This is a genomic window from Streptomyces sp. HNM0574 (assembly GCF_012726235.1).
In the GTDB taxonomy this organism is placed as follows: Bacteria; Actinomycetota; Actinomycetes; order Streptomycetales; family Streptomycetaceae; genus Streptomyces.
Genome location: NZ_JAASAH010000005.1, coordinates 113,254 through 224,569 on the forward strand (window position 1 = coordinate 113,254; position 111,316 = coordinate 224,569).

Here is a 111,316-nt window from a genome sequence, read left to right on the forward strand (position 1 = left end):
CCGGAACAGACGCTGCGCCGGATCGAGGCCGTGCTCGGCTGCCGCGACATGCTCGACCGGAACGTCGCCCCGCTGCTCGCCGTCGAATCCATGGCCATGGCCCTCCGCGCGGGCTGAGCCGTACGCGGTACGCGGCCCGAACGGCGGCCCCGCGCGCCCCAGTTGAGCCGTCCCGCCGCCCGGGGCGCCCGCTCACTCGTACGGGCGCGGGTGGAGGGGCGCGGGCGCGCCGCCGCCGGATACGCTCCCCTGGACACCGCAATCCGCGGCAGGCCGCGACGAGCACATGTGCGCCGGGGGAAGGCCGGTCGGGGGAGGCGCGCGGCGGCGGATTGCGCACGACCGCCGAAGGACCACCCAGGCTGACCGCCAAGGGATCGAGGTACATGTCGATGCAGACCAGGCGCCTGTTCCGGACGTCCTCCGCTGTGCTCGCAGCCGCCGCGCTGCTGCTCTCGGGGTGCTCGTCGGACAGTTCGGGGGAGCCGGACGGTGACGAGGCGTCGGCCCGCGCCGCGCACGAGAACGCGATCGGGAACCCCGACGCCAAGCCGTTGAAGCCGCTGCCCACCGCCGTTCCCAAGGAACTGAAGCGGTACTACGAACAGAAGCTGTCCTGGCGGGACTGCGGAGCCGAGGGCTTCCAGTGCGCCACCCTGAGGGCCCCGCTGGACTACGACGACCCCGACCCGGACGAGGACCTCAAGCTCGCCGTGGCCCGCAAGAAGGCCGCCGGCGGCGGCAAGCGGATCGGCTCGCTCATGATCAACCCGGGCGGCCCCGGCGGCTCCGCCATCGAGTACGTGCAGCAGGCCGCCGGCATCGGCTACCCGGCCGAGGTGCGCGGCCGCTACGACATCGTCGGCATGGACCCGCGCGGCGTCGCCCGCAGCGAGCCCGTGAAGTGCCTCAGCGACAAGCAGATGGACGCGTACACGCAGACCGACCAGACGCCCGACACCGCGAAGGAGCAGGACGCGCTCGTCGCCGCGTACAAGAAGTTCGCCGACAGCTGCGAGCGGCGGACGGGCGACCGGCTCGGCCACGTCTCCACCGTCGAGACCGCGCGCGACATGGACATCCTGCGCGGCGTCCTCGGCGACGAGAAGCTGCACTACGTCGGCGCCTCCTACGGCACCTACCTCGGCGCCACCTACGCGGGCCTCTACCCGCAGCGCGCCGGCCGCCTCGTCCTGGACGGCGCGATGGACCCGTCGCTGTCGATGGAGCAGGTCAACCGGCAGCAGACGGGCGGCTTCGAGACCGCGTTCAAGGCGTTCGCCGAGGACTGCGTCGAGCGCTCGGTGTGCCCGCTCGGCAAGAAGAGCGTCGCCGACGCGACGAAGCGGATGAATGCCTTCTTCGAGAAGGTCGACGCCAAGCCCGTGGCCACGGGCGAGGACCGCGAGCTCACCGAGTCCCTCGCCACCACCGGCGTGATCCGCGCCATGTACGACGAGGCGTCCTGGCCGCGGCTGCGCGACGCGATCGGCGCGGCCCAGAAGGGCGACGGCATGGAGCTGCTCACCCTCGCCGACGAGTACTACGAGCGCGACCCCGACGGCGCCTACGGCAACATCATGTTCGCCAACCCCGCCGTCAACTGCCTCGACTCCCCGCCCGCCTTCCGGAAGCCGGAGGACGTCGAGAAGGCCGTCCCGTCCTTCGAGAAGGCCTCGCCGGTCTTCGGCCGCGGCTTCGCCTGGGCGGCCCTGAACTGCGGTTACTGGCCGGAGAAGCCCACGGGCGAACCGCACCGCATCGCCGCCGAGGGCGCCGACCCGATCCTCGTCGTCGGCACCACCCGTGACCCGGCCACCCCCTACGCCTGGGCCGAGGGCCTCGCGGGCCAGCTCTCCTCCGCCCGCCTCCTCACCTACGACGGCGACGGCCACACCGCCTACCTCCGCGGCGGCGGCTGCGTCGACAACACCGTCAACGAGTACCTCCTGGAGGGCAAGGCCCCCAAGGACGGCAAGAAGTGCACCTAGCCCCGCCGGCCCCCGCGGAGCCCCCGCCCCCACCGGAACCCGGTGCGGAGCACCCCGGGAACCTGTGTAAACTTGTCGTCGCTGCGGTCGCCAGTCCGACCACACGCAGCATGCCGCCTTAGCTCAGTTGGCCAGAGCGACGCACTCGTAATGCGTAGGTCGGGGGTTCGACTCCCCCAGGCGGCTCGGTTGAAGCCCAGGTCAGTTAGCTGCTGACCTGGGCTTTTTCTCTTGCGCGGACCTTGCGGGGCCGGAACTCGATGATCTTCGCACCCTCGTGTGTGGCCGTCGTGCTCGACGGCCGACTCTTCGGTGTCCGCGACGAGCTTGTCAGTGGCCGACTTGGCGATCTGGTCGAGGGCGGCCTGCTCCTTCTCTGTCGGCTTGGGCCGACGGGCGGTGCTGCGCGGAACCATGGCCGCGGTTGCCTCGGCGGCTACCTTCGGCTGACCGACTGATACGTGTCTCGCGTGATCCGCGTATCGCTGTGTCCGAGGGGCTTCTGTTCAGGTGTCCAGGCCATGACGGGCGAGGGCTTTCTCTCCCGTGCGCAGCCACTCCTCGACGAGGTGCGGTTCCCACACCAACGCCTTTGGCCGCTTGGTGGGGGACAGTTCGACGTACTTGGGCTCGTGAGCGGCCAACGGCGGCCGGCCCGATCGGTGAACCCGGAGCGCGGTGACCACCTGCACAGGCTCAGCCGCGAGACGGTCGACCGACTGCGCGTTCGGGGTGATCTCGTCGACGAGTCGCTGCTCGCGATCCGGCAGCGCGCCGAGCTCGACGGCGACGGCACGGTGGCCGCGGTTGTACGCCTCGTGGCCACATCGAAAACCTCCAACTCGACGGCGCGGCCGAGCTCGTTGACAACACGCTGCGACGCACGCCGAAGCGGCTGAATCTTGGCGAGCCTGCGCTGCCCCCGCCCTGGGTCTCGTGGTCGGCCGCGAGCTGCCGCGCCACGATGCCGAGCAGGCGTTCCTCGGCGTCCGCGTACAAGTCCCGCACGCTGGCCGACAGATCCTCGACAAGCTCGGGGGAGGCAGACATGGCACCCCCGGCAAGTTGTGAACTACATCATGGTTGCCCGTGTGGCGTACCGGCGAGACCGCAGCTGCAACTCCCTGAGCTGCTGCGTTGTGTGACGTGGTGTCGCAACATTAGACAGTTCACACGAGCCATTTGACTCTTAAGACTCTACAGGTCTATTATTGAAGGTAATTCGAGTGTGCCTAATGTGGCAAACTCCTTGCATGTCATCACTGCTTCCGGCGGCGCCGATCGGCGCCGCCGTGACCCTCGTGTTCTTCGCTGCTCTGTTCGGAGCTGGCCGCCCATGGACTGTGGAACTGCGGCTGAACCTCCCGGCCACCCGATGCACCGCCGCCCTGATCGCGGCCGGCGCCGTGGCGCTGATCGCTCACGACGGCCTGCAAGGGCCGACCGAGGTACGCACGGTGGCCTGGCTGGCGGCCATCGCCATGTGCTGCGAGGCTGCGGTCAAGATCGCCCAAACCCGTGCCCAAGGTGGCGGGATGTCATGACGAACGCCACGGGCCGCGGCTGCCCCCGGGGGCTAGCCGTAGCCCACGTCGGCGGCTCCCCGCTGGGCCGAGACGGCTGTAGCGGATCGGCGGGTACTCCGGTGTCGAAGTCCTCGCGGATGCGGCGGACTTCGGCCTGTACCTGGTCGTCGTCCCGGTCGGGGCGCAGGATGCGCACGCGGGTGTCGATGCTCGCGGCCTCGTCCTGCGTGAGCAGGCTCAGGGTTTGCGCGGCGGGCTGCGGGTACTCGCTGACGGAGTCGCCGAACTCGACGGTCGGCCGCTCCCCGATGGTTGTGCGGGAGAAGCCGAGCGCGCGGCCGAGTCGCGGCATGACGTGCAGCATGTCGGCGACTGACGGCGCCCAGTACCGTGCCTTCACGTCCCGCGTGATCATCGACCGTTGCTCGCCGTCACGGTCGGCGCGTCACCAAGCCCGAAGGTCTGCGCGGAGTACCCGGCGGACTGTGTCGACTGCCGCACGATCACCTCGGCGCTGCTGCTGTGCTCCTGCACGCGGATGCCGCACTGCGCCAACGTGATACCGCTGTTGGCCGCCTCGGTGGGCGGGATGCTGAGCCGCCGCGACATGCTGCTGACGTGTAACGCGCGGGAGGGCCGGGACATGTGACGGACCCGGCGGATTCCTGGTTCGTCGAGTACTCGCCGCCGAGGACGGCGAGCGCGGTGCTCGTGTGCCTGCCGCACGCGGGCTCGGGCGCCAACCAGTTTCCGGCCCTGGCAGCAGTTGCTGGGCCCGGACGTGGCCGTGCTCGCCGTCCAGCTGCCCGGCCGCGAGAACCGCTGGCGGCGGGAGCCCGCCACCCGCGTCGCCGAGGTCATCGAGCCGCTGGCCCCCGCGCTGTCGGCCCGGCTGACCCTCCCGTACCTGCGAGCCCGGCCCACGGGCTCGGCACCGGCCACGGCCGGTGGCCGGAACGCCTCGTCGCTTCCGTCTGCCGAAAGCCCCACCGGCAGGGAGGGGAGGGCGAGTTGGCGCAGCTGGACGACGCGGCACTCGTCGGCCGGCTGGTCGAGTACGGCGTGGTGTCCGACTTCGTCCGGCGGGGCGAGTGGCTCGTGCGGAGGGTGGCCCGGCCGATGCGCGGCGACATCGCCCTGTGCGTCGGCTGCCGTCCCGGCCGCCTGCGTTCCGCTGCCCTGCCCCGGGGATGCCTGGAGCGGGCAGGGTGATGCCGGGGTGGCGGGCGCTCATATCCGGGAGTGGGGCGGCTGCTCGACGGTGCCCGCCATCTGTGCGACCTGGCCCATCCGGCGGCGGTCGCCGCCGTACTGCGCCGCCCCGGCGCAATGCCCACCGGGTCACGGGTGTGTCCCAGCGGGGGTCGGTGCGTGGCGCCGCGTGGGGCGGTGGGTGGAACCGTGGTCCCGGCCCGGGAACGTGGGGTCGGGGCGGTCCGGGGGTGTGGCTGTGGAGTTCTTCGTGTGTAACAGGCATGTATGAGGGGGGAGTTGAGCGGAACGTTCCACCGGGCGGTCCGGGTCTTGGTGATCAGTAATCCAGACGGACCGAATGCGAAGGACCAAGTGATGCGCGTTCAGAAGATCACCCTTGCCGCCGTGGCTCTCGCCGCCGGGCTCTCCCTCACCGCCTGCCAGGGCAACGAGGACACCTCAGCGGCGGGGGCGAGCGACTCGGCCGCGCCCTCGGAGTCCTCCTCCGGCTCCGGCGGCTCGGGCGAGGGTTCGACCGGTGGTGGCGGCGGTGCCGAGGAGGGCGGCACGTCCGGCGGGGGCGAGGCGGCCGACCCGGCGGCCGGTGAGGGCAGCGGCAACGGGCAGATCAACACCGGCGACTGCAAGACGGAGAACCTCGACATCCGCGCCTCGCACGGCATGGGCGAGGGCGACGTCCTGGTCAGCCTCAAGAACACCGGCGACGCCTGCTCGCTCCAGGGCTTCCCCGGCGTGGTGCTGAAGGCCGACGGGGGCAAGGGCGGCATCAACGCGGAGCGCAGCGACCTCGACGCCCCGTCCGTGGTCGTCAAGTCCGGCGAGGAGACCCGCTTCACGCTGCACACCCCGCGCAACGACACCGGCGGCTCGGGCCTGGACATCACGAGAATGCTCGTCACCCCGCCGAACGAGACCGCCTCCAAGACCGTCCCGGTCTCGATCAACCTGCCCGTCTCGGACAAGCCCGTCGGCGGCGTCACGGTCGACCCGGTCGGTACCGGGAAGCAGTAGTCCCCAAGTCCCGGCGAATTGCACTTCCGGGGCCAGGGGTTGGACTTGCCCCGGCCTGCCGGGTGTGGGTGGTTGACCGGGGAGGGGCGCGGGCCGAAGGTGACGGGGACTGTCCGCTGTCGTGTCCCCGTGGCGCCGGCCCGGTTCCGTGGGCGGCCTCCGCCACGGCCCGTCCCGCCCCGGGAGGCCGCGTGTCCGCTCTCGCCAGAAGCTGTGCGGTGCTTGCCGCACTCGCCCTTGCCGCCGCCGTCGTACCGCCCGCCGGCGCCTCGCCCGGCGCGGACCCCTCGCCCGCGCGGGCCGGTTCGGGCGAACTGCCCGTCGTCTCGCCGACCCCGCGGGCCATGGAGCGGGTCGGTCCTGACGTACGGCTCGGCGACGGCGTCGAGCTCGTCGTCGGTGAGGGGACGGACCCGGCGGCGCGGAAGCTGCTGACCGAGGTGCTGCGTGGGCACGGGGTGCGGCAGCCGGACGTCCGGGAGCGGGCGTCCGGTGCGGCGGACGTGACGGTGCTGCTCGGCGAGGCCACCCGCGCGGACATCGCGCGGGCCCTGGACGGGACCAGGGTCCCGGACCACGCCGAGGCGTACGGGCTGCGCGTCACCGCCGGGCGCGCGGCGTCCGGGGGCACGGTGGCGCTGGGCGGGAAGGACGCGGCCGGGCAGTACTACGCGGTGCAGACCTTCCGGCAGCTGCTCTCGGGCGGCACGAACACCGGGGCGGAGAAGGGGAGTTCGGCCCGGATCGCCGGGGTGTCCGTCAGCGACCGTCCCGCCATGCCGCTGCGCGGCACCATCGAGGGCTTCTACGGGCCGCAGTGGTCGCCGGAGGAACGCCTGGACCACATGGACTTCCTCGGCGACACCAAGTCCAACACCTATGTGTACGCGCCCAAGGACGACCCGTACCACCGCGAGAAGTGGCGCGAGCCCTACCCGGACGAGCAGCTGGCCGAGCTGGGGAAGCTCGTCGAGCGGGCGCGGGAGCGGCACGTCCGCTTCACCTTCGCCGTCTCGCCCGGCAACTCGATCTGCTACTCCGACCCGGCGGACGTCGCGGCGCTCCGGGCCAAGCTCCAAGCGCTGTACGACCTGGGCGTGCGCTCCTTCTCCGTCCCGCTCGACGACATCAGCTACACGAAGTGGAACTGCCCGGGCGACGAGAAGGAGTTCGGCGCCCCCGGCCGCGCCCCCGCCGCGCGGGCCCAACTGGGCCTGCTGAACGCCGTGCAGCGGGACTTCGTCGCCACGCACGAGGGCGTCGAGCCGCTCCAGACGGTGCCCACCGAGTACGGGGACCTGGAGGAGACGGCGTACAAGAAGACCCTGCGCGAGGGGCTGGACCGGGACGTCGAGGTGATGTGGACGGGCACCGCCGTCGTCCCGCCGCGGATCACCGCGGAGGAGGCGGCTCGGGCCTCGGAGCTCTTCGGCCGCAAGGTCTTCGTCTGGGACAACTACCCCGTCAACGACTTCGCGCGGACCAAGGGCCGGCTGCTCCTCGCCCCGTACGACAAGCGTGACCCGGGCCTGTCCGAGCACGTCACCGGGCTGGTCTCCAACCCGATGAGCCAGGCGGGCGCGAGCAAGGCGGCCGTGTTCACCATGGCCGACTTCGCCTGGAACGACCGCGGTTACGACCGCCGCCGCTCCGGCGAACAGGCGGCCCGCTACCTCGCCGGCGGCGACCCGCGCACCACCCGCGCGCTGCTCACCTTCGTCGACCTGAACCACCTGGCACCCACCTTCGGCGAGACGCCGTGGCAGCCGCAGTCCCCCGTGCTGGGCAGTCGGCTCGACGCCTTCCAGGACCGGTACGGAAGCGATCCGGAGGGCGCCGTACGGGAGTTGAGGCCCGTGGCGGACGGGATCGCGGAGGCTCCCGGAATCCTGCGCGAGGGCGTGTCCGACCGCTGGTTCCTCGCCGACGCGGCCAAGTGGCTGGACGCGACCGAGCTGTGGGGCGCGGCGCTGCGGCACGGGCTGCGGGCGCTGACCGCCGTCCAGGACGGTGACGCGTCGCGTGCGGAGCGGGAGCGGGCGGCGATGGACGAGGCGGTGTCGGCGGCGTCGGCGATCACCGTCGATCCGGAGGAGAACAGTCAGGTCGGGCCGGTGAAGCTGGGTGATCCGTTCCTGTCGCGGTTCGTGGACCGGGTGCGGTCGGAGCAGGGCGGGTAGGGCTTCTCGGGCCCGCCCCGCCGTCGTGGCCCGGGTCTTGCGCAGTTCCCCGCGCCCCTTGTCGCGGGCTCGCCCCGCTTGGGAGAACTGCGCCGTAGGCGTAGGGCTGGCAAGCGCAGCGCCCCGGCCCCGGCGCGGGGTGCTCCATGCCGTCGCCGGGCCACCCCGCCGACGTTCGCGCAGTTCCCCGCGCCCCCAAGAGGGCGCAGTTCCCCGCGCCCCCTTACCGGGGCTTGAGCTCCAGTGGGACCGCGAGGCGGTTGAGGGTGTTGATCAGGGCCGCCTGGGCGACGAGGTGGCCCCGTTCCGCCTCGTCGGGGAACTGGGCGCAGACCTGCTGCCAGGTCTCCTCGGACACGCGCACCCCGCGCGTGACCGCCTCGGTGTAGGCGAGCGCCGCCCGCTCCCGCGGCGCGAACAGCTCGGACTCCTCCCACACCGGCAGCTGGTCCAGCCGCTCCTGCCGCTCACCGAGCCGCCGCGCCTCGCGGGTGTGCAGGTCCACGCAGAAGACGCAGCCGTTCAGCTGCGAGGCCCGGATCTTGACCAGCTCGCGGACCGCCGCCGCCAGCGGCCCGGTGTCCACGGCCCCCTGGGCCTGCAGGATCGCCTTGTACGGTTCCGGCGCCGCGCTGTCCATCGCCAGACGTGCCATCGGTAACTCCTCGGTTCGTTCCGTCGTCACCAGGGAGACGGACCGGCCCGCGCGGATGTGACACGCACCCGCGTCACACCGGCAGGCGCCGCAGTTCGACGGTGTTGTCGACGCGGGTGCCCGGGGTGCCGTCCGGACGCTGCTGGACGCGCTCGTGCTCCTCGCTGAGCAGCACCTCCCACTCGCCCTCGGGCAGCCGCAGGTCGGCGACGACCTCGTCCGGGGTGGGGAAGCGGGTCGCTGCTTTTCCCTCGTGGGCGGCATGGCTGTGCTCCCAGGAGGGGAAGCCCGCGTGGCCCTCGATCAGCAGGACGCCGCCGGGCGCGACCGCGGCCGCCGCCCGGCGCAGGATCGCCTCGCGGGGCGTCCCGGCCTGCGAGTAGAGGAACTGCGCGGAGACCAGGTCCCAGCTGCCCTCGGGGAAGCCGGCGCCGAGGTCGTGCCGCTGCCAGTCGACGCGTCCGGCCACTCCGGCCGCCGCCGCGTGCTCGGCGGCGCGGCCGAGGGCGACGGCGGAGACGTCGACGGCCGTCACCGTCCAGCCCTCCCGGGCCAGCCAGATGGCGTCGGCGCCCTCGCCGCAGCCCAGGTCGAGCGCCCGTCCCGGGGCCAGCTTCGCGGCCTCGCGGACCAGGACGGTGTTCGCCTCGCCGCTCCACACCTGGCCGCGCTCGCCGTACCGCGCGTCCCAGAACTCCTGGTCGGTGACGGTCTCCGCGGTTTCCTCGCTCATCGGATCTCCCTGTCGGGCCGGGGCTGCTGAGGTCTCCGATGCTCCCGCTGCCGCGAACCCTTGACAAAGATTCTTGCCGGGGCGGCAAATGGAGGGCATGGCCGACGACGAACTCCTGGACGTCCTGACCGCCGTGGGCCCGCGCCTGCGGGCCCTCCGAGAGCGGCGGAGCGTCACGCTCGCTCAGCTCAGCGAGCGCACCGGCATCTCGCTGAGCACCCTCTCGCGGCTCGAATCGGGCGGCCGCAAGCCCACTCTGGAGCTGCTGCTGCCGCTGGCGAAGGCGTACGGGGTGCAGCTGGACGAGCTCGTCGGCGCGCCCGCGACCGGCGACCCCCGCGTCCACCCGCGGCCCTTCACCCGGCACGGCTCCACGTTCATCCCGCTGACCAGGGACTTCGGCGGGCTCTCCGCGTACAAGCAGATCATGCCCGCGCCGCAGGAGGGCACCGTTCCCGAGGAGCTGCCGCGGCCCGAGCAGCGGACGCACGAGGGCTACGAGTGGCTGTACGTGCTGTCGGGGCGGCTGCGGCTGGCGCTGGGCGAGCACGACCTGGTGCTGACGGCGGGGGAGGCGGCCGAGTTCGACACCCGTACCCCGCACGGCTTCGGGAACGCGGGCACCCAACCCGTGGAGTTCCTCAGCCTGTTCGGGCCGCAGGGCGAGCGCGTCCACGTCCGCGCCCGCCCCAAGTCCGGCTGAGCGCCCGCGCGTTCAGCGCAGGTCGTGCCGGCGGGCCGTGGCGCGTTCGACCGCCGTGCGGGGCAGCAGGCGACGCAGGGCGAAGGAGACGGGCGCGTTGCTGCCCACCGCGTACAGCGGGCGCGGCCGCCGGGCCGCGACCGCCCGGACGACGGTGTCCGCGACCCGCGAGGCGGGCACGCCGCCCCGCTCGTTCCGGTCCAGCGCCCGGATCATCGTCCGGTACTCGGCGGCGAACGGGGAGCCGTCCGCGAGGTAGTGCGTACGGCGCTCCCCGATGCCGGTGCTGACGGCGCCCGGCTCGACGGTGGTGATGCCCACCCCGTACCCGGCCTCCTCGCGGCGGGCCGCGCTCGCGAAGCCCTTGAGCGCGGCCTTCGAGGCGACGTAGGAGGAGCGGTAGGCGAGCGGGAAGCTGGCCAGCATCGAGCCGACCATCACCACCCGCCCGTACCCGCGCCCGCGCATCCCGGGCAGCAGGAGCTGGGTGAGCCGGACCGCGCCGAAGACGTTGACCTGGAAGAGGCGTTCGACCGCCGGCATCGGCAGCTCCTCCAGCGGTCCGCTCTGGCTCTCGCCCGCGTTGTTGACGAGCACGTCCACCGCCCCGGCGGCGCTGGCGCACTCGGTGAGCGAACCGGCGTCGGCGAGGTCCAGCGGCAGGTAGTGGACGCCGGGCACGGGCGTCTCGATCCGCTCGGGGGCGCGGCTCGTCCCGTACACCGACCAGCCCTCGCCGACGAGGCGTTCGGCGACGGCGGCGCCGATGCCGGAGGAGGCGCCGGTGACGAGGGCCGTCCCGCGCTTCCCGGCGCTCACGCGAGGCTCCGGGCGAGGGCGCGGCCCGCCGCGCGGCCGGAGAAGACGCAGCCGCCGAGGAAGGTGCCCTCCAGCGCGTTGTAGCCGTGCACGCCGCCTCCGCCGAAGCCGGCCACCTCGCCCGCCGCGTACAGCCCGTCGAAGGGTTCGCCGTCGGGCCGGACGACCTGCGAGTCCAGCGTCGTCTCCAGGCCGCCGAGGGTCTTGCGGGTGAGCAGGTGCAGCCGGACCGCGATCAGCGGCCCGTGCGCCGGGTCGAGGAAGCGGTGCGGGCGGACGACGCGGGTGTACTTGTCCGAGCGGTACGCGCGCGCGTTGAGCACCGACATCTGCTGGAGGTCCTTGGAGTACGGGTTGGCCGCCTCCCGGTCGTGCGCGTGCACCTCGCGGGCGACGCGGTCGTACGCGAGGCGGGGCCCGCCCTCGGGCACCAGCGCGTTCATGCCCTCGACCAGCTGCTCCAGGGTCGGCCGGACGACGAAGTCCTCGCCGTGGTCGAGGAACGCCTGCACCGGTCCGGGGGCGCCCTTCTTCACGCGGGACAGCGCGAGCTTCAGGTCCTTGCCGGTGATGTCCGGGTTCTGCTCGGAGCCGGAGAGCGCGAACTCCTTCTCCACGATCGACCGGGTGAGCACGAACCAGGTGTGCTCGTGCCCCGTGCCGACGATGTGCCGCAGCGTGCCGAGGGTGTCGTGCCCGGGGAACAGCGGCGCGGGGAGCCGGTTGCCCGTCGCGTCCAGCCACAGCGAGGAGGGGCCGGGGATGATCCGGATGCCGTGCCCCGGCCAGACCGGGTCCCAGTTCCGCACGCCCTCGGTGTAGTGCCACATCCGGTCCCGGTTGACGACGGAGGCGCCCGCGCGCTCGCTCACCCCCAGCATCCGCCCGTCCACGTACGCCGGGACGCCGGTGACCATCGAGGCGGGCGGCGGGCCGAGCCGCTTCGCCGGCCAGTTCTCGCGCACCAGGCCGTGGTTGCCGCCGATGCCGCCCGAGGTGACGAGCACGGCCTGCCCGCGCAGCTCGAAGTCGCCCTGGACCTCCCGGTTCGAGGCGACCCCGCGCGCCTCGCGGGAGGGCGCGAGGCGGCTGCCGCGCACACCGACCGCCGCGCCGTTCTCGACGATCAGCTCGTCCACCCGGTGCCGGTACGCGAACCGGACGAGCCCGCGCCCGGCCGCCGCCAGCACCGGTTCGCGGAAGATCCGCACCACCTCGGGGCCGGTGCCCCAGGTGAGGTGGAAGCGGGGGACGGAGTTGCCGTGCCCGGTGGCCGTGCCGGCGCCGCGCTCGGCCCAGCCGACGGTCGGGGTCAGCCGCAGGCCCAGCTCGTGCAGGTACCCGCGCTTCTCCCCGGCGGCGAACTGCACGTACGCCTCGGCCCACTTGCGCGGCCAGTGGTCCTCGCGCTCGCGGTCGAACCCGGCGGAGGACATCCAGTCCTCCAGCGCGAGCTCGTAGGAGTCCTTCACGCCCATGCGGCGCTGCTCCGGGCTGTCCACGAGGAACAGGCCGCCGAGGGACCAGTGGGCCTGCCCGCCCAGGTTGGCCTCGTTCTCCTGGTCCACGACCAGGACGCGGCGCCCGGCGCGGGTCAGTTCGTACGTCGCGACGAGCCCGGCGAGCCCGGCTCCCACGACGATGACATCGGCGTCCTCACTCACTGCGGCTCCTTGGCTGGGGCTTCGGGCTCGGGGGCTGGGCTTCCGGGCGGCGTCAGTCCGGCGCCGGGAGGTCCGGGTCCGGGACGCTGTAGCTGTACAGGACGGTGCGGAAGAGTTCCTCGCGGCGGCGCCGTACGGCCGCGTCTTCGGGTTCGAGCAGGACCTGCACGGTGGTGCCGTCGTGCACGGCGACCAGCGCGTGCCCGAGCGCGGCCTCGTCGGGGACGCGGCGTCCGGCGCGGGCGAGCGCGGCCACGACGTGGGGCACGAGCGCGTCCAGGACGGCGTGTTCGCGGGCCGCCGTCACGCGGCGGAGCGCGGGGTTGCGCAGGGCGTGCGCGGTGAACTCGGCGGTGACGCGGTACCAGGCGTCGTCGACGGGGACGGCCGCGAGCGCGGAGCGGAGCGCCTCCTCGGGGGTGGCGGCCGCCGTCTCCTCGGCGAGGGTGCGGCGCAGGTCCTCCCGCATCGCGGTGGAGCGCTGCTCCCACATGGCGAGGAACAGCTCGTCCAGGGAGGAGAAGTTGGAGTAGAAGGCGCCGCGCGTGTAGCCCGCGCGCTCGCAGACCCGCTCGACGGTGGAGCGACCGAAGCCCTCCTCGGCGAAGGTCTCCAGTGCGGCGTCCAGCAGCCGCTGCCGGGTCAGCGCCCGCCGCGCGGACACCCGCCGGGGCACCGGTTCCGCACCCATGTGCCCTCACCCCTCTCGATACAGGAACGTATCCAGTGCACGGGTGTATCGACAAGGGGTCGTACGCGCGCCAACACCTGGCGCGCGTACGGCAGTTCGGTAGGCTCCGGCTGCCCGCTTCACGGAATCCTCTGTCCGTGCAGTGGAATGACGAAGCGTCAGATGGGCCGGAAGTGATCTGTGGTGCGCATGTGGCGGCGCGCTATAACGCCGGGATGACTCAACCGAAGGCTCATTCGAAGCCCCCGTCCCCGTCCCCGTCCAAGTCCCTGCCCAAGCCGAACAGACGCAGCGTGCTCGCCGGACTCGGCGCCGCCTCGCTCGGCGTCGCCACCCCGGCCGCAGCCCGGCCCGCCACCCCGTCAGGGCCGTCCCGCCCGGACGGCGCACGCGACACCCTGCTCCGGGGCGCCGACCTGGTGCTCACCATGGACCCCGCGCTCGGCGAGGGGCCGCTCGGCTCGGTGCGCGAGGCCGACGTCCTGCTGCGCGACGGCGAGATCTCCGCCGTCGGCACGGGGCTCACCGCACCGCGCGGCGCCCGGGTCGTCGACGTCACCGGACAGCTGGTGCTGCCCGGATTCGTCGACCTGCACAACCACTTCTGGCAGTCGAGCATCCGCGGCGGCTGCGCCGACGAGGACGTGGTCGGCTGGCTCGCGGGCTGCAACCGGCCCACCCTCCCCAAGATCACCGCCGAGGACATGTACCACTTCGTGCGGATCTCGGCGCTCGACGCCCTCCAGGCCGGCGTCACCACCGTCGTCGACTGGGTGCACGCCATCCCCTTCGACACCAGCGAGCGCTACGTCCGCGCACTGGACGACAGCGGCCTCCGCTTCGTCTACGCCATGAAGCAGGAGGAGAAGGACGCCGATCTGATCCCCCGGGTGCGCAAGGAACTCCTCGACCCGCTCCCGCTGGCCTCGGCCCAGGTCGCCGCGCACGCGGGCACCGACCTGGCCGGCGAACTGCGCACCCTCCAGGGCGTCGCCGACGACCTCGGGCTGATGCTCAACCCGCACGTGCTGGAACACCGCACCGACCGCGGGAGCGAGCCGATCCGCGCCCTGCGCGAGGCCGGCTCCCTCGGCCCCCGGCTGCTGATGAACCACGCGATCCACCTGAACGACCGCGAACTGGCCGAGATCGCCGAGCACGACGTCCGCGTCGCGCACTGCCCGCTGAGCAACATGCGGCTCGCGTCCGGCGTCATGCGCCTGCCGGAGATGCGCCGCCTCGGTGTCAAGGCGGGTCTCGGCCACGACGGCGGGACCAACGACACCTCCGACATGTTCGCCGTCATGAAGGCGGCCGTCGGCCTCCAGCGGGCCGTCCACCAGGACGCGAAGATCTACCCCGGCATCGAACAGGTGCTGCGGATGGCGACCTTGGGCGGCGCCGAGTGCATCGGCATGGCGGACCGCGTCGGCTCCCTCACCCCCGGCAAGCGCGCCGACGTCCTGGTGATCGACCCCGCCACGCTCAACTTCGCGCCCCGCAACGACTGGACGGGCCAGCTGGTGCTCAACGGCCAGCCGGGGAACGTCCGTCACGTCTTCGTCGACGGCCGCCCGCGCAAGGCCGGCGGCGAACTGCTCGACGTCGACACCGAGGAGGTCGTGCGCCGGGCCGAGGCCGCCGCCCGCCGCCTGCACGCGGCCTGACCGAGCCGCCCCCGCACGCGGCCCGCGCACGTCCCGCCAGGACGCCCGCAGGACCGCGTCCCACCCGGTACGTGCCTCCGTCCAGGCGCGTACCCGCGGCCCGCCGCAACCGGGCCGCTCACAGGTCCAGTTCGAGCCGCGTGCCCTCCGGAGCACGGGAGACGCAGACGCGCATCCGCCCGTCGGCCCGCTCCGCCTCGCCGGCCCGGCTCTCCCGGTGCTCGACCTCGCCGGAGCACACCCGCACCGTGCACACCCCGCAGAAGCCCTGGCGGCACGAGTACGCCGTGGCCGGATCGCGGCGCAGCAGCACGTCCAGCGCCGACTCGTCCGCACCGACCGGCAGCACCTCGCCGCTCCGCCGCAGCTCCAGCTCGAACGGCCGCCCGCCTTGGACCGGGGCCGCCGCGAACCGCTCGAAGTGCAGCGCCGTCGCGGCCGATGCGCCGAAGGCGGCCGTCACGGACGCCAGCATCGGCTCGGGCCCGCAGCAGTAGACGGCCGTCCCCTCGGAGACGCCGGCCAGCAGCCGCGCGCCGTCGGGCACCCCGTACTCGTCGTCCGGGCGGATCTCCACCCGGCCGCTGCCCGCGTCGAGCTTCTCCAGCTCGGCGGCGAAGGGCATGGTCGCGCGGCTGCGCCCGGTGTGCACCAGCCGCCAGTCCAGCCCCAGCCGCGCCGCGGCCCGGGCCATCGGCAGCAGCGGCGTGATGCCGATGCCGCCCGCGAGGAGCAGGACGGAGCGGTCCTCGGCGAAGGGGAAGGCGTTGCGCGGCCCGCGCACCGTGACCTTCGCACCGGCCGTCAGCCGCTCGTGCACCTCGACGGAGCCCCCGCCGCCGCCCTCGATCCGGCGTACCGCGATCCGGTACGCGTACCGGTCCTCGGGGCGGCCGCACAGCGAGTACTGCCGCTTCCGCCCGGAGGGCAGCGTGAGGTCCAGGTGCGCTCCGGGGCCCCAGGGCGGCAGCGGGGCGCCGTCGGCGGAGACCAGCCGCAGCGAGAGGACGTCCTCGGCGGTGAACTCGCGGTCGGCGACGACGAGTTCGCGCGGGCCGCCGGTCTCCCGCTGCCCGCGCCGGCCGTACCGGTCCCCGCGGTTGGCGACCGGGATGTACAGGCCGACGACCGCGTCCAGGAACCGCATGAACCGGTCGCTGCGCCCCCGCCCGTACAGGTCGGGCGGCGGCGTGGTCTGCACCGGCCCCAGCGGCGCGGGCACGGCCGGGGGCGGACCGTCGTGGGGGAGGGGAGAGCTGCTCATCGGGCTCCTCGTCGGCCTGTGCTGCGGGCGTCGTCCGGGCGGGTGCGGTCAGTGGGCGGCGACGAGGGCGGCCGGTGAGGAGCCGAGGTAGGCGACGGCCTGCCGCGTCGAGCCCTCCTGCGAGGGGTGGTACGCGGGCTTGAGGTACCGCGAACCGGAGTGCAGGAAGTTCCCGAGGCGCGGCAGCAGCCCGCGCCCGGCGGCCTGCGCGTAGCCGCGCCAGGTGGGCCGGGCCGCCGCGACGAGCTGCGGATCGGCCGTCATCAGGAAGCGGACGCCCCGGATCCAGAGGTGCACCAGGACGGGACCGCCGATGGCCATGGTGCGCACCCGGCGCAGATAGCCCGGGTCGAGGTGCTGGAGCAGGTCGAAGGCGACGCTGCGGTGCTCGACCTCCTCCGCGCCGTGCCAGCGCAGCAGGTCGAGCATGGTCGGATCGGCCCCGGCGCGGTCCAGCCCCTCGGCGTTGAGCACCCAGTCGCCGAGGAAGGCGGTGAAGTGCTCGATGGCCGCGATGATCGCCACCCGCTCGATCAGGTCCTCGCGCTGCCGCGTCCCGGTGCGCCCGGGGCGGGGGCCGAGGACGCGGTGGAAGAGGAACTCGACCTGCCGCACGTACGGCGCCGGGTCGAGCCCGTGCGCCTCCATGTGGTCCAGCACGCCCTGGTGCGCCTCGGCGTGGATCGCCTCCTGGCCGGTGAACCCGAGGACGCGCTCGCGCAGTTCCTCGTCGGTGATCAGCGGCAGCACCTCCTGGAACGTCCGGACGAACCACCGCTCGCCCTCCGGCAGCAGCAGGTGCAGCACGTTGATCACGTGCGTGGCCATCGGCTCGTCCGGTATCCAGTGCATCGGCAGCCGGGCCCAGTCGAACCGCACGTCCCGCGGCTGCAGGACCAGGTCGTCGCGCTCTTCCGTGCTGCTCATGGCGGTGCTCCTCCGGCACGAAGCGAGGGCCCGGCGGGCGCCGGGGCAGCGGCGGGTCCGAGGGCGCGGAGCGCCGTTACCGCTGGTTACCCAACAGTAAGAGTTGTTGACACGCTGTCAATACGCTGCGCACGCCGGATCTCGACGGCTCGTGACGCGTGTGCCCCCGACGCCTCGGTGCGCGGCCGTCGCGGTGCGGGCGCCGGGCCGGAGACGCGGGGAGAGTGCCCCGGCGTTGGTAGCGTGTCCTACTCCGCCGCCGCCGCACTTTTCGCGTGCCTTGATGAGGAGCCTGCCCCGTGAACCTCGCGCTGGGACCCAGCTGGCTGGACCCGGAGTTTCTGATCCAGACCTTCGGGCCGATCGGAATCCTGGCGATCGTCTTCGCCGAATCCGGGCTCCTGATCGGATTCTTCCTGCCCGGTGACTCGCTGCTGTTCACGACCGGCCTGCTGGTGGCCACCGACCAGTACCTGCACCTGCCGCTGTGGCTGATGTGCACCCTGATCGTCATCGCCGCCGTGCTCGGCGACCAGGTCGGCTACCTCTTCGGACGGAAGGTCGGCCCCGCGCTCTTCAAGCGGCCCGACTCGCGGCTGTTCAAGCAGGAGAACGTCGAGAAGGCGCACGAGTTCTTCGAGAAGCACGGCCCCAAGTCCCTGGTCCTGGCCCGCTTCGTGCCCGTCGTCCGCACCTTCACGCCGATCATCGCGGGCGTCAGCGGCATGCGGTACCGCTCCTTCGTCATCTTCAACATCATCGGCGGCGTGCTCTGGGGCGCGGGCGTGACGCTGCTCGGCGCCGGGCTCGGGCAGATCGACTTCGTGCGCGAGAACATCGAGGCGATCCTCGTCGGGATCGTGCTGCTGTCCGTGGTGCCGATCGTGATCGAGTTCCTGCGGGCGCGGCGCAAGGGGGCCTCCGAGGCGGCGTCCGTCGCGGCGCCGGAGCCCGCCGCGTACGGTGCCGAGCCGGCGGACAGCACGCAGCCGCTGCCGGTCGCGCCGCCGATGCCCCCGGCCTCCGGCGGGCCCGGGCACCCCGGCCCCGGGCCGATGCCGCCGGCCAACCCGCCGCGCGGCCGCTCGGGCCGCGGGCGCCACGCCCGGCCCTGACGCGGTGCGCCCCGTCAGGGGCGCGGGGAACTGCGCTTGCCACGGCGTACGGGGCGGGCCGGTGACGGCGGTTGAGCACCCCGCGCCGGGGCGGGCCCGCGATAAGGGGCGCGGGGAACTGCGCGAACGGCCACGGCGGCGGGGTGGCCCGGTGACGGCATGGAGCACCCCGCGCCGTGGTGGGCGCGCTGCGCTTGCCAGCCCTGCGCCTCTGGCGCAGACCTCCCAAGCGGGGTGAGCCCGCGATCAGGGGCGCGGGGAACTGCGCGCAAAGCCCCGACGCCCCCGCACCCGGCGACGCACCGACCGGGGCAGCCCCGCATCCCGCGAAGCCAAGCGCACCCCGCGAAGGGCTCAGCGTGGGCTCTCCGCCAGTTCCGGTTCCGGTGCGGCCTGTTCGGACGCCCCCTTGCCGCCGGGCAGGACCCGGGCGAGCCAGGCGGACTGGCCCGCGATGAGGGGCGCGATGACGGCCAGGATCAGCACGTACCCGGCGATGAACGGCGAGAGCCGGTCGTCGAGTCCGGCGGCCGCCGCCATCGTGGCGAGGATGAGCGCGAACTCGCCCCGCGCCAGCAGCGTCGTCGAGATGTTCGCCGTCGGCTGCGCGCCGAAGCCGTAGATCTTCGCGGCCGCGAGACCGGCGAGGACGTTCATGACGACGGTGACCAGGACGGCGACGAGGACGGGCCAGAAGACCATCGGCAGGTCGCCCGGGTCGATGGAGAGCCCGAAGCCGAAGAAGAAGATCGCGGCGAAGGCGTCCCGCAGCGGGTGCACCAGCTCCCTGATCCGCTCGCCGGAGGCGGTGTTGCCGAGCATCAGGCCGACCATGAAGGCACCGATCGCGTCCGCGACGCCGAACTCCTCGGCGATGCCCGCGACCAGTACGGCGGCCCCGAGGAACGAGATGACCAGCAGCTCGTTGTCCTTCGTCGCGAAGGCTTTGCCGATGATCCGGGTGCCGTAGCGCGCGGCGATGGCCAGCGCCAGCAGGAAGGCGAACGCCTTGCCGATCTGCCCGGCGGCCGCGGCCAGGTCGTCCGCGCCGGAGAGGACCGGCTGGAGGGCCGCGAGGTAGAGCGCGAGGAAGATGTCCTCGACGACGATGATGCCCAGGATGGGCTTCGTCTCCGGGTTGCCGAGACGCCCGAGGTCGACGAGGACCTTGGTGACGATCGCCGAGGACGAGATGCCCAGTACGCCCGCGAGGACGAGGGCCTCCGAGGTGCCCCAGCCGAGCGCGAAGCCGAAGACGAGACCGGCGCCCACGTTCAGCGCGAGGTACGCGCCGCCCGCGAGGGCCATCTTTTTGCCCCCGGTCTTCAGGTCGTCCATGTGGAATTCGAGGCCGAGATAGAACAGCAGCAGGACGAGCCCGAGCGCGGAGAGCATCTCCAGCTCGTGCGGGTCCTTGAGCAGGACGAACCCGGGGGTGTTCGGCCCCAGGAGTATCCCGGCGAGGATGAACAGCGGAATCGTCGGCAGGCCGATGCGGCCGCCGAGGCGGGCGAGGACCGCGGCGGCGACGAACGCACCGCCCATGGCTATCAGCGTCTCTGCGTGACCCATCGTCGTCACACCCCGCCGTTGCTGTGGCGGAGCGTCGGGGCGGTCAGGGACCGGTACGGGCCGGGTCTGGCGGGCGTCGACAAGCGGATGGCTCCTCCTGGGCGTCCGGACGGCTCGTTCAAGGGCGCGTCAAGGAAACGTCAATACTTAGCTTAACAAACGACCTCCGGCGGCCCGCTGCGAGGTGCCCTGTTGTCCGTTGTTGCCCTGATATGCACCCGTGGTGCGTGCGTCCGAGGTCGTCGGCAATCCCAAGAAAGGGTAATGGAGGCGTTAAGGCCCCCGTCAAGAACACCGTTAAGTGAGCATGTGAAGCGCATACGGAAAGGCCCCGCCCGGTCCGCCCGGGCGGGGCCTCCTCGTCCTTCCGTTCCGGTCAACTGCCCTCTGTGGACGGGCCGTTGGGCGTCACCGCCGTCGTCCGGCGAGGCGGCGGAGCCAGGGCCAGGCCAGGAGCAGGGCGATCACCGTGTAGACCGTGACCGCGAAGGGGGTGTTGACCAGGCCCGTCACGCTCCCGTCGCTGATCTGGAGCGCGCGGCGCAGCTGCTGCTCGGCCGAGGGGCCGAGGATCACGCCGATGACGGCGGGCAGCACCGGCAGGCCGAAGCGCCGCATCATCAGCCCGATGAGGCCGATGGCGAGCAGCACCAGCAGATCCGTCGCCTCACCGCCCACCGCGTACGCGCCGACCGCGGCGAAGAACAGGATGCCCGCGTACAGGTACGGGCGCGGGATGCGCAGCAGCTTCGCCCAGACCGGGGCCAGCGGCAGGTTCAGCACCAGCAGCAGCACCATGCCGACGAACAGCGAGGCGATCAGGCCCCACACCAGTTCCGGTTCGCGTTCGAAGAGCAGCGGTCCCGGCTGGATGCCGTACTGCTGGAACGCGGCGAGCATCACCGCGGCCACGGCCGTCGTGGGCAGCCCGAGCGTCAGCATCGACACCAGGGTTCCGGCCGCCGAGGCCGAGGCCGCCGACTCCGGGCCCGCGACGCCCTCGATGGCGCCCTTGCCGAACTGCTTCCGGTTCTTCGACAGCCGCTTCTCGGTCACGTACGAGAGGAACGTCGGGATCTCCGCGCCGCCCGCCGGGATCGCGCCGAACGGGAAGCCGATCAGCGGGCCGCGCAGCCACGGCTTCCAGGTGCGCCGCAGATCGTCCCTGCCCAGCCAGGGCTGCCCGACGGGAATGACCTCGTCCGCGTTCCGGTTCAGGTGCGCCGCGACCCACAGCGCCTCGCCGATCGCGAACAGTCCGACGGCGACGATGACGACGTCGATGCCGTCCGAGAGCTGGAGGCTGCCGAAGGTCAGCCGCTGCTGGCCGGTCATCTGGTCGAGCCCGACGAGCCCGAGCGTCAGGCCGATGAGCAGCGAGGCGAAGCCGCGTACCCGGGAGGAACCGAGCACGGAGGTGACGGCGATGAACGCGAGCACCATGATCGCGAAGTAGTCGGGCGCACCGATGTCGACGGCGAGCGAGGCGACCGTCGGGGCCAGCGCGACCAGCAGCAGCGTGCCGATCATGCCGCCCGCGAAGTGCCCGATCGCGGCGGCCGCGAGGGCCTGCGAGCCGCGTCCGGCGCGGGCCATCGGGTTGCCCTCGATGGCGGCGATCACGGCCGCGCTCTCGCCCGGGGTGTTGAGCAGGATCGAGGTGGTCGAGCCGCCGAACATGCCGCCGTAGTAGATCCCGGCGAACATGATGAACGCGCCGGTCGGGTCCAGCCCGTAGGTCACCGGGAGCAGCAGCGCGACGGCCATCGCCGGGCCGATGCCGGGCAGTACGCCGATGGCGGTGCCCAGCAGCACGCCGACGGCGGCCCACAGCAGGTTGAGCGGCGTCAGCGCGGTGCCGAAGCCGTCGAGGAGCGAGGCGAGGGACTCCACGCTCAGATCACCCCCATCAGCGGGCCGCCGGGCAGCGGGACGCCCAGCAGCGTGTTGAACGTCCCGTACGTCACGAGCGAGAGCGCGGCGGCGATCAGCGGGTCGCGGCCGAGGTTGCGGCTGCCGAGCGCGTACGCCGAGCCCCAGAAGAGCAGGGCGCCGGAGAGCGGGAAGCCGAGCGGTTCGATCAGTGCGGCGAAGGCGAGGAAGATCCCCGCGAGCAGCGCCACGGTCCGCCAGTCCGCCGGCGCCGCGGTTCCGCTTCCGTCCTCGTCCGGGGTTCCGCCTGAGTCCTCGGCCGCCGCCCGGCCGCCGCGCACGCCCTCCCGTCGCCCGGCCACCGGCGCTTCGCGCAGCACCTCCACCGCCAGCACCACGGCCACCACCAGCAGCGCGCAGCCGACGACGAGGGGCACGGTGCGCGGGCCGACGGGGCCGCGCTGGCCCGAGAGGACGTCCATGGTGAGCGCGTCCGTGAGGACGAGCACGCCGACCGTCAACAGCAGGGCGCAGACGCCGAGTTCGGACTTCCCCCGGAACCGCTCGCGCGGCGGTCCCGCGTCCCCGGCGCCGCCGTTCGCTCCGCTTCCGCGCGCGCTCACTGGCCCAGCTCCTTCAGTACGGTCTCGACGCGCCGGTCCTGCTCGGTCAGGAAGCGGCCGTAGGCGTCGCCGGGCAGATAGGCGTCGTCCCAGCCGTTCCGCTTCAGCGACTTCCGCCATTCCGGGGAGGCGCGCAGCTCGTCCACGAAGCGGAGCAGCTTGGCGCGTTCGTTCTCGGCGAGGCCGGGTGGCGCGAGCAGCCCGCGCCAGTTGGTGAACACCACGTCGACGCCCGCCTCCTGGAGGGTCGGCGCGTCGAACCCGTCGATCCGCTCGCGCCCCGTGACGGCCAGCAGGCGCAGTTCGCCGGACTCGATCTGGTCGCGGTACTCGCTGATCCCGGAGACGCCGAAGGCCAGCTTGCCGCCGAGCACGGAGGCGAGCAGCTCGCCCCCGCCGTCGAACGGCACGTAGTTGACGCGCTTCGGTGTGAGCCCCGCCTTGTCGGCCATCTGCATGGTCGCGAGGTGGTCCGGGCCGCCGGGCGAGGAGCCGCCGCCGACGGCCAGCGAGCGGGGCTTCTTCCGCCAGTCGGCCAGGAGTTGGCCGATCGTCCGGTACTTCGAGTCCTTGGCGACGACGACGATGTTCGGCTCCTCCACGAGCCGGGCCAGCGGCGTGGTGTCGGCGAGCGTCGAGGGGGAGTGGTTGGTGTGCACGGCGCCGACCACGCCCAGGCCCATCGACATGGCCAGCTTGCCGTTGCCGCGGTCGTTCACCAGCCGGGTCAGGCCGACGGTGCCGCCGGCGCCGGGGAGGTTGAACACCTCGATGTTGTGGTTCAGCCCGGCGTCCTCGGCGTCCTTCGCCGCGGTGCGCGCGGTGATGTCGTACCCGCCGCCCGGGGTGTTGGGGACCATGAACTGGAGCCCGGGGATGTTCGTGCCGGTTTCCGCGCCGCTGCCCGTGGTGATCAGCGGGGGGCCGATCAGCAGGAGCAGCGCGGCGCCGAGCGGGGAGAGGAACGCGCGCAGGCGCACCGTGACACCGCCTTTCTCCGTGGCCCGGCGCGCGGAACCGTCCGGATCTCGCCCGGAACCGGCCGGATCCCGCCGGGGGTTGTGGGATGCGCCACATGCTGCACACCGGGACCGGCGCTGTCGCCCCCTCGGGCACGAAGAAACTTAAGAACCTTGTGGTCCTTGTGTTCACGGGAGGCATCCCGCGCCCCCCGGACACAGCACGGCGCCCCGCCACGGATGTCCGTGACGGGGCGCCGGGTGCGCTTGCGCCGGGTCAGTCCTGGTCGGACTCGGACTTCGGCTTCACCAGTACCTCGTCGATGATCTCGGCCTCCTCCTCGGCGAGCGCGCGCGCCTCGGGGTCGGTGTCCGCCGCCTCGTCGGGGACGGGGCCGATCTGGATCTCGAAGTCGCCGCCGTACTGCTCGTGTCCGGCGAGGACCGCGGTCTCGATGGCGGACTCGCCGCGCTCGCCGACCACGATCAGCGGGTCGCGGCGCAAGTCCTTCGTGAGCGCGATGCACAAGCCGACCATGACGACACAGAACGGCACCGCCACAAGGATCGTGAGGTTCTTCAAGCCTTCCAGGGCGGAGTCCCCACCACCCCCGATCATCAGCATGATCGCGGCGACGCCACCGGTCAGCACGCCCCAGATGATGACGACCATCCGGCTCGGCTCCAGGGTGCCCTTCTGCGAGAGCGTGCCCATGACGATGGACGCGGCGTCCGCGCCGGAGACGAAGAAGATGCCGACCAGGATCATCACCAGCAGCGTGGTGACGCCCGCGATCGGGTACTCGCGCAGGACCGCGAAGAGCTGGCCCTCCTCGGTCGCCTCCTTGGCGATGCCCGCGCCGTGCCGCTCCAGGTCGATCGCGGTGCCGCCGAAGATGGCGAACCAGATCAGGCTGACGACGCTCGGCACGAGGATCACGCCGCCGACGAACTGGCGGATGGTGCGGCCGCGGCTGATGCGCGCGATGAACATGCCGACGAAGGGCGTCCAGGAGATCCACCAGGCCCAGTAGAAGACCGTGTACCCGGAGAGCCACTCGGCGACGCCCTCGCCGCCGGAGGCGTCGGTGCGCCCGGTCAGCAGCGGCAGGTCACCGACGAAAGACGCGATGGACGTCGGCATCAGGTTCAGCATCAGGATCGTCGGGCCGACGATGAAGATGAACAGGACCAGCAGACCGGCCAGCACCATGTTGATGTTGGACAGCCACTGGATGCCCTTCTCGACGCCGGAGACGGCCGAGGCGACGAAGGCCAGTGTCAGCACCGCGATGATCACCACGAGGATGCCGGTGCTGAGGCCGCTCGCCCAGCCGACCTCCTTGACGCCGCTGCCGATCTGGAGGGCGCCGAGGCCCAGCGAGGCGGCGGAGCCGAAGAGGGTCGCGAAGATCGCCAGGATGTCGATGACCCGGCCGAGCCAGCCGTTGGAGAGGCGCTCGCCGATCAGCGGCGTGAACACGGCGCTGATCGTCTGGCGGCGGCCGCGGCGGAAGCAGCTGTAGGCGATGGCGAGGCCGACGACGGCGTAGATCGCCCACGGGTGCAGCGTCCAGTGGAAGAGCGTCGTGGACATCGCCGTCTGCATCGCCTCGGCGCTGTTCGCCGGGTGCGTGCCGGGCGGGTGCGAGGTGAAGTGCGTGAGCGGCTCACTCACGCCGTAGAACATCAGGCCGATTCCCATGCCCGCGCTGAACATCATCGCGATCCAGGAAACGGTCCGGAATTCCGGTTTCTCCCCTTCCTTGCCCAGAGTGATCTTGCCGTACCGGCTGAAGGCCAGCCAGAGGGCGAAGACGACGAATCCGGACGCGGCCAGCACGAAGGCCCAGCCGCCGTTCTTCATGACCCCGGAGAGCATCGCCGAGGACGCGCTCTCCAGCGAGTCCGTGGCAAGCGCTCCCCAGAGGACGAATGCGAGGGTCGCCGCCGCCGCGACACCGAAGACGACTCGGTCGGTCTGCGGCTTGAGCGTGGTCGCGAGACTTCTGGAGCTGTCCATCGACCCCCCTTCGCTTGCGCTCCGTTCCACCCGTTTATCCGGCACGCGTTGAACCTTTCACTCTTGGACAGGGATGTGACACGGGAAGGCAGCTACCCGACTCCCTTCGCGCCATGTGCTGTTCGACGGTCAACAGTACGCAAAGAAAACACCCCCGCAGGTTTAAGCGCGATTACCTCCCGTAATGCCCGAAAAGCGCGCGGGGGAAGATCGGTGAGCGTGACCCCCCGGAATCGGGTGGTGACCCGCTCTCGGAGGGGGTGTGCCGGGTCAGCCCTTGACCACGAGTGTGCCGAGCAGTTCTTCCGTCGCGGCCGTCACCTTCTCGACGGCGCGGTCGAATGCCTCGGCGTTGTGCGCCGCCGGCTGCCGGAATCCGGAGATCTTGCGGACGTACTGGAGCGCCGCGGCGCGCATGTCTTCCTCGGTCACCTCCTCCGCGTAGGGCGGGCGGAGTGTCTTGATGCTTCTGCACATGCTGACGACATTACGTCGCCGTCGTCCGGACGTCTTCACGTTCCCGGCGGATTGTCGTTTTTTCCGCCGGGCCGGGGCCGTCTCTCCGGCCGTGGAATCCCGGTTTGCCTTCGGTGCGGATTTCCCCCTGGCGCGGTTGTCGTTTCCGCAGGTCCCGGGGTGTTTTCGGATGCGGTCGCCCGGTCCGCCGGTGCGGGGTAACGTCGCGGGAAGGAGGCGCCTCATGCGTACGATGACGGGCTTTTTCGGTGTGCTTCCCGCAGGTCACAGCGAACGGCTCCGGGAACTGGGCCGCGAGGCCGCCTTTCCCGTGGGCACCAGAATCTTCGAGGAGGGCATGACGGCCGACCGGTTCTGGGTGCTGCGCACCGGATCGGTCTCGCTCGACATGCGGGTCCCGGGGCGCCGCGCCGTCGTGACCGACGAGCTCGGCCAGGGCGAACTGCTCGGCTGGTCCTGGCTGTTCGCGCCGTACGTCTGGCGGCTGGGGGCCGAGGCGTCGAGCCCGGTGCGGGCGCTGGAGTTCGACGCGGCGCCGGTGCGGCGGCTGTGCGCGGAGGACCACGAGCTGGGTCACGCGCTGACGCACGCCGTCGCCGTCGTCATCGGCCAGCGTCTCCAGCGCACCCGCACCCGGCTGCTCGACGTCTTCGGCCCCGGCGGCGAGATCCCGGACGGGCCGTAGCGGCCCGCCGGGACCCGGCCGCGGACCCGGACCCGCGCCCGCTCGGTCACGGGACGGAGAGGCGCATCGGCTCGACCTTGCCCTCGACCAGCGCGGCCAGCCCGTTCACCGGGCAGAGCGCGGGGTCCTCGGGGGTGTGCACCGTCATGCCGGTGTCGGCGCGCAGCTGGTCGGCCAGGCCGGGGAGCTGCGCGCTGCCGCCGGTCAGCACCATGCCGCGCTCGGCGAGGTCGGCGACGAGGTCGGGCGGGCAGTTGTGCAGCACCGAGCGGATGGTGTCCAGCAGCCCGGTCAGCGGGGTACGGGCCGCGGCCCGCATGTCGGCCGGGTTGACGCGTACGGTCCTGGCCAGGCCGGTGACGACGTCCCGGCCGCAGACCTCGGTGGTGAGGTCCCCGCCGGCGCCGAAGCCCCCGTCGGTGCGTCCCGCGCCCGCGACGGCCTCGGCCGGGTACTCGTTCAGGGCCACGTGCAGCGGCCGCACCGAGTGGCTGAGCAGCAGCAACTCGTGCTCGTTGCGCAGGTGTTGGACGACGGCGTTGTGCACGGTGTCGCCGCCGAGCGGGACCGTGGCAGCGGACACGATCGAGCCCAGCGAGAGCACCGCGATCTGCGTGGTCGTCGCCCCGCAGACCAGGATCATCGTCGCCTCGGGCTGCTCGACGGGGAGCCCGGCGCCGAGCCCGGCGGCGGTCGGCGCGTCGACGAGCTCGACGCTCTTCGCGCCGACCCCGGTGAGGGTCTCGACGGCGGCGCGGCGGGCCAGCGGGTCCGCGTTGTGCGGCACGGTGACGGCGGCCCGCAGCATCGGGCCGCGGCGCAGCCAGGCGCGGCGCACCCGCGCGCCGACCAGCGCACGCAGCATCCGGCGGGCCATGTCGATGTCGACCACGGTGCCGTTGCTGACCGGCCGCACGACGCGGATGTGCCGGGGCGTCCGGCCGTCCATGCGTTCGGCGGCGCTGCCGACGGCCATCAGCGCGCCGGAGTAGGTGTTCACGGCGACGGCGGAGGGTTCGTCGACGACGAGGCCCTTCTCCTTGATGTGCACGCGAGTGCGGGAGGAGCCGAGGTCGACGGCGACGGAGCAGCGGCGCAGGTGGTCCAGGGGGTGGCTCACGGTGGATCCGGTCCTTCCCGGTGGGGCGTTTTCTGGGAGCAGGCGGACCGCGTGCGGCAGCCTTGCTCTTCACCCTGGGCGCGCCGCCGGGGCCCCGCCCGCCGGAGTGGTCCGTACGGGCGAGGCCCCGGGAGACCGCACGAGGTCCGGGCGTGCGGCCCGGGCGTGGCGGCCTCAACTCCCGGCGGGGGCCGGGTCGATGGCCCCGTCGGAGCCCGTGGCGCGGGACTCGCTGAACTGGGTGCGGTGCAGTTCCTCGTACCGTCCGCCGAGCGCGAGGAGTTCGTGGTGCGTACCGCGTTCGACGATCCGGCCCTCCTCCAGGACGAGGATCTGGTCGGCGGCCCGGACGGTCGAGAGCCGGTGGGCGATCACCACGGAGGTGCGGCCCTGGAGGGCCTCGGTCAGCGCCTCCTGGACGGCGGCCTCCGAGGTGGTGTCGAGGTGTGCGGTGGCCTCGTCGAGGATGACGACCTGGGGCTGGGCCAGCAGCAGCCGGGCGATGGTCAGCCGCTGCCGTTCGCCGCCGGAGAGCCGGTAGCCGCGCTCGCCGACGAGAGTGTCCAGGCCGTCCGGCAGCGAGGCGACGAGGCCGTCCAGGCGGGCCCGGCGCAGCGCGTCCCAGACCTCCTCGTCGGTGGCCTCGGGGCGGGGCAGCAGCAGGTTGGCGCGGATGGTGTCGTGGAAGAGGTGGCCGTCCTGGGTGACCATGCCGAGGGTGCGGCGCAGCGAGGACGCGGTGAGGTCGCGGACGTCGGTGCCGCCGACCCGGACGGTGCCGGTGTCCGCGTCGTACAGCCGCGGTGCAAGGGAGGCGATGGTGGACTTGCCGGCGCCGGAGGAGCCGACGAGGGCGATCATCTGGCCCGGCTCGGCGCGGAAGCTGACGTCGTGCAGCACCTGTTCGCCGCCCCGGGTGTCGAGCGTGGCGACCTCCTCCAGGGAGGCGAGGGAGACCTTGTCGGCCGAGGGGTAGCCGAAGCCGACGCCGTCGAACTCGACCGAGACCGGGCCCTCCTGGACCTTCCGCGCGTCCGGCTTCTCCTCGATCAGCGGCTTCAGGTCGAGCACCTCGAAGACCCGCTGGAAGCTGACCAGCGCGCTCATCACCTCGACGCGGGCGCTGGCCAGCGCGGTGAGCGGCGCGTACAGGCGGGTGAGCAGCAGCGCGAGGGAGACGACCGCGCCCGGGTCGAGGCTGCCGCGCAGCGCGTACATGCCGCCGACGCCGTAGACGACGGCGAGCGCGAGCGCCGAGGCGAGGGTGAGCAGCGTGATGAAGACGTGCTGCACCATGGCCGTGCGGACGCCCAAGTCGCGGACGCGGCCGGCCCGTTCGGCAAAGGCGGAGGACTCTTCCTCCGGGCGGCCGAACAGCTTGACGAGGGTGGCGCCGGGCGCCGAGAACCGCTCGGTCATCTGGGTGCTCATCACGGCGTTGTGGTTGGCCCGTTCGCGCTCCAGGCGGGCGAGCCGGGTGCCCATGCGGCGGGCCGGGAGGACGAACAGCGGCAGCAGGACGAGCGCGACGAGCGTGATCTGCCACGAGAGCTGGAGCATCACGACGAAGGTGAGCAGCAGCGTCACGGCATTGCTGACGACCTCGGACAGCGTGCTGCTGAAGGCCCGTTGGGCACCGATCACGTCGTTGTTGAGGCGGCTGACGAGCGCGCCGGTGCGGGTGCGGGTGAAGAAGGCGACCGGCATCCGCTGCACGTGGTCGTAGACGGCGCGGCGCAGGTCGAGGATCAGCCCCTCGCCGATCCGCGCGGACAGCCAGCGGGTGACGATCCCGGCGCCCGCCTCGGCGACCGCGATGGCGGCGATCAGCCCGGCCAGCGAGAGGACCGTGGACAGCGGCGCACCGGCGACGATCGCGTCCACGACGCGGCCGGCGAGCAGCGGCGTCGCGACGGTGAAGACGGCGAGGACGCTGCTGAAGGCCAGGAAGGCGAGCACCGCCCGGTGGTGGCGGTGGGCGAATCGGTAGATGCGGGCGACGGCTGCGCGGGAGAAGGGGCGCTGGTCCTCCTGGGCGTGCAAGGAGTTGTACAGCGCGTTCCACGCGGTCATCTCCATACTCATGGCGGTCTCCTTGACGGTCGGCGCTCGGCTTCCTGGGCGCTTCGGTGTCCTGGAGAACGACGGTAGAAGTTGAATCAAGCTTCAAGTCAAGAGCTGTGCGGAGGGAACTCGCGTACGGACCGGGATCCTCGGAGGGCCGCCGTGCGTCCCACCTTCGGATCCCGCGGCCGGCCCCCGCGAGAGTGCGAGGGACGGATTCCGTGGCCGGGTGTTGTGACCGCTGCCGCGGGGCACGCGGAAGCAAACCGGGTGTAGTGAGCAGGCGGCAGTCCGCAACCCCGTTTGACCGGGTGTGATGGCCGGTGCACGCGCCGTCGTGCACGTGCATCTTCACATGCATTGGCACGTGAACACAGTTATGATCCAGGGCAGTTGACAGTTTCACCACTGTTCGTCCCACCCCCACTGCTCTACCCCGGGAGATCCAAGTGCCCCACGCGTACAACGGGATGGATGCCAGGGACCTCCACGGGGTCCAGTGGCACAAGAGCCGGCACAGCAACTCCCAGGGCACATGCGTGGAATTCGCGAAGCTGCCGGGCGGGGACATCGCGGTACGGAATTCGCGGTTCCCGGACAGCCCGGCGCTGGTGTACACGCCGGCGGAGATGGAAGCGATGCTTCTCGGCGCGAAGGACGGGGAGTTCGACCACCTCATACGTGAGTAGTACGAGGGTGCGTCCGGGTTCTCGTGCGGTTCCCCGCGCCCCTTGCGGGGCGCGGGGTCGCGGGGTGGCCTCAAGCCGAAGCGAGGCGGAAGCGGGCCCAGACGATTTTGCCCTGCTGGGTGCCCGAGAGCGGGTGCCAGCCCCAGCTGTCGCTGAACGCCTGGACGAGGTGCAGGCCGCGGCCCGACTCGGCGGTGAAGTCCGGCAGTCCGGCCAGATCGCAGTCGTCCGGCGCGTCGAACTCGTCGAGCACGTCCAGCAGGCCCGCCTCCTCGCCGCGGCCGCCCTTCGCCGGGGGCTCGGGCGCCTCGCCGCTCGGGTCGCGGACGGCGCAGACCAGCCGCGTCGACCAGCACATCAGGTGCAGCCGCACCGGCTGGCCGGACTCGGCTGCGCAGTGCGGCCCGGTGCCGGGCAGGCCGTGCCGGAGCGCGTTGGTGACCAGCTCGGAGACGACCAGCGCGATGGTGTCGAACTCCTGCTCAAGCCTCCAGCGGCGGAGCGTCTCGCGGGTGAAGTCCCGTGCTCCCCTGACCGCCTCGTACCGGGGCGGCAGCGCGCACGAGGCGGAGCCGGAACCGGAGACCGGGTCGTGGGAGGGGAGCCCCTGCCATAAGGGCTGAAGCACGGTCGATCCTTCGGTCCCCATGACGAGCCACTCCTGGCGTTACGCGGCAGATGATCCCTGGTGCGGATCCGGTCGGCTGTACTCCCCGCTGTTCTCACGTGCGGTCGTTCCACGTGTCACCCATGCGTCCCCCGTGCCGTCAACTCGCTTGACACGGAGTGCACTTGTGCGATGCCCATGGTTCCCAATGCTCACGGCAGATGCAAGGGCAGATGCACGTGCACGACCGACTTTCGATCGTCCGTAACCGCCCGGGCACGCAACGGAGCGCGGAGATGGCACACTGCCCTTCAAGCAGGCGCGGAGGGCTCATAGGAATGAATGCAAAACCGGCAAGAGGTGCGACGGGGAGTACCGGCGGCCCGACCGGGGCGAGCGCCCCGAACGGGACGAACGGCTCGTCGAGCGGCTCCATGGTGCGCCGCATCCTCCTCGGCTCCCAGCTCCGGCGGCTCCGCGAGGAGTGCGGCGTCACCCGGGAGGCGGCCGGGTATTCCATCCGCGCCTCCGAGTCCAAGATCAGCCGGATGGAGCTGGGGCGGGTGAGCTTCAAGGCGCGCGACGTCGAGGACCTGCTCACCCTGTACGGCGTCACCGACGAGACGGACCGGGAGCCGCTGCTCGGCCTCGCCCGCGAGTCCAGCATCGCGGGCTGGTGGCACAACTACAGCGATGTGCTTCCCGGTTGGTTCCAGACATACGTCGGCCTGGAGGGTGCCGCCTCGCGGATCAACACCTACGAGGTCCAGTTCGTGCACGGCCTGCTCCAGACCGAGGACTACGCGCGCGCCGTCGTCACCGCGGGCCACCGCACCGAGATCGCCGACGAGGAGGTCGAGCGCCGCGTCGCCCTGCGCAAGGAGCGGCAGCAGATGCTGCTCGGCGAGAGCGCGCCCCGGCTGCTGTGCGTGCTCGACGAGGCGGCGCTGCGCCGCCCGTTCGGCAGCCGCGCCATCATGGACGCGCAGCTCGCGCACCTCGCCGAGATCTCCGAGCAGCCGAACGTCACGGTCCGCGTCGTCCCCTTCGAGCTGGGCGGCCACCCGGCCGAGAGTGGCGCCTTCACGCTGCTGCGCTTCCCCGAGTCGGACCTGAACGACGTGGTGTACCTGGAGCAGCTCACCAGCGCGCTCTACCTCGACAAGAAGGACGAAGTCGCGCAGTACGCGCAGGTGCTGGACGGACTGGTCGAGAACAGCCTGGACCCGTCGGCATCGCGTCAACATCTCCACAGAATCCGCCAACTCGCCTGACACGTACGTAGGATGACGTGCCATCAGTACGAATTCCGTACCGGGCGGCCCGCTCACGGTGCCGTGCGATACGCGTTCGGCCCTTCCAGCCCCCAGAAGGAATGGCATGTCCTACTTCACGGACCTGGCTCTCTGCTGCATCGACGGTGAATGGCGTCCGGGCAGCGGATCCTGGGACATCATCGACTTCAACCCGTACAACGGGGAGAAGCTGGCCTCCATCACCGTCGCCACCGCCGACGAGGTCGACCTGGCCTACCGCGCGGCGGAGCGCGCCCAGCGACCCTGGGCCGGGACGAACCCCTACGCGCGGCGCCGGGTCCTCGAACGTGCGATACGCGTGATCGAGGACAGCGAGCAGGAGATCACCGAGGCGATCATCGCCGAGCTCGGCGGCACCCGTACGAAGGCCGCGTTCGAGCTGGAGCTCGCCAAGGAGTTCCTGCGCGAGTCGATCCAGCTGGCGCTGCGCGCCTCGGGCCGGATCGCGCCGTCCCCGGTCGACGGCAAGGAGAACCGGGTCTACCGCGAGCCCGTCGGCGTCGTCGGCGTCGTCTCGCCGTTCAACTTCCCGTTCCTGCTGTCGCTGAAGTCCGTGGCCCCGGCGCTGGCGCTGGGCAACGCCGTGGTGCTCAAGCCGCACCAGAACACCCCGGTGTGCGGCGGCACCCTGGTCGCGAAGATCTTCGAGGACGCGGGCCTGCCCGCCGGGCTGCTGAACGTCGTCGTCACCGACATCGCCGAGATCGGGGACGCGCTGATCGAGCACCCCGTGCCGAAGGTCATCTCCTTCACCGGCTCGGACAAGGTCGGCCGGCACGTCGCGACCGTCGCCGCCGGGCAGTTCAAGCGTGCCGTGCTCGAACTCGGCGGCAACAGCGCCCTGTTGGTGCTGGACGACGCCGACCTGGACTACGCCGTCGACGCCGCCGTCTTCAGCCGCTTCATCCACCAGGGCCAGGTGTGCATGGCGGCGAACCGGATCGTGGTGGACCGGAGCGTGGCCGAGGCCTTCACCGAGAAGTTCGTCGCCAAGGTCGCCTCGCTCCGCACCGGCGACCCCGCCGACCCGGCCACCCACATCGGCCCGCTGATCAACGCGGCCCAGGCCGAGAACGTCTCCGCCGTCGTCGAGCAGCTCGTCGCCGCGGGCGCCACCGCCCTGCTGCGCGGCGGCGTCGAGGGCAACGTCGTCTCCCCGAGCGTCCTCACCGGCATCCCCGAGGACGCGGCGGCGCTGCGCGAGGAGATCTTCGGCCCCGTCGCGCTGCTGATCCCCGTCGACGGCGAGGACGAGGCGGTACGCGTCGCCAACGACACCCCGTACGGCCTCTCCGGCGCCGTGCACTGCGCCGACGTCGAGCGGGGCGTGCGGGTGGCCCGGCGGATCGAGAGCGGCATGGTGCACGTCAACGACGGGACGGTGGCCGACGAGCCGATCGTGCCCTTCGGCGGTGAGAAGCGCTCGGGCCTGGGCCGGCTGAACGGCGAGGAGATGGTCGAGGCCTTCACCACCACGAAGTGGATCTCCGTCCAGCACGGCCGCTCGGTCTTCCCCTTCTGAGACTCCCCGTTCCGGGTTCCCGTCGGAGCCCGGAACGCCGCCGATCCCGCTGGTCAAAGTTGAACAGCGGCCCCGGATAGGCTGGCGGGAGACGCACACCCGGCGCGGAAGGAGACGTGCGCGGCGATGTCGGCGATCCGGCTGCTGGTCCTGGGGGCCGTACGGCAGCACGGCCTGGCCCACGGCTACATGGTCCGCAACGACCTGGAGTTCTGGGGCGCCCACGAGTGGTCGAACGCCAAGCCCGGCTCGATCTACCACGCCCTCAAACAGCTCGCCAAGCAAGGACTCCTGCTCGCCCACGAGACCGCGCCCAGCACCGCGGGCGGCCCGCCCCGCACCCAGTACGAGCTGACCGCGGCCGGCGAGGCCGAGTTCATGAAGCTGCTCCGGCACGCGCTGACCGACATCGACGAGAAGCCGGACGTCCTCACCTCCGCCGTCGGCTTCCTCGTCGACCTCGACCGGGCCGAGGCCGTCGCGCTGCTCCGCGAGCGCGTCGCCAAGCTGGAGTCCTGGCGCGAGGAGGTCACCGAGCACTGGACGCCGGACGGCTCCACGCCCGAGGAGTGGGGGCACATCGGCGAGATCATGAAGCTGTGGGTGCACACCTCCGACAGCGGCGCGGAGTGGGCCCGTTCGCTGATCGCCCGCCTGGAGGCCGGCCACTACGTGATGGCGGGCGAGGGCAGCCGCCAGGCCGACGTCCTCCCCGAGGGGACCCCCAACCCGTACGCCCGCTAGCCCGGGCTTGCACCTCACGCCACGTGAGGGAGCACCGTGGAGAACCGGTCCGCACGGCAGGCGTGCGGACGGGGAAGGAGGCGGACGTGGGCCACACCGTCGGCCAGGTCGCCGGATACACCGGTGTCACGGTGCGCACCCTGCACCACTACGACGAGATCGGGCTGCTCAGCCCCGGCGAGCGCAGCGCGGCGGGACACCGCCGTTATTGCGACGCCGACCTGGACCGGCTCCAGCAGATCCTCTTCTACCGGGAACTCGGCTTCCCTCTCGACGAGATCGCCGTACTGCTCGACGACCCGGGAGCCGACCCGCAGGAGCACCTGCGCAGGCAGCACGCGCTGCTCTCCGGCCGGATCGACCGGCTGCGGGAGATGGCCGACGCCGTCCAACGAGCCATGGAGGCACGGAAGATGGGCATCACACTCACCCCCGAGGAGAAGTTCGAGGTCTTCGGCGACTTCGACCCCGACGCCTACGCGGAGGAGACCGAGCGCCGCTGGGGCGGCACGGAGGCGTACCGGGAGTCGCAGCGCAGGACCGCCGGATACACCAAGGAGGACTGGAAGCGCTTCACCACCGAGTTCGAGGCGATCCACCGCGCCGTCGCCGACGCGATGGCACGCGGCGCAGCACCGGACTCGGCGGAGGTGATGGACCTCGCGGAGGAGCACCGCCGCTTCATCGACCGCACCAGCTACTCCTGCGACCACGCGATGCACGTCTGCCTCGGCGACATGTACGTCGCGGACACCCGCTTCACCGCCACCTACGACACGATCCGCCCCGGCCTGGCCGCCTACCTCCGCGACGCCATCACGGCCAACGCCCGGCGCCAGGGCTGAGGTCGGATCTCCGGGCGCTGAACGGGCGCCGGGCACGAACCGGCGTGCACGCCCGCCGTACGGCTGATCGGGAGCCGGTTGGGGGCCGCTGAGCACGGGCCGCCGCACGTCGCAGCTCGTACGACCTTATCCTGCGGAAGGAGGAACCGGACGAGGTCGTTCCAGCGTGCAGAACATGGCACGTGACAGCACGTGCGGCGAGGCCGCGGACGCGGCGCAAGAGGAGAGTTCACAGAAGTGGTCGGGGAGCCTGAACGCAACAGCCGGTCGACCGGCTCGGGCAAGGGCGAGGGCGAGGAGCCCGAGGACGCCAAGCCCGTGTCCGACGAGGCCCACAGCGCGTTCACGCCACCGCTCGGGGTGCCGATGCCGCCGACACCGGAGGAGGAGCACCCGACCTCCGAATTCTCCGTCCCCGAAGGGCTCCTGACGTCCCCTCCGGACGAGCCCGAGGACCACATCACCTCCGAGTTCACCCTCCCCGAGGGCCTGACGACGAAGGCCGCGCAGGAGTACGCCAGCGCCTTCACCCCGCCCGAGGGCATCCCGCGGATCTCCCTGGTCAAGCCGGGTTCGCCGTGGCAGGACCGGATGCGCACGATGATCCGGATGCCGCTCGCCGAGCGCCCGGCCCCGGAACGCGTCGCCAAGGGCGAGGACGCCGAGAGCGGCCCGCCCGTGCCCCGCGTCCTCGACCTGACGCTCCGCATCGGCGAACTGCTGCTCGCGGGCGGGGAGGGTGCCGAGGACGTCGAGGCCGCGATGTTCGGCGTCGCGCACGCCTACGGCCTCGACCGCTGCGAGCCGACCGTCACCTTCACCCTGCTGTCCATCACCCACCAGCCCTCGCTGGTCGACGACCCGGTCACGCTCGGCCGGACGGTACGCCGCCGCGGCACCGACTACACGCGGCTGGCCGCCGTCTTCCGGCTCGTCGACGACATCACCAAGGGCGACGTCTCGCTGGAGGAGGCGTACCGCCGCCTCGCCGCCATACGGCGGAACCGGCACCCGTACCCGAAGGGCGCCCTGACGATCGCCAGCGGCGCGCTCTCCGGCGCGGCCTCGCTGCTCGTCGGCGGCGACGCGCTCGTCTTCGTCCTCGCCGCGCTCGGTGCGATGCTCGGCGACCGGCTCGCCTGGCTGTCGGCCGGGCGCGGACTGCCGGAGTTCTACCAGTTCGTGGCCGCCGCGATGCCGCCGGCCGCGATAGGGGTCACCGTCGCGCTGACCTACCCGGGAGGCTCCTCGCAGCTGAAGGCGGCGGCCGTCATCACCGGTGGCCTCTTCGCGCTGATCCCCGGACGGGCCCTGGTCGCGGCGGTCCACGACGGCCTGACGGGCTTCTACATCACCGCGGCCGCACGGCTGCTGGAGGTCGTCTACCTGATCGTCGGCATCGTCTGCGGCGTGCTGATGGTGCTGTACGTCGGCTCCGAGATCGGCGCCGAGCTGATCCCCGACCGGGTGGACCGGGTGGACCGCCCCGAGACCCAGATCCTCGCCGCGATGCTGCTGGCCCTGGCCTTCTGCGTGATGCTCCAGCAGGAACGTCACACGGTGCTGCTGGCGACCCTCAACGGCGGTGTCGCCTGGGTCGTCTTCGGGGTGCTGACGATGAAGGACGTCGAGATCGACCCCGTCGCCGCGACGGTCTGCGCCGCCGGACTCGTGGGCCTGTTCGGGCAATTGTTCTCGCGCTACCAGTTCCAGTCGTCACTGCCGTACATCACGGCGGCCATCGGCCCGCTGCTGCCCGGTAGCGCGACGTACTTCGGGCTGCTGAACATCGCGCAGGGCCACGTCGACAAGGGCATGGGCTTCCTCTCCCAGGCCGTCGCGCTCGCGCTGGCCATCGCCATCGGCGTCAACCTCGGCGGCGAGCTGGCCCGGCTGTTCATCAAGTCGCCCAGCGAGGAACTCCCGCTGCCGCTCCCCGGCCGCCGCGCCGCCAAGCGCACCCGCGGCTTCTGAGCGCACCCGCCGCACGTACGAGAGGGCGCGTCCCGGAAAACCGGGACGCGCCCTCTCGCGTGCGCTCGCGGGGTCTCAGTGACCGCCGCCGCTGGCCTCCAGGCGCTTCACGGACGCCTCGACCTCGGCCTCGGCGTCGGCACGGCCGACCCAGTCGGCGCCCTCGACGGACTTGCCGGGCTCCAGGTCCTTGTACACCTCGAAGAAGTGCTGGATCTCCAGCCGGTCGAACTCGCTGACGTGGTGGATGTCCCGCATGTGCTCCATGCGCGGGTCGGAGGAGGGGACGCAGAGCAGCTTGTCGTCGCCGCCGGCCTCGTCCGTCATCCGGAACATGCCGATCGCGCGGCACTTGATGATGCAACCGGGGAACGTCGGCTCCTCCAGCAGGACCAGCGCGTCGAGCGGGTCGCCGTCCTCTCCGAGAGTGTTGTCGACGAAGCCGTAGTCAGCCGGGTACACGGTCGACGTGAAGAGGTGACGGTCGAGCCGGATCCGGCCGGTCTCGTGATCCACCTCGTACTTGTTCCGCGAACCCTTCGGGATCTCGATAACGACGTCGAACTCCAAGGGAGGCTCCTTAAGTGATCAGCCCATGTATCTGGTGATTAAGTGTCCCCCACGTACGTACACGCTCGCGAAAGGGGCTGCTCGAGGTGCGTGACATCGCAGCACAGGTGCGTGACACCGCGGCCCGGGCGCAGCGCGCGTGCCGGGCTGTCGCCCGGAAGTCCGCGGAACCGGCCCGGCAGCGCTGGCGGACCGCTACGCCGCACGAGCGGCAGACCGTGAGGCTGTCGGCGGGTTCCGCAGCCCTGGGCCTCGTGGTCGCGGTCTCGGCGGTTGCCGCGAGCGGACCGTGGGACTCGGGCCAGCGTACGGCCGAGCGCGCGCGGGCGGTCGCCCAGGAGCACGGGAGTGGCCAGAAGCACACCGGCGACGACAGCCCCGAGCACGCCCCGCGCGTCCTGGCGGCCCTCGGGCAGGGCAAGGGTGACGGAGCGGACGGAGCGGACGGTTCCGGCAGTGCGGACGGCGGGCGGGGCTCCGGCTCGGCCGGGGCCGTGCCGCCGCCCACCGCCTCGGCGCTCGCCGACGTCATGGAGCCGCTGCTGGACGACAAGGGCCTGGGCAAGGTCCGCACGGCCTCGGTCGTGGACGTGGCGGCGGGCAAGGAGATCTACCGCGCCGACCCCGGCAAGGCCGTCACCCCCGCCTCGACCATCAAGATCGCGACGGCCGTCGCCGCGCTCTCCGCACGCGGCGAGGACCACCGCCTCAGCACCCGCGTCCTGCGCGAGGGCGACCGCGTCGTCCTCGTCGGCGGCGGCGACCCCACGCTGGACGACGAGGACCTCGGCAAGCTCGCCGAGCGCACCGCGGACGCCCTGCGCGGGAGCGGCACGAAGAAGGTCTCGCTCGGCTACGACACCTCGCTGTTCACCGGCCCCGAACGCCACCCCATCGGCCCGAACGACAACCTCGCCCCCGTCACCGCGCTGATGTCCGGCCAGGGCCGCCAGGGCGACGGCGAGGGGCACGCCCCCTCGCCCCGCGTCGACGACCCGGCCGCCGACGCGGCGAAGACCTTCGGCGACCGGCTGGAGGACCAGGGCCTCGACGTCGACGGCGACCCGGAGAAGGCCGACGGCAAGAAGGGCGGGAAGGGCGAGGAGCTGGCCGTGCACCGCTCGGAGCCGCTGTCCCGCCTGGTCGAGGAGATGCTGACGCACAGCGACAACGACATCGCCGAGGCCCTCGCCCGCCAAGCCGCGCTCGGCAGCGGCGAACCCGCCAGCTTCAAGGGCGCCGCCACCGCGATCGAGCGTCAGCTCGGCAAACTCCAACTCCCCCTCAAGGGTGCCGAGTTCCACGACGGCAGCGGACTCAGCCGGGACGACAGGGTCACCGCCTCGCTGCTCACCCGCCTGCTCACCACCGCCGCCGACCCGGACCGCCCCGGACTCCGCAGCGTCCTCACCGGCCTGCCCGTCGCCCGCTTCACCGGCACCCTCGACAAGCGGTACGAGGACGAGCGCGACCGCGCCGGCGCCGGCCTCGTCCGCGCCAAGACCGGCACCCTGACCGGTGTGAACTCGCTGGCCGGAACGGTCGTGGACGCCGACGGCCGGCTGCTCGTCTTCGCCTTCGCCACCAGCGGCACCACCGACCGCGACGGCGCCCAGGACGCCCTGGACCGGATGGCCTCCGCGCTCGCCAACTGCGGCTGCCGCGAGTCGCCCGCGCACGGCTGACGCCCGACGGGGCCTCCTCCTGGCGTGCCTCGTGCGGCCGTCTCCTCCCGTACGGCCCGGTCGGCACGTACCGTGAACTCATGACGAGCCTCGGTGGTGTGGACATGGTCGACTGGAATCTCGCGGTCGCGACCGCGACCCGGCTCGTGCGCCCGGGCCCGGAGGTGAGCCGCGACGAGGCGCGCGCGATCGTCGGCGAACTGCGGCGGCACGCGGTGGTGTCCGAGGAGCACGTACGCGGCTTCACCCGCCTCGCCCCCGAGCGCCCGGAGACGGGCGACACCCCCGTCCTCGTCGTCGACCGCCCCGGCTGGATCCGCGCGAACGTCGCGGGCTTCCGCGAACTGCTCAGCCCGCTGCTGGAGAAGATGGGCGAGCGCCGGACGAACCTGCCGGGCGGCTCCGTGCTCGGCGCGGTCGGCGGCAAGGTCACCGGCGTCGAGGTCGGCATGCTGCTGTCCTTCCTCGCCTCCCGCGTCCTCGGCCAGTACGAGACCTTCGCGCCCGCGACGCGTGAACTGCCCGGCGCCCCCGACGGCGGCGGCCGGCTGCTGCTCGTCGCGCCGAACATCGTGCACGTCGAGCGGGAACTGGACGTCGACCCGCACGACTTCCGGCTGTGGGTCTGCCTGCACGAGGAGACGCACCGCACCCAGTTCACCGCCGTCCCCTGGCTGCGCGACCACCTGGAAGGCGAGATCCAGACCTTCCTCTCCGAGACCGAGGTCGACCCGGGGACGCTGCTGGAGCGGCTCCGCGAGGCCGCCCAGTCCCTCGCCGGCGGCGGCGAGGCGGGCGAGGAGCGGGAGGAGCGCGGCAGCTTCGTCGAACTCGTCCAGACCCCGGCCCAGCGCGAGATCCTCGGCCGCCTCACCGCCGTGATGTCCCTGCTGGAGGGTCACGCGGACTACGTGATGGACGGCGTCGGCCCGTCCGTCGTCCCCTCCGTCACCGAGATCCGGGAGAAGTTCAGCAAGCGCCGGGCCTCCGGCGCCGGGCGGCTCGACCAGGCGCTGCGCAAGCTCCTCGGCCTCGACGCGAAGCTGCGCCAGTACCGCGACGGCGAGCGCTTCGTCCGGGCGGTGGTGGACCAGGTCGGCATGGACGGCTTCAACCGGGTGTGGACCTCGCCCAACACCCTGCCGACGAAGGCGGAGATCGCGAAGCCCGCCGACTGGATCGCGAGGGTGCACAGCAAACCCGAGTGAGCACCCGGGCCGTACGGGCACACGGCCCAGCGGAACCCGCCCCCGTACCGCGTCCCTGAGTGCCCCGGAGCCGGGTCGTGGAGGCCGTGGGGCGGGTGTGGCGGGAGGCGATGCGGGAGGATGCACAGCAGGACGTGCGCTGACCACTGATGGCGGCCCCAATCACCCGTCCGAGGGACCGAGATCGCCGGGTACGCGTGCGATGCTCGGGGAACGCCGTCCATCTCTGTCACCATCGACGCACTCAGCGTGACAAGACTCCCTTCGAGGAAGTGAATCGGACATGGGTCCCCATCCCGCGGTCGCCGCGATACGCCTGGCGGTCCGCCGCGTTCTCCACGACGTGCTCAGCGAGCACGCCGGCACCGGCAGCACCCCGCTGGTGCTCGTCGCCTGCTCCGGCGGCGCCGACTCCATGGCGCTCGCCTCCGCTCTCGCCTTCGAGGCCCCCCGGCTCGGCGTCCGCGCCGGAGGCGTCACCGTCGATCACGGCCTCCAGGCCGGTTCCGACGTCCGTGCCCGCGAGGTCGCCGCCCGGATGACCGCCCTCCGCCTCGACCCCGTCGAAGCCGTGAGCGTCACCGTCGGCCGGACGAACACCGGGCCCGAGGCAGCGGCCCGCGACGCGCGGTACGCCGCACTCGACGAAACCGCCAAGCGGCACGGCGCAGCCGTCGTCCTGCTCGGCCACACCCGCGACGACCAGGCCGAAACGGTGCTGCTCGGGCTCGCCCGCGGCTCCGGCACCCGCTCGCTCTCCGGCATGGCCGCCGTCTCCGGGCCGCAGGGGCGCTACCGCCGCCCGTTCCTCGGCGTGGAGCGGCAGACCACCCGCAAGGCGTGCATGGTCCAGTCGCTGCCCGTCTGGGACGACCCGCACAACGCCGACCCCGTCTTCACCCGCTCCCGCGTCCGCCACGAGGCCCTGCCCACCCTGGAGAAAGCTCTCGGCAAGGGCGTCGTCGAGGCGCTGGCCCGCACCGCGAGTCTCTCCCGCGACGACGCGGACGCCCTCGACGCCTGGGCCGTCGAGGCCGAACGGACCGTCCGCACCGACGAACCCGGCCTCCGCGGCGGGCCCGAGGACCTGCAGACCTGCGAGCTCGACGCCGTCCGGCTGTACGCGCTGCCGCCCGCGGTGCGCCGTCGCGTGCTGCGCCGCGCGGCCATCGCCGCCGGGGCGCCGGCCGGTTCGCTCTTCGCGCGGCACATCGAGGAAGTGGACCGGCTGGTGACCGCCTGGCGCGGCCAGCGGGCCATCAACCTGCCCGGGATGGTGGAGGCCAGAAGGCAGGGTGGCAAACTGGTCATCCGGCATGGCTCACCGACGGCCTCCCCGGCAGCCCCGCCCGCCCGACGCTGACGGCGCGGCGCCGCCCCGGCCCCGGTGGCTTCACGAACCTCGAGCGAGAGCGGCGCGGGTGGACGAGAAAGACATGGGCACCGACCTCAAGTCGGTGCTCATCACCAAGGAAGAGATCGACGCGAAGCTGGCCGAGCTGGCCGCCAAGATCGACGAGGAGTACGCGGGCCAGGAGATCCTGCTCGTCGGAGTCCTCAAGGGCGCGGTCATGGTGATGGCCGACCTGGCGCGCGCGGTGTCCACCCCGGCCACCATGGACTGGATGGCGGTGTCCTCCTACGGCGCCGGAACCCAGTCGTCCGGGGTGGTGCGCATCCTCAAGGACCTGGACACCGACATCAAGGGCAAGCACGTCCTGATCGTCGAGGACATCATCGACTCCGGTCTGACGCTGTCCTGGCTGCTGTCCAACCTCGGCTCCCGCGAGCCCGCCTCGCTCAACGTCTGCACCCTGCTGCGCAAGCCGGAGGCGGCGAAGGTCGAACTCGACGTGAAGTGGGTCGGTTTCGACATCCCGAACGAGTTCGTCGTCGGCTACGGCCTCGACTACGCGGAGAAGTACCGGAATCTCCCGTTCGTCGGCACTCTCGCCCCCCACGTGTACGGCGGCTGACCGCCGCGCGGCTGACGCACCCTTAGCGGGCGTGGGAGCCTAGGGGGGATGCGGTGATCACCGGGGTGCCGAGGCGCCGGATGGTGGGTGCCGCGTCGGGAACACAGCCTCCGCGCGCTCCGTTGGGCAGGCGAGGGGGTTTACTGTCCGTCCCCGGCGGCCCGATGGGCCCATGCTGGGGTACGGTCCGAAGGTCAGGCTTTTCAACTCACTGTGGCAGGAGGGACGGGGCGCACGCGCTCCGTATGGATGGACGTGAAGCGATACTTCCGCGGGCCGGTCATGTGGATCGTGCTGGCCGTCCTTGCCGTGGTCGTGTTGATGCAGGTCGTCGGCTCGTCCGGCGGCTACAAGACGGTGGACACCGGTCAGGTCGTCAAGGCGATCGACGAGAACAAGGTGGACTCCGCCGAGCTGACGACCGGCGATGAGCAGACGATCAAGATCAAGCTCAAGAACGGTGCCAAGGTCGCCGAGGCCGACAAGGTCAAGGCGAGCTACATCGACGACCAGGGCTTCGAGCTCGCCAAGAAGCTCCAGAGCAAGTACGAGAGTGGCGACGACACTCTCAAGGGCGGTTACACGGTCGCGCCGCAGTCGCAGAACCCGTTCGTCGGGATGCTGCTCTCGCTGCTGCCGTTCGTGCTGATCATCGTCGTGTTCCTGTTCCTGATGAATCAGATGCAGGGCGGCGGCTCCCGGGTCATGCAGTTCGGGAAGTCCAAGGCCAAGCTGATCACCAAGGACACGCCGAAGACGACCTTCAGCGACGTCGCCGGGTCCGACGAGGCCTGCGAAGAGCTGGTGGAGATCAAGGAGTTCCTCCAGGAGCCCGCCAAGTTCCAGGCCGTCGGCGCCAAGATCCCCAAGGGTGTGCTGCTGTACGGCCCGCCCGGTACGGGCAAGACGCTGCTGGCGCGTGCCGTCGCCGGTGAGGCCGGGGTGCCGTTCTACTCGATCTCCGGCTCCGACTTCGTCGAGATGTTCGTGGGTGTCGGCGCCTCCCGCGTCCGTGACCTCTTCGAGCAGGCCAAGGCGAACGCCCCGGCGATCGTCTTCGTCGACGAGATCGACGCCGTCGGCCGCCACCGCGGCGCCGGCATGGGCGGCGGTCACGACGAGCGCGAGCAGACGCTCAACCAGCTGCTCGTCGAGATGGACGGCTTCGACGTGAAGGGCGGCGTCATCCTGATCGCCGCCACGAACCGCCCGGACATCCTCGACCCGGCGCTGCTGCGCCCCGGCCGTTTCGACCGGCAGATTGCCGTCGACCGTCCGGACATGCAGGGCCGGCAGGAGATCCTCCAGGTGCACCAGAAGGGCAAGCCGATGGCGCCCGACGTGGACCTGGGCGCGGTCGCCCGCCGTACGCCCGGCTTCACCGGTGCCGACCTGAGCAACGTGCTCAACGAGGCGGCGCTGCTGACCGCGCGCGGGGACCAGAAGCTGATCGACAACAAGTCGCTGGACGAGGCGATCGACCGCGTCGTGGCCGGACCGCAGAAGCGGACCCGGATCATGAGCGACAAGGAGAAGAAGATCACCGCGTACCACGAGGGCGGACACGCCCTGGTCGCGGCGGCTTCGCCGAACTCCGACCCGGTCCACAAGATCACGATCCTGTCCCGGGGCCGTGCGCTCGGCTACACGATGGTGCTGCCGGACGAGGACAAGTACTCGACCACACGCAACGAGATGCTCGACCAGCTCGCGTACATGCTGGGCGGGCGCGCGGCCGAGGAGCTCGTCTTCCACGACCCGACGACGGGCGCGGCCAACGACATCGAGAAGGCGACCGCGACGGCGCGCGCGATGGTCACGCAGTACGGCATGACCGAGCGGCTCGGGGCGATCAAGTTCGGCTCCGACCAGTCCGAGCCCTTCCTGGGCAAGGAGATGGCCCACCAGCGCGACTACTCCGAGGAGGTCGCCGGGCTGGTGGACGAGGAGGTCAAGAAGCTGATCGAGACGGCGCACAACGAAGCCTGGGAAATCCTGGTGGAGAACCGCGACGTCCTCGACAACCTCGTCCTCGCGCTGCTGGAGAAGGAGACGCTGGGCAAGGAGGAGATCGCCGAGATCTTCGCCCCCGTCGTCAAGCGTCCGGCCCGCCCGGCCTGGACGGGCTCCGCGCGGCGCACGCCGTCGACCCGTCCTCCGGTCTCGGCGCCGGTGCTCGCCAACGGCAACGGCTCCACCCCGTCGCTGGAGAAGGGCGGCAAGGAGATCGGGCCGCGGGACTCGGACGCCATCGTCGAGCCCGCCGATCCGACGGAGAGCTGAGCACGCGGTGGCGGGGCCGGTGAGTCCCGCCGCAGCGTGACCGGCGTCACCGGCCACGGAATGTTCGCCGCGCCCCTCGGGTTCTACCCTGAGGGGCGCGGCATTTTTGCTGCACATGTTCGAGGAGCGAGGCAGAAGATGACCGACCCGGTGACGCTGGACGGCCAGGGCGCGATAGGCGAGTTCGACGAGAAGCGCGCCGAGAACGCGGTCCGCGAACTCCTCTACGCGGTCGGCGAGGACCCCGACCGTGAGGGGCTGCTGGAGACGCCGGCCCGGGTGGCCCGCGCGTACAAGGAGATCTTCGGCGGCCTGCAGCAGCAGCCGGAGGACGTGCTCACCACCACGTTCGACCTCGGGCACGACGAGATGGTGCTGGTCAAGGACATCGAGGTGTACTCCACCTGCGAGCACCACCTCGTGCCGTTCCACGGTGTGGCGCACGTCGGGTACATCCCGTCCGCCTCCGGGAAGATCACCGGACTGTCCAAGCTGGCCCGGCTCGTGGACGTCTACGCCCGGCGCCCGCAGGTGCAGGAGCGGCTGACGACGCAGGTCGCGGACTCGCTGATGCGGATTCTGGAGCCGCGCGGGGTGATCGTCGTCGTCGAGTGCGAGCACATGTGCATGTCGATGCGGGGGATTCGGAAGCCGGGGGCGAAGACGCTCACGTCCGCGGTGCGCGGTCAGCTGCGGGACGCGGCCACCCGGTCCGAGGCGATGAGTCTGATTCTGCGCTGAGGGGTTCCCGCCACTTCCGTGCGTCGCCGGGTGCGGGTGCGTCGTGGCGGGTTGCGCAGTTCCCCGCGCCCCTTTTTCGCGCAGTTCCCCGCGCCCCTTGTCGGGGCGCGGGGTTTGTTTATGCGGGGGTGGCCGAGGGGCCGTTTTCGTCGTCCTCGGGGAGGCGGCAGGTGCGCTGGAGGAAGAGCGCGGCCGCGATGACGCCGATGCCGGCCAGTACGGACAGGCCCGCGTACACCACCTGCTGGGTGCGCAGCGGTGCCTGGGTGGCCTGGATCAGCAGGAAGACGCCGGTGCCCGCGTACACCCCGGAGACCAGGGCCGCGACGAGGGCGCTGGCCTGGCCGAGGAGGACGGCGCGGGCCGCCATCATCGGTTCGACGCCCTTCGCACCCGCCTCCCGCCGGCGCTGGGCCTTCAGCCGCGAGCGCAGCGAGAGCGCGGTGGCGAGCAGGACGACGGCGATGATCGCGAGGACGACGGGTGCGGCGACGGGCACGCTGGGCAGGCTGCCCAGCGCGTCCCACAGCCGGGCGCCGGCCCAGGCCAGCACCCCGGCGACGGCGAAGACCCCCGCCAGGACGCGGATTCTCAGTTCCTTCACGGGGCTCCCAACGCCTAATCGGGCAGGCTGAGTTCCAGGTCGGCGCGTACGGCGACGCCCTCGCGGCCCACGGACTCCAGCAGCTCGGTGACCGCGCCGCGGCCGGGGAGCTCGGCGCCGGGGTCGACGTCGTGCCAGGGGGCGAGGACGAAGGCCCGCTCGTGCGCGCGGGGGTGCGGGAGGGTGAGGGACGGGTCGTCGGAGACGACGTCCTGGTAGGAGACGATGTCGACGTCGATGGTGCGCGGGCCCCAGCGCTCGTCGCGCACCCGCTCCAGGGCGTCCTCGACGGCCTGGCCGCGCTCCAGCAGGGAGGCGGGGGGCAGGGTCGTCTTCACGACCACCACGACGTTGAAGTACGAGGGCTGGGTCTCCGGGTCGACTCCCCAGGGCTCGGTCTCGTAGACCGGGGAGACGGCCTTGACCCGCAGGCCGGGGGTGTCCGCGAGCGCGTCGATGGCGCTCTGCAGGGTCTCCCGGCGGTTGCCGAGGTTGCTGCCGAGGGACAGCACGGCGCGCTTCGGGTTGTGCAGGGTGGAATCCGCCGCGTCGACCTGGTGCACCACCGAAGCGGGCACCGGCTGGACGGTCGGGTCACTGTTCGGCGTCATGCACGGCTCCGCTTGATGGTGATGGTCACGTCGTCGAAGGGGACGGTGATCGGTGCTTCCGGCTTGTGCACGACCACCTCGACCTCCGCCACGGCCGCGTGGGCGAGGCAGGTGTCGGCGATGCGCTGGGCGAGCGTCTCGATCAGATCGACGGGTTCTCCGCTGACGACCGACACGATCTCCTCGGCCACGATGCCGTAGTGCACCGTTCTGGCGAGATCGTCGCCCTCGGCGGCGGGGCGGGTGTCGACGCCCATGTCGACGTCCACGACGAAGGTCTGGCCCTCTTCGCGTTCGTGTTCGAAGACGCCGTGATGCCCGCGGGCCCGCAACCCGTGCAGCGCGACACGGTCCACGTGTATCACTCCCGTCCCTCGTCGTCGGACGGCCGCCGGGGCGGCTGTCGGTTCGGCTGTCAGCTGGATGTGCGCACGCGCGCGCCGCGCGCGTGCCCGGTCGAATGTACCTGCGAGCGGGGACAGCCCACGCCCGCGGGGCCGGTCGGAGGGGAACCGTGCCGGTCATGGCGGATTCTTCCGACTCCTCCGGTGCCACCGGGAGACCCCGCCGGCGCCGTGTCACCGGTGTCCGGTGACGTCTCACCGCCTCCCGGCCCGTCGCGCGCCTACCCGACAGCGTTTCCGGGCACGCACGCATTCCGGGGCTTGCCTCCATCGAGTGCCGCCGGCGGCACCGCACTGACCCCCGGTGCTGACGGGTCAGAAGACGGTGTCGTTCTGGCCGCCGTCCTCCTCGTCGGGCCCGTCCCCGTCGCCCTCGTCGTCCTGCTCGACGAGGACGGGGGAGCCGTGGTGGGACCACAGCTTCCAGGCGCCGTCCGGGACGCGGCGGAAGACGTTGGTGGCCACCACGAGGCCGCCCACCAGCGGCCCCGCGGAACCGTCCGCCTCGGCCGGGCCGCCGCTGAGGATGTTCTCGGTGCAGGTCACGAGCGCGGTGTCGCCGAGGACCGAGACCTCGACGTCGGTCAGGAAGAACTGGATGTAGTCGGTGCCGGCCATGATCAGCGCGTAGCTGCGCATCACCTCGCCGCGTCCGGTGAGCACCGGCCAGCCCGGGTGGACGGCGCTGACGTCGGCGTCGTCGGCCGCCGAGCCGTCGTCGGGGCCGAGCCACAGGCGTTCCATGGTGTCGAGGTCGCCGTGTTCCAGGGCGTCGTAGAGCGCGGTGTTGGCGGCCTCGACGGCTTCGGCGTCGGTTCGGGCGCCGCTCACCCGGCGCGCCGCCCCTCGCCCGCCGAGTCCGCGCCCGCCCGCTCGACGGCGTGGGCGACGCGGACGGCGTCGGCGCTCGCGCGTACCTCGTGCACCCGCACGGCCCAGGCGCCCTCGCGGGCGGACAGCGCGGTGATGGCGGCCGTCGCGGCGTCGCGCTCGCGGGCCGGGGGGACGGGGGCGTCGGGGCGTTCGGCCAGGACGCGGCCGAGGAAGCGCTTGCGGGAGGCGGCCACCAGCAGCGGGCGGCCGAGTTCGGTGCGCAGCCGTCCGAGGTCGGCCATGAGCGCGAGGTCGTGCTCGGCCTGCTTGGCGAAGCCGAGGCCCGGGTCTATGACGATCCGCTCCGGGTCGACGCCGCCCGCGACGGCGCGTTCGAAGCTCTCCCGCAGCTCGGCCACGACCTCGCCGGTGACGTCGGAGTAGACGGCCCGGTTGTTCATGTCGATCGACTGGCCGCGCCAGTGCATGACGACGAACGGTGACCCGGCCGCGGCGACGGCGGGCACCATCGCCGGGTCGGCCAGGCCGCCGCTGACGTCGTTGACCAGCACCGCGCCCTGCGCGAGCGCGCGCTCCGCGACGCCGGCGCGCATCGTGTCCACGCTGACGACGACGCCCTCGGCCGCGAGGCCGCGCACGACGGGCAGCACCCGCCGCAGCTCCTCCGCCTCGCTGACCCGCGGGGCCCCGGGGCGGGTGGACTCGCCGCCGACGTCGACCAGGTCGGCGCCCTGGGCGACGAGATCGAGCCCGTGTTTGATCGCGGACTCGGGGTCGAACCACTGGCCGCCGTCGGAGAAGGAGTCGGGGGTGACGTTCACGACCCCCATGACGGCACAGCGGCCCCAATCGGGCAGTCCGGACACCTGGCCACGCGATGCACTCATGCCCCCAGCGTAGGCGGTAGGGCGCGGGCGCGGCCGGGCTCGTCGGGCGGGCGCTTACGCCCTGGTCACGGGGGTTCCGGCGGGGTGACGGGGAGGCCGGCCGCGCGCCAGGCGCGGAAGCCGCCGTCAAGGTCGGCGACGTGTTCCAGGCCGAGGGACCGGAGGGAGCGGGCGGCGAGGCTGGACGCGTAGCCCTCGGCGCAGACCAGCACGACGGGCCGGCCCGGGCCGGTGGCCTCGGGGGAGCGGTGCGGGCAGGTGGGGTCGAGCCGCCACTCCAGCTCGTTCCGCTCGACGACCAGGGCGCCGGGGATGGTCCCGTCCCGCTCGCGCAGGGCCGCGTACCGGATGTCGACCAGCAGGGCGCCCGCGTCCCGCGCGGCCGCGGCGCGCTCGGGGGAGAGCCGCTCCAGGCCGTCGCGGGCCCGCGCGAGGGCGAGGTCGACGCGGCTGGGGGTGTCCGGGGTGCTCATCACCACTCCTCGGGGCGCTCGGTCTGTTCGAGCCGCAGGACGTCCCCGCTGCGGCTGTAGCGGCGCATCAGCGGCAGCGGCGGGTAGTAGGCGTGCACCGAAACGGCGTGCCGCGCCGTGGAGTTGAGGACCTGGTGCACGTGGTGCGGGCCGAAGGCGCGGCCGCGGCCCGGCGTCAGCAGGCGCTGCCGGTCGACGCCCTCGGCCAGTTCCAGGGTGCGCCACCCCTCGGTGGGGATGCGGGCGGCGAGCGCGTCCTCGGTGAGCAGGCCGGACGCGGTGACGAAGGCGCCGTGCGAGCCGCCGTGGTCGTGCCAGCCGGTGCCCGTCCCCGGGGGCCAGCCGATGAGCCAGGCCTCGCTGCCGCCCGGCCCGTCGAGGCGGAGCCAGGTGCGGCCGTCGGAGTCGAGGGGGAGGGAGGCGACGAGCGCCGCGTCGGCGGCGGCCGCGCGGGCGAAGGCCAGCAACCCGGCCCGGGTGGGGGCGTGTTCGCGGTCCGAAGCGGAAGCGGAAGCGGAGGTGGCTGAGGTGATGGGAACCGTCCCGGGTGCGATCGCGGAACCCGTACGCCGGGGCGCACGGCGCAGGCGCGCCGGAAGCGGCGTACGGGGAAAGGGAGTTGATCAGCGAGAGCGGGACGGGCGACACACGCAGCCCGCGTAGCGGAGCAGGTCCAGGTGGACCCTCCGCCAGGGGTGGAGCGCGGTGCCGGTCATGCGGCGGAGTAGAGCACGGGCCCGCTCCGCCGGTCAACGGGGCGTCCCCGGAGCGCTCAGGAGCCGGGGACGGTCTCCAGCCGGACCTCCTCGCGCTGCACCTCGCGCCGGTCGGCGTCGATCGAGCGGCGCAGCGCCTCGTGCAGCCTGGCGGGGGTGAGGACGCCGACGAAGCGGTCGTCCTCGTCCAGCACCGCGATCCAGCCCGCGTCGTGCTGGAGCATCGTGCTGAACGCCTGCTTGAGCGGCGCGCCCAGCGGAAGCCACGCCTCCATCCGCCGCGCGCGGTCCCGTACGGAACCCGAAGCGGAATCCGTGCCCGGTTCGGCGTCCGCCGCGACCCAGCCGTGCAGCGCGTCCGCGTCGTCGAGGACGACGGCCCAGCGGGCGCCCGCCGCGCGGACGCGCTCCAGCTGCGGCGCGAGCCGGTCGTCGAGGTGGACGACGGGGGGCGCCTCCAGGTCGCCGCGTTCGATGGGGGTGACGGACAGCCGCTTCAGGCCGCGGTCGGCGCCGACGAAGTCGGCCACGTACGGCGTCGCGGGGGCGCCGAGGACCTGCGCGGGTGGCGCGAACTGTTCGATGCGGCCGTGCCCGTAGACGGCGATGCGGTCGCCGAGGCGTACCGCCTCCTCGATGTCGTGGGTGACGAAGAGGACCGTCTTGTGCAGCGAGGTCTGGAGCGCGCGGAACTCGCCGAGCAGGCGCTCGCGGGTGACCGGGTCGACGGCGCCGAACGGCTCGTCCATCAAGAGCACCGGCGGGTCGGCGGCGAGCGCGCGGGCCACGCCGACGCGCTGCCGCTGGCCGCCGCTGAGCTGGTCCGGGTAGCGGTCGCCGTACCGGGACGGGTCGAGGCCGACGAGGTCGAGCAGTTCGGCGGCGCGGGCCCGGCGTTCGGCCTTCGGCCAGCCCAGCAGGTGCGGCACGGTCGCGGTGTTGTCCAGCACCGTCCGGTGCGGGAAGAGGCCGACCTGCTGGATCACGTAGCCGATCCGGCGGCGGAGTTCGACGGGGTCGACGCCGGAGATGTCCTCGCCGTCGAGCAGAATCCGCCCCGAGGTCGGTTCGATGAGGCGGTTGACCATCTTCATCGTGGTCGTCTTGCCGCAGCCGGACGGGCCGACGAGCGTGACGAGTTCGCCCTCGGCGACGTCCAGCGACAGGTCGTCCACGGCGGTCGTGCCGTCCGGGTAGCGCTTGGTGACGTGCTCGAAGCGGATCATGTCGCCCATTCTCGTCTCCCCCGTCGGGTTGCGCGTGGGTCGGCTCCGTTCCGGGCCGTGCGCGGGATTCTGCCGCAGCCGCGCCGCCGGTGCCGTGAAGGGGATGTTGCGGACGTGTGGCCGTCCGGTCCGGTTGTCGGTGCCGGGCGATAGTGTCCGTCGTCAGTGTCCGGCCCCTGCACGGGAGATGAGCGCACATGGGCGGTGTGAACGGCCTGCACGGTGCTGCCGCACTGATGGCGGGCCCGGGGGAGAGCTGCCTCTCGGCGAACGACTGGATCTGCGGCGAGTACGTCCGTACGCGGGTGCCCGAGCTGACGGAGGCCACGCTCCAGCACGTCGGCATCACCCTCGCCTCCGTCGGCATCGCGCTGCTCGTCGCCTTCCCGCTGGCGCTGCTCGCGCGCCGGGGGCGGGGCGCGGCCGCGTCCGTGCTGGGGCTGACGACGGTGCTGTACACGGTGCCCTCGCTGGCGATGTTCGCGCTGCTGCTGCCCGCGTTCGGGCTGTCCGCCTCGGTCGTCGTCGCGGGGCTGGTGCTGTACTCGCTGACGGTGCTGGTGCGGAACATCCTCGCGGGCCTGGACGCGGTGCCGGCCGAGGCGCGGGAGGCGGCGCGCGGGATGGGGTACGGGCCCGCGCGGCTGCTCTTCGAGGTCGAACTGCCGCTCGCGCTGCCCGCGTTGATGGCGGGGCTGCGGATCGCGACGGTCTCGGCGGTGTCGCTGACCACGGTCGGCGCGATCGTCGGCTTCGGCGGCCTGGGGAACCTCATCTACGACGGCATGGACAGCTTCTTCAAGGCCCAGGTGCTGACGGCCTCGGTGCTCTGCGTCCTGCTGGCCCTGCTCGCCGACGTGCTGCTGCTGGCCGTGCAGCGCGCGCTGACGCCGTGGACGCGCGCGGGTGCCGGGCGCCGGAGACGGACGGTCGCCGCCGGGGAGAGTCCGGCCGGCGCGGGAAGGGCGGGCTGAGCGATGGGCTTCTTCCTCGACGCGTGGTCCTGGCTGACCACGGCCGCCAACTGGCAGGGGAACAACGGCGCCTGGCGGCGCCTGCTGGAGCATCTGTACTTCACGGGCGTCAGCCTCGCCCTGGCCTGCCTGATCGCGCTGCCGGTCGCGCTCTGGCTCGGGCACGTCGGGCGGGGCGGCGCGCTGGCGGTGAATCTCTCCAACATCGGCCGCGCGGTGCCCACGTTCGCGGTGCTGGTGCTGCTGACGCTCAGCCCGCTCGGGGCCGAGGGGGACTGGCCGACGATCATCGCCCTCGTCCTCTTCGCCGTCCCGCCGCTGCTGACCAACGCGTACGTCGGGATGCGCGAGGCGGACCGGGGCGTGGTCGAGGCCGCGCGCGGCATGGGGATGTCCGGCGGCCAGCTGCTCACCCGGGTCGAACTGCCGCTCGCCTTCCCGCTGATCGTCACCGGCGTGCGGACGGCCGCCGTCCAGGTCGTGGCCACGGCGACGCTGGCGGCGCTGCCGGGCGGCGGCGGCCTGGGCCGGATCATCACGGCGGGCTTCGGGCGCTACAACACCCCGCAGGTGGTGGCGGGTGCCGTGCTCGTCGCGGCGCTGGCGCTGCTGGTCGAGGCCGCGCTGCTGGCCGCCGAGCGGCTGCTGGACCCGATGCGGAGGCGCAGGCCGGGGCCTGCGGTGGACCACCGGGCTGCCGAGGAGGTGCCGGTGCGTGAGGGCTGATCGCGCAGTTCCCCGCGCCCCGGGCGGGGCCCGTACACGACCGAGGAGTTGAGGATGAAGGTGCCGGTGAGGCGGGCCGCGGCGGCCGTGGCGGCGGGTGCGCTCGTGCTGACGGGGTGCGGCGGCAAGAGCCTGGAGGAGACGGGCGGGGAACGGGCCGGCGGCGGGAACGCGCTGGTGATCGGCTCGGCCGGGTTCACCGAGTCCGAGATCATGGCCGAGCTGTACGCGCAGGTCCTCGCGGACGCCGGTTTCGGCACCTCGATCCGGAAGCTCCAGAACCGCGAACTGTACGAACCGGCCCTGGCGAAGGGCCAGATCGACGTCGTCCCGGAATACGCGGCGACGCTCGCCGAATTCCTCAACGCGCGGAAGAACGGCCCCGACGCGAAGCCCGTCGCCTCCAACGACGTGGACGCCACCGTCGCGGCACTGGAGAAACTGGCCCGGCCGCGCGGGATCGAGGTGCTCGCCGCGGGCCGCGCCGTCGACCAGAACGCCTTCGCCGTCACCGCCGCGTTCGCGAAGAAGCACAGGCTGCGCACGCTCAGCGACCTCGGCAGGTCGGGCGAGAAGGTGAAACTCGCCGCCGGTGACGAATGCGAGGAGCGCCCGTTCTGCGCCCCCGGCCTGCGGAAGGTGTACGGCGTCGACGTCACCGAGGTCGACCCGAAGGGCGTCGGCACGGTGCAGGCGAAGCAGGCGGTCAAGAACGGCACCGACCAGCTGGTGCTCACCACGACCACGGACGCGACGCTGAAGGAGTTCGGCCTGGTGCTGCTGGAGGACGACAAGGGCCTGCAGAATGCCGACAACGTGCTGCCTGTCGTGAACGCGAAGGACGCCGGGAGGAAGGACGTCATGGCGCCTCTCGACAAACTCACCCGCGTCCTCACCACCGAGGAGCTCGCCGGACTCAACCGCAGGGTGGACCAGGACCGCGAGAAGCCCAAGGACGTCGCCGAGGAATATCTCCGTTCCAAGAACCTTGTGTGAAGGGAGTGTTGAGCGGCTGCGCGGCGACGGCGAAGAAGGTCGGATGAGAGGCGCCGGACCGGGGTAGCAGGGAACGGTGAGGCGTCGGGCGTGTGTCCCGCGCGGGGCGCCGGGTTGTGAGGACGTAACGATGCCATTCGCCCGGTGTCGGTCGTCCCGCCGCACACGGTAAATTCCCGTCTATGTCACGTGGACGTCACCGTCACTCGCCGCCCCTGCACCGGATTCTGGCCCCGGCTTCCGTCGCGGCCGCCGCTCTCGCCTGCGCCGGTGGCGCCTGGCTGTTCGGGGAACCCGGGGTCGGCGACGTCGAGACGGTCGTCCTGCGCGGGCTGACCGCCGTCGCCGCCGCCGCTGCCGTGACCGGGGCCGTGCTGCTGCGCCGCTGGGACCGGGCCGCCGGCAAGGCCCTCGGCGAGTCCAAGGCCAAGCTGGCCGGCACCGAATGGCGGGCCGAGGAGCGGCAGGCCGAGCTGGAGGGCGAGCTGGACGAGGTCCGCGAGGCCAGGGACGGCATGGCGCGCAAGGTCCGCGAGAAGCGCGCCGAGCTGGCCAGGCTCCGTACCGAGCACGCCGACCTGCTGCGCCGCTACGCGCACGCCGAGGCCGAGCGCGCCGGCGCCCTGGAGGGCCGCAGGCGGCTGGAGCTGGAGTCCGGCGCCCCGGCGAAGGTCCTCACCGCGGGCGCCACGGACCACCGTTCGGCCTCGGGCGCCCCGACCCCGCTGACGTACGTGCAGGCCGACGAGGCGCTCAAGGCGCTGCTGCGCAGCGGCGCCAGGCAGCGGCGGGCGCGTGAGCGGGAGGCGGCGCGGGAGCGGCTCGTGCCCGCGCCCGGCGCGGGGTCGACGGCCTCGGCCGTGGTCCCGCCGCGGCCGGCGCCGGCGCCCCCGGGCCCCGCGCCCGCTCCGGGCGGTGCGCTCGGCCCGCGCCGTGCGGTGACGCCGGCGGCCGCGTCGCCGTCCGTACCGGAGCCCGTGCGGGCGCCCGACTCCGGCGAGCAGCCGGAAGCGGACCGGTCCGAGGAGCAGCGGCGTCCGGGCCCGGCGTTCGACTTCTTCGGTGGCGGCTCGGTACGCCGCAAGCGGGGCCAGGCGCCCGAGCGCACGGCGAAGCCGGCCGCGCCGGAGGCCGGAACGGAACCCGAGGCGGAGGCGGCCGAGCCGGAGACGTCGCCGAAGACGGCCGACGGCGCGCAGACCGACCGCGAGCTGCGCACCGCCTGAACCGGAACGGCCCCGAAAGGGGCGCGGGGAACTGCGCGCGCAGCGGGCACGCACCCGCACCCGCCGCTGTACGGAGAAGGGGCACCCCCAGAAGCGGGCACCCCGCGCCGGGGCTGCGCTTGCCAGCCCTGCGCCTTGGCGCAGACCTCCCAAGCGCGGGCGGAACGGCCCCGAAAGGGGCGCGGGGAACTGCGCGCTCGGCCAGGACGCGCCCGCACTCGGCGGAGCACCGTGGGGGGCAGCACCGCACCCCGTAACGCGAGGCGCCCCGGCAGGGCCCCGCTACTTGTCGATGTCGCCCACGACGAAGAAGAACGAGCCCAGGATCGCCACCATGTCGGCCACCAGCGTGCCCGGCAGCAGGTGGGACAGGGCCTGGATGTTGTTGAACGAGGCGGAGCGCAGCTTCAGCCGGTAGGGCGTCTTCTCGCCCTTGGAGACGAGGTAGTACCCGTTCAGCCCGAGCGGGTTCTCCGTCCAGGCGTAGGTGGCGCCCTCGGGGGCCTTCAGCACCTTCGGCAGCCGCTGGTTGACGGGGCCCTGCGGGAGCGCGTCGAGCCGGTCGAGGCAGGCCTCGGCGAGCTCCAGCGAGTTGTGCGTCTGCTCCAGCAGCACCTCGAAGCGGGCGAGGCAGTCGCCCTCGGTGCGGGTGGACACCCGCAGCACGTCCTGGAGTTCGCCGTACGCCAGGTACGGCTCGTCCCGCCGCAGGTCGAAGTCGACGCCGGAGGCGCGGGCGATCGGCCCGCTCACCCCGTACGCGTGCACGGCCTCGGGGCTGAGGACGCCGACGCCGCGGGTGCGGCCGCGGAAGATCTCGTTGCCGACGACGAGCCGGTCGAAGGTGTCCATCCGGGAGCGGACGTCGGCGATGGCCTGCCGGGCGCGCCCGTGCCAGCCCGCGGGCAGGTCCTCCTTCAGGCCGCCGACGCGGTTGAACATGTAGTGCATCCGCCCGCCGGAGAGCTCCTCCATCACGTTCTGGATCTCCTCGCGCTCCCGGAACGCGTGGAAGACCGGCGTGATGCCGCCCAGTTCCAGCGGGTACGAGCCGAGGAACATCAAGTGGTTGAGGACGCGGTTGAGTTCGGCGAGGAGCGTACGCAGCCACACCGCGCGCTCGGGCACCTCCATGCCCGTCATGCGTTCGACGGCCATGACGACGCCGAGCTCGTTGGAGAAGGCGGACAGCCAGTCGTGCCGGTTGGCGAGCACGATGATCTGCCGGTAGTCGCGCGCCTCGAAGAGCTTCTCCGCGCCCCGGTGCATGTAGCCCACCACCGGCTCGGCCGAGGCGATGCGTTCGCCGTCGAGCACGAGCTTCAGGCGCAGCACGCCGTGGGTGGAGGGGTGCTGCGGGCCGATGTTGAGCACCATGTCGGTGCTCTCGGCCGCGCCGCCGATACCGACCGTGGTCTCCGTCGTCCCGGCTGCCGCCCCGGTCGTCGCCGTGTCCGTCATGATGCCTACTTTCGCAGCTCCTCCCGTGGGAGGTGGTCCCGGCCTCAGGGTTCGTCCTCAGGCAGTACGCGAACTGTCATGATCCCGCCTAATCTGGCCCGCATGACAACGGGGACGGAAGCCGCGGGCGGGGAAGAGACCGGTGCGTGGCGGGGGGCCGAGCCGGGGCTGCTGCGGCTGCGATGGCTGCTGCTGCTGTGCTGCGGGCTGCCGGTGACGGCGGCGGCGGGGATCGTGCCGGGGCTGCTGCTCGGCCCGGCCTGGGCGGCGCTCGCGCTGCCGCCCGCCGCGCTCACCGCCTGGGGCCGGGGCGCGCTGGCCAGGAACTGGCGCTCGTGGCGGTACGCGGAGCGCGCCGACGACCTGCTCGTCGGGCACGGCGTGCTGTGGCGCAAGCTGACGGTCGTGCCGTACGGGCGGATGCAGCTCGTCGAGGTCACCTCCGGGCCGCTGGAGCGCCGCTTCGGCCTCGCCCGGCTCGTGCTGCACACCGCGGCCGCCACCACCGACGCCACCGTCCCCGGCCTGACGCCCGACGAGGCGGAGCGGCTCCGGGACCGGCTGACGCGGCTGGGCCAGGCGCGCTCGGCCGGGCTGTGAGGGGAGACGCCGTGCCGGAGAACGCCTCGCTGGCCCGCCTCCTCCCGGCCCGCCCCGAGGGCAGGCCGCTGCACCCGGTCACGCCCTGGCGCCGGGCCTGGGCGCCCGTCGCCGGTATCGCCGCCTTCGCGGCGCAGGACTTCGAGCGCACCCGCGAGTGGGCCGGGCACCTCTCGCTCGGCTGGCTGCTGCTGGCCGTGGCGGTGCTGCTGCCGGTGGCCGCCGGGTACGGCTTCCTGTCCTGGTGGTGCACCGCCTATCTGGTGACGGACACCGAACTCCGCATCCGCACGGGCCTGTTGTTCCGCCGCACCTCGCACATCCGGCTGGACCGCATCCAGGCGGTGGACGTCGGACGGCCGCTGCTGGCGCGGCTCGTCGGGGTCGCGAAGCTGAAGCTGGACGTCGTCGGCACCGAGTCGAAGGACGAGCTCGCCTTCCTCGGCGAGGCGGAGGCCGTCGCGCTCCGTGCCGAACTCCTCGCCCGTGCCGCCGGGATCGCGCCCGAGGCGGCGCCCGCCGCGGGGGAGGCACCGGCGCGGGAGATGCTCCGCGTCCAGCCCCGCACCCTCGTCGTCGGGCTGCTGCTGATCGGTACGGGCTGGGGCGCGCTGGCCGCCGCCGTGGCCGTGCCGACGCTGATCTACCTGGCCAGCCACAGCCTGTTCGCCGCGCTCGCCACCGCGCTGCCGTTCCTCGGCGGGCTGTGGAAGGGCAGCCTGGGGCGCTTCCTGCGGGAGTACGACTGGGCGGTCGCCGAGTCCCCGGACGGCCTGCGCATCGACCACGGGCTGCTCGACCGGGAGCACGCGACGGTGCCGCCCGGCCGGGTCCAGGCCGTACGCCTGGTCGAGCCGCTGCTGTGGCGGCGGCGCGGCTGGGTGCGGGTCGAACTCGACGTCGCGGGCGCGGACAAGGAGGAGGGCAGCGGTGTGCTGGTGCCCGTCGCCTCCTGGGAGGAGGCGCGGGGCGTCCTCGCGCGGGTGCTGCCCGGCACCGACCTCGACGCGGCGCGGGCCGCGCTGGAGCCCGCACCCGAGCGCTCCCGCTGGTGCTTCCCCGTCTACCGGCGCGGCTACGGGCACGGCGTCACGGGCTCGGTGTTCGTCACCGGCGCGGGGCTGCTGCGGCGGCGCACCACGCTGGTGCCGCACGCGAAGGTGCAGAGCGTCCGGCTCCGGCAGGGGCCGTGGCAGCGGCGGTTGCGGCTCGCGGACGTCGCCGTCGACCACGGCGCGAACGGCCACACGACGGCGCGGCTGCGGGACGCGGACGGGGCGCACGCGCTGGTCCGTGCCCAGGCGGAACGCTCCCGCACGGGGCGCCGCGAGGCGGCGCCGGAACGGTGGTTGCTCTAGCGCCCGAAGGGGCGCGGGGAACTGCGCGAACGGCCACGACGGGGCCGCGGTCCGCGACGCGACCGGAAGGGGCACCCCCTCATCGGTGGGCGCACCCCGCGCCGGCCCCGCCCGCCGGTCCGGGGCTGCTCCCTCCGGTTGCGTCGCGGTCCACCGGCGCGTCGTGCTCGCTCGCGCCGTTCCCCGCGCCCCTTCATCGCGGGGTCACCCCGCGCTTGGGAGGTCTGCGCCGAGGCGCAGGGCTGGCAAGCGCAGCGCCCGCCACGACGCGGGGTGCGTTCTGCCGTCACCGGTCCGCACCCGCCGTCGGGGCCCGGGGTTTGCGCAGTTCCCGGCGCCCCTTCATCGCGGGCTCGTCTCGCTTGTTCCGGTGCGGCGCCGTCGTGGCTCGGGTCTTCGCGCCGTTCCCCGCGCCCCCACGAGCGCCCGGCGCGGCCTCAGAGCACTCCTGCCCCCGTCCCCTGGAGGAGCCAGGTGAAGGTGCCGAGGCCGGTGGGGGAGGTGAGTTCGGCGGCCTCGCCCGCTGTGCTCAGGGCGCGTACGTAGGCGGCCGGGTCGGTGGAGGCGAGGGTGAGGGGCGGCCGTTCGCCGGTGACGCCGAGTGCGTGCAGCGCCTCGCGCTGCCGCAGCAGCCGGAACGGGACGTCCGGGCTCGCGGCCGCGCACGCGTCGAGCGCGACGTGCGCGGTGAGGTCGCTGCCGCCGTCCGGTACGGGCGGGACCTCGCGGCCCGCGCGGAACCCGGTGAGCGTGCCGAACGGGGGCCGCTCGCCGAGGAGATGGGCGTAGTCGACGGCGACGGCCAGCCCGTCCCGCAGGGTGCCGACGGCCGCCGCCCACGCCTCGTCGCGCAGCCGGCCGCACTCGGCGCGGGTGCCCTCCTCGGCGCCGTCGAGCGGCCACCAGCGGGCGAGCCACTCCGCGTCGGCGGCCGGCAGCGGCTGCTCGGACTCCTCCTCGGTGCCGTCGGCCCGTACCCGCAGCGCGCGGGGGCGGCCGTCGGCACCGGTGCGGACGACGTCGACGGGGACGTTGTCCAGCCACTCGTTGGCGAACAGCAGGCCGCGTACGTTCTCGGGCGGCCGGTCGGTCCAGGTGATGCGCGGGTCGAGTCCCTCGGGGCGGGAGGCGCGCTCGACGGCCCAGGGGCGTACCCGGGCGGCGGTCTCGTCCGGCAGCGCGGCCAGTACCCCGGTCAGCAGTTCCGCGCGCCCGGCGCCCAGGTCGACCAGGGCCAGCTCGTCCGGGTGCCCCAGCGCCGCGTCGACCCGGAGCAGCAGGCGGGCGACGGCGGCGGCGAACAGCGGCGAGGCGTGCACGGAGGTGCGGAAGTGGGCGCCGGGTTCCTCGCGGACGAAGAAGCCGGTGGGGCGGCCGGGGCCCGCGGGCCCGTACAGTGCCCTCTCCATCGCCTCCGACCAGGGGAGACTCCCGTCGAAGGTGATCCTGCCGTCGTCCCCGGTCCCGTCCCAAGCGCTCACGGGTCGCAGCGTAGACGGCCCCGGGCCTGGGCCTCGCGGAGGGCGGGCCTCCACCTTGGGGAGTAGGCGCGGGTGCCGCGGATCGACCGTCCGGTTGACCCGTGCACGCACCGGGCGTCCATACGCTGGAACACGTGAACCGCCTCTACGACTTCTTCCGCAGGCACCCCATGTGGGTGGACGGCTTCTGGGCCGTGCTCCTGCTGTTGCTGTCGGCGATGTGGCTGCTGGCGAGTCTGGATACGGACTCCCAGGGGCTGCCGAGAGGCCCCAAGGAACAGATCGCCTCGATCCCGATCGCGCTGGCCCTCTCCACGGTCGTCGCGCTGCGCAGGCGGGTCCCCGAGAAGATGCTGCTGCTGGCGATCGCGACGGGCGTGGCCCAGCTGGTCACCAACGTCGAGCCGAATCCCGGCAACTTCTCCTTCCTCGTGATCATCTTCACCGTCGCCTCGCGGCACACCCGCTGGGCGTCCCGGGTCGCGCTCGTCGGCGCCGTCGTCGCGCCCACGCTCACGGTGGTGCGCTGGCCCTCGCCCGGCGGCAGCATCAGCAACGACATCTTCCCGACGGTCTTCCTGACCATCACCTTCGTCCTCGCCTGGGTCATGGGCGACTCGCTGCGCACCCGCCGCGCCTACTACGCGCAGCTGGAGGAGCGGGCCCGGCGGCTGGAGAAGGAACGCGAGGCGCACGCGCAGATCGCCGCCGCCGCCGAACGGGCCAGGATCGCCCGCGAACTCCACGACGTGGTGGCGCACAACGTCTCCGTCATGGTCGTCCAGGCCGACGGCGCCGCCTACGTGATGGACACCGCGCCCGAGCAGTCCCGGCAGGCGCTGGAGACGATCTCCGGCACCGGACGCCAGGCCCTCGCCGAGATGCGCCGCCTGCTCGGCGTGCTCCGCACCGGCGAGGGCGGCGCGGCCGGGGCGCGCGAGGGCGGCGACGCGTACGTGCCGCAGCCGGGCGTCGAGCAGCTCGCCGAGCTGGTCGAGCAGGTGCGCGGCACGGGGCTGCACGTCGACTTCGGCATCGAGGGCACCCCGCGCCCGCTGCCCAGCAGCGTCGAGCTCACCGCGTACCGGATCGTGCAGGAGGCGCTGACCAACTCGCGCAAGCACGGCGGCCCGGACGTCGGTGCCAACGTCCGGCTCCGGTACGGAGGCGAGCAGCTCGCGCTGCTCGTCGAGGACGACGGCCGGGGCGCGCTGCACGAGCTGTACCAGAGCGGTGGCAAGGACGGCCTCGGGCACGGGCTGATCGGCATGCGGGAACGCGTCGGCATGGTGGGCGGCATCCTGGAGGCCGGGCCGCGCACGGGCGGAGGCTTCCGGATCAACGCGGTCCTGCCGCTGAAGGCGGCAGACTGACCGCCGCTCACCGTCCGTACAACCCACCCCGGAGGAACCGCCCCATGACGATCCGCGTGATGCTCGTCGACGACCAGGCGCTGCTGCGCACCGGCTTCCGCATGGTGCTGGCGGCGCAGCAGGACATGGAGGTCGTCGCCGAGGCCGGGGACGGCGCCGAGGCCCTCGCCACACTCCGCGAACAGCCGGTGGACGTGGTGCTGATGGACGTACGGATGCCGCAGGTCGACGGCGTCGAGGCCACCCGCCGCATCTGCGAACAGGGCGAGGGCGGGCCCGGCGATCCGAAGGTGCTCATCCTCACCACCTTCGACCTGGACGAGTACGCCTTCTCCGCGCTGAAGGCGGGCGCCAGCGGCTTCATGCTCAAGGACGTCCCGCCGTCCGACCTGCTCGCCGCGATCCGGGCCGTGCACAGCGGCGACGCGGTCGTCGCGCCGAGCACCACGCGGCGGCTCATCGACCGCTTCTCCACGGTGCTGCCCGCCGCGACGCCGGAGCCGCTCGCGAAGGAGCTGGCGAAGCTGACGACGCGGGAGCGGGAGGTGCTGCAGCTCGTCGCGCAGGGGCTGTCCAACGGGGAGATCGCCGGGCGGCTGGTGCTGTCGGAGGCGACCGTGAAGACGCATGTCGGGCGCATCCTCACCAAGCTGGAGCTTCGGGACCGGGTGCAGGCGGTGGTGGTCGCGTACGAGACGGGGCTGGTCCGGGCGGGGTCCGGGGGCTGACGCCGGTTTCCCGGGCCCGCCCCGCTTGGGAGAACTGCGCCGTAGGCGCAGGGCTGGCAAGCGCAGCGCCCGCCCCGGCGCGGGGTGCTCCATGCCGTCACCGGCCCGCACCCGCCGTCGTGGCTGGTCGCGCAGTTCCCCGCGCCCCTTTCGGGGCGCGTCAGCGCAGGACCGTTTCGAGGAAGTCGCTGCCGAGGCGGGCGACCGAGGTCAGGTCCAGGCGGTGCTGGACGTACCGGCCGCGCCGGCGCGTGGTGACCAGGCCCGCCTCCTTCATCACCTTCAGGTGCCGCGAGACCTCCGGCGCCGTCAGCCCGAAGGTGTTCGCCAGCTCGCCCGTGGTGTACGGCGCACGGGCCAGGCTCAGGCACAGCCGCATCCGCTGCGGGTGCGAGAGCGCCTCCATCCGCCGCCGCATCAGGTCGAGTTCGACGGGCTGCGGCAGCTCGGCGCCCACCACCGGGTAGGTGACGACGGGACGCCAGCCCGGCGCGTACAGGGCCAGCAGGTGCGGCCAGCCCAGCGCCGTCGGCAGGAACGTCAGGCCGGGGCCGCCGGGCAGCGCCGGGTCCACGGCCGTCGTCCGGCCCTGCGTCAGCTTGTCCACCACGACCCGGCGGCGCGGATCGTCCGGCAGCGGCTCCTCCACCGACAGCGCGGCCGAGGCCGAGGACAGCGCCTCGGCCAGGCCCTTGTGCTGGAGCAGCTCCGTCTTGTGCCGCGCGTCGGCGGCCAGTTGGACCCGGGTGCGCTGCCACAGGTCACGGAAGAACGCCTGCTCGCAGTCCTCCAGCAGCCGCCGGATCCACTTCCGTACGGTGCCGGGCTCGTCCATCAGCCGCACCGCGAACTGCGCCTGGCGCGGGCCGCGCGCCGTGGCCCGCTCGATGGCCAGCCGCCGCTGCGTCCCGTCGACCAGCGGTGAGGGGCTGCCCTGCGAGTACGAGCCGCCGCAGGAGATCTCCAGCGCGGAGGCGACGAACCGCTCGTCGTCCAGCTCGTCCAGCCGGTCCAGCTCCTCCTCCAGGGTGGCGCCCGGCTGCGGCGGCAGCAGGATGTCGGCGCGGGTGGAGCGCCACAGGAACTCGGCCTGGTGCAGCCGGTCCGCGAGCGCGGGGTCGAGCCCGGAGGCCGTCGCCGTCGCCCAGCCGTGCAGGCCGGGGTGGTGGCCCGGCTCGGCCAGTACGTGCAGGGCCGCGCCGAGTTCGGCGAGCGGGGACGGGGCGAAGACCACGCGTTCGTCGGGCAGTCCCGTGATGTCGATGCTGACGGCCATCGGTTCCCTCGTCCTCCCTCGTGACGGTGTTCCGTCATTGTGTGCCGCGTACGGGCGGGTGCCGCACGTCGATTGACGGGGCTCGTCAATCGACGTGCGGGGCGGTGCGGGGCCGCGCAGGCTCGGAGCCATGAGCCTCATGGACCAGCACACAGTCGATGTCCACCGCTCCGCCCAGCGCGGGGAGCCGGGGCCGCCGCCGCCCGGCGCGTACGAGGCGGCCTTCCTCCGCCGCGCCTGGCACGCGTTCCGCGCGCGGCGCGGGGGGAGGGGGCGCCGGGGGTTTTACGGGCGGGCGGCGTAGGGGCCGCTCCCGGCGCGGGGTGGCTGATGCCGTCCCGGGGCCGGGGGTTCGCGCAGTTCCCCGCGCCCCTTCTTCGCGGGCCCGCCCCGCTTGGGAGAACTGCGCCGTAGGCGTAGGGCTGGCAAGCGCAGCGCCCTAGCCCCGGCGCGGGGTGCGTTCTGCCGTCGCCGGACCACCCCGTACGTCGTGCCCGTTCGCGCAGTTCCCCGCGCCCCTTGCGGGCGCCGTCCCCGCGCCCCTTGCGGGCCCCTTCGGTGCCCCCGAGGCGCGGGCTACAGTGGCGGGCGGACGTCCGGTACCCCGTGTGGACCGGAACGGAAGACGGAAGGTCGCTGTCCGTGAACGCACAACCCCCCGAGAATCCCGGGCCCCGCGCGGGCGAGCGGGCCGAGGACCGCCCCGCCCGCCTCACCGTCGGCATCGTCGGCGCGGGCCGCGTCGGCTGCGCCCTCGGCGCCGCGCTGCGGACGGCCGGGCACCGCCCCGTCGCCGCCTCCGGCGTCTCCGAGGCGTCCCGCCGCCGCGCGGCCGAGCTGCTTCCCGGCGTACCGCTGGTGGAACCGGCGGAGGTGCTGGCCCGCGCCGATCTGGTCCTGCTGACGGTGCCGGACGACGCGCTGCCCGACCTGGTGGCCGGGCTCGCGCGGACCGGCGCGATCCGCCCGGGCCAGCTCCTCGCGCACACCTCGGGCCGGTTCGGCGCCGGGGTGCTGGAGCCGGCGCTGCGCGCGGGCGCGCTGCCGCTGGCGCTGCACCCGGTGATGACGTTCACGGGTACGGCGGTGGACGTGGCCAGGCTCGCGGGCTGCTCGTTCGGCGTCACGGCGCCCGAGGAGCTGCGGCTGGCCGCGCAGGCGCTGGTGATCGAGATGGGCGGCGAGCCCGAGTGGATCGCGGAGGAGTCCCGTCCGCTGTACCACGCGGCGCTGGCGATGGGCGCGAACCACCTGGTCACGCTCGTCAGCCAGGCGATGGAGCTGCTGCGCACCACCGGCGTCGAGGCGCCGGACCGGATGCTGGGCCCGCTGCTCGGCGCCGCGCTCGACAACGCGCTCCGCTCCGGCGACGCCGCCCTCACCGGCCCGGTGGCGCGCGGCGATGCGGGCACCGTCTCGGCGCACGTCGCCGAACTCGGCCGCCACGCACCGCAGATGGTCTCCGGCTACCTGGCCATGGCCCGCGCCACCGCCGACCGGGCCCTGGACCACGGCCTGCTGAAGCCGGAGTCGGCCGAGGAACTCCTCGACGTCCTCTCCGAGCCCGGCGACGAGGAGGACGGGCGATGACCCCCGCCGAGGCCCCCGTCCGCGTCGTCCGCACGGCCGCCGACCTGCCCGGAGCGCGGGCGGAGCGGGCGGTCGTGATGACGATGGGCGCGCTGCACGAGGGCCACGCCGCGCTGATCCGCGCGGCCCGCGCGCACGCGGGCCCGGACGGCCAGGTGGTCGTCACGGTGTTCGTGAACCCGCTCCAGTTCGGCCCCTCCGAGGACCTCGACCGCTACCCGCGCACCCTCGAAGCGGATCTGCGGGTCGCCGCCGAGGCGGGCGCCGACGTCGTCCTCGCGCCCTCCGTCGAGGAGGTGTACCCGGGCGGCGAGCCGCGGGTACGGGTCGCCGCAGGACCGGTCGGCGAGCGGCTCGAAGGCGCCTCCCGCCCCGGGCACTTCGACGGGATGCTCACCGTCGTCGCCAAGCTGCTCCACCTCACCGCGCCGGACGTCGCCTTCTACGGGCAGAAGGACGCGCAGCAACTCGCCCTGATCCAGGGCATGGTGCGGGATCTGAACTTCCCCGTCCGCATCGTCGGCGTCCCCACCGTCCGCGAGTCCGACGGCCTGGCGCTCTCCAGCCGGAACCGGTACCTTTCCGACGCCGAGCGCCGCTCCGCGCTCGCCCTGCACCGCGCCCTGAGCGCCGCCGAAGCCGCCACGGAAGCGGGCCCGGACGCCGTCCTGCGCGCGGCCCGCGAGGTCCTCGACGCGGCGGCCCGCGCCGAGCCGCCGGTCCGCACGGACTACGTCGCGCTGGTCGACCCGGACGGCTTCGCCGACGTCCCCGGCACGTACGAGGGCGAGGCCGTGCTCGCGCTCGCGGCACGCGTCGGCGCCACCCGCCTGATCGACAACGCCCGGCTGCGCCTCGCCCCGTCCGGCGGCACCCGGCGCGGCCCGTCCCCCGATCCCGGAGCGTCCGCATGACAGGTGCCACCCCCACCCCAGGACCGGTCTCGGCCCCCAGCGGCGGGCTGCGCGCGCCCGAGCCGGGCTGGACGATCGAGGCGGACGTCGTGGTCGTCGGCTCCGGCGTGGCCGGGCTGACCGCCGCGCTGCGCTGCGCCGCCGCGGGCCGCCGCACGGTCGTGGTCACCAAGGCGCGGCTGGACGACGGTTCGACGCGCTGGGCGCAGGGCGGCATCGCCGCCGCGCTCGGCGAGGGCGACAGCCCCGAGCAGCACCTTGAGGACACCCTCGTCGCGGGCGCCGGCCTCTGCGACGAGCAGGCCGTCCGCACCCTGGTCACCGAGGGCCCCGACGCGGTACGCAGGCTCGTCGCCACCGGGGCGCGCTTCGACGCGGACGACGGCACCGGCGGCATCGCGCTCACCCGCGAGGGCGGCCACCACCGCCGCCGCATCGCGCACGCGGGCGGGGACGCGACGGGCGCCGAGATATCCCGCGCCCTCGTCGACGCCGTCCGCGGCCGGGAGCCGGAGATCCGCACCGTCGAGAACGCCCTGGTCCTCGACCTGCTCACCACCGCCGACGGCGCGGCCGCCGGCGTCACCCTGCACGTCATGGGCGAGGGGCAGCACGACGGCGTCGGCGCCGTCCTCGCCCCGTCCGTCGTCCTCGCCACCGGCGGCATGGGCCAGGTCTTCGCCGCGACGACCAACCCGGCCGTCTCCACCGGCGACGGGGTCGCGCTGGCGCTGCGCGCCGGAGCCGAGGTCAGCGACCTGGAGTTCGTGCAGTTCCACCCGACGGTGCTCTATCTCGGGCCCGACGCCGAGGGCCAGCAGCCGCTGATCTCGGAGGCGGTGCGCGGCGAGGGCGCCCACCTCGTCGACGCCGACGGCCACCGCTTCATGACCGGCCGCCACGAACTCGCCGAGCTCGCCCCGCGGGACATCGTCGCCAAGGGCATCGTGCGGCACGCGGCCGAGCGCGGGGCCGAGCCCGGCACCGAGCACATGTTCCTCGACGCCCGGCACTTCGGCGCCGCGATGTGGGAGCGCCGCTTCCCCACGATCCTCGCCGCCTGCCGCGAGCACGGCATCGACCCGGTGACGGACCTGATCCCCGTCGCCCCCGCCGCGCACTACGCGAGCGGCGGCGTCCGCACCGACCTGCACGGCCGGACGACGGTGCCGGGCCTGTACGCCTGCGGCGAGACCGCCTGCACCGGCGTGCACGGCGCCAACCGCCTCGCCTCCAACAGCCTGTTGGAGGGCCTGGTCTTCGCCGAACGCATCGCGGACGCGATCACCGCGGACGCCCGCCCCGGCACCGCGGCCTCCCACGTGGCGTCCCCCGCCGCCCCGTCCCCGCTGCTGCCCGCCGAGGCGCGGGCCGCCGTGCAGGCGGTGATGACCAGCGGCGCCGGGGTGCTGCGCAGCGAGGCCAGCCTGGCCGGGGCCGCCGGGCAACTGGCGGCGCTGCCCGCGCGGTACGCGCACAAGCCCGCCGAGCCCGGCGTCGAGACCTGGGAGGCGAGCAACCTGCACCTGGTCGCGCGGGTCCTGGTCGCCGCCGCGTCCCGCCGCGCCGAGACCCGCGGCTGCCACTGGCGCGAGGACCACCCCGAGCGGGACGACACGGACTGGCGCCGCCACCTCGTCGTCACCCTCCCCGGACCCGGCCGTACGCTCGACACCGCCGGAACCCCGGGCGCCCCCGGCACCCCGGGAACACCCCTCACCCTCGACGTCCGTACGACCGACACGACCGCGTTCCCGCCGGTGGCCCCGCCGCCGGGGAGGCGGGCCGCAGCCAAGGAGACACCGTGAGCAGCCCCAGCCCCGAGAGCCCGGAGGAGCAGCGGCCGCAGCCCGTCGAGGTGCCGCTGGTGCACATCGGCGGCGCGGCGGACGCCCCGCCGGAGCAGGCAGCGCCGGACGCGTCCGGCTGCGGCGACGGCTGCGGCTGCGCCGGTGACGGCGAGGACTTCGACCCGCTGGACTGTGGCCTCGACCCGGCCCTCGCCCAGCTCCTCGCCGAGGCGGGCCTCGACCCCGTCCAGGTCGAGGACATCGCGCACCTGGCCATCGAGGAGGACCTGGACGGCGGCGTCGACGTCACCACCGTCGCCACCATCCCCGAACGGGCCGTCTGCACCGGCGACTTCACGGCCCGCGAGGCCGGCACCGTCGCGGGGCTGCGGATCGCCGAGGCCGTGCTCTCGGTCGTGTGCACCGACGAGTTCGAGGTCGAGCGGCACGCGGAGGACGGCGACCGGGTGGAGGCCGGACAGCGGCTGCTCACGGTCCGGGCCCGCACCCGCGACCTGCTCACCGGCGAGCGCAGCGCGCTCAACCTGCTCGGCCGGCTCTCCGGCATCGCCACCGCCACCCGCCGCTGGGCCGACGCGCTGGCCGGCACCGGCGCCGCCGTCCGCGACACCCGCAAGACCACGCCGGGCCTGCGGGCGCTGGAGAAGTACGCGGTGCGCTGCGGCGGCGGCGTCAACCACCGCTTCTCGCTCTCCGACGCCGCGCTGATCAAGGACAACCACGTGGTCGCGGCCGGCGGCGTCGCCGAGGCGTTCGCGCGCGTCCGCACCGAGTTCCCCGGCCTGCCCATCGAGGTGGAGGTCGACCGGCTGGACCAGATCGAGCCCGTCCTCACCGAGGGCGCCGACCTGCTGCTGCTCGACAACTTCGGCCCCGGCGAGACGGCCGAGGCCGTCACCCTCGTCGACGGCCGGGCCCTGCTGGAGTCCTCCGGCCGCCTCACCCTGGACAACGCCGCCGACTACGCGGCCGCCGGCGTCGACTACCTCGCCGTCGGCGCGCTCACCCACTCCTCCCCGGTCCTGGACATCGGCCTGGACCTCCGTGACGGAGAGGGTGCCTGATGCTGCTCACCATCGACGTCGGCAACACCCATACCGTTCTCGGCCTGTTCGACGGCGAGGAGATCGTCGAGCACTGGCGGATCTCCACCGACGCCCGCCGCACCGCCGACGAACTCGCCGTCCTGCTCCAGGGCCTGATGGGCATGCACCCGCTGCTCGGCGAGGAGCTCGGCGACAACATCGAGGGCATCGCGATCTGTTCGACCGTGCCCTCCGTCCTGCACGAACTGCGCGAGGTCACCCGCCGCTACTACGGCGACATCCCCGCCGTCCTCGTCGAGCCCGGCGTGAAGACGGGCGTGCCGATCCTGATGGACAACCCCAAGGAGGTCGGCGCCGACCGCATCATCAACGCGCTGGCCGCCGTCGAGTTGTACGGCGGCCCCTGCGTCGTCGTCGACTTCGGCACGGCGACGACCTTCGACGCGGTCTCGGCGCGCGGCGAGTACGTCGGCGGCGTCATCTCGCCCGGCATCGAGATCTCGGTCGACGCGCTGGGCGTCAAGGGCGCGCAGCTGCGGAAGATCGAACTGGCCCGCCCGCGCAGCGTGATCGGCAAGAACACCGTCGAGGCCATGCAGTCCGGCATCCTCTACGGCTTCGCCGGCCAGGTCGACGGCGTCGTGCGGCGCATGGCGGCCGAACTCGCCGACGACCCCGAGGACGTCACCGTCCTCGCGACCGGCGGCCTGGCCCCGATGGTGCTGGGCGAGGCGGCCGTCATCGACGCGCACGAGCCCTGGCTCACCCTCATCGGCCTCCGCCTCGTCTACGAGCGCAACATCAACCGCGGCTAGCGGCAGCTGCCGGAAAAACCGCCGCACGGACCCGAGTTCGGGCCGTGCGGCGGCCCCCGCGCCACGCCCGCGAAACGGGCGATACGGATGAATCCGCGCGATGCGCCCGTATCGTCGCAGCATGCCCACGCCCTACGGTTCCCGAGGCGGCATGGCGTTCAGCGCGGACGAGCTGCGTGTGCTCCGAGGCGCTCTCACCGTCGCCCTCCAGTCCCAGCCGGTCACCAGGGAGTACGCCGAACTCGCCCGCGCCGTCGACGAGACGGCGCGCGAGAGCGGCAGGCTCCGCTCCTTCCTCCTCGCGGATCTCGCCCGCTACCGCGCGGCGCTGCCGGGCTCCGCCACGGGCTACCTGGAGCACCTCCAGGACGCGCTGAACGCCGGATACCTGCCCCGCCCGGACGACTTGGCGGCGCTCCGCACCCTCAGCGAGACCGCGTCGAGCGAACCCGAGACCCGGCGCCGCACCTCCCTGCTCCGCCGCTGCGAACGCCTCGCCGGCCGCGCCGTACGCGCCCGCCTGCTCACCCTCCCCGCGGCCCGCGACGGCGAGCCCCACGCCACGGCGGAGGACGCCCCGGAGCCCTCGGAAACCCCGGACGAGGCGGAGACCCCGGACGGCGAACCCGCGGAGACCCCGGAGCCCGAGGCGCCCGCCGAGCCGGAGGAGCCCTCCGCGCCGGCGAAGCCGAGCACCGCCCCCGGGCGTCCGGTGCCGACCCCGGCCGAGGTCTTCCCGCCCCGCCGCCGCACGCCTCCGCCGCCCGAGGAAGCGCTCTCCGCCTGACGCCGCGCACCGCGCCCGGAGACGGCCGCGGTGCGCCGGAGGCGCCGTCGGGACGGCGGAAGGGCTGGCGTACATTGGGAGCCTGCTGACCGAGGAGGCGCACCGGACATGGACTACATCGCCGCACTGACCCCGCCGACGATCATGGCAGTGGCGTTCACCGCGCTGATCGTGACGATCGTCAAGAGCCAGGGCGGGGCGAACAAGTCCAAGGAAGACGCCGCCGTCGACGCCGCCCTCGCCAGTGCGGAAGCCACGCAGCAGAAGCGCGACGCCTGAGCCTGCCGCGAGCCCGGAACCTGCCCGGCCCGGACCGTGCTGTCCTGATTCTGGACATCTCCGACTATTGTTAATGGTGTGCCACGGCCATTGGGAGAGTTGGAAGACGTCGTGATGACGCGGGTATGGCAGTGGAACCGCCCCGTCACCGTTCGCGAAGTACTGGAAGATCTGAGGACCGACCGGTCCATCGCCTATACGACGGTGATGACGGTCATGGACAACCTCCACCAGAAGGGCTGGCTGCGCCGCGAGCAGGAAGGCCGCGCCTATCGGTATGAGCCGGTCTCCACGCGTGCCGCGTACTCGGCGGCGCTGATGAACGAGGCGTGGTCCTACAGCGACAACCCCGCGGCGACTCTCGTCGAGTTCTACGGACGGATGACTCCGGAACAGGTCGAAGCGGTCCGCGACGCGCTGCGCGTCGTGCAACTGAGCGGCGTCCATCTCGACGCCCCCGGAGAGATGCGCGGGCCCTCGGAGCGATAACGTCGCCGCATGCCGCCAGGTCCTCTCTCCGAAGTCACCGTTCGCCGCGCGCGGACGGCAGATGTGCCGCGGGTGCGTCATCTCATCGATGTCTACGCGCGTGACGGCATCCTCCTCGACAAAGCCACGGTGACGCTTTACGAGGACATCCAGGAGTTCTGGGTCGCGGAGCGCGATCACGACGCGGAAGTCGTCGCCTGCGGCGCGCTCCACATCATGTGGGAAGACCTCGCCGAGGTACGCACTCTCGCCGTCGCGCCCGAGGCGAAGGGCACCGGAACCGGACATCTGCTGCTGGAGAAGCTGCTGAGCACGGCCCGCTGGCTGGGAGTGCGGCGCATTTTCTGTCTCACCTTCGAAGTGGACTTCTTCGCCCGGCACGGCTTCACGGAGATCGGTGAGACACCGGTCGACGGTGATGTCTACAGCGAGCTGTTGCGTTCCTATGACGAGGGTGTGGCCGAGTTCCTCGGTCTTGAGCGCGTGAAGCCCAACACTCTGGGCAACAGCCGCATGCTGCTGCAACTCTGAGAGCGGCGGTATGTCCGAATGATCCCGTGAATCCTCCGGGGCTGCGCGCAAACTCCACCGAGGGTTTGTGTTTCTCCCGAAAAAGCGGTTTCCTTTCGGAGTCAGTATCAGTAAACCGTTATCCAAGACGAATGGGAGAAGCCATGGCGCAGAAGGTCCAGGTGCTTCTTGTCGACGACATCGACGGCGGCGAGGCGGACGAGACCGTCACGTTCGCGCTTGACGGGAAGACCTACGAGATCGACCTGAACGCTGCCAATGCCGAGAAGCTGCGCGGCGCCCTGGAGCAGTACGTCAAGGGCGGACGTCGCACCGGTGGCCGCTCCGCGCGTGGCAAGGGCCGTTCCGCCGGTGCCGGCGCCGGCGGCAGCAGCAGTGACACCCCGAAGATCCGGGCGTGGGCGAAGGAGCAGGGCTACGAGGTCAACGACCGCGGCCGGGTCCCCGCCAACATCCGTGAGGCCTACGAGAAGGCCAACGGCTGAACGCCCCCGGAGCCCGGCGCCCGGCCGGAACCCCGCAGCCCCCTCGGGCCGGGGACCTCACCGGAGCCGTGACGGGCGCCCGCGGTGCCCGCCGCACACGCGGCCCGGCGCCGGAACCCGCGGCGGAGCTGAGCGCGGTGGCATTCCGTCGCCGCCGCGCTCACCAGCCGCACGAGATCGACGTGCCCGGCCTCGTGGTCGGGGCCCGGCGGCCGTAGCCAGACGACGGCCTCCCGCGGCGTGAAGTCCGCGCGGGCGGTGAGTTCGAGGGCGATGCCGCTCCATTCCAGCCATTCCAGCAGCCCCGGCAGTTCTTCCGCACTGTCCTGCGGGACCAGCAGCTGGATGCAGCGCTCCACCGGGTCGTAGGTGACGGGTCCGGTGCGCAGCCCGCGCCGCCGCAGCAGCGCCAGCCCCGCGTCGGCGGGCAGCACCAGAGCGTCGTACGGGCCCGCCCTGCGGGTGGGCGCGGGGGAGCGGTGGGACGCGAGCATCATGCCCGGAGCAACTGCCGAATCCCCGCTTGGTTACGTAGGGTTGACGGTTTGTCACTGGTCGTGTACCGGCGCCCTGGTCGGCCTCCCCGGAGGCTGTTCGCCGTCAGCTGATGTGCTCAGGTCGCGCCGGTGTGCCTGGCATGGATTGCGACCGCGGGCGGGTAAGAGGGCTCTAACGAATACAGTGCGGAAAACGGGGGTGTGGATCGGCGATGCCAGCCGCACGAGGACGTGTTCAGCGTCTCCGCGGAGGCCGGGAATCCGGCTTCGGGGACGTCGCGTTCGCCGTCGGCGTAGTGGATCCGGGCGGATACGCCTGGCCTGCGGGAACATCGTCTCGCACCATCGGGTTGGAACGGTTGTCGGCCGTCTGGGGCAGGAGAAGTGCAGTTCGCGTGCTCCCCGTCCGTTCGGGGATGTTCCTGGGTGTCGGCAGTTGGAATGAGCGGTCCCCGCTTGCGGGACTAAGCTGCGGAAGGACAGAGAGGGGAGCGTCCCCTCACTGCCTGACCGCTCTGAGGAGCGATTAACGATGTTCGAGAGGTTCACCGACCGCGCGCGGCGGGTTGTCGTCCTGGCTCAGGAAGAAGCCCGGATGCTCAACCACAACTACATCGGCACCGAGCACATCCTTCTGGGCCTGATCCACGAGGGTGAGGGTGTCGCCGCTAAGGCACTGGAGAGCCTCGGGATTTCGCTCGAGGCGGTCCGCCAGCAGGTGGAGGAGATCATCGGCCAGGGGCAGCAGGCCCCCTCCGGCCACATCCCCTTCACCCCCCGTGCCAAGAAGGTGCTGGAGCTGTCGCTCCGCGAAGCCCTTCAGCTCGGCCACAACTACATCGGTACGGAGCACATCCTGCTCGGCCTGATCCGCGAGGGCGAGGGCGTCGCCGCCCAGGTCCTCGTGAAGCTGGGCGCCGATCTGAACCGGGTGCGGCAGCAGGTCATCCAGCTGCTCTCCGGTTACTCCGGCGGCAAGGAGGCGGCCACCGCGGGTGGCCCCGCCGAGGGCACGCCCTCGACCTCCCTCGTCCTGGACCAGTTCGGCCGCAACCTCACGCAGGCCGCGCGCGAATCCAAGCTCGACCCGGTCATCGGGCGCGAGAAGGAGATCGAGCGCGTCATGCAGGTGCTCTCGCGCCGTACGAAGAACAACCCGGTGCTCATCGGCGAGCCGGGCGTCGGCAAGACGGCCGTCGTCGAGGGCCTGGCCCAGGCCATCGTCAAGGGCGAGGTGCCCGAGACCCTCAAGGACAAGCACCTCTACACCCTCGACCTCGGTGCCCTGGTCGCCGGCTCGCGGTACCGCGGTGACTTCGAGGAGCGCCTGAAGAAGGTGCTCAAGGAGATCCGCACCCGCGGCGACATCATCCTGTTCATCGACGAGCTGCACACGCTCGTCGGCGCGGGTGCCGCCGAGGGCGCCATCGACGCCGCCAGCATCCTCAAGCCGATGCTGGCCCGCGGCGAACTCCAGACCATCGGTGCGACGACGCTCGACGAGTACCGCAAGCACCTGGAGAAGGACGCGGCCCTCGAGCGCCGCTTCCAGCCGATCCAGGTCGCGGAGCCGTCGCTGCCGCACACGATCGAGATCCTCAAGGGCCTGCGGGACCGTTACGAGGCGCACCACCGCGTCTCCATCACGGACGCGGCCCTGGTCGGCGCCGCCACGCTCGCCGACCGCTACATCTCGGACCGCTTCCTGCCGGACAAGGCCATCGACCTGATCGACGAGGCCGGTTCGCGCATGCGCATCCGCCGGATGACCGCGCCGCCGGACCTCCGCGAGTTCGACGAGAAGATCGCGAGCGTCCGGATGGACAAGGAGTCCGCGATCGACGCGCAGGACTTCGAGAAGGCCGCGTCCCTGCGGGACAACGAGAAGCAGCTCCTCGCGCAGAAGGCCAAGCGGGAGAAGGAGTGGAAGGCCGGCGACATGGACGTCGTCGCCGAGGTCGACGAGGACCTGATCGCCGAGGTCCTGGCCGCCTCCACCGGCGTCCCGGTCATGCGGCTCACCGAGGAGGAGTCCTCGCGGCTGCTGCGCATGGAGGACGAGCTGCACAAGCGCGTCATCGGCCAGCAGGACGCCATCAAGGCGCTCTCGCAGGCCATCCGGCGTACCCGTGCGGGCCTCAAGGACCCGAAGCGTCCCGGCGGTTCGTTCATCTTCGCCGGTCCGTCCGGTGTCGGTAAGACGGAGCTGTCCAAGACGCTCGCCGAGTTCCTCTTCGGTGACGAGGAAGCGCTGATCTCCCTCGACATGTCGGAGTTCAGCGAGAAGCACACCGTCTCCCGGCTGTTCGGCTCGCCTCCCGGCTACGTCGGATACGAGGAGGGCGGCCAGCTCACCGAGAAGGTCCGCCGCAAGCCGTTCTCCGTCGTCCTCTTCGACGAGGTGGAGAAGGCCCACCCGGACATCTTCAACTCGCTGCTGCAGATCCTGGAGGACGGTCGCCTGACCGACTCCCAGGGCCGGGAAGTCGACTTCAAGAACACGGTCATCATCATGACGACCAACCTCGGCACCCGGGACATCTCCAAGGGCTTCAACCTCGGCTTCGCCGGACAGGGCGACGTCAAGACCGGCTACGACCGGATGAAGGCCAAGGTCAACGACGAGCTGAAGCAGCACTTCCGGCCCGAGTTCCTCAACCGTGTCGACGACACGGTGGTCTTCCACCAGCTCACGCAGGAAGACATCATCCGCATCGTCGACCTCATGCTGTCGCAGGTCGACGAGCGGCTGAAGGACCGGGACATGGGCATCGAGCTGTCCACGGACGCCAAGGAACTGCTCGCCAAGCGCGGTTACGACCCGGTGATGGGCGCCCGTCCGCTGCGCCGGACCATCCAGCGCGAGATCGAGGACGTCCTCTCCGAGAAGATCCTCTTCGGCGATCTGCGTCCGGGCCACATCGTGGTCGTGGGCACCGAGGGCGAGGGCGCCGAGGCGACCTTCACCTTCCGGGGCGAGGAGAAGTCCTCCCTCCCGGACGCGCCCCCGGTCGAATCCGCCACCGGCGGCGGCCCGAACCTCTCCAAGGAGGCGTGACCGCTCCCCGCAGCGGGATCACCCACCGCACGTTCCAACGCCCGCGGGCCCGACGTCTCGACATGAGACGCCGGGCCCGCGGGCGTTTTTGGGCTTTCCCTTCGCGGCCGGGAGTTTCCCGCCACGGAATTCCCGGGCTGCCGGGCGTTGATTTCCCGCTGCGGGGAGTGGGAATCCGACCGGAATTGCCTCAGCGTTCCTCGTGGGGGAGGGAGTGTTCGGCCAGGACGGTCAGACGGGGGGCTTTCCCGGCGACGGGGGCGAGGCGTTCGCCGTGCGGCAGCACCAGGGTGTGCAGGCGGGGGAAATGCCGGTCCCACGCCTCCGGTTCCGGGTCGTGGAAACAGAGCCAGAGGTGGGTGACGTCCCGGCGCAGCGGGTGGGCGGCCAGGGCGGACGCGGCCGCCCTGGAGAGCGTCTGGACGCGGGGACGGCCGCCGAGGGCGTGCAGCGCCTCCAACTGCTCCTCGTCCCGGATGGTGAAGTACAGGCCGGACGGGTCGAGGTGGGCGAGGATCTCCTCCGCGTACGCCGTCGTGTCGAACCGGCGCCAGGACCAGGCGAGTTGGCGGCGGACGGCCAGAGAGCGGTAGGTGCGCCAGCGGGTGAGGTAGGTGAGGGAGGCGTCGCCGGGGATGCGGGTGGCGGTGGTGACGACGGCGTGGGCGGTGGCCTCGTCGGGGACCTCGTCCGGGCCGGGGAGCATCGGGAGGACGAGGGGGCCGGCGGATTCGGCCAGGCGGCGGGCGGACTCCGCGTCCCGGGGCGGGACCAGGCCCGCCGTGCGGGAGGTGACCTCCGCGTACACCGCCGGGTCGAGCTCCGTGGCCTGCTCCAGGCAGGCGGTGGCGAGGAGGGTGGTGCGGACGGTGCCGAGGGCGAGGAGGCCGCGGAGGATACGGGTGCGTTCGGCGGGGCGGGCGTGGGCCACCGCCATGCGGACGACGTCCTCCCACTGGTCCTTGTGCGCGTTGTCGACGACGAGCGGGAAATCGCCCTCCTCGACCGCGGCCTTGGCGGCCAGGTAGTCCTGGAAGGTGCGGTGCACGAAGTCGACGCGGCCCGGGGCCGGTTCGCGGAGCAGGCCGGAGCGGTCCAGCAGGTGGCGCAGGACGGCCTCCGGCGGGGCCGTGAGGTGCGGCATGGCGGGCAGGGCGCGGGCCAGCTGGGCGACGGCGTCCTCGTGGTCCAGCTCCGCGCGGCCGTTGCGGATCATCCAGTGGGCCAGCTTCTGGATCAGCTGGATCTGGGGTTCCTTGGTGAGTCCGCCGCCGGTGCCCAAGTCCTCGGCGGGGATGCCGCGTTCGCGGTCGCGGCGTTCCAGGAGCATGCTCAGCGCCGCGTCGTACAGCTCCTTGCGGCCGCGCGGCAGGACGCCGTGCCGCTCGCGGTGCAGGGCGCAGAGCAGGCCGCACATCAGCGGGTTGACGGCGAGGCGGGCCAGATCGGGGTGGGTGCGGATCTGGCGCAGCAGCGCTTCGGCCGACTCGGGGGCCGCCTCGGCCGCCTCCGTCCAGCGGTGGACGAACGCGGACACGTCGGCCCGGGACATCGGCGCGAGCGACAGCTCGGTGAAGCCCTCGCGGGTCAGCCAGTCCTCGCGTACGGCGGAGGGGCGGGCGGTGACCAGCCACAGGTTCCCGGGGAAATCGCCCAGCAGGTCCCGGAGCCAGCGGCGGACGGACTCGCGCTCGGGCCCGGGGATCTCGTCGATGCCGTCGACCAGGAGCAGGCCGCGGCCCGCGCGCAGCACGCGGTCGGCCCAGCCGTCCGGCTGCGCCCCGGCGGCCGAACTGCCCACCGCGTGCAGGAAGGCGTCCGGCGTCGGCAGCCGCCCGTCGCGGGCGACGCGGCGCAGCGGCAGGACGAAGGGGACGCGGCCGACGAGGTGGTGCAGCTGTGCCGGTATGTCCCGCGGCCGGGCCGCGGTGACGGCGAGCCACTGGACGAGGGTGGTCTTGCCGCTGCCGGCGCCGCCGCGCAGCAGGACGCGTTCGTGGCCGGCGAGGGCCTCGTCGGCGGGGAGGGGGAGGCCGGCGCCGTGGCCCGCGTCGTGCGTGGCCTCCAGGGAGACGTAGGCGGAATCCAGCCGCCATTCGCGGGCCTGCGCGGTGTCCAGCCCGTAGATCGTCAACTCGCCGTGTTTGCGGGCGAGATGCTCGGTGTACTGCTGCTCGAAGCGGGCGTCCTCGGCAGTCCGGGACGGGAGGCGCTCGGCGAGCAGGTCCGTCAGCCGGACGAGCTCGTTGAGCTGCCGGGACTGTTCGACGAGGGTGCGGGGGACGAAGGCCGAGCGCTTGGTGAAGAACTCCAGGACGTGCAGGCAGGCGGTGTCCAGCACGCGGGTGTGCAGGGTGGCGGCGTCGGCGCTCAGGCGGTGGTGCGGCGGGACGGTGGCGTCCTCCTCCTGCTGCCTCAGGAGGACGCGGGCGAACGCCTCGTGGCCGAGGCCGACGGCCTCGACGTCGGTGAGGCCGATCTCGCCCAGCGCGGTCAGCGTCGCCGCGACCGCGGACGCGACGCTCTCCTCCTCGGCCTCGGGCACGGCCCGCTCGTGCGGCCCCGAGGCGCGGTTGACGCGGCGGACGAGCTGCCCGGCGAGCCGCTCCAGGTCCGCCGGGGCCAGGACGCGCTTCTCGCCGCGGAACGAGACCAGCCCCGAGATCCGCTGCGGCTTCTCCACCAGCGCGGCGCCGGGGCCCTCCCGGACGAACAGGGAACGCACCAGCGGCCCCACGGCGCTGGAGGCGACCTTGGCGACGAGACTCGCTGCTGAGGGCTCCATGGCGCGCATCGTAGGACACGGGTCCGACAGCCGGTTCCCCGTCCGGGGGGGGCGGGCATGAGTGCGCGGTGCGCGGGTAGCCGGGGCGTGAGCGTGGGTGTGCGCGTGCGGCGCGGGCTCACCCGGCTGCCGCGCCCGGCGGGCGGCGGGGCCGCGTACGCGGTGTACTTAGCCGCGGTCACCGCTCCGCGCGTGCGCGCCGGTACGTGGGCCCGAGCTTTCGATCCGCAGGAGTGACCATGCGCAGCTCCGCGGCATCCGCCGCTTTCCTCGTCCCGCTCCCAAGCCGCCCCGGGCGGTGGTGTGTTGCGGGGCGCGTCCCTGTCGCCTCGCGTCGGGGCGGGGCGACCTCGCCGCCGGTGCCGGGGCCTACGCGGCCCACGCCGCCGGATCCGGTGCCGGAGCCGTTGCCCGGGCCGCCGGTGCCGGGGCCGCCTGATCCGGTGCCGCCGGATCCGGGGCCGGTGCCGGGGCCGCCTTCGCCGGGGCCGGGGCCGGGGCCTTCGCCGGAACCGGAGCCGGAGCCGCGGCCTACGTAGGGGGTTTTCGGGGGGCGGGTGCATTTTGGGGTGCGGGTGCTTCGGGGTTCGGTTTTTTGCGCCGTTCCCCGCGCCCCTTTTTCGCGCAGTTCCCCGCGCCCCTTTTCGCGCCGTTCCCCGCGCCCCTTGTCGGGGTGCCCCCGCTTCTCGGGCTCGCCCCGCTTGGGAGGTCTGCGCCTAGGCGCAGGGCTGGCAAGCGCAGCGCGGGCCCGCCACGGTCCGGGGTGCTTGATGCCGTCGCCGGATCACCCCGTACGTCGTGGCCGTTCGCGCCGTTCCCCGCGCCCCCAAGAGGGCGCCGTTCCCCGCGCCCCCAGGAGGGCGCAGTTCCCCGCGCCCCTTTTGGGGGCCGTTCGTTGTTCCGGCGGGAGGGGGGCCGGGTGCGGGTGGAGGTGTGGAGCATCCACAGGTTGTGGATATCTGGTTTCGGTGGGCGGAGGGGGTGCCGGGGCGGTGGCGTCCGGGGCTTCCGGCGGCGAACTGCGGGTTTGGTGGCGGGGGTTGGGGCGGGGGTGGTCCGGAGCGCGGTCCCGCCGCATGCTTGTCCACAGGGTGTGGACAAGCATGCGGCGGGACCGCGACCGCCAGTCGGGCGACGTGCGGGCCGCGGCGAAAAGCTGCTGCGACCGCCGCGGCCCGCACGGGATGCTGGCGTGCGGAGCACGTCCAGTCGAAGGGAACACCGTGACTTCAGCCCCGGCCCCCGGTTCGCCGCACACCGAAGCCCTGTCGCACAAGGAACGCATGCTCGCCGGTGAGCACTACCTCGCCGACGACCCCGAACTCACCGCCGACGCCCTCCGCGCCGAGCAGCTCGCCGACCGGTACAACGCCACCCGCGCCGGCGACCAGCGCGCGCGGGACGCGATCCTGCGCGAGCTCCTCGCCGAGGTCGGCGAGGAGGCCGTCGTCCGGCCGCCGCTGCGCGCCGACTACGGCTACCAGACGACCATCGGCCCCCGTACGTTCGTCAATTGGGGCCTGGTCCTCGCGGACGTCGGACGGGTCACCATCGGCGCGGACGTCCAGATCGGGCCCAACGTCCAGCTGCTGACGCCGACCCACCCCGTCGATCCCGAGCCGCGCCGGGCCAAGTGGGAGGCCTCGCAGCCGATCACGCTCGGCGACAACGTCTGGCTCGGCGGCGGGGTGATCGTCTGCCCGGGCGTCACCATCGGCGAGAACACCGTGGTGGGCGCGGGCTCCGTCGTCGTACGGGACCTCCCCGCGAACGTCGTCGCCGTCGGCAATCCGGCCCGTGTCGTCCGCGAGATCTGACCGCAGGGCCGGTGAACGGGGCGGTCAGAAGGCCGTCTTGGCCAGCCAGAGATCCAACAGGTCTGCGTCGCCGATGACTTCGAGGCCCGGCGCGGTCACCGGAATGCGGCGCTGGAAGGCGAGGAGCAGCTCGGTGAGGGGGCCGCGCAGGGCCACCGTCGACTTCTCGTGCGCGTGCCGCCAGCCGATGCCGCCGTCCTCGATCTCCAGGACCCACTCGGCGCTCCCGGATCCGTCAGCGGCGGGCTCCACGTCCGTCGCGTGCAGGTGGATCGTGTCGCCCGCGCGGCTGTCGAGCGCGCCGAGCTCCTTCTTGTACGTGCGGGCGGCCTCGCTGCTGACGATTTCCAGCCATTCATCCACGGTGTCCAGCGCGAGCGCGGCGTCGACCGTGTACGGGACGCCGACGGCCAGGCAGGCGTCGGCGCGGTGCACGGCCGTCTCGTGGGCCATGCGGCGGCCGTAGAAGGCGGCGCGGCCGTTCGGGAAGTACGACCAGACCTCCGCCTCGGGGCCGGACGCGCGCAGCGTCTGGGCGAGGAGCCCGGCGCCCTCGGCGAGCCAGGCGTCGACGCCCGCGCCGCCCTCCGGCGGGCCGTGCCGGCCGGGGACCTCCTCGTCGGGCACGGGCCCCTGCGCGCGCCGGCGGACGATCTCGGCGGCCCAGCGGTGCGCGCCGCCGAGGTGGACGGCGAGCTCGCGCAGCGTCCAGTCCGGGCAGGTGGGCACCGTGGCCGCGAGGTCGGCGCCCTGGAGGGCCTCGCGGAACAGCCGGGTCTGCTCGACGATCTCCGCGCAGTAGCGTTCGTGGTCAAGGGAGTTCGGCATGCGCCGAGCCTACGGCGCGGGCCTCGTCGCACGCGTCCCCCTGCGGTCGGACCCGGTGCGTCCCCTCACGGTCGGACCCCGGAGGCGCAGCCCGCCCCGCTCACCGCCTGCGGACGAGCGTGATCCCGTCCCTGACCGGCAGCATCACCGTCTGCACCCGCTCGTCCGCCGCGATCATCTCGTTGAGCTCCCGGACGCCGCGGACGTCCTCGTCCTGCCGGGTCTCGTCCAGAACGCGGCCGCCGCGCAGCACGTTGTCCACGACGATCAGGCCGCCGGGGCGCAGACGCGGGACGAGTTCCTCGTAGTAGGCCGGGTACCCCGGCTTGTCCGCGTCGAGGAAGGCGAAGTCGACGGCGCGGTCGGCGGGCAGCGCGTGCAGCGTCTCCAGCGCGGGGGCGATCCGCAGGTCGATCCGTTCGGTGAGCCCGGCCCGCTGCCAGTAGCGGGTGGCGACGTCCGTCCACTCGCGGGAGATGTCGCAGGCCAGCAGGTGGCCGCCGGGCGGGAGGCCGCGGGCGATGCAGATCGAGGAGTACCCGGTGAAGACGCCGATCTCCACGGCGAACCGCGCGCCCGTCAACTGCACCAGCATGGTGAGCAGTTCGCCCTCGTCGTGCGAGATCTGCATCGACGTGCCGGCGGGCAGTGTCCGGGTCTCCGCGACGAGGTCGCGCAGCAGCTCGTCGGCCGGGGTGCAGTGGGCGAGCAGGTACTCCTCGACGGCGGGGTTCACGATGTCCATGCGGCCTCGATCCGGTCTCTCCGGCGCCGCACGCCCCGCACCCCCGGCCCTGACGGACCGGCGGCGGGCGGTGGTGGACGGGCGCCTAAACAGCCATGCCGTAGACGATGGTGAACAGCGTGCCGAGGGAACCGATGATGAACACGCCGGTGAGCCCCGCGACGATCAGTCCCTTGCCCTGCTCGGCGCTGAAGGTGTCCCGCAGTGCCGTCGCGCCGATGCGCTGTTTCGCGGCACCCCAGATGGCGATGCCGAGGCACAGCAGGATCGCGATGGCCATGACGACCTCGACCATCACGCGCGCCTCGTTGCCGAGTTGCCCGAACGGGCCCCAGTCCGGGGCGATCCCGCCGATGATGGTGGTGATGTCGCCCTTCTCGGCTGCCAGATACATGGTGAAGTCACCGCCCCATGTCGGAGATTGATGATGGAGACCGGACGTCCGCGCTGCGCGGCTCCGACCCCGCGCACTTCGGATTCTGCCATGACTCGGGGAGGATCGGCACTGAAGTCGGCCTGGATGGGGGAGGGTTGAGGGGTGCGCGCGCAGAAGAAGAAGATATGGCTGCTCGGTGTCGGGGGCGGACTCGGGCTGTTCGCCGCCTTCGTGGCGTTTCTCGTCGTCGGCACGTACATCGTGTCGGCGAACCTGCTCGGCGGTGCGGCCGGCGGCCGTTCCGTCACACTCGCGAAGGGTACGGTGCCGACCGCGTACCAGGGCCTGGTGCAGAAGTGGGGCAACCTGTGCGAGGAGCTGAACCCGGCGCTGCTCGCCGCCCAGCTCTACCAGGAGAGCGGCTGGCGCCCGCAGGCCCAGAGCCACGCGGCCGCGCAGGGCATCGCCCAGTTCATCCCGGAGACCTGGGCCGCGCACGGCATCGACGGCGACGGCGACGGCAGCCGTGACGTGTGGAACCCGAAGGACGCCATCCCCTCCGCCGCGAGTTACGACTGCAAGCTCGCGAAGTATGTGAAGGACGCGCCGGGGGACGGCACCGAGAACATGCTGGCCGCGTACAACGCGGGCGCGTACGCGGTGATCCAGTACGGGGGCGTGCCGCCGTACGAGGAGACGCAGAACTACGTCTCGACGATCAAGAAGATGGAGCAGAGCTTCGCCGCGAAGAAGAGCCGCGTCGAGCCCTCGAAGCAGTCGGCCGGCGCCATCTACTACGCGCAGAAGAAGCTCGGCACCCCGTACCTGTGGGGCGGCGACGGCACCCCGGAGGACAACGGCAGGTTCGACTGCTCGGGCCTGACGAAGGCGGCGTACGCCAGCGTCGGCATCGAGCTGCCCCGCGTCGCCAACGACCAGTGGAACTCGGGACCGCACCCGAAACGGGACGAACTCCGGCCCGGGGACCTGGTGTTCTTCGCCACAGACCTGGAGGACCCGCGCTCCATCGACCACGTGGGGATCTACGTCGGCGGCGGCCACATGATCGACGCGCCCTACACCGGGGCGGAGATCCGGTTCGACCCGATCGACACCCCGAAGTACTTCGGCGCCACCCGTCCGACGGATGGCTGATCCTCGGCAGGCGCGGTAGCGGCTCCGCAGGACTGCGGAAGAATGGGGGCGCCGCGATCAGCGGTCACCCTTCGGTAACGTCCAGGTGATCGTTCGGTAAGGAGCGGAACGCCCGCCCGGTGGTGGTGCGTTCCCCGGTACGGAAGAACTGTTCCGCACCTGACGGTTCACGGGGGTCGGTAGCGCAGCAGACGGACGAGATTCAGGCAGATTGAGGGGCCGCACCACGATGGCGTTTTGGGACAACCCGGACGTGGACCTGCTCTACGGGGTCAACGGCCTCGCCGAGGCAGCGCCGACCTGGGCGGACCGGCTCATGGAGTACGTCGGCGAGTACGGCATCATCCTCGCGCTGGTCCTGCTCGGCCTCTGGGCCTGGTGGGGGCACACCCGCAAGCGGCCGACCCGCGAGGAGGCGGTCGCCGGCTTCGCCGGGCTGGTGTGGACGCCGCTCGCCGCGGTCGTCGCGCTGATCGCCAACATCCCCATCCGGGGCTTCGTCGAGCGGCCCCGGCCCTTCTTCGACCACAAGGGCCTGGAAGTCCTGATCGAGGGCAAGAGCGACTACTCGTTCGTCAGCGACCACGCGACGCTGGCCATGGCGCTGGCCGTCGGCATCTTCCTGGTCAACCGGAAGCTCGGCCTGATCGGCATCGTGCTCGCCGTCCTGGCCGGCTTCAGCCGCGTCTACATGGGCGTGCACTACCCGACGGACGTCATCGGCGGACTCGCCCTCGGCATGGCCTCGGCGCTGCTGCTGGCCCCGGTCGCGATGTGGCTGCTGACCCCGCTCGTCCGGGCGGTGGCCGGTTCCCCGCGGGTCGGCCCGCTGGTGTGGGCGGGCGCCGGTGAAGCGGACGGCCCCGGCACGGGCGCCCCGCACGGCGCCGGCTTCCCGGAGCGGGAGGTTCCGTTCGCCTCGGGCGCCCAGGACGCGCCGCTTGGCGACCCCGGTCACGGGCAGGGCGGCTACGCCCAGGACGGCCGCCCTGCACAGCTGAGGTGAGCGCCCGCGGAGGCTGACGTTCCGCACGGCTCGGGTGCCCCGGTGATCCGGCAGGGATCGCCGGGGCACAGCTGTGTGCGGGGGAGGTCAGGGGCCGGGTTCCCCGGCGTGCGAGGCGGCGTCCGCGCGGGCGGTCTCGCGGGCCCGGCGGGCCGGACCGCGCCAGCCGCAGGAGCAGTGGGCGCTGAGGAACGAGCCGCGCTCGGTGGTCGCCGTGCGGTGCTCGGGGGCCGGGCCCGGCTCCTGGCCGGGCAGCCGGTCGAGCATCTGGTCGAGAAATCGCTCTGACACACGACCACCGTACCGGCAGCCCGTGACGGCGCCGCCGCGTGCGTCGTTGAACCGGCCAGGGCGAAACGGGGCGAAATCCCTCGTGCGGGTCGGGTGTTGGGAGCGGCGGAGGATGCGGGTCGGGTGGCGGCTTGTCACATGGCGGAGGCGGTGGACGCGCGGGCGGGTGGCCGCCGTGACGCTCGTCACCGCCGGAGCGGTCACCACGGCGCTGCTGTCCGCCGCCGGCTGCTCGGTCGGCGGCGACGCCGCGGGTACGGACGACGGCGCGCCCGTCAGCGGCTCGGGCGGCGCGGGTGTCGGCGACGGCAGGAACGCTCCTGCGCCCCACGACGCGGTACGCGGCGCCGCTGACGTCCTGGTCAAGGCGGGTACGTCGGCCGCGTCCACCTCGATGCTGACCGAGAGCGGCGGCACCCGCCTCGCCGTCGACGGCCGCGGCGCCTTCGACTACGCGCGGGGCGTCGGGCGGCTGGAGGTGCGGCTTCCGCAGGGCGGGCCCGGGTCGAAGCCGGGCGAGCGCAGGCCGATCACCGAACTGCTCGCGCCGGGCGCGCTGTACATGAAGAACCGCGGTGCCGGCGTCCCGGCCGACAAGTGGGTCCGGCTCGACGTCACCCGGCTCCCCGACGGCAACCTGCTGACCAACGGCGCGACCAGCCCCCTCAGCGCGGCCGAACTCCTGCGCGGCGCACGCAAGGTGACGTACGAGGGCGAGCGGACGCTGGGCGCCAGGGACGTGCGCGGCGCCGCCGGGGACATGGGGACGGCGGTGCACCACTACAGCGGCACGGTCGAGCTCTCGGCCGCGGCCGAGGCGGCGTCGCCGCGGGTGCGGAGGCAACTGGCGGCCGCGGCCCGGGGGTTCGCCAGCGGGACGGTTCCGTTTGACGCGTACGTCGACGGGCAGGGGCGCCTGCGGAAGGTCCGGCACCAGTTCCGGTTCGCGACGGGTTCGGCCACCGGCTCGGACGGGACGGCCGTCTCGTCGACGACCTGGTTCCACGACTTCGGCGTTCCGGTACAGGTGGAGATGCCCGATCCCGAGGACATCTTCAGCGGCACGATCGGCTCGTCCGCGCCGTAGCGGCCCGCGCGGCGGGAGCGGCGATTTCCGGCCGGAGCGAGAATCCGCCAACGTGCCGAAGTGGCATACGCGGAGGGTGCACCCTTCCCTACTCTGGGGCACGAGGAGGAGGTGGTGCGGGTGCCGGGTGACGCTGCCGGGTACGAGCTGCGGGGTCCGGCGCGGTCCGTGGCCTGGGACCACGTGGCGCTGGCCGAGATCGAACTCTGCGGCGAGCTGATGATCGCCGCGTCCACCGCCGAGGCGGCGGGAGAACTGCTCAGTCAGGCCCGCATCGACGAGATCCTCAGCGCCTGCGCACCCGGCACGGGCCGGGAGGCCGTCGCGGAGCGGTGGTGAGCCCAACGGGCGTGCCCGGACGGCGAGTTCGGGTCAGGTGCGCAGCAGGCGGGCGATCGCTGCCGTCGCCTCCTCGACCTTCTCGTCCATCTCGGTGCCGCCGTCCTGCGCGGCGTGGGCGACGCAGTGCCGCAGGTGCTCCTCCAGCAGCTGGAGGGCGAAGGACTGGAGGGCCTTCGTGGACGCGGAGACCTGCGTGAGGATGTCGATGCAGTACACGTCCTCGTCCACCATGCGCTGCAGGCCGCGGATCTGGCCCTCGATCCGGCGCAGGCGTTTGAGGTGCGCGGCCTTGTCCTTGGTGTAGCCGTGCTCGCCCGTGGCCGAGTGCGCGGGGCAGGGGGTGTCGGAGGAGGCGGCGACCTCGGCGGCCGCGGCCTCGGCGGTGTCGGTGAGCGTTCCCCGCGCGGCGCCGGAGGTGCCGTCGGAGGCGCTGGTCTCGGCCGTCGTCATGGTTCCTCCAGGGGTGGGGACGGTCGGGCGGGCAGAAGTGGCGCAAAAGGCACGTTCCATACCCCTCGTGGGTATATGGTAGCCGATTTGCCGGAGGGCGGTTCAGAGCACGACCATCCATGCGCGACACTGGGGAAGGCCGCCTCGCTGTGGCCGGATGATGCGCCTAGCATCAACGAGACCAAAACCGATGCACACCGAGGAATCCCAGTGCGCTTTCGTCTGACCCCCAGGGAGACGAGCTTCTACGACATGTTCGCGGCCTCCGCGGACAACATTGTGACGGGCTCGAAACTCCTGATGGAACTGCTCGGAGCGGATTCCTCCGCACGCGCCGAGATCGCCGAGCGGATGCGTGCCGCGGAGCACGCCGGGGATGACGCGACGCACGCCATCTTCCACCAGCTCAACTCCTCCTTCATCACGCCGTTCGACCGCGAGGACATCTACAAGCTCGCCTCGTCGCTCGACGACATCATGGACTTCATGGAGGAGGCCGTCGACCTGGTCGTCCTGTACGAGGTCGAGGAGCTGCCCAAGGGCGTCGAACAGCAGATCGAGGTGCTGTCGCGGGCCGCCGAGCTCACCGCCGAGGCGATGCCTCACCTGCGGACCATGGAGAACCTCACCGAGTACTGGATCGAGGTCAACCGCCTGGAGAACCAGGCCGACCAGATCCACCGGAAGCTCCTCGCGTACATGTTCAACGGCAAGTACGACGCGATCGAGGTCATGAAGCTCAAGCAGATCGTGGACGTCCTCGAGGAAGCGGCCGACGCCTTCGAACACGTCGCCAACACGGTCGAGACCATCGCGGTCAAGGAGTCCTGACCGGCTGTGGACACGTTCGCGCTGATCGCGACCATCGGGGTCGCGCTCTTCTTCACGTACACCAACGGCTTCCACGACTCGGCGAACGCCATCGCCACCTCCGTCTCCACCCGGGCCCTGACCCCACGCGCGGCCCTCGCCATGGCCGCGGTCATGAACCTCGCCGGTGCCTTCCTCGGCAGCGGCGTCGCGAAGACCGTCAGTGAGGGGCTCATCGAGACGCCGCACGGCTCCAGCGGGATGGCCATCCTGTGTACGGCCCTGGTCGGCGCGATCGTGTGGAACCTGATCACCTGGTACTTCGGGCTGCCGTCCTCCTCGTCGCACGCGCTGTTCGGCGGCATGGTGGGCGCGGCGCTCGCGGGCGGCATCGCCGTCTACTGGACGGGCGTGGTCGAGAAGATCGTGCTCCCGATGTTCCTCTCGCCGATCGTCGGCCTCGTCCTCGGTTACCTCGTGATGGCGCTCATCATGTGGATCTTCCGCAAGGCGAACCCGCACCGTGCGAAGCGGGGATTCCGTATCGCGCAGACGGTCTCGGCGGCGGGCATGGCGCTCGGGCACGGCCTCCAGGACGCGCAGAAGACCATGGGTGTCGTGGTGATGGCGCTGACCATCGCCGATGTGCAGGAGCACAACGAGATCCCGGTCTGGGTCAAGATCGCCTGTGCGCTGATGCTCTCGCTCGGCACCTACGCGGGCGGCTGGCGCATCATGCGGACGCTCGGCCGCCGGATCATCGAGCTCGACCCGCCCCAGGGCTTCGCGGCCGAGACCACGGCGGCGTCCGTGATGTACACGGCGTCCTTCCTCTTCCACGCGCCGATCTCGACGACCCACGTGATCACCTCGGCGATCATGGGTGTCGGGGCGACCAAGCGGGTTTCCGCGGTGCGGTGGGGCGTGGCCAAGAACATCATCATGGGCTGGTTCATCACCATGCCGGCGGCGGCGATCGTGGCCGCCGTCTGCTACTGGATCGTGAAGCTGGTGTTCGGCTGACGCCGGTCGCCGTCCGGCGGGGTTCCGTCGCCCTTGCGGCTCGGGGTGCCCCTGTCGGTGCGTCACCGGCCGCGGGTGCGTCGTGGTTCTTCGCGCAGTTCCCCGCGCCCCTTCGGGCGCCGTAGCAACGAGTCGGGCCCGGCCCCCCGCGTGTCCTCGGGGGCCGGGCCCGTTGCCTTGCGGTGGCACCGCCATGCAGCACCGCAAGGAGTTCTCGGTGGATCAGCCGAAGCGGCCGGAGATGTAGTCCTCCGTGGCCTGGACCGAGGGGTTGGAGAAGATCCGCTCGGTCTCGTCGATCTCGACGAGCTTGCCGGGCTGGCCGACGGCCGCCAGGTTGAAGAAGGCCGTGCGGTCGGAGACGCGCGCCGCCTGCTGCATGTTGTGCGTCACGATGACGATCGTGAACTGGGACTTCAGCTCGCCGATCAGGTCCTCGATCGCCAGCGTGGAGATCGGGTCGAGGGCCGAGCAGGGCTCGTCCATCAGCAGCACCTGCGGCTCGACGGCGATGGCGCGGGCGATGCACAGCCGCTGCTGCTGACCGCCGGAGAGGCCGGAACCGGGCTTGTTCAGGCGGTCCTTGACCTCGTTCCAGAGGTTGGCGCCCTGGAGGGACTTCTCGACGACCTCGTCGAGCTCCTTCTTCTTGTAGCTGCCGTTCAGGCGCAGACCCGCGGCGACGTTGTCGTAGATGGACATCGTCGGGAACGGGTTGGGGCGCTGGAAGACCATGCCGATGGTGCGGCGGACGGCGACCGGGTCGACGCCCGCGCCGTACAGGTCCTCGTGGTCGAGCATCACCTTGCCCTCGACGCGGCCGCCGGGGGTCACCTCGTGCATGCGGTTGAGGGTGCGGAGGAAGGTCGACTTGCCGCAGCCGGACGGGCCGATGAAGGCCGTCACGGAGCGGGGCTCGACGCTCATGGAGATGTCGTCGATGGCCTTGTGGGAGCCGTAGTAGGCGGTCAGGCCGCTGACGTCGATGCGCTTGGCCATGGTTACGTCACTTCTTTCGTGCTGAGGGGGAGGCGGTGTCCGGATGCGGGCGGTGGTGCCGTCCGCGCGGTCAGCGCCTTGCTCCCTTGGGGGCCTTCCAGCGGGCGACACCGCGGGCGACCAGATTGAGGATCATGACGACCGCGATCAGGGTGAGCGCTCCGGCCCACGCGCGGTCGATGCTCGCTTCGTTGCCGAGCTTGTACTGGTTCCAGACGTACAGCGGCAGGGACTCCTGCGCACCCGAGAAGGGGTTCGGGTTGATCAGGGGGTTGCCGAAGACCAGCAGCATGACGGGCGCGGTCTCGCCCGCGATGCGGGCGACGGCGAGCATGACGCCGGTGGTGATGCCGCCGATGGCGGTCGGGATGACGACCTTGAGGATCGTCTTCCACTTCGGGACGCCCAGCGCGAGGGAGGCCTCGCGCAGCTCGTTCGGCACGAGCTTGAGCATCTCCTCCGTGGAGCGGACGACCACCGGCACCATCAGGATCGCCAGGGCCATGGAGCCCGCGAACCCGGAGGGCCCGAAGCCGAGGCCGAGGTTCCAGAAGGACAGGACGAAGAGACCGGCGACGATCGACGGGATGCCCGTCATGACGTCGACGAAGAAGGTCACGGCCTGCGCGAGGCGGCCGCGCCCGTACTCGACGAGGTAGATCGCGGTCAGCAGTCCGAGCGGCGCGGCGATGGCCGTGGCCAGGCCGACCTGCTCCAGGGTGCCGAGGAGGGCGTGGTAGATGCCGCCGCCCTCTTCGAGGTTGGTCATCCCGCCCATGGAGTGGGTCAGGAAGTAGCCGTCGACGAGCTTCGAGCCGCGGCTGATCGTCGTCCAGGCCAGCGAGACCAGGGGCACGACGGCGAGGACGAAGCAGACCCAGACCGCGCTGGTGGCGACCCGGTCCTTCGCCTGCCGGCGGCCCTCGACGGCCGTGGTGATGGCGTAGGTGCCGAGGACGAACAGCAGGGCGGCGACGAGGCCCCACTGCACCCGGCTCTCCCAGCCGGCGACCAGCCCGATGCCGACGCCGAGCCCGACGGAGCCGAGCGCGATCGCGGCCGGCGACCAGCGCGGCATGCGGCGGTGCGCGAGCGGCGAGGACTGCGGAGGAGCGGAAGGTCCGCTCGTGGTCTGCGGGGTAAGGGTGCTGTTGCTCATGCGTCTTCCTCCTGCAGAGCTTCGTTTCGGCTCCGCTGCGGCCGGGTGTCCACTCCGCTGCGCTCCGCGGACCCCCAGCCTTCGCTGCTCCTCGACTCGCTCATGCGTTGGCCCCCGAGTACTCCTTGCGGCGGCCGATGATGTACCGGGCGGCGCCGTTGACGAGCAGGGTGATGACGAAGAGGACGAGGCCGGAGGCGATGAGTGCGTCGCGTCCGAAGTCGTTCGCCTCGTTGAACTTCGCGGCGATGTTCTGCGCGAAGGTGCCGCTGCCCGGGTCGAGCAGGTGCCAGGTGAAGAGGAAGCCGGGGGAGAGCACGGTCGCGACGGCCATGGTCTCGCCGAGCGCGCGGCCGAGGCCGAGCATCGAGGCGGAGATGATGCCGGAGCGGCCGAAGGGCAGCACCGACATGCGGATGACCTCCCAGCGCGTGGCGCCGAGGGCCAGCGCGGCCTCCTCGTGCATCTTCGGCGCCTGGAGGAAGACCTCGCGGGTGACGTTGGTGATGATCGGCAGGATCATGATCGCGAGCAGGATGCCGACGGTGAAGATCGAGCGTGCCGGGCTGCCCGGGGTGGACATGTCGAAGATGACCGTCCAGCCGAGGAACTGGTCCAGCCAGCGGGTGAGGCCGTCCAGGTAGGGCACCAGGAAGAGGGCGCCCCAGAGGCCGTAGATGATCGACGGGACCGCGGCCAGCAGGTCGATCACGTAGGCGAGCGGGGCCGCGAGCTTGCGCGGCGCGTAGTGCGAGATGAACAGCGCGATGCCCACGGCCACGGGTACGGCGATGACCATCGCGATCAGCGAGCTGACGGCCGTGCCGAAGGCGAGGATGCCGATGCCGAAGGCCGGCGGGTCGCCCTGCGGGTTCCACTCGAACGCGGTGAGGAAGTTGACCGAGTTTTGGGAGATGGCCAGGTAGGCGCGGTATCCGAGGAAGCCCGCGATGGCGGCCATGATCGCGAGGAGGGCGATGCCGGAGCCGCGGGAGAGGCCGAGGAAGATCCGGTCTCCGGGGTGCACGGCCTTGCCCTTGACCTTCGCGGGGTTGTTCCCGGGGCCCTGGCCGGCGGAGCCGGTTCCGCCGTCCTCGGGCTTCCGGGTCGCGGAGTCCGTCGGCGGCGGTGCGCTTGAGGTGGGAGTTATATCCATGGTGTCTCCGGTCTGGGTGGGGACGTTCCCCTGGCGGCGGTGCACCGGATGGTGGGGCTGAGGGGTTGGCTGCGGGGGCCGGAGGCCGGGGCAGCCGGGGCGGCGCGGCCGGTTCCCGCGGGGGAACCGGCCGCGCCGTGACTCAGGCGAGCTCCGGGATGGTCTTGCGGACCTTCTCGGCGATCTCGTCCGGGAGCGGCGCGTAGCCGATCTCGGAGAGGATGCTCTGGCCGTCCTCGCTCGCCGCGTAGTTCAGGAAGGACTTCGTGGCGTCGAGGGTTTCCTTCTTGTTGCCCTTGTCGCAGGCGATCTCGTAGGTGACCAGGACGATCGGGTACGCGCCCTCGGCCTTGGTCTTGTAGTTGAGCTCCAGGGCGAGGTCCTTGCCCTTGCCCACGATCTCGGCGTCGGCGATCGCCTTGGAGGCGTTCTCCGAGGTGGCCTCGACGGGCTTCTTCGCACCCGTGTCGATCTTGACGCTGTTGAGGCTGTTGGCCTCGGCGTACGAGAGCTCGAAGTAGCCGATGGCGCCCTCGGTCTGCTTCACCTGCTGCGCGACACCGGCGGAGCCGGAGGCGGACTGGCCGCCCTTCGCGGGCCAGGACTTGTCGGCCTCGTACTTCCAGGCGTCCGGCGCGGAGTCGCCGAGGTACTGGCTCAGGTTCTGCGTGGTGCCCGACTCGTCGGAGCGGTGGAACGCCTGGATGTCGGTGGACGGCAGGTTCGCGTCCGGGTTGAGCTTCTTGATCTCCGGGTCGTTCCACTTCTTGATCTTCGAGTCGAAGATCTTGGCGAGCGTCGGAGCGTCGAGCACGAGGTCGTCGACACCGGAGAGGTTGTAGGAGACCGCGACGGGGCCGCCGAGCATCGGCAGGTTGATGCCCTGGCCGCTCTTGCAGACCTTCTTGGACGCGGCGACCTCGTCCGGCTTGAGGGCGGCGTCGGACCCGGCGAAGGCGGTGGTGCCCTGGAGCCACTCCTGGACGCCGCCGCCGGAGCCGATGTCCTTGTAGTTGATCTGGGTGCCGTCGCAGGCGCCCTGGTAGTTCTTCACCCAGGCGTCGACCGCGTTCTTCTGGGCGCTGGACCCGGAGGCCAGCAGCTTGCCCTTGCCGTCGCACTTGATGTTCTTCGCGGCCTGCGCGGTGTCGCTCTTCGGGTTCTGGCTGTTGTCGTCCGACCCGCAGGACGTGAGGACCAGGGCGCCGGAGACCGCGATAGCGCCGACAGCGAGGGCACGAAGCCGGTTCGTGCGCTGAAGCTTCACTTTCGTTCAGTTCCTTCCCATGGCGCCCGCCGGTGTCGTGGGACGGCGCGCTGTGAAGTGGGGACGTGGCCGTATCCGGTGTGCCGACGGCCGGGTACCGGGCCGGAGCGCGGGCTGCTCGCCGTGGGTCCGCGGCTTCCGTGGGCCTCGTGGGGGCGAGGCCGGGGCCGGGGGTGGCTCCGGGTGGCCCGGTGGGGGCCGAGGCACCGGCGTCGGGCCGGCTCTTCAACTGTGTTCGTCTGCTGTTTTCGTTCCGCGTTTCATCAGGCCCGGCGCGTTGCCCCTGGGGCGGGGTGACGCGCTCCGGGTAAGGCTGAAATTAGGTAGATCAGGTGAAGCGGCCGACGGAAGTGAATGAACGCACGGTGAACCTCGGCGGTCGACCCAGTGGCGCCGGGTGAGGCGTGGGCCAGGACACAGCGGCCTCGGGGTACGGCCGTCGCGGCCGGGCCCGTACGCGCGCCGTTCACCGCCGCCGGGACCGTCGCCGCAGGCCGGGCGGGGGACGGGGGCGGGCGGACGCGGTGGCGAGGGGGCGGGTGGACGGTGGTGCGGGGGCCGGGGCGGGCGCGGGATGTGACTGGGCGTGGGCCTGTTGGTTTCGCAGAGTGCGTGGCACCATCCGCTCAGTTGACCGGAGTTGGCCGTTGCCGACCGCCCGCGCGCGGGTGTGGGCGGGGGTGCGGGAGACGCGGGGAGGGACCGATGGTGCGGACGGTGCGGGCGGCAGTCCCCTCGGGGCGGCGCCGGGTCGTGGTGGTGGCGTGCGCGCTCGGCGTACTGGCGGGCCCGGCCGCGGGCGGCGCGTACGCGGCACCGGACGAGCCCTCGCCCGGCGGCGGGAACGTCAGCCTGGAGGAGCTCCGGAAGAAGATCGAGAAGCTGCACGACCGGGCCGGCTCGGCGACGGACGCGTACAACGCGGCCGAGGAGCGGACGAAGCAGCAGCAGCGGGAGATCGTCGGCCTCGCCCGCAAGATCGACCGGCTCCAGGATGAACAGCGGAAGATGACGGACCGGGCCGGCGCCATGGCCCGCGCCCAGTACCGCGCCGGCGGCCTCCCCGACGAGGCCAGGCTCGTCCTCGACGGCGACCCCGACCGTTTCCTGAGCGACGGGGTGCGGCTGCGGCAGGGCCAGCAGGCCGCGAAGGGCTTCCTCGACCGGCTCGGCAGCACCCGCGAGAAGCTCGACCACTACGCGCGGGACGCCACCAGGAAGTGGGAGAGCCTGGAGCAGAACCGGAAGCGGAAGGCCGCCGCGAAGAAGAAGATCACCGGGCAGCTGAAGCAGGCCGAGGAGCTGGAGTCGAAGCTCGCGAAGGACGAACGGGAGAAGCTGCGGCAGCTGGAGGACGAGGCGTCGTACCAGCGGCAGGCGAAGTGGCTGAAGTCCGGCATCCTCGACGAGATCGACAGCAAGGGCTCGAAGGCGGGTAAGGAAGCCATCGCGTACGCCACGCAGCAGATCGGCAAGGACTACGAGTGGGGCGCCGAGGGCCCCACGACTTTCGACTGCTCCGGGCTCACGCTGCGTGCCTGGCAGGCGGCGGGTGAGGAGATACCCCGTACCTCGCAGGAGCAGTGGAAGCAGCTGCCGCGCATCCCGGTGAAGAAGATGCGCCCCGGGGACCTGATCATCTTCAAGCAGGACGCCAGCCACGTCGGCATGTACGTCGGCGACGGCGCGATGGTCCACGCCCCGCGCACGGGCCGCCAGATCACCATCGAGGGCGCGGGCTCCCTCCCGATCCTGGGCGTGGTCCGGCCGGACAAGTGACCGGTGCCGTCGCGGGGCGGTGTGCGGAGGGGTGAGCGGCGCCCGGCGCGGGGTGATCCGACGGGGAAGGTGTGCGCCGTCACGTGAGCGGCGCCACCCGTGGACGCCCCGTTGGCCGGTGCGCGCGTGAGGTCCGTCATAGGGGCGGCGAGGCGGGCGTCACGTCCGGGCTCAACGGGCCACGGTGCGACGGCATATGACGGAGCGAATAGCCGTTGGCCATTCCGTACACACGTACGGGACCGCTATCGTCCCTTCGGAAGCCTGGGACGCCGAGATGCCGACCGCCCGACCAGCGTGGCGCGTTCCGGGCCGGTGGCGCGTCAACAGGGCACGTCGCCGGACCCTCGGGGGGAGGGAAGAGGAATTCGTATGCCCGTACGGGCGCAACGGGAGACCGCGGCAGCGGAATCCCCCGCCGCGGAACCGCCCGCGGCGCCGTCGCGCGCGACCGCCGCGAGGGTGCCGCAGCCGGGCGGCGATGCCGTGCGTCCCGGTACGGACGCGGAGGCCGGTGCGGACGGCCCGGCCGTGACGGGCGAAACCCCCGAGGCCGGCGCGGACGCCTTCGACGGCGACCCGCTGGACGGCGACCCGCTGGACGGCGACGCCGGGCACGAGCCCGGCGGCCGGGGCAGCGGCGCGAACGCCAAGGGCCAGCTCACGCTGCTCGTGATCGAGGACGACCCGGCCGGGAACTTCCGCGTCCCCGAACTCCTGGACGCCGCCACCCCCGACCTGCCCGGCGTCCCCAAGGAACGCATCCGCGTCCGCACCGCCCGCAACCTCACCGAGGCCGGGCGGCTGCTGACCGACGACGTGCAGTGCATCCTGCTCGACCTGGCGCTCCCGGACACCGCGGACACCGTCGCCGACCCCGAGAGCCGCGAGGAGCCCGGCCTGATCCGGACCCCGCCGCACGGCTTCCCCGTCGTCTCCCGCCCCGGAACCTCCGCGTCCGGCGAGGGCGACGGCGATGAGGACGACGAGGAGCCCGCCGAGCTGGGCATCCTGCGGCAGGTGCTGCGGATGGCCCCGCGGCACGCCGTCCTCGCGCTCACCGACGGTGCGGACGCCGAACGCGCGGCCGCCGCCGTACGCGTCGGCGCACAGGACTACCTCTTCCGCGACGAGCTCGACGGCAGGCTCCTCAGCCGCGCCATCCGGTACGCCGTCGAGCGCAAGCGCGCCGACCTCGCCCAGCGGCAGCTGACCGAGTCCCGGCTGCGCGCGCAGGAGAACGCCCGCCTCGAACGCGGACTGCTGCCCCGCCCCCTGCTGGACGGCAGCGACCTGCGCTTCGCCGCCCGCTACCGCCCCGGCCGCTCCCGCGCCCTGCTCGGCGGCGACTTCTACGACACCGTCCGCACCCCCGACGGCACCGTGCACGCGATGATCGGCGACGTCTGCGGCCACGGACCGGACGAGGCGGCGCTCGGCGTCGAACTCCGCATCGCCTGGCGCGCGTTGACCTTCGCCGGCCTCTGCGGCGACGAGCTGCTCGGCAACCTCCAGAAGGTGCTGGAGAACGAGCGCTCCAGCATCGAGATCTTCGCGACCCTGTGCACCGTCGACATCGCGCCCGACGGACGCAGCGCCGGCATCTGCCTCGCCGGACACCCCTCACCGCTGTTCGCGGGCAGCGACGGCGCCGCGCCGACGCTGCTCCCGTACGACGACAGCGGCCCCGCGCTCGGCCTGCTCCCCTCGGCCCGCTGGCCGCGCAGCCACATCGAACTGGGCCGCGCCTGGAGCCTGTTGATGTACACCGACGGGCTGATCGAGGGCCACGTCGGCGAGGGCCGCAAGCGGCTCGGCCAGGAGGGCATGCTCGACATCGTCACGCGGCGGATGGCCGACGGCGAGCGCGGCGAGGCCTTGCTCGACGGCGTCATGCGCGAGGTGCGCGCCCTGAACGGCGGCGAACTCACCGACGACGTCGCCGCCCTCCTCCTCGACCGCGACTGACGCGCCCCGCGCAGACGAAACGGCGGCGGGCGCGGCGGTTGATCCGGAATTGGATCGTCCGCCGCGCCCGCCGCCGTGGTGCCGTCCGGCCTTCCCGTCAGCGTCCGCCGTTGTACGGGCCGTACGGTCCGTCGCTGCTGCTCCCGCCGCGGCGCGGCCCGGAGGAGCCGCCGGTGACGGCCTTGAGCGCGGGGCGTACGTCCACGAGGTAGACGATCGTGGCCACGAGACCGGCGATCTGCAGGATCATGATGCCGAAGTAGTTCGACGCGATGGTGATCCCGAGAAACACCAGCCACAGGACCTTGGTCTGCTTGTTCGCGGCCGGGTACGCGTCGGTGCGCCGCATCGCCGCGTCGATGAAGGCGAAAACGGCCAGCACGAGCAGGACGAGGGAAATCAGCCCCAGAAAACTGGCGAACCCCTGCATCAACACGTTGTCCACATCCCTGTCAGTCCGTATTGCGCCAAAGGTGACGCCTCCCGTTTCCGCCACGGTACCCGGTCGCCGCCCCGCACACGCCTGCCCCGCCCGGCCCCGGCCGCCCGCCTACGCACCGCGTCCGCACGCGGACTCCCCGTGCGGCGGAGCGGTGCCTCCCGGGCCGGAACCTCCGGTCAGGATTCGGACTTGGGGGCCTCGTCCGCCTTCGGCGGGTGGGCGACCTTCACGGGCTCGCGCTCGACGGTCACCTGCGGGGTCCCGTCCTCGGCGTCCTCGCCGCGCCAGGTCTTCACGGCGCCGCGGCCGCGGTCGGCGAACTCGTCGTACGCCTCACGGGCCTTCACCGCGTACTCGGCGGCGAAGCCCACGCCCTGGAGCGCGTAGTGCTGCGCCTGCACGCGGAGCTTCTTGATGTCCGTGTCGACGCTGCCCAGCACCTCGCTGACCTTGGCCTGCGTCTCCTTGGCCTGCTCGGTCAGCTTCGCCTGGACCTCCTTCGGGTCGGTGGCCCGGACGGCCGCGATGCGCTCCGGCGCCTCCTCGCGGATCTTGTCGATGACACCGGCGGCGAAGTACAGCGGGGTCGGGTCGGTGAGGGTCTTGCGGATGTCGTCGGTGATGGGCATGAGGGTCCCTCCCTGGCGAGATTCTCTGCTGGTGGTGCTGGTGGCTGAGCCGCGACGGGAGCGCCGGCCGGACCCGGCCGGTTCCGCTTCGGTGCGGCTACCGGGCGTCGTCGCCCGGGGTGTCCCTGGTGGCCGCGCCGTCCGGTCTGTCCGGCGCTTCCGCGTCCTTGCCGGTGTCCTCGTCGGTCTCCGCCTCTGTGCCGGTGGCCGCCGCCGTCGCCGCGTTGCCCTGCCGGAACGAGTCGTAGATCTGGAGCAGGGCCTGCTTCTGCTCCTCCGTGATCGACGGGTCGGCGAGGATCGCGGCCGGTACCTGGAGCAGGTCGGCGCGGTCCCGTTCGTCGAGGATTCCGGCCTGGACGTACAGCGTCTCGGCGGAGATCCGCAGCGCCTTGGCCAGCTGCTGAAGGATCTCGGCGCTCGGCTTCCGCAGTCCGCGCTCGATCTGGCTCAGGTACGGGTTGGACACCCCCGCGGCGTCGGCGAGCTGCCGCAGCGAGAGCTTGGCGTTGCGCCGCTGCTCCCGCAGGAACTCACCGAGGTCACCGACATTGAGCGAAGCCATGCCCTCAACCCTGCCTCGCCCTGCTAACAATTGCAAGCGACCTGCTAACTCCAGTGTCGCCCCGGCCCCGCGACGAAGGGGCGCCGGTCCCCCGGACCCGGCGCCCCTCGCCCGTACGCGGCGTCAGGCGGTGAACTTCTGCCACCCCGAGCAGTAGTCGGACCCGCCGTCCACCTGCACGCAGCCCCTGATGTTGTAGACCGTCCCGTCGGGGAGGTTCTTGTTGCGCTTCGTGCGGTCGCCCGGGTTCAGGCCGCCGTCGATCTGTTCTCCCGCGTCGGGGACCCCGTCCTTGTCGTACTGGACGTAGATGCGGTTCCCGGGGCTCTTCTGCCGGTAGGTGTGGAACCAGTCGCCCTTGTGCTTGAACTGCACGTAACCCGCGTAGTCCTTGTAGCCGTTGGACGTGTCGTAGACCTTGACCTTCTCGTTGCTGCCCGCCGCCCCCGGCCCGTCGCCGGGCGCGGCGGTGGCCGGCACCGCCAGCGCGCACGCCGCACCGAGCGCCGCCAGCGAGGTCGCCGCGGTCCTGAAGATCCTGCGCATGATCGAACTCCTCCTCCGTCGAGGCGCCGCCCACTGCGCCGCCCGCTGCACACCACCCTCCGTCCCGCCCGCTCCTGACAACACATCAGAACTCTCAGGGGGGTTGGGGCGGCGGGGTCGGTAGGGTCCGGCCATGGGTGAAGCCGAGCGCACGATCCTTGCCACATCCGGCGGTCACAGAGTGGGAGCCCGTACCTGGCTGACGTTCGACGCGCTGGTGCACCACGCCGTCGAACTCTCGGGCGCGCACGGGCGGAAACCTCGCGTCATGTACGTCGGCACGGCGGCGGGGGACGCGGAGCACGTCGCCTCGCGGATGGCCGAGGCCGCCCGCGTCGCCGGGTTCGACCTGACGCCGCTGCACCTGTTCCCCATGCCGAACCTGGAGGACGTGGCGGGCACGGTCCTGGAGCAGGACGTCGTCTGGGTCATGGGCGGTTCGGCCGCGAATCTGCTCGCGGTGTGGCGGGTCCACGGGCTCGACCGGGTGTTCCGTCGCGCGTGGGAGGCGGGCGTCGTGCTCGCGGGCGTCAGCGCCGGGTCGCTGTGCTGGTTCCGGGGCGGGCCGACGGACTCCTTCGGGCCCGAACTCCGGCCACTCACCGACGGGTTGGGGCTGCTGCCGTACGGCAACGGTGTCCACTACGACAGTGACGCCGGGCGGCGCCCCCTCGTGCACCGGATGGTCGCCGACGGGCTGCTGCCCTCGGCCCACTGCACCGACGACGGCGTGGGCCTCGTCTACCGGGGCACCGAACTCGCCGAGGCGGTCGCGGAGGCCCCCGGCAAGGCCGCGTACCTCGTCACGCGCGACGCAGGGTCCACCGCTGAGCACCGCCTCACGCCTCGCCTGCTCCCCGCCCCGCGCTGACCTGGCCGGTTCCGGACGCGGAATGCGAAGGATGTCCGGCTGTGTGACCGTGAAGGCGGGTTATGCGGCGGCGCGTGGGTGAGGGACGGCGGCCGGTGAACGACTACCCCGAGGAGTGATCACGATGGGGCTCAAGGACAAGGTCGAGCAGCTCAAGAACGACGCCCAGAAGCGCATGGGCGGTGGCAAGGGGGACAAGGGCGCCCGCGAGGGCGGCGACAAGGGGGACAAGGGCCAGGACATGCGCGAGAAGGGCCAGGACATGATCGACGACGTCAAGAAGCGCCGGGAGAAGTGAACCGGCGCCGAGGTGGGCGGGCCCGTGCGGGTCCGCCCACCTCGTGCGTGGAGGGGTCAGTCGGGGCGCGTGGCGAGGACGACCGTGGCCTCGTGGTCCTCCGAGTGCGCCAGGCGGGCGCGCAGTCCGGCGCGGGCGGTGGCCGCGAGGGCGTGGTCCGCCTGGCGTTCGCTGGTCTCGAAGAGCAAGTGGCCGCCGGGGGCGAGCCATTGGGGCGCCCCGGCGAGGACGTGACGGAGCACGTCGAGCCCGTCCGGCCCGCCGTCGAGCGCGGCGCGGGGCTCGTGGACGCGGGCCTCGGGCGGCAGCAGCGCCACGTCGCCGGTCGGCACGTACGGCACGTTCGCGAGCAGGACGGTGACGCGTCCGCGCAGGCCGGGCGGGAGCGGCGCGTACAGGTCGCCCCGGTGCACCAGGCCGCCGAGCGGGGCGAGGTTGCGGCGGGCGCAGCGGACGGCGGCGGGGTCGATGTCGGCGGCGTGCAGCGTGAGGCGCCCGTCCCGTTCGGGGCCGTACGCGCGGGCCAGGGCCGCGCCCAGCGCGCCGGAGCCGCAGCACAGGTCGACGACGACGGGTCCGGGGTGGCCGGTGAGGAGCGCGGCGGCCCGGTCGACGAGGAACTCGGTGCGGCGGCGCGGGACGAACACGCCCTCGTCGACGGAGACCCGCAGGCCGTGGAACTCGGCCCAGCCGACGACGTGTTCGAGCGGCAGGCCCGCGGCGCGCCGCGCCGTCATGGCCGTCAGCTCGTCCGGCGTGCGGGCCGCGGCGACGAGCAGCGCCGCCTCGTCCTCGGCGAAGACGCAGCCGGCGGCGCGCAGCGCCTCGACCACCGGGGCAGGGGAAGGGGAATCGTGGAAGGGGGAAGGAAGCGGGGGCATGGAGGGCCTTTCGCGCGCGACACCGGAGAGCGGGCGCTCCGGCGGCCTCCTGCGCGGGCCCGGACTACGCCGGACCGTACGGGCCGACCGCCCGGCTGCGGGAGGGGAGCACCCGGCCTGACACAGCGAAAATGGGTCTCACCTCCCAAGGTCCGGGGCACGTCGTACGCCTCGTACGCGTGCCCGTCACGAAACGAGTCGCCCACCTTACACCTGCCGCGTGCGGGCCGCCGGGCGGCAACTTCCGGGCCCGTCCGACGCGTTGACCAGGCTGCTGTGCGGAGTCGTATAGTGACGGCATGGGTTGGTGCAGCAGTGTGGACGGGAGCCTGGCGAAGGCTCGTTCACCGCTGTTCTCGCTGCCGCTCTCCTTTCTGAGCCGTAGCGCCGCGCACGGCCACAGCTAGCGACCTTCAACGGTCCCTGCCGGGCGGCCCGTTCCGTCGCCGTCCGGCGTATTCCGCGCCCACCGCGCACCCTCGTATCCCGCGGGCCCCGCCGACCGCGCTCGGTCCCCGGGACGCTGCGGGTGCGCCAAGTGCTCCGCGTGCCAAGGGTTCTTCGCGATTCCGGAGCTGTCGCGGGCTCGCGTGCGACCCGTACTGCCGTGAGGTGTGACGGCGCGGCCCGTTTCCGACTCGCCTGCCGCATACGGCTTTTGCTGTTTTCTCCCGTTGTTCGCTGCCACTTCCCCATTCACCCGTGTGACTCCGCCCGGTGCGGCCGCCCGCTCGATCAGCGGTGCCGCTGTGCCGCCGACGAAGGGAAACCTCTGTGAAGCTGAGTGCTTTGCTCACCGGAATCGACCACCGTGTGCTGCGCGGCGAACCGGAGCGTGTGCGGATCACCGGGGGAACGTGCTTCGACGCCGGCCGGGCGGTGCCGGGCTCGCTGTACATCGCCGTCCCCGGGCACGAGGGCGGCGGCCCCGAGGGGACGGCGACGGCCGTGCGGCGCGGCGCGACGGCGGTGCTCGTGCAGGCCGGGACCGAGGCCCCGGGCGCCGCCTGCGTGGTCGAGGTGGCCGACGTGCGGCGGGCCGCCTCGCCGGTTTCGGCCCGTTGCCATGGCGAACCGGGGCGCGCGATGGACGTGGTGGCGGTCACCGGGACGAACGGCAAGACCTCGGTGGCCTCGGTCACCGAGTCGGTGCTCCGGCTGGTGGCGGACGGCCCGCCGGCCGGGGTGATCGGCACCGGCGGCAGCCGGATCGGGGACGAACCGGTGCCGATGCCGCCCTCCGTGCTGACCACGCCGGAGGCCCCCGACCTGCAGTACGTCCTCTCCCGGATGCGGGACGGCGGCGTCCGCACGGTCGTGATGGAGGCGACGTCGATGGGCCTGCTCACGCACCGGGTGGACGACGCGTACATCGACGTCGGCGTCTTCACCAACCTCACCCAGGACCATCTCGACGACCACGGCACGATGGAGAACTACCGCGAGGCGAAGCTCCGGCTGTTCCGCGACGGGCTGTGCGGGCACGCCGTCGTCAACCTCGACGACCCGGTCGGCGCGGGCATCCCGGCCCTGATGCCGGACGCCGTCACCACCTACGGGATCGACGCGGCCGGCGCCGACTTCCGGGCCACCGACCTGGTCACCGACATCGCGGGCACCCGGTTCACGCTGCACCACGACGGCCGGAAGTACCCGGCCGCGGTGCCCTTCCCCGGGCGGTACTCCGTCGCCAACGCCCTCGCCGTGCTGGCCGCCTGCCACCGGCTCGGGTACGAACCGGCGCTGCTGGCCGAGGCGTTGGAGCGGGTGCCGACCGTGCCCGGACGGTTCGAACGCGTCGACGTACCGGGCGGGCCCTGCGTCGTCGTCGACTACGCGCACTCGCCCGACTCCCTCGACAAGGTGCTCGCCACCGTGCGCGGCATCGCGCGCGGGCGGCTGATCACCGTCTTCGGCTGCGGCGGCGACCGGGACGAGACCAAGCGGGCCGAGATGGGCCGGATCGCCGGACGGCATTCCGACCTGTGCCTGCTGACCTCGGACAACCCGCGCTTCGAGGACCCGGAACGGATTCTCGGCCACGTCGAGCCCGGACTGGCCGCCACCGGCACCGCCTACGAGCGGCACGTCGACCGCAGGGCCGCGATCGCGCGGGCGCTGGAGGTGGCGGGTGCCGAGGACACCGTGGTGATCGCGGGGAAGGGGAGCGAGCCGTTCCAGATCGTCGGCGCCGAGATGCTGCCGTTCAGCGATGTGGCGACGGTGCGGGAACTCGCGGGCGGCTGAGCCCCGACGGGCCGGGGGCGCCTGCCCCCGGCCCGGGTGGCTCACTCGGCGCCGAAGAGCTCCAGCAGCTCCTTCTTCTCGAACATCCGGGCCGTCTCGACCGCCGTCGGCGCGCCCGCGTGCGGGTCGGCGCCGCCCTCGAACAGCGCCCGTACGACCTCGTCCTCGCCCTTGAAGACCGCGCCCGCGAGCGGGGTCTGGCCGCGGTCGTTGGCGCGGTTCGGGTCGGCGCCGCGCTCCAGCAGGGCCCGCACCGAGGGGGCGTGGCCGTGGTACGCGGCCAGCATGATCAAGGAGTCGCCTTTGTCGTTGGTGAGGTTCGCCGGGACGCCCGCGTCGACGTACGCGGCGAGGGTGTCCGTGTCGCCCTCACGGGCGTGGTCGAAGATCTTCTGGGCGAGTTCGAGCACCTCGGGGTCGTGCGCGGGCTCGTTCGTCTCGGGGGTGGGTGCGTCGGTCATCGCGGGTCGTCCTCCTCGGGGGTGCGTGCCGTGATCGTGCCTGCCGACCGCGCGCCGCGTGCGGTTACTGACGGCTGCCCACTCTACGTACGCACGGGCACCCGGCTCCGGCAGACGCCCCGGCCCGGAACGGGGCCGGGTCAGCGCTTGATGCCGACCCCGGCGTACACCCCGACGTCGGCGGCGGCGACCATGCCGGGGAGCAGGGCCATGCCGTCGGCGGCGAGTTCGGGACGCCAGTCGCAGGTGGCCGTCAGGCCCGGGTCTATGAGCTCCAGCCCGTCGAAGAAGCCCTTGATCTCCTCCCCGTCGCGGAACTGGGTGGTCACGCCCCGGGCGTTGTAGGTGTCGGCGATCTTCTGCATCTCCGGGTCGAAGTCGCAGGTGGCGTGGCTGAGCGCCAGCGCCGAGCCGGCCGGGAGCTCCGCCAGGAGGGTGCGCACGATACCGAAGGGGTCGTCCGGGTCGGCGAGGAAGTGGAAGAGGGCGATCACCGAGACGGCGATCGGCTTGCTGAAGTCCAGCTTGGTCCTGGCGTGTTCGAGGATGCGCTCCGGATCGCGCACATCGGCCTCGATGTAGTCCGTGCTGCCCTCGCGCGAGCTGGTCAGCAGGGCGCGCGCGTAGGTGAGGACGATCGGGTCGTTGTCCGTGTAGACCACGCGCGCGGCCGGGTGCTCGGCCTGCGCGACCTGGTGCAGATTCGGTTCGGTGGGGACGCCGGTGCCGATGTCCAGGAACTGGGTGATCCCGTGCTCCCGGGACAGGCAGCGCACCGCCCGGTGCATGAAGGCACGGTTCTGCCGGGCGGCGACCGTGGCGTTGGGGTACGCCTGGAGCGTGGCCACGGCCGTCTCGCGGTCGACGTGGTAATTGATGCTGCCGCCGAGGAAGTAGTCGTACATCCGGGCGGTGTGCGGCCGGTTGAGGCCGAGCTCGTCATCGATTTCCGGACTCAGTCCGTTGCCGTTCTGGCCGCCGATGTACGACATGTTCTGACCTCCACTGTGCCGGCGGTGCGGAAGGCCCGTTCTCCGCCTCCCAACATCCCTTTCCTACAGCACAGTTGACAGCTCGCACACCCCCTGTGGACAACTGCGCCTGCGGGGGCGACAGGCGCGGACGGCCGCCGAACGCGTGTTCCCCGCAGGGCTTCGCGGCAGCGATCCCGCGGGCCCGGACGGCCCGGCGGCCGGAATCCGCCCGTCAGAAGTTGTCCGGGCACCACGGGCGGACCGGGGTGCGGAAGAGGGTGTCCGCGCGGGCCGCGGCGCCCGCCCGGTGCTCCTCGACCGCGCCCAGCCGGACCCGGCGCGTGGCCGGCTCGTCGCCGAGGTACAGCCGCGCCAACTCGCTCACGTGCAGCGTCAGATCGGCGCTCCGCCCGTCCGTGACCGGATCGCAGCTCGCGCCCTCCGGCCCGGCCTCCAGCCGGAAGCGGCCGCCGGCGTACCCGGCCTCGTCCCGTACCTCCAGCACCAGCTCGCCCTCGGCCGGGTAGTGGCGGGCCCGGAGCATCGCCGGGACGTCCAGCGGGCGCAGCCAGAGGTAGTCGGCGGTGCTCAGCACGCGGGCCGCGCGCGGGTCGGGCAGGAAGTGCGGCAGCGGGTCGTCCGGCCCGCGCATCCCGGAGTGGACGTGGGTGACCCAGTCGATCGACATCAGGAAGTACCACAGCGCCCGCTCGGCCGCCGGGGTCGCGCCGATCAACTGCTGCGCCTTGGCCGTGTAGTCGGGCAGCTGGCCCGTCCAGCGCTCCTCGACGGTGTACTCGACGAGGCCCTGCGGCACGCCGTCCGCGTCCCGGTAGAGCGCGTAGAAGGGGGAGTTGTAGCCGTCGTGCGGGAAGCGGAGCTCGCCCGTCCGCAGCTGCCACCAGTGCGTGTCGCGGTCGACGGCGCCCTGGCTCTGCGGGCCGCGGCGGAACCGCTCGTGCACGCCGGGGCCCTCGGCGCGGATCTCGGCCGGGCTCGCGAAGTCGACCCGGCCGCCGTCGTCCGGGGCCGCGTTCCGGGTGTCGACGCCCGAGCGGGCCACGTCCACGTCGAACTCCGACATCCAGGCCGACGGGCCGAAGCCGTACCGCCCGTAGATCCGGTACTCGGCGGCGACCAGCGAGGCGCACACCTCGCCGCGCTCCTTCGCCGCGTCCAGCCCCGCGCCCATCATCCGCGTCAGCAGGCCGCGGCGGCGGTGCGTCGGCGCGACGGTGACGGCCGAGACGGCGCAGGAGGTGAGCTCGGTGCCGCCCGGCACCGTCAGTTGGTGCGGGAACGTGCTGTACGTCCCCACGCAGCGCCCGTCGTCCTCGAACGCGCCCTGCGCGCGCGGCGCGTCGAGCTTCGCCCAGCGCACCTTCGCCTCCTCCTCGGAGACGTCGGTGGAACGGAGGAAGCCGGAGGCGATGGCGCGCAGCCACGGGAGGAAGTCGTCGGGGGACCGGTCGAGCGTGCGGATGTCGAGGGCCATGGACCTCACCGTAGGAGCCTCCGGGGCTCCCGGCATCCGGTTTTCCCGCCGCCCGGCCCCCACGGGACCCCGGACGGTCAGAACGCCGCGCGGACCTCGCCGACCGGCTCCCCGCCGCCCAGCAGCGGCACCGACAGCCGCTCCGCGAGCCGCTCCAGCACCGCGGCCTCGACGCCCAGCAGCTCCAGCCCGCGCAGCAGCACGGGCCCGACGGCGCGGCCGCCGCCGTCCTCCAGCTTGAAGGCCAGCGCGCGGCCGTCCGGCAGGGCCACCGCCTGCACGGCCTCGACGCCCATCTTGGCCAGCGCGCCCGGGAGTTCGCGCATCACGGCGGTGTCGTGGCGGCGGGTGCCCGCCACGTACTCGGGGTGGCTGCTCATCGCCCGCGCGACCCGGCCCTCGGGCGTGGCCGGGTCCGCGGTCGCGAAGGTGCGGTACATGCGGGCCAGGCCCGTCAGCGAGACCGCGAGCAGCGGGGCGCCGCAGCCGTCCGTGCCGGTGTGCGCGACGGGCTCGCCCGCGGCCTCGGCCAGCGTCCGCTCGGTGAGCTGCTGGAGCGGGTGCGCGGGGTCGACGTAGCTGTCGGTCGGCCAGCCGTTCGCGCGGCAGGCGGCCAGCATCGAGGTGTGCTTGCCCGAGCAGTTCATCGCGACCCGGCTGCGGCGGTGCCCGGCCGCCAGGTACCGCTCGGCCTCGACCGGGTCCAGCGGCAGGTCCTCGGGGCAGCGCAGGTCGGACTCGGTCAGCCCGGCCTCGTCCAGCATCCGGCGGACCAGCTCCAGGTGGAACGACTCCCCGGAGTGGCTCGCGGCCGTCAGCGCCAGCCGCTCGCCGCCGAGCGAGAACGCGCCGTCGGCGGCCTCCCCGGCGCGGAGCACGGCGGCGGCCTGCGCCGGCTTGTTCGCCGATCGGGGGAAGACCGGCGCCGCGGGGTCGCCCCACGCCCGCTCGACCCGGCCGTCCGCGCCCAGCACCACCAGCGAGCCCCGGTGCTGCCCCTCGTGGAAGCCGGACCGCACGACGTCGGCCAGCACCGGAGCCGTCTGCGGGGACGTGAACGAGGAGGTCGGGGAGGACGGGGACGAGGGAGCCATCGGCGATGGGGCCTTCCTGGAGGGGCGACGTCCGCTTCCCCTCGCGTCCCTCCCGCACGCGCCTGCCCCCGGGCCGGGGACGCGGGGTCCGCCGGGCCCGCGGCGGCGGCCGGATGCGGCGCGGGACCGGCTCAGGGCAGCAGGTCGTCTACTTGCGCTTCGCCTTCACGGTACCTTCGTCCGATTTCCGCACTGCAGTCGTCCGCGGTCTGCTGCAGCGTGTGACGACGCCCGGAGACCTGCTGCTCGTACCGGACCAGCCGGGCCATCGCCTCGTGCAGCTCCTGGTCGGTACGGGCCGTGAGGTCGCTCAGCTCGACCTCGCCGAGCATCTGCTCGGCGAGCTGCCGGTACTCCTCGCTCTGCGGCGTGCCCACCGTCACGTGCCGGGCCGAGGAACGGTGCCGGGACGGGCCGTCGGCCAGGATCTCCGGCAGCAGGTCCAGCAGCGGCGACGTCGGCGTCGAGCGGTGCGTCAGCTCCGCGCCGAGGATGTCGATCCGGCCCTGGAGCAGCCGCCGCACGAAGCTCAGGTCCGCCTCCTCCTGCTGCGCCCGCCGCCGCAGCGCGCGCACCTCGGGCAGGGACAGGGTGTGCAGCACGGGACGCTCCGCGTCGGACAGCGACTCGTGCGGGCTCGCGCCGCGCTGTCTCGGCGGGCGCGGCAGCTGGCCGGCCGGTTCGTACGCGGGTACCGGCCCGTGCGCGGGGGCGCGGCGGCCCGGGCGGGCGCCGGGGCGTGCCGGGCCCTCGGACCCGCCCGGACCCGAGGGGCCGGGGAGCCCGGACGGGGAGGCGGGAGCGGCCGGGCGGGGCACCGGCGCGGTGGAGGGCGCCTGGCCCGCCGCGTCGGCGTTCCCGGCGGACGGCTCCGCCCCGTCCCGCCTGGCCGAAGTCGTCGTGCCGGTACGGGCGGCCGGTACGCCACCAGACGTCCAGCCTGCGCCGTGTGTACTCATGGGTCCTTGTCCCCTTCATCCCCTCTTGCCGCAATGGCGGCGAGAGCAGCGGTACGTACCGCGTGTGCGCATCGTGCCATTGTGTGGCTTCCCCACGCAGACGTTCCGCACCCATCCGGCCGCACGTGAACCCTCCCGCACACCGCACGGCATCATGGCCCGTATGCGAGCAGTGGTGCAGAGAGTGAACGGGGCGAGCGTTGCCGTGGACGGCGCCGTCGTGGGGGAGATCGTCGGCGAGGGGCTGTGCGTACTGGTCGGAGTCACGCACGACGACACCCCCGAGAAGGCCGCGCAACTGGCCAGAAAACTCTGGTCCGTCCGGGTGCTCCAGGGAGAGAAGTCCTGCTCCGACCTCGGCGCACCGCTGCTCGTGATCAGTCAGTTCACGCTCTACGGCGACGCGCGCAAGGGCCGCCGCCCCACCTGGAACGCGGCCGCGCCCGGACCCGTCGCCGAACCCCTCGTCGACGAAGTCGTCGCCCAGCTGCGGGCGTTGGGCGCCACGGTGGCCACCGGCAGCTTCGGCGCCGACATGAAGGTCTCCCTCACCAACGACGGCCCCTTCACCGTCCTCGTGGAGGTGTAGGGGCCGTCACGGGCCCGGCTCCGCGAACGGGAGCCGGGCTGCCGGGAGTTGCGGCGCGGGCCGGCCGACTCGGGCCCTGGCCGCCGGAGTTACGGCGCGACGACCGGCTCCTGCGCGGCGGCCGTGGCGTCCTCGCCCACGATCAGCGCCGCGTCCAGCGGGACGTTCCGCTTCACCAGGGCCAGCGCGATCGGGCCCAGTTCGTGGTGCCGGGCCGAGGTCGTGACGAAGCCGAGCGCGCGGCCGTCCGTACCGTCCTCCGCCTTGCGCACCGCGTCCCCGTGCGCCGGGAGCCGGACCTCGCTGCCGTCCAGGTGCAGGAAGACCAGGCGGCGCGGCGGCTTCCCCAGGTTGTTCACCCGGGCCACCGTCTCCTGGCCCCGGTAGCAGCCCTTGTGCAGGTGAACCGCCGTCTCCAGCCAGCCCAGTTCGTGCGGGATGGTGCGGTGGTCGGTCTCCATGCCGAGCCGCGGCCGGTGCGCCTCCACGCGCAGCGCCTCGTACGCCAGGACGCCGACCGCCGGGCCGTTCGCCTCCGCGAAGGACTCCAGCTCGGCACGGGGCAGGAACACGTCCCGCCCGTGCGGCGTCTCGCGGACGGCCGCGCCCTCGGGGGTGTCCGTGATCGAACCGGCCGGCAGGTGCACGACGGCGAACTCCGCCGTCCGGTCCGCGACCTCGACCCGGTAGAAGAACCGCATGCTCTCCAGGTACGCGATGAGCTCGCCCTGGGTGCCCGGCTCGGTGTGCAGCCAGGTGACCGTGCCGTCGTCGACGAGGTACAGCGCGTGCTCGATGTGCCCGTTCGCCGACAGCACCAGGGCCTCGGTGGCCTCGCCCGGCGGCAGCGCCTCGACGTGTTGCGTGATGAGCAGGTGCAACCACGACAGCCGGTCCTCGCCGGAGACCGTGACGACTCCGCGGTGCGAGAGATCCACGAAACCCTTGCCGTCGGCGAGCGCGCGCTGCTCCCGGAAGAGGTCGCCGTAGTGCGCGGCGACGCCCTCGTCGGGAGCCTCGGCCTCGACCGCACCGGGAAGGGTGAGAAGCGGGCTGGCGGGGTGGCTCGAACGGGTCATGCCGCCAGCCTACGACGCCGCGCCGACGGCGTCCCCGCCGCGCTCGCCCCGCCCTACTCCCCGGGCTCCGCCGTACCCGCCGCGCACTTCTCGCAGCGCCCGAAGATCGCGAAGTGCCGCATGTCCGTCTCGAAGCCGAACCGCTCCCGCAGCCGCTGCGTGAACGCCTCCGCCTCGGACAGATCCGCCTCGATCACGTCCGTGCAGTCCCGGCAGACCAGATGCATGTGGTGGTGCCGGTCCGCGAGGTGGTACGTCGGCGCCCCGTGGCCCAGGTGCGCGTGCGAGACGAGATTCAGCTCCTCCAGCAGCTCCAGCGTGCGGTACACCGTCGAGATGTTCACCCCGCCCGCCGTACGCCGCACCTCCGCGAGGATGTCGTCCGGCGTCGAGTGCTCCAGCTTGTCGACCGCTTCCAGCACCAGCTGACGCTGCGGCGTCAGCCGGTATCCACGCGCCCTGAGATCACTCTGCCAGTCGGAAGTACCCACGGGGTCAGTCTATGAGGCACCGCGGGGGGCCGGGGCCGGTCGTGGGGGTGGGATCGGGGCAGGGCTTTGACCGCGGGTGATCGACGTGATGGCCTGGGGCGCATGCACGAGGGGGACAACGGAACATCCGAGGCGGCAGGGCTGCCCGCGGAAGTGCGGGACGAATTTCTGGGGGGCCGCTGGTTCACGCAGCGAGGGGAGAGCCCAGGCTTCCTGGGGCTGGACGGCGGCCCGGACCTGGGCCCGGTCGTGCCCGTCTTCTCGTCGGAGGAGCAGCTCGCCCGCTACGCGGGGGCGTGCGCGTACTTCTCGACGGTGGGCGAAGACCTCCTCTCCCTGCTGCCGTCGGGGCACGGCATCGTCGTGGACCTGGCCGGGCCGGATCCGCAGCACCTTCCCGCCGGGATGCTGGACGCACTCCGACCGCGGACGGCTGGTGAGGGGGACGTCCATGAGTGAGGGGACGGGGTACAAGGTCGAGATCGCCGCGTTGAAGAGTGTTCTGCGGCCGTTGGAAGAGTCGACGCTGGCGGCGAAAGACGTCCGGGACGACAAGAGCGGTCTGTCTGCCAACGCGCAGGACGCGGGCTCGCAGATCTTCACGGAAGCTGTGGACGGCTTCGTCGAGGCCTGGCAGTACGGGATGAAGCAACTCGTCGAGTACGCGGACGACATCGTCG

At 72.6% G+C, this 111,316-nt stretch carries 110 protein-coding genes, 1 tRNA gene and 1 pseudogene (2 of these 112 running past the window's edge); 59 read left to right on the forward strand and 53 right to left on the reverse strand.

The features are described 5' to 3' along the window. From HCC30_RS11545 to HCC30_RS11565, 5 genes are all read left to right on the forward strand, one after another. Positions 1 to 117 carry the 3' end of a DNA polymerase III subunit delta' gene (locus HCC30_RS11545; RefSeq protein WP_169442363.1) on the forward strand. It extends 1,101 nt beyond the left edge of the window, so the window shows 117 of its 1,218 coding nt (coding positions 1,102-1,218); its start codon lies beyond the left edge, outside the window; its stop codon occupies positions 115 to 117. Positions 118 to 392: 275 nt separating this feature from the next. Then, on the forward strand, positions 393 to 1,991 hold the full coding sequence (locus HCC30_RS11550) for an alpha/beta hydrolase (protein ID WP_169442564.1): 1,599 nt from the start codon (positions 393 to 395) through the stop codon (positions 1,989 to 1,991). A 112-nt stretch (positions 1,992 to 2,103) separates the two neighbouring features. Beyond that, positions 2,104 to 2,177: transfer RNA gene (locus HCC30_RS11555), tRNA-Thr, on the forward strand. A gap of 335 nt (positions 2,178 to 2,512) precedes the next feature. Further along, positions 2,513 to 2,890, forward strand: a complete 378-nt coding sequence (locus HCC30_RS11560; RefSeq protein ID WP_169442364.1) for a hypothetical protein — start codon at positions 2,513 to 2,515, stop codon at positions 2,888 to 2,890. Between the two features lie 354 nt (positions 2,891 to 3,244). Continuing rightward, complete coding sequence (locus HCC30_RS11565) at positions 3,245 to 3,535, forward strand: hypothetical protein (protein ID WP_169442365.1); 291 nt, start codon at positions 3,245 to 3,247, stop codon at positions 3,533 to 3,535. Here the strand turns inward: HCC30_RS11565 and HCC30_RS11570 are convergent. Then, positions 3,492 to 3,932 (reverse strand): phage capsid protein, encoded by a 441-nt coding sequence (locus HCC30_RS11570; RefSeq protein ID WP_169442366.1) that lies wholly within the window; start codon positions 3,930 to 3,932, stop codon positions 3,492 to 3,494. The two genes, HCC30_RS11565 and HCC30_RS11570, sit on opposite strands and share 44 nt — an antisense overlap. Before the next feature lie 6 nt (positions 3,933 to 3,938). On the opposite strand from HCC30_RS11570, the gene HCC30_RS11575 reads away from it, so the two are divergent. The 4 genes from HCC30_RS11575 to HCC30_RS11590 all read left to right on the forward strand — a co-directional run bounded on the left by HCC30_RS11575 (position 3,939) and on the right by HCC30_RS11590 (position 7,923). Then, positions 3,939 to 4,166, forward strand: coding sequence for a hypothetical protein (locus HCC30_RS11575; RefSeq protein WP_169442367.1), 228 nt, complete (start codon positions 3,939 to 3,941; stop codon positions 4,164 to 4,166). A 362-nt stretch (positions 4,167 to 4,528) separates the two neighbouring features. Continuing rightward, a complete protein-coding gene (locus HCC30_RS11580; RefSeq protein ID WP_169442368.1) occupies positions 4,529 to 4,729 on the forward strand; it encodes a hypothetical protein in 201 nt (66 codons plus the stop codon). A gap of 357 nt (positions 4,730 to 5,086) precedes the next feature. Then, on the forward strand, positions 5,087 to 5,743 hold the full coding sequence (locus tag HCC30_RS11585; protein ID WP_169442369.1) for a DUF4232 domain-containing protein: 657 nt from the start codon (positions 5,087 to 5,089) through the stop codon (positions 5,741 to 5,743). A 218-nt stretch (positions 5,744 to 5,961) separates the two neighbouring features. Beyond that, entirely contained in the window at positions 5,962 to 7,923 is a 1,962-nt protein-coding gene (locus HCC30_RS11590) for a beta-N-acetylglucosaminidase domain-containing protein (protein ID WP_346776588.1), read from the forward strand. 223 nt (positions 7,924 to 8,146) lie between these two features. Here HCC30_RS11590 and HCC30_RS11595 read toward each other — a convergent pair whose 3' ends face one another. Together HCC30_RS11595 and HCC30_RS11600 are read right to left on the reverse strand one after the other, a co-directional pair. Beyond that, positions 8,147 to 8,578 (reverse strand): carboxymuconolactone decarboxylase family protein, encoded by a 432-nt coding sequence (locus HCC30_RS11595; protein WP_169442370.1) that lies wholly within the window; start codon positions 8,576 to 8,578, stop codon positions 8,147 to 8,149. A 73-nt stretch (positions 8,579 to 8,651) separates the two neighbouring features. Continuing rightward, positions 8,652 to 9,311, reverse strand: coding sequence for a class I SAM-dependent methyltransferase (locus HCC30_RS11600; RefSeq protein ID WP_169442371.1), 660 nt, complete (start codon positions 9,309 to 9,311; stop codon positions 8,652 to 8,654). 97 nt (positions 9,312 to 9,408) lie between these two features. Here HCC30_RS11600 and HCC30_RS11605 point away from each other — a divergent pair, with 97 nt between their 5' ends. Further along, the gene (locus HCC30_RS11605) at positions 9,409 to 10,014 is read left to right on the forward strand and encodes an XRE family transcriptional regulator (protein WP_169442372.1); all 606 of its coding nucleotides are present in this window, start codon (positions 9,409 to 9,411) and stop codon (positions 10,012 to 10,014) included. Between the two features lie 12 nt (positions 10,015 to 10,026). On the opposite strand, the gene HCC30_RS11610 is transcribed toward HCC30_RS11605, so the two are convergent. Genes HCC30_RS11610 through HCC30_RS11620 form a run of 3 tightly spaced genes read right to left on the reverse strand, consistent with a single transcriptional unit; the run spans position 10,027 to position 13,188 of the window. Then, positions 10,027 to 10,833, reverse strand: a complete 807-nt coding sequence (locus HCC30_RS11610; RefSeq protein ID WP_169442373.1) for an SDR family oxidoreductase — start codon at positions 10,831 to 10,833, stop codon at positions 10,027 to 10,029. Beyond that, the gene (locus HCC30_RS11615; RefSeq protein ID WP_169442374.1) at positions 10,830 to 12,497 is read right to left on the reverse strand and encodes an FAD-binding dehydrogenase; all 1,668 of its coding nucleotides are present in this window, start codon (positions 12,495 to 12,497) and stop codon (positions 10,830 to 10,832) included. Before HCC30_RS11615 ends, HCC30_RS11610 begins: the two co-directional genes overlap by 4 nt. Before the next feature lie 52 nt (positions 12,498 to 12,549). Beyond that, on the reverse strand, positions 12,550 to 13,188 hold the full coding sequence (locus HCC30_RS11620) for a TetR family transcriptional regulator (protein ID WP_169442375.1): 639 nt from the start codon (positions 13,186 to 13,188) through the stop codon (positions 12,550 to 12,552). Positions 13,189 to 13,403: 215 nt separating this feature from the next. Between HCC30_RS11620 and HCC30_RS11625 the strand changes: the two genes are divergently transcribed. Continuing rightward, complete coding sequence (locus HCC30_RS11625; RefSeq protein WP_169442376.1) at positions 13,404 to 14,855, forward strand: amidohydrolase family protein; 1,452 nt, start codon at positions 13,404 to 13,406, stop codon at positions 14,853 to 14,855. Positions 14,856 to 14,973: 118 nt separating this feature from the next. On the opposite strand, the gene HCC30_RS11630 is transcribed toward HCC30_RS11625, so the two are convergent. Together HCC30_RS11630 and HCC30_RS11635 are read right to left on the reverse strand one after the other, a co-directional pair. Next, on the reverse strand, positions 14,974 to 16,119 hold the full coding sequence (locus HCC30_RS11630; protein ID WP_169442377.1) for a PDR/VanB family oxidoreductase: 1,146 nt from the start codon (positions 16,117 to 16,119) through the stop codon (positions 14,974 to 14,976). Positions 16,120 to 16,167: 48 nt separating this feature from the next. After that, positions 16,168 to 17,046, reverse strand: a complete 879-nt coding sequence (locus HCC30_RS11635; RefSeq protein ID WP_169442378.1) for a metal-dependent hydrolase — start codon at positions 17,044 to 17,046, stop codon at positions 16,168 to 16,170. Positions 17,047 to 17,345: 299 nt separating this feature from the next. Between HCC30_RS11635 and HCC30_RS11640 the strand changes: the two genes are divergently transcribed. Then, a complete protein-coding gene (locus HCC30_RS11640; RefSeq protein WP_169442379.1) occupies positions 17,346 to 18,161 on the forward strand; it encodes a VTT domain-containing protein in 816 nt (271 codons plus the stop codon). 354 nt (positions 18,162 to 18,515) lie between these two features. Here HCC30_RS11640 and HCC30_RS11645 read toward each other — a convergent pair whose 3' ends face one another. The 6 genes from HCC30_RS11645 to HCC30_RS11670 form a co-directional block, all read right to left on the reverse strand. Then, positions 18,516 to 19,706, reverse strand: coding sequence for a cation:proton antiporter (locus HCC30_RS11645; RefSeq protein WP_206323739.1), 1,191 nt, complete (start codon positions 19,704 to 19,706; stop codon positions 18,516 to 18,518). A gap of 435 nt (positions 19,707 to 20,141) precedes the next feature. Further along, positions 20,142 to 21,626, reverse strand: a complete 1,485-nt coding sequence (locus HCC30_RS11650) for a tripartite tricarboxylate transporter permease (RefSeq protein WP_169442381.1) — start codon at positions 21,624 to 21,626, stop codon at positions 20,142 to 20,144. A 2-nt stretch (positions 21,627 to 21,628) separates the two neighbouring features. Next, positions 21,629 to 22,228, reverse strand: coding sequence for a tripartite tricarboxylate transporter TctB family protein (locus HCC30_RS11655; RefSeq protein ID WP_346776589.1), 600 nt, complete (start codon positions 22,226 to 22,228; stop codon positions 21,629 to 21,631). After that, positions 22,225 to 23,208, reverse strand: a complete 984-nt coding sequence (locus HCC30_RS11660; RefSeq protein WP_169442382.1) for a tripartite tricarboxylate transporter substrate binding protein — start codon at positions 23,206 to 23,208, stop codon at positions 22,225 to 22,227. The genes HCC30_RS11655 and HCC30_RS11660 overlap by 4 nt, the downstream gene beginning before the upstream one ends. Positions 23,209 to 23,464: 256 nt before the next feature. Then, positions 23,465 to 25,210 (reverse strand): BCCT family transporter, encoded by a 1,746-nt coding sequence (locus HCC30_RS11665; protein ID WP_169442383.1) that lies wholly within the window; start codon positions 25,208 to 25,210, stop codon positions 23,465 to 23,467. A 270-nt stretch (positions 25,211 to 25,480) separates the two neighbouring features. Then, complete coding sequence (locus HCC30_RS11670) at positions 25,481 to 25,687, reverse strand: DUF2277 domain-containing protein (RefSeq protein WP_169442384.1); 207 nt, start codon at positions 25,685 to 25,687, stop codon at positions 25,481 to 25,483. A 223-nt stretch (positions 25,688 to 25,910) separates the two neighbouring features. On the opposite strand from HCC30_RS11670, the gene HCC30_RS11675 reads away from it, so the two are divergent. Next, the gene (locus HCC30_RS11675) at positions 25,911 to 26,372 is read left to right on the forward strand and encodes a cyclic nucleotide-binding domain-containing protein (protein WP_169442385.1); all 462 of its coding nucleotides are present in this window, start codon (positions 25,911 to 25,913) and stop codon (positions 26,370 to 26,372) included. Positions 26,373 to 26,418: 46 nt separating this feature from the next. On the opposite strand, the gene HCC30_RS11680 is transcribed toward HCC30_RS11675, so the two are convergent. After that, a complete protein-coding gene (locus HCC30_RS11680; RefSeq protein WP_169442386.1) occupies positions 26,419 to 27,492 on the reverse strand; it encodes a rod shape-determining protein in 1,074 nt (357 codons plus the stop codon). Positions 27,493 to 27,666: 174 nt separating this feature from the next. Beyond that, a complete protein-coding gene (locus HCC30_RS11685) occupies positions 27,667 to 29,577 on the reverse strand; it encodes an ABC transporter ATP-binding protein (protein ID WP_169442387.1) in 1,911 nt (636 codons plus the stop codon). Between the two features lie 428 nt (positions 29,578 to 30,005). Here HCC30_RS11685 and HCC30_RS11690 point away from each other — a divergent pair, with 428 nt between their 5' ends. Then, positions 30,006 to 30,245, forward strand: a complete 240-nt coding sequence (locus tag HCC30_RS11690) for a DUF397 domain-containing protein (RefSeq protein WP_169442388.1) — start codon at positions 30,006 to 30,008, stop codon at positions 30,243 to 30,245. Between the two features lie 70 nt (positions 30,246 to 30,315). Here HCC30_RS11690 and HCC30_RS11695 read toward each other — a convergent pair whose 3' ends face one another. Beyond that, positions 30,316 to 30,894, reverse strand: a complete 579-nt coding sequence (locus tag HCC30_RS11695; protein ID WP_169442389.1) for an ATP-binding protein — start codon at positions 30,892 to 30,894, stop codon at positions 30,316 to 30,318. Between the two features lie 392 nt (positions 30,895 to 31,286). Between HCC30_RS11695 and HCC30_RS11700 the strand changes: the two genes are divergently transcribed. The 5 genes from HCC30_RS11700 to HCC30_RS11720 all read left to right on the forward strand — a co-directional run bounded on the left by HCC30_RS11700 (position 31,287) and on the right by HCC30_RS11720 (position 37,253). After that, entirely contained in the window at positions 31,287 to 32,126 is an 840-nt protein-coding gene (locus HCC30_RS11700) for a helix-turn-helix transcriptional regulator (RefSeq protein WP_169442390.1), read from the forward strand. 106 nt (positions 32,127 to 32,232) lie between these two features. After that, positions 32,233 to 33,690 carry an aldehyde dehydrogenase family protein gene (locus HCC30_RS11705; RefSeq protein ID WP_169442391.1) on the forward strand — a complete coding sequence of 486 codons (1,458 nt, stop codon included), beginning with the start codon at positions 32,233 to 32,235 and terminating at the stop codon, positions 33,688 to 33,690. A gap of 126 nt (positions 33,691 to 33,816) precedes the next feature. Next, positions 33,817 to 34,434 carry a PadR family transcriptional regulator gene (locus tag HCC30_RS11710; protein WP_169442392.1) on the forward strand — a complete coding sequence of 206 codons (618 nt, stop codon included), beginning with the start codon at positions 33,817 to 33,819 and terminating at the stop codon, positions 34,432 to 34,434. 86 nt (positions 34,435 to 34,520) lie between these two features. After that, positions 34,521 to 35,279: a MerR family transcriptional regulator gene (locus HCC30_RS11715; protein ID WP_169442393.1), complete on the forward strand. Its 759-nt coding sequence runs from the start codon at positions 34,521 to 34,523 to the stop codon at positions 35,277 to 35,279. A 237-nt stretch (positions 35,280 to 35,516) separates the two neighbouring features. Then, the gene (locus tag HCC30_RS11720; RefSeq protein ID WP_169442394.1) at positions 35,517 to 37,253 is read left to right on the forward strand and encodes a threonine/serine exporter family protein; all 1,737 of its coding nucleotides are present in this window, start codon (positions 35,517 to 35,519) and stop codon (positions 37,251 to 37,253) included. A gap of 75 nt (positions 37,254 to 37,328) precedes the next feature. On the opposite strand, the gene HCC30_RS11725 is transcribed toward HCC30_RS11720, so the two are convergent. Continuing rightward, positions 37,329 to 37,823 (reverse strand): inorganic diphosphatase, encoded by a 495-nt coding sequence (locus HCC30_RS11725; RefSeq protein ID WP_169442395.1) that lies wholly within the window; start codon positions 37,821 to 37,823, stop codon positions 37,329 to 37,331. Between the two features lie 86 nt (positions 37,824 to 37,909). On the opposite strand from HCC30_RS11725, the gene dacB reads away from it, so the two are divergent. The 6 genes from dacB (at position 37,910) to folE (ending at position 45,716) form a co-directional block, all read left to right on the forward strand. Continuing rightward, positions 37,910 to 39,508 (forward strand): D-alanyl-D-alanine carboxypeptidase/D-alanyl-D-alanine-endopeptidase, encoded by a 1,599-nt coding sequence (gene dacB, locus HCC30_RS11730; protein WP_169442396.1) that lies wholly within the window; start codon positions 37,910 to 37,912, stop codon positions 39,506 to 39,508. 80 nt (positions 39,509 to 39,588) lie between these two features. Further along, a complete protein-coding gene (locus HCC30_RS11735; RefSeq protein WP_169442397.1) occupies positions 39,589 to 40,716 on the forward strand; it encodes a zinc-dependent metalloprotease in 1,128 nt (375 codons plus the stop codon). Between the two features lie 283 nt (positions 40,717 to 40,999). Next, positions 41,000 to 42,079 (forward strand): tRNA lysidine(34) synthetase TilS, encoded by a 1,080-nt coding sequence (gene tilS / locus HCC30_RS11740; protein ID WP_169442398.1) that lies wholly within the window; start codon positions 41,000 to 41,002, stop codon positions 42,077 to 42,079. Positions 42,080 to 42,152: 73 nt separating this feature from the next. Beyond that, positions 42,153 to 42,692, forward strand: coding sequence for a hypoxanthine phosphoribosyltransferase (gene hpt / locus HCC30_RS11745; protein ID WP_169442567.1), 540 nt, complete (start codon positions 42,153 to 42,155; stop codon positions 42,690 to 42,692). A 249-nt stretch (positions 42,693 to 42,941) separates the two neighbouring features. Next, positions 42,942 to 44,975, forward strand: a complete 2,034-nt coding sequence (ftsH, locus tag HCC30_RS11750; protein ID WP_169442399.1) for an ATP-dependent zinc metalloprotease FtsH — start codon at positions 42,942 to 42,944, stop codon at positions 44,973 to 44,975. Positions 44,976 to 45,113: 138 nt separating this feature from the next. Further along, positions 45,114 to 45,716, forward strand: coding sequence for a GTP cyclohydrolase I FolE (gene folE, locus HCC30_RS11755; RefSeq protein WP_169442400.1), 603 nt, complete (start codon positions 45,114 to 45,116; stop codon positions 45,714 to 45,716). 118 nt (positions 45,717 to 45,834) lie between these two features. Here the strand turns inward: folE and HCC30_RS11760 are convergent, their stop codons facing one another. The 9 genes from HCC30_RS11760 to HCC30_RS11795 form a co-directional block, all read right to left on the reverse strand. Continuing rightward, the gene (locus tag HCC30_RS11760; protein WP_169442401.1) at positions 45,835 to 46,320 is read right to left on the reverse strand and encodes a DUF3180 domain-containing protein; all 486 of its coding nucleotides are present in this window, start codon (positions 46,318 to 46,320) and stop codon (positions 45,835 to 45,837) included. A gap of 14 nt (positions 46,321 to 46,334) precedes the next feature. Beyond that, complete coding sequence (folK, locus tag HCC30_RS11765; protein ID WP_169442402.1) at positions 46,335 to 46,931, reverse strand: 2-amino-4-hydroxy-6-hydroxymethyldihydropteridine diphosphokinase; 597 nt, start codon at positions 46,929 to 46,931, stop codon at positions 46,335 to 46,337. Continuing rightward, entirely contained in the window at positions 46,928 to 47,287 is a 360-nt protein-coding gene (gene folB / locus HCC30_RS11770; protein ID WP_169442403.1) for a dihydroneopterin aldolase, read from the reverse strand. The genes folK and folB overlap by 4 nt, the downstream gene beginning before the upstream one ends. A 363-nt stretch (positions 47,288 to 47,650) precedes the next feature. After that, complete coding sequence (locus HCC30_RS11775) at positions 47,651 to 48,166, reverse strand: nuclear transport factor 2 family protein (RefSeq protein ID WP_169442404.1); 516 nt, start codon at positions 48,164 to 48,166, stop codon at positions 47,651 to 47,653. After that, the gene (gene folP / locus HCC30_RS11780) at positions 48,163 to 49,056 is read right to left on the reverse strand and encodes a dihydropteroate synthase (RefSeq protein ID WP_206323697.1); all 894 of its coding nucleotides are present in this window, start codon (positions 49,054 to 49,056) and stop codon (positions 48,163 to 48,165) included. The genes HCC30_RS11775 and folP overlap by 4 nt, the downstream gene beginning before the upstream one ends. Before the next feature lie 65 nt (positions 49,057 to 49,121). After that, on the reverse strand, positions 49,122 to 49,529 hold the full coding sequence (locus HCC30_RS11785) for a rhodanese-like domain-containing protein (RefSeq protein WP_169442405.1): 408 nt from the start codon (positions 49,527 to 49,529) through the stop codon (positions 49,122 to 49,124). Further along, on the reverse strand, positions 49,529 to 50,062 hold the full coding sequence (locus tag HCC30_RS11790; protein WP_169442569.1) for a cysteine dioxygenase: 534 nt from the start codon (positions 50,060 to 50,062) through the stop codon (positions 49,529 to 49,531). Before HCC30_RS11790 ends, HCC30_RS11785 begins: the two co-directional genes overlap by 1 nt. A gap of 90 nt (positions 50,063 to 50,152) precedes the next feature. Next, complete coding sequence (locus HCC30_RS29150; protein ID WP_346776590.1) at positions 50,153 to 50,245, reverse strand: putative leader peptide; 93 nt, start codon at positions 50,243 to 50,245, stop codon at positions 50,153 to 50,155. A 56-nt stretch (positions 50,246 to 50,301) separates the two neighbouring features. Beyond that, positions 50,302 to 51,471 (reverse strand): betaine/proline/choline family ABC transporter ATP-binding protein, encoded by a 1,170-nt coding sequence (locus HCC30_RS11795; RefSeq protein WP_169442570.1) that lies wholly within the window; start codon positions 51,469 to 51,471, stop codon positions 50,302 to 50,304. Positions 51,472 to 51,707: 236 nt separating this feature from the next. Between HCC30_RS11795 and HCC30_RS11800 the strand changes: the two genes are divergently transcribed. From HCC30_RS11800 to HCC30_RS11815, 4 genes are all read left to right on the forward strand, one after another. Then, positions 51,708 to 52,445, forward strand: a complete 738-nt coding sequence (locus HCC30_RS11800; RefSeq protein ID WP_169442571.1) for an ABC transporter permease — start codon at positions 51,708 to 51,710, stop codon at positions 52,443 to 52,445. 3 nt (positions 52,446 to 52,448) lie between these two features. Continuing rightward, complete coding sequence (locus HCC30_RS11805) at positions 52,449 to 53,171, forward strand: ABC transporter permease (protein WP_169442406.1); 723 nt, start codon at positions 52,449 to 52,451, stop codon at positions 53,169 to 53,171. Positions 53,172 to 53,225: 54 nt separating this feature from the next. After that, positions 53,226 to 54,167, forward strand: coding sequence for an ABC transporter substrate-binding protein (locus HCC30_RS11810; RefSeq protein WP_169442407.1), 942 nt, complete (start codon positions 53,226 to 53,228; stop codon positions 54,165 to 54,167). Positions 54,168 to 54,349: 182 nt separating this feature from the next. Further along, complete coding sequence (locus tag HCC30_RS11815) at positions 54,350 to 55,393, forward strand: hypothetical protein (protein ID WP_169442408.1); 1,044 nt, start codon at positions 54,350 to 54,352, stop codon at positions 55,391 to 55,393. A gap of 282 nt (positions 55,394 to 55,675) precedes the next feature. Here HCC30_RS11815 and HCC30_RS11820 read toward each other — a convergent pair whose 3' ends face one another. After that, the gene (locus tag HCC30_RS11820) at positions 55,676 to 56,854 is read right to left on the reverse strand and encodes an NADH-quinone oxidoreductase subunit D (protein ID WP_169442409.1); all 1,179 of its coding nucleotides are present in this window, start codon (positions 56,852 to 56,854) and stop codon (positions 55,676 to 55,678) included. Positions 56,855 to 56,956: 102 nt separating this feature from the next. Here HCC30_RS11820 and HCC30_RS11825 point away from each other — a divergent pair, with 102 nt between their 5' ends. Both HCC30_RS11825 and HCC30_RS11830 read left to right on the forward strand, forming a co-directional pair. Beyond that, positions 56,957 to 57,454: a PH domain-containing protein gene (locus HCC30_RS11825; protein WP_169442410.1), complete on the forward strand. Its 498-nt coding sequence runs from the start codon at positions 56,957 to 56,959 to the stop codon at positions 57,452 to 57,454. Positions 57,455 to 57,465: 11 nt separating this feature from the next. After that, the gene (locus HCC30_RS11830; RefSeq protein WP_346776591.1) at positions 57,466 to 58,812 is read left to right on the forward strand and encodes a PH domain-containing protein; all 1,347 of its coding nucleotides are present in this window, start codon (positions 57,466 to 57,468) and stop codon (positions 58,810 to 58,812) included. A gap of 437 nt (positions 58,813 to 59,249) precedes the next feature. On the opposite strand, the gene HCC30_RS11835 is transcribed toward HCC30_RS11830, so the two are convergent. Next, entirely contained in the window at positions 59,250 to 60,221 is a 972-nt protein-coding gene (locus HCC30_RS11835) for an SAM-dependent methyltransferase (protein WP_169442572.1), read from the reverse strand. 206 nt (positions 60,222 to 60,427) lie between these two features. On the opposite strand from HCC30_RS11835, the gene HCC30_RS11840 reads away from it, so the two are divergent. Next, the gene (locus HCC30_RS11840; RefSeq protein ID WP_169442412.1) at positions 60,428 to 61,666 is read left to right on the forward strand and encodes a histidine kinase; all 1,239 of its coding nucleotides are present in this window, start codon (positions 60,428 to 60,430) and stop codon (positions 61,664 to 61,666) included. Positions 61,667 to 61,710: 44 nt separating this feature from the next. Then, a complete protein-coding gene (locus tag HCC30_RS11845; RefSeq protein WP_169442413.1) occupies positions 61,711 to 62,394 on the forward strand; it encodes a response regulator transcription factor in 684 nt (227 codons plus the stop codon). A gap of 160 nt (positions 62,395 to 62,554) precedes the next feature. On the opposite strand, the gene HCC30_RS11850 is transcribed toward HCC30_RS11845, so the two are convergent. Further along, complete coding sequence (locus HCC30_RS11850; RefSeq protein ID WP_169442414.1) at positions 62,555 to 63,670, reverse strand: DUF5937 family protein; 1,116 nt, start codon at positions 63,668 to 63,670, stop codon at positions 62,555 to 62,557. A gap of 642 nt (positions 63,671 to 64,312) precedes the next feature. On the opposite strand from HCC30_RS11850, the gene HCC30_RS11855 reads away from it, so the two are divergent. The 10 genes from HCC30_RS11855 to HCC30_RS11900 all read left to right on the forward strand — a co-directional run bounded on the left by HCC30_RS11855 (position 64,313) and on the right by HCC30_RS11900 (position 72,417). Further along, a complete protein-coding gene (locus tag HCC30_RS11855; protein ID WP_346776592.1) occupies positions 64,313 to 65,260 on the forward strand; it encodes a DUF2520 domain-containing protein in 948 nt (315 codons plus the stop codon). Then, a complete protein-coding gene (gene panC / locus HCC30_RS11860) occupies positions 65,257 to 66,174 on the forward strand; it encodes a pantoate--beta-alanine ligase (RefSeq protein WP_169442415.1) in 918 nt (305 codons plus the stop codon). The genes HCC30_RS11855 and panC overlap by 4 nt, the downstream gene beginning before the upstream one ends. Then, positions 66,171 to 67,982 carry an L-aspartate oxidase gene (locus HCC30_RS11865; RefSeq protein WP_169442416.1) on the forward strand — a complete coding sequence of 604 codons (1,812 nt, stop codon included), beginning with the start codon at positions 66,171 to 66,173 and terminating at the stop codon, positions 67,980 to 67,982. Before panC ends, HCC30_RS11865 begins: the two co-directional genes overlap by 4 nt. After that, entirely contained in the window at positions 67,979 to 69,049 is a 1,071-nt protein-coding gene (gene nadC / locus HCC30_RS11870) for a carboxylating nicotinate-nucleotide diphosphorylase (RefSeq protein ID WP_169442417.1), read from the forward strand. Before HCC30_RS11865 ends, nadC begins: the two co-directional genes overlap by 4 nt. Continuing rightward, the gene (locus HCC30_RS11875; RefSeq protein ID WP_169442418.1) at positions 69,049 to 69,846 is read left to right on the forward strand and encodes a type III pantothenate kinase; all 798 of its coding nucleotides are present in this window, start codon (positions 69,049 to 69,051) and stop codon (positions 69,844 to 69,846) included. The genes nadC and HCC30_RS11875 overlap by 1 nt, the downstream gene beginning before the upstream one ends. A gap of 121 nt (positions 69,847 to 69,967) precedes the next feature. Further along, positions 69,968 to 70,633 (forward strand): hypothetical protein, encoded by a 666-nt coding sequence (locus tag HCC30_RS11880; RefSeq protein WP_240979512.1) that lies wholly within the window; start codon positions 69,968 to 69,970, stop codon positions 70,631 to 70,633. Between the two features lie 108 nt (positions 70,634 to 70,741). Beyond that, the gene (locus HCC30_RS11885) at positions 70,742 to 70,912 is read left to right on the forward strand and encodes a hypothetical protein (protein ID WP_169442419.1); all 171 of its coding nucleotides are present in this window, start codon (positions 70,742 to 70,744) and stop codon (positions 70,910 to 70,912) included. A gap of 78 nt (positions 70,913 to 70,990) precedes the next feature. Continuing rightward, positions 70,991 to 71,401, forward strand: a complete 411-nt coding sequence (locus HCC30_RS11890) for a BlaI/MecI/CopY family transcriptional regulator (RefSeq protein WP_169442420.1) — start codon at positions 70,991 to 70,993, stop codon at positions 71,399 to 71,401. Between the two features lie 9 nt (positions 71,402 to 71,410). Beyond that, positions 71,411 to 71,932 (forward strand): amino-acid N-acetyltransferase, encoded by a 522-nt coding sequence (locus HCC30_RS11895; RefSeq protein WP_169442421.1) that lies wholly within the window; start codon positions 71,411 to 71,413, stop codon positions 71,930 to 71,932. A 143-nt stretch (positions 71,933 to 72,075) separates the two neighbouring features. Continuing rightward, the gene (locus HCC30_RS11900) at positions 72,076 to 72,417 is read left to right on the forward strand and encodes an Lsr2 family protein (protein WP_169442422.1); all 342 of its coding nucleotides are present in this window, start codon (positions 72,076 to 72,078) and stop codon (positions 72,415 to 72,417) included. On the opposite strand, the gene HCC30_RS11905 is transcribed toward HCC30_RS11900, so the two are convergent. Next, positions 72,396 to 72,914 (reverse strand): hypothetical protein, encoded by a 519-nt coding sequence (locus HCC30_RS11905; RefSeq protein ID WP_169442423.1) that lies wholly within the window; start codon positions 72,912 to 72,914, stop codon positions 72,396 to 72,398. The genes HCC30_RS11900 and HCC30_RS11905 overlap by 22 nt on opposite strands. Positions 72,915 to 73,446: 532 nt before the next feature. Between HCC30_RS11905 and HCC30_RS11910 the strand changes: the two genes are divergently transcribed. Beyond that, entirely contained in the window at positions 73,447 to 75,972 is a 2,526-nt protein-coding gene (locus HCC30_RS11910; protein ID WP_169442424.1) for an ATP-dependent Clp protease ATP-binding subunit, read from the forward strand. A 190-nt stretch (positions 75,973 to 76,162) separates the two neighbouring features. On the opposite strand, the gene HCC30_RS11915 is transcribed toward HCC30_RS11910, so the two are convergent. Continuing rightward, positions 76,163 to 78,757, reverse strand: a complete 2,595-nt coding sequence (locus tag HCC30_RS11915) for an NACHT domain-containing protein (protein WP_169442425.1) — start codon at positions 78,755 to 78,757, stop codon at positions 76,163 to 76,165. Between the two features lie 1,283 nt (positions 78,758 to 80,040). Between HCC30_RS11915 and HCC30_RS11920 the strand changes: the two genes are divergently transcribed. Continuing rightward, positions 80,041 to 80,574: a sugar O-acetyltransferase gene (locus HCC30_RS11920; RefSeq protein ID WP_169442575.1), complete on the forward strand. Its 534-nt coding sequence runs from the start codon at positions 80,041 to 80,043 to the stop codon at positions 80,572 to 80,574. A gap of 24 nt (positions 80,575 to 80,598) precedes the next feature. Here the strand turns inward: HCC30_RS11920 and HCC30_RS11925 are convergent, their stop codons facing one another. The 3 genes from HCC30_RS11925 to HCC30_RS11935 all read right to left on the reverse strand — a co-directional run bounded on the left by HCC30_RS11925 (position 80,599) and on the right by HCC30_RS11935 (position 82,541). After that, a complete protein-coding gene (locus HCC30_RS11925; RefSeq protein ID WP_169442426.1) occupies positions 80,599 to 81,402 on the reverse strand; it encodes a maleylpyruvate isomerase family mycothiol-dependent enzyme in 804 nt (267 codons plus the stop codon). Positions 81,403 to 81,502: 100 nt separating this feature from the next. Further along, positions 81,503 to 82,147 carry a class I SAM-dependent methyltransferase gene (locus HCC30_RS11930; RefSeq protein WP_169442427.1) on the reverse strand — a complete coding sequence of 215 codons (645 nt, stop codon included), beginning with the start codon at positions 82,145 to 82,147 and terminating at the stop codon, positions 81,503 to 81,505. Between the two features lie 85 nt (positions 82,148 to 82,232). After that, on the reverse strand, positions 82,233 to 82,541 hold the full coding sequence (locus HCC30_RS11935; RefSeq protein ID WP_169442428.1) for a hypothetical protein: 309 nt from the start codon (positions 82,539 to 82,541) through the stop codon (positions 82,233 to 82,235). Between the two features lie 165 nt (positions 82,542 to 82,706). On the opposite strand from HCC30_RS11935, the gene HCC30_RS11940 reads away from it, so the two are divergent. Both HCC30_RS11940 and HCC30_RS11945 read left to right on the forward strand, forming a co-directional pair. Continuing rightward, positions 82,707 to 83,678 carry a bifunctional lytic transglycosylase/C40 family peptidase gene (locus HCC30_RS11940; RefSeq protein WP_169442576.1) on the forward strand — a complete coding sequence of 324 codons (972 nt, stop codon included), beginning with the start codon at positions 82,707 to 82,709 and terminating at the stop codon, positions 83,676 to 83,678. A 229-nt stretch (positions 83,679 to 83,907) separates the two neighbouring features. Then, complete coding sequence (locus HCC30_RS11945) at positions 83,908 to 84,684, forward strand: phosphatase PAP2 family protein (protein WP_169442429.1); 777 nt, start codon at positions 83,908 to 83,910, stop codon at positions 84,682 to 84,684. 87 nt (positions 84,685 to 84,771) lie between these two features. Here HCC30_RS11945 and HCC30_RS11950 read toward each other — a convergent pair whose 3' ends face one another. Then, positions 84,772 to 84,951: a hypothetical protein gene (locus HCC30_RS11950; RefSeq protein ID WP_169442577.1), complete on the reverse strand. Its 180-nt coding sequence runs from the start codon at positions 84,949 to 84,951 to the stop codon at positions 84,772 to 84,774. A gap of 199 nt (positions 84,952 to 85,150) precedes the next feature. On the opposite strand from HCC30_RS11950, the gene HCC30_RS11955 reads away from it, so the two are divergent. Together HCC30_RS11955 and HCC30_RS11960 are read left to right on the forward strand one after the other, a co-directional pair. Next, positions 85,151 to 86,062, forward strand: a complete 912-nt coding sequence (locus tag HCC30_RS11955) for a hypothetical protein (RefSeq protein ID WP_169442430.1) — start codon at positions 85,151 to 85,153, stop codon at positions 86,060 to 86,062. 120 nt (positions 86,063 to 86,182) lie between these two features. Next, positions 86,183 to 86,401, forward strand: a complete 219-nt coding sequence (locus tag HCC30_RS11960; protein WP_346776593.1) for a hypothetical protein — start codon at positions 86,183 to 86,185, stop codon at positions 86,399 to 86,401. Positions 86,402 to 86,434: 33 nt separating this feature from the next. On the opposite strand, the gene HCC30_RS11965 is transcribed toward HCC30_RS11960, so the two are convergent. Further along, positions 86,435 to 86,854 carry a metal-sensitive transcriptional regulator gene (locus HCC30_RS11965; protein WP_169442431.1) on the reverse strand — a complete coding sequence of 140 codons (420 nt, stop codon included), beginning with the start codon at positions 86,852 to 86,854 and terminating at the stop codon, positions 86,435 to 86,437. 210 nt (positions 86,855 to 87,064) lie between these two features. Between HCC30_RS11965 and HCC30_RS11970 the strand changes: the two genes are divergently transcribed. Together HCC30_RS11970 and HCC30_RS11975 are read left to right on the forward strand one after the other, a co-directional pair. Next, on the forward strand, positions 87,065 to 87,685 hold the full coding sequence (locus HCC30_RS11970; protein WP_169442432.1) for a DUF47 family protein: 621 nt from the start codon (positions 87,065 to 87,067) through the stop codon (positions 87,683 to 87,685). Between the two features lie 6 nt (positions 87,686 to 87,691). Then, a complete protein-coding gene (locus tag HCC30_RS11975) occupies positions 87,692 to 88,687 on the forward strand; it encodes an inorganic phosphate transporter (RefSeq protein WP_169442433.1) in 996 nt (331 codons plus the stop codon). A 222-nt stretch (positions 88,688 to 88,909) separates the two neighbouring features. Here HCC30_RS11975 and pstB read toward each other — a convergent pair whose 3' ends face one another. The 4 genes from pstB to pstS form a co-directional block, all read right to left on the reverse strand. Continuing rightward, on the reverse strand, positions 88,910 to 89,686 hold the full coding sequence (pstB, locus tag HCC30_RS11980; RefSeq protein ID WP_169442434.1) for a phosphate ABC transporter ATP-binding protein PstB: 777 nt from the start codon (positions 89,684 to 89,686) through the stop codon (positions 88,910 to 88,912). Between the two features lie 70 nt (positions 89,687 to 89,756). Further along, the gene (gene pstA / locus HCC30_RS11985; protein ID WP_169442435.1) at positions 89,757 to 90,845 is read right to left on the reverse strand and encodes a phosphate ABC transporter permease PstA; all 1,089 of its coding nucleotides are present in this window, start codon (positions 90,843 to 90,845) and stop codon (positions 89,757 to 89,759) included. 100 nt (positions 90,846 to 90,945) lie between these two features. Then, positions 90,946 to 92,001 (reverse strand): phosphate ABC transporter permease subunit PstC, encoded by a 1,056-nt coding sequence (gene pstC / locus HCC30_RS11990; protein WP_169442436.1) that lies wholly within the window; start codon positions 91,999 to 92,001, stop codon positions 90,946 to 90,948. Positions 92,002 to 92,143: 142 nt separating this feature from the next. Beyond that, positions 92,144 to 93,268, reverse strand: coding sequence for a phosphate ABC transporter substrate-binding protein PstS (pstS, locus tag HCC30_RS11995; RefSeq protein WP_169442437.1), 1,125 nt, complete (start codon positions 93,266 to 93,268; stop codon positions 92,144 to 92,146). Between the two features lie 705 nt (positions 93,269 to 93,973). Between pstS and HCC30_RS12000 the strand changes: the two genes are divergently transcribed. Further along, complete coding sequence (locus HCC30_RS12000) at positions 93,974 to 95,047, forward strand: C40 family peptidase (RefSeq protein ID WP_169442438.1); 1,074 nt, start codon at positions 93,974 to 93,976, stop codon at positions 95,045 to 95,047. 462 nt (positions 95,048 to 95,509) lie between these two features. Next, positions 95,510 to 97,015 (forward strand): PP2C family protein-serine/threonine phosphatase, encoded by a 1,506-nt coding sequence (locus HCC30_RS12005; RefSeq protein ID WP_346776594.1) that lies wholly within the window; start codon positions 95,510 to 95,512, stop codon positions 97,013 to 97,015. A gap of 97 nt (positions 97,016 to 97,112) precedes the next feature. Here the strand turns inward: HCC30_RS12005 and HCC30_RS12010 are convergent, their stop codons facing one another. The 4 genes and pseudogenes from HCC30_RS12010 to HCC30_RS12025 form a co-directional block, all read right to left on the reverse strand. Beyond that, positions 97,113 to 97,451: a DUF2516 family protein gene (locus tag HCC30_RS12010; protein ID WP_169442440.1), complete on the reverse strand. Its 339-nt coding sequence runs from the start codon at positions 97,449 to 97,451 to the stop codon at positions 97,113 to 97,115. A 218-nt stretch (positions 97,452 to 97,669) separates the two neighbouring features. Continuing rightward, positions 97,670 to 98,086: pseudogene (locus HCC30_RS12015) on the reverse strand (hypothetical protein); the annotation flags it as partial. Between the two features lie 97 nt (positions 98,087 to 98,183). After that, the gene (locus HCC30_RS12020) at positions 98,184 to 98,651 is read right to left on the reverse strand and encodes a helix-turn-helix transcriptional regulator (protein WP_206323699.1); all 468 of its coding nucleotides are present in this window, start codon (positions 98,649 to 98,651) and stop codon (positions 98,184 to 98,186) included. A 123-nt stretch (positions 98,652 to 98,774) separates the two neighbouring features. Then, positions 98,775 to 99,197: a hypothetical protein gene (locus HCC30_RS12025; RefSeq protein ID WP_169442441.1), complete on the reverse strand. Its 423-nt coding sequence runs from the start codon at positions 99,195 to 99,197 to the stop codon at positions 98,775 to 98,777. Between the two features lie 133 nt (positions 99,198 to 99,330). Between HCC30_RS12025 and HCC30_RS12030 the strand changes: the two genes are divergently transcribed. Further along, the gene (locus HCC30_RS12030) at positions 99,331 to 100,068 is read left to right on the forward strand and encodes a peptidase E (protein ID WP_169442442.1); all 738 of its coding nucleotides are present in this window, start codon (positions 99,331 to 99,333) and stop codon (positions 100,066 to 100,068) included. A 124-nt stretch (positions 100,069 to 100,192) separates the two neighbouring features. Further along, positions 100,193 to 100,366, forward strand: coding sequence for a hypothetical protein (locus HCC30_RS12035; protein WP_169442443.1), 174 nt, complete (start codon positions 100,193 to 100,195; stop codon positions 100,364 to 100,366). Positions 100,367 to 100,422: 56 nt separating this feature from the next. On the opposite strand, the gene HCC30_RS12040 is transcribed toward HCC30_RS12035, so the two are convergent. Then, on the reverse strand, positions 100,423 to 101,247 hold the full coding sequence (locus tag HCC30_RS12040; protein WP_169442444.1) for a putative protein N(5)-glutamine methyltransferase: 825 nt from the start codon (positions 101,245 to 101,247) through the stop codon (positions 100,423 to 100,425). 774 nt (positions 101,248 to 102,021) lie between these two features. Between HCC30_RS12040 and HCC30_RS12045 the strand changes: the two genes are divergently transcribed. Next, positions 102,022 to 103,494, forward strand: coding sequence for a UDP-N-acetylmuramoyl-L-alanyl-D-glutamate--2,6-diaminopimelate ligase (locus tag HCC30_RS12045; protein WP_169442445.1), 1,473 nt, complete (start codon positions 102,022 to 102,024; stop codon positions 103,492 to 103,494). A gap of 41 nt (positions 103,495 to 103,535) precedes the next feature. On the opposite strand, the gene HCC30_RS12050 is transcribed toward HCC30_RS12045, so the two are convergent. The 5 genes from HCC30_RS12050 to HCC30_RS12070 all read right to left on the reverse strand — a co-directional run bounded on the left by HCC30_RS12050 (position 103,536) and on the right by HCC30_RS12070 (position 108,141). Continuing rightward, a complete protein-coding gene (locus HCC30_RS12050) occupies positions 103,536 to 103,955 on the reverse strand; it encodes an ankyrin repeat domain-containing protein (protein ID WP_169442446.1) in 420 nt (139 codons plus the stop codon). Positions 103,956 to 104,095: 140 nt separating this feature from the next. After that, positions 104,096 to 104,947 carry an SAM-dependent methyltransferase gene (locus tag HCC30_RS12055; RefSeq protein WP_169442447.1) on the reverse strand — a complete coding sequence of 284 codons (852 nt, stop codon included), beginning with the start codon at positions 104,945 to 104,947 and terminating at the stop codon, positions 104,096 to 104,098. A 214-nt stretch (positions 104,948 to 105,161) separates the two neighbouring features. Further along, entirely contained in the window at positions 105,162 to 106,424 is a 1,263-nt protein-coding gene (locus HCC30_RS12060) for a GNAT family N-acetyltransferase (RefSeq protein ID WP_169442448.1), read from the reverse strand. A gap of 77 nt (positions 106,425 to 106,501) precedes the next feature. Continuing rightward, entirely contained in the window at positions 106,502 to 107,518 is a 1,017-nt protein-coding gene (locus tag HCC30_RS12065) for an asparaginase (RefSeq protein ID WP_169442449.1), read from the reverse strand. 131 nt (positions 107,519 to 107,649) lie between these two features. Then, complete coding sequence (locus HCC30_RS12070) at positions 107,650 to 108,141, reverse strand: ABC transporter substrate-binding protein (RefSeq protein WP_240979535.1); 492 nt, start codon at positions 108,139 to 108,141, stop codon at positions 107,650 to 107,652. Between the two features lie 499 nt (positions 108,142 to 108,640). On the opposite strand from HCC30_RS12070, the gene dtd reads away from it, so the two are divergent. Then, complete coding sequence (gene dtd, locus HCC30_RS12075) at positions 108,641 to 109,066, forward strand: D-aminoacyl-tRNA deacylase (RefSeq protein WP_169442450.1); 426 nt, start codon at positions 108,641 to 108,643, stop codon at positions 109,064 to 109,066. 89 nt (positions 109,067 to 109,155) lie between these two features. Here dtd and HCC30_RS12080 read toward each other — a convergent pair whose 3' ends face one another. Both HCC30_RS12080 and HCC30_RS12085 read right to left on the reverse strand, forming a co-directional pair. Next, positions 109,156 to 110,145, reverse strand: a complete 990-nt coding sequence (locus tag HCC30_RS12080) for a folate-binding protein YgfZ (RefSeq protein WP_169442451.1) — start codon at positions 110,143 to 110,145, stop codon at positions 109,156 to 109,158. 53 nt (positions 110,146 to 110,198) lie between these two features. Continuing rightward, positions 110,199 to 110,636, reverse strand: a complete 438-nt coding sequence (locus tag HCC30_RS12085; RefSeq protein WP_169442452.1) for a transcriptional repressor — start codon at positions 110,634 to 110,636, stop codon at positions 110,199 to 110,201. A 102-nt stretch (positions 110,637 to 110,738) separates the two neighbouring features. Here HCC30_RS12085 and HCC30_RS12090 point away from each other — a divergent pair, with 102 nt between their 5' ends. Together HCC30_RS12090 and HCC30_RS12095 are read left to right on the forward strand one after the other, a co-directional pair. Further along, entirely contained in the window at positions 110,739 to 111,095 is a 357-nt protein-coding gene (locus HCC30_RS12090; protein WP_169442453.1) for an SseB family protein, read from the forward strand. Further along, positions 111,088 to 111,316, forward strand: partial view of a hypothetical protein gene (locus HCC30_RS12095; RefSeq protein WP_169442454.1) — the 5' portion only. Its footprint extends 218 nt past the window's final position; only the first 229 of its 447 coding nucleotides appear in the window; its start codon is at positions 111,088 to 111,090; its stop codon lies off the right edge, out of view. The genes HCC30_RS12090 and HCC30_RS12095 overlap by 8 nt, the downstream gene beginning before the upstream one ends.

Coding starts and splice junctions, on each gene's coding strand:
- HCC30_RS11550 (WP_169442564.1), top strand. CDS start 393: ATGCAGACCAGGCGCCTGTTCCGGACGTCCTCCGCTGTGCTCGCAGCC.
- HCC30_RS11560 (WP_169442364.1), top strand. CDS start 2,513: ATGACGGGCGAGGGCTTTCTCTCCCGTGCGCAGCCACTCCTCGACGAG.
- HCC30_RS11565 (WP_169442365.1), top strand. CDS start 3,245: ATGTCATCACTGCTTCCGGCGGCGCCGATCGGCGCCGCCGTGACCCTC.
- HCC30_RS11570 (WP_169442366.1), bottom strand. CDS start 3,932: ATGATCACGCGGGACGTGAAGGCACGGTACTGGGCGCCGTCAGTCGCC.
- HCC30_RS11585 (WP_169442369.1), top strand. CDS start 5,087: ATGCGCGTTCAGAAGATCACCCTTGCCGCCGTGGCTCTCGCCGCCGGG.
- HCC30_RS11595 (WP_169442370.1), bottom strand. CDS start 8,578: ATGGCACGTCTGGCGATGGACAGCGCGGCGCCGGAACCGTACAAGGCG.
- HCC30_RS11600 (WP_169442371.1), bottom strand. CDS start 9,311: ATGAGCGAGGAAACCGCGGAGACCGTCACCGACCAGGAGTTCTGGGAC.
- HCC30_RS11605 (WP_169442372.1), top strand. CDS start 9,409: ATGGCCGACGACGAACTCCTGGACGTCCTGACCGCCGTGGGCCCGCGC.
- HCC30_RS11620 (WP_169442375.1), bottom strand. CDS start 13,188: ATGGGTGCGGAACCGGTGCCCCGGCGGGTGTCCGCGCGGCGGGCGCTG.
- HCC30_RS11625 (WP_169442376.1), top strand. CDS start 13,404: ATGACTCAACCGAAGGCTCATTCGAAGCCCCCGTCCCCGTCCCCGTCC.
- HCC30_RS11630 (WP_169442377.1), bottom strand. CDS start 16,119: ATGAGCAGCTCTCCCCTCCCCCACGACGGTCCGCCCCCGGCCGTGCCC.
- HCC30_RS11635 (WP_169442378.1), bottom strand. CDS start 17,046: ATGAGCAGCACGGAAGAGCGCGACGACCTGGTCCTGCAGCCGCGGGAC.
- HCC30_RS11645 (WP_206323739.1), bottom strand. CDS start 19,706: ATGGGCGGTGCGTTCGTCGCCGCCGCGGTCCTCGCCCGCCTCGGCGGC.
- HCC30_RS11665 (WP_169442383.1), bottom strand. CDS start 25,210: ATGGACAGCTCCAGAAGTCTCGCGACCACGCTCAAGCCGCAGACCGAC.
- HCC30_RS11670 (WP_169442384.1), bottom strand. CDS start 25,687: ATGTGCAGAAGCATCAAGACACTCCGCCCGCCCTACGCGGAGGAGGTG.
- HCC30_RS11675 (WP_169442385.1), top strand. CDS start 25,911: ATGCGTACGATGACGGGCTTTTTCGGTGTGCTTCCCGCAGGTCACAGC.
- HCC30_RS11685 (WP_169442387.1), bottom strand. CDS start 29,577: ATGAGTATGGAGATGACCGCGTGGAACGCGCTGTACAACTCCTTGCAC.
- HCC30_RS11695 (WP_169442389.1), bottom strand. CDS start 30,894: ATGGGGACCGAAGGATCGACCGTGCTTCAGCCCTTATGGCAGGGGCTC.
- HCC30_RS11700 (WP_169442390.1), top strand. CDS start 31,287: ATGGTGCGCCGCATCCTCCTCGGCTCCCAGCTCCGGCGGCTCCGCGAG.
- HCC30_RS11705 (WP_169442391.1), top strand. CDS start 32,233: ATGTCCTACTTCACGGACCTGGCTCTCTGCTGCATCGACGGTGAATGG.
- HCC30_RS11710 (WP_169442392.1), top strand. CDS start 33,817: ATGTCGGCGATCCGGCTGCTGGTCCTGGGGGCCGTACGGCAGCACGGC.
- HCC30_RS11735 (WP_169442397.1), top strand. CDS start 39,589: ATGACGAGCCTCGGTGGTGTGGACATGGTCGACTGGAATCTCGCGGTC.
- tilS (WP_169442398.1), top strand. CDS start 41,000: ATGGGTCCCCATCCCGCGGTCGCCGCGATACGCCTGGCGGTCCGCCGC.
- hpt (WP_169442567.1), top strand. CDS start 42,153: ATGGGCACCGACCTCAAGTCGGTGCTCATCACCAAGGAAGAGATCGAC.
- ftsH (WP_169442399.1), top strand. CDS start 42,942: ATGGACGTGAAGCGATACTTCCGCGGGCCGGTCATGTGGATCGTGCTG.
- folE (WP_169442400.1), top strand. CDS start 45,114: ATGACCGACCCGGTGACGCTGGACGGCCAGGGCGCGATAGGCGAGTTC.
- folK (WP_169442402.1), bottom strand. CDS start 46,931: ATGACGCCGAACAGTGACCCGACCGTCCAGCCGGTGCCCGCTTCGGTG.
- folP (WP_206323697.1), bottom strand. CDS start 49,056: ATGAGTGCATCGCGTGGCCAGGTGTCCGGACTGCCCGATTGGGGCCGC.
- HCC30_RS11785 (WP_169442405.1), bottom strand. CDS start 49,529: ATGAGCACCCCGGACACCCCCAGCCGCGTCGACCTCGCCCTCGCGCGG.
- HCC30_RS29150 (WP_346776590.1), bottom strand. CDS start 50,245: ATGACCGGCACCGCGCTCCACCCCTGGCGGAGGGTCCACCTGGACCTG.
- HCC30_RS11795 (WP_169442570.1), bottom strand. CDS start 51,471: ATGATCCGCTTCGAGCACGTCACCAAGCGCTACCCGGACGGCACGACC.
- HCC30_RS11800 (WP_169442571.1), top strand. CDS start 51,708: ATGGCGGGCCCGGGGGAGAGCTGCCTCTCGGCGAACGACTGGATCTGC.
- HCC30_RS11805 (WP_169442406.1), top strand. CDS start 52,449: ATGGGCTTCTTCCTCGACGCGTGGTCCTGGCTGACCACGGCCGCCAAC.
- HCC30_RS11810 (WP_169442407.1), top strand. CDS start 53,226: ATGAAGGTGCCGGTGAGGCGGGCCGCGGCGGCCGTGGCGGCGGGTGCG.
- HCC30_RS11815 (WP_169442408.1), top strand. CDS start 54,350: ATGTCACGTGGACGTCACCGTCACTCGCCGCCCCTGCACCGGATTCTG.
- HCC30_RS11820 (WP_169442409.1), bottom strand. CDS start 56,854: ATGACGGACACGGCGACGACCGGGGCGGCAGCCGGGACGACGGAGACC.
- HCC30_RS11825 (WP_169442410.1), top strand. CDS start 56,957: ATGACAACGGGGACGGAAGCCGCGGGCGGGGAAGAGACCGGTGCGTGG.
- HCC30_RS11835 (WP_169442572.1), bottom strand. CDS start 60,221: ATGGAGAGGGCACTGTACGGGCCCGCGGGCCCCGGCCGCCCCACCGGC.
- HCC30_RS11845 (WP_169442413.1), top strand. CDS start 61,711: ATGACGATCCGCGTGATGCTCGTCGACGACCAGGCGCTGCTGCGCACC.
- HCC30_RS11850 (WP_169442414.1), bottom strand. CDS start 63,670: ATGGCCGTCAGCATCGACATCACGGGACTGCCCGACGAACGCGTGGTC.
- panC (WP_169442415.1), top strand. CDS start 65,257: ATGACCCCCGCCGAGGCCCCCGTCCGCGTCGTCCGCACGGCCGCCGAC.
- HCC30_RS11865 (WP_169442416.1), top strand. CDS start 66,171: ATGACAGGTGCCACCCCCACCCCAGGACCGGTCTCGGCCCCCAGCGGC.
- HCC30_RS11875 (WP_169442418.1), top strand. CDS start 69,049: ATGCTGCTCACCATCGACGTCGGCAACACCCATACCGTTCTCGGCCTG.
- HCC30_RS11880 (WP_240979512.1), top strand. CDS start 69,968: ATGCCCACGCCCTACGGTTCCCGAGGCGGCATGGCGTTCAGCGCGGAC.
- HCC30_RS11885 (WP_169442419.1), top strand. CDS start 70,742: ATGGACTACATCGCCGCACTGACCCCGCCGACGATCATGGCAGTGGCG.
- HCC30_RS11895 (WP_169442421.1), top strand. CDS start 71,411: ATGCCGCCAGGTCCTCTCTCCGAAGTCACCGTTCGCCGCGCGCGGACG.
- HCC30_RS11900 (WP_169442422.1), top strand. CDS start 72,076: ATGGCGCAGAAGGTCCAGGTGCTTCTTGTCGACGACATCGACGGCGGC.
- HCC30_RS11905 (WP_169442423.1), bottom strand. CDS start 72,914: ATGATGCTCGCGTCCCACCGCTCCCCCGCGCCCACCCGCAGGGCGGGC.
- HCC30_RS11910 (WP_169442424.1), top strand. CDS start 73,447: ATGTTCGAGAGGTTCACCGACCGCGCGCGGCGGGTTGTCGTCCTGGCT.
- HCC30_RS11915 (WP_169442425.1), bottom strand. CDS start 78,757: ATGGAGCCCTCAGCAGCGAGTCTCGTCGCCAAGGTCGCCTCCAGCGCC.
- HCC30_RS11920 (WP_169442575.1), top strand. CDS start 80,041: ATGCTCGCCGGTGAGCACTACCTCGCCGACGACCCCGAACTCACCGCC.
- HCC30_RS11925 (WP_169442426.1), bottom strand. CDS start 81,402: ATGCCGAACTCCCTTGACCACGAACGCTACTGCGCGGAGATCGTCGAG.
- HCC30_RS11930 (WP_169442427.1), bottom strand. CDS start 82,147: ATGGACATCGTGAACCCCGCCGTCGAGGAGTACCTGCTCGCCCACTGC.
- HCC30_RS11935 (WP_169442428.1), bottom strand. CDS start 82,541: ATGTATCTGGCAGCCGAGAAGGGCGACATCACCACCATCATCGGCGGG.
- HCC30_RS11945 (WP_169442429.1), top strand. CDS start 83,908: ATGGCGTTTTGGGACAACCCGGACGTGGACCTGCTCTACGGGGTCAAC.
- HCC30_RS11950 (WP_169442577.1), bottom strand. CDS start 84,951: ATGCTCGACCGGCTGCCCGGCCAGGAGCCGGGCCCGGCCCCCGAGCAC.
- HCC30_RS11965 (WP_169442431.1), bottom strand. CDS start 86,854: ATGACGACGGCCGAGACCAGCGCCTCCGACGGCACCTCCGGCGCCGCG.
- pstB (WP_169442434.1), bottom strand. CDS start 89,686: ATGGCCAAGCGCATCGACGTCAGCGGCCTGACCGCCTACTACGGCTCC.
- pstA (WP_169442435.1), bottom strand. CDS start 90,845: ATGAGCAACAGCACCCTTACCCCGCAGACCACGAGCGGACCTTCCGCT.
- pstC (WP_169442436.1), bottom strand. CDS start 92,001: ATGGATATAACTCCCACCTCAAGCGCACCGCCGCCGACGGACTCCGCG.
- HCC30_RS12000 (WP_169442438.1), top strand. CDS start 93,974: ATGGTGCGGACGGTGCGGGCGGCAGTCCCCTCGGGGCGGCGCCGGGTC.
- HCC30_RS12020 (WP_206323699.1), bottom strand. CDS start 98,651: ATGGCTTCGCTCAATGTCGGTGACCTCGGTGAGTTCCTGCGGGAGCAG.
- HCC30_RS12025 (WP_169442441.1), bottom strand. CDS start 99,197: ATGCGCAGGATCTTCAGGACCGCGGCGACCTCGCTGGCGGCGCTCGGT.
- HCC30_RS12030 (WP_169442442.1), top strand. CDS start 99,331: ATGGGTGAAGCCGAGCGCACGATCCTTGCCACATCCGGCGGTCACAGA.
- HCC30_RS12035 (WP_169442443.1), top strand. CDS start 100,193: ATGGGGCTCAAGGACAAGGTCGAGCAGCTCAAGAACGACGCCCAGAAG.
- HCC30_RS12040 (WP_169442444.1), bottom strand. CDS start 101,247: ATGCCCCCGCTTCCTTCCCCCTTCCACGATTCCCCTTCCCCTGCCCCG.
- HCC30_RS12050 (WP_169442446.1), bottom strand. CDS start 103,955: ATGACCGACGCACCCACCCCCGAGACGAACGAGCCCGCGCACGACCCC.
- HCC30_RS12055 (WP_169442447.1), bottom strand. CDS start 104,947: ATGTCGTACATCGGCGGCCAGAACGGCAACGGACTGAGTCCGGAAATC.
- HCC30_RS12060 (WP_169442448.1), bottom strand. CDS start 106,424: ATGGCCCTCGACATCCGCACGCTCGACCGGTCCCCCGACGACTTCCTC.
- HCC30_RS12065 (WP_169442449.1), bottom strand. CDS start 107,518: ATGGCTCCCTCGTCCCCGTCCTCCCCGACCTCCTCGTTCACGTCCCCG.
- dtd (WP_169442450.1), top strand. CDS start 108,641: ATGCGAGCAGTGGTGCAGAGAGTGAACGGGGCGAGCGTTGCCGTGGAC.
- HCC30_RS12080 (WP_169442451.1), bottom strand. CDS start 110,145: ATGACCCGTTCGAGCCACCCCGCCAGCCCGCTTCTCACCCTTCCCGGT.
- HCC30_RS12090 (WP_169442453.1), top strand. CDS start 110,739: ATGCACGAGGGGGACAACGGAACATCCGAGGCGGCAGGGCTGCCCGCG.